The sequence below is a fragment of the Sphingorhabdus sp. genome (genome assembly GCF_046154385.1).
GTDB lineage: Bacteria > Pseudomonadota > Alphaproteobacteria > Sphingomonadales > Sphingomonadaceae > Sphingorhabdus_B.
Genome location: NZ_JBJXFW010000045.1, coordinates 56,166 through 171,508 on the forward strand (window position 1 = coordinate 56,166; position 115,343 = coordinate 171,508).

Here is a 115,343-nt window from a genome sequence, read left to right on the forward strand (position 1 = left end):
GCTGTCCAGTTACCAAATCGATATCACCCACACCCTGGAATGTGACGCCGCCGCACTTATCAATCTGTCGCCGGACCATCTTGATCGGTACGACGGATACGAAGCCTATATTCGATCCAAGGCGCGCTTGTTTGAAATGCAGACCGCCAAACAACATTCGATTTTTGGCAATGGCGATGAAGATACTGTCCGAATTTATGAAGAAGTGTCCGCACGACGTGGGGCGAACTTTGTGCATTTGGCCGATCCGGGGAAGCTGCACGGCCAGTTGGAATGGCCTTCGTTGCAGGGGCCGCACAATCTGCAGAATGTCGCGGTTGCCGTTGCCATAGTCGAATCACTGGGTGTAACCGAACCGCAGTGGCGTGCCGCCCTTCGCAGTTTCAAGGGCTTGGCCCACCGTATGGAAGTGGTGACGGAGCGCAATGGCGTTTTGTTCGTCAACGACAGCAAAGCCACAAATGCGGCGTCGACCGCGCCTGCCTTGGCCGCATATCCACGGGTCCATTGGATTGTGGGCGGTTTGGCGAAAAGCGACAATCTCGATGAATGCATCCCCAATTTCGGTCATGTTGTCAAAGCCTATACGATAGGTGAGGCCGGGCCATTGTTCACAAAATTACTGACACCTTATGTGCCTGTGGAAAGCAGCGAAATGATGGGCGCTGCGGTCCATTCGGCGGCGGCCCAGGCACAGGCCGGTGATGTAATCATGTTGTCGCCGGCGTGCGCGTCGTTTGACCAGTTCAAAGACTTTGAGGCCCGCGGCGATGCGTTCAAAGCGATAGTTGAGGCGTTATGAACGGGGACCGTCGCGATGTTCCATGGGTGCTTGCCGCCAAAACCGGGAAAATCGGGCTCGCAAATCGTCTTGGACGTGGCGACCGTTCGCCATTGGGGGTCTGGTTCTGGGAATTGGACCGCGTCCTTCTTGCATTGATGATGGTGTTGATTGCGATTGGTCTTTTGTCGGTTGCGGCGGCTTCTCCTGCAGGCGCGCAACGTCTGTCTTCGTCCACGACCCAGTTGAATTCGCTATATTTCTTTTATCGCCAGTTGATGTGGGTTGTTGTGGGCGTTCCATTGATGCTGGTTGTATCCATGTACCCGCGCGAACAAGCCCGGCGTTTCGCGGTTATCGGTTTCTGCATCTTTTTTGTATTGCTGGCCTTGGTGCCATTGATTGGCCGGGAAGTGAATGGCTCCCAACGATGGGTTGGAACAGGCGTCGCGGGCTTGCAGCCTTCGGAATTTCTGAAACCCTTTTTTGCGGTAACGATGGCGTGGATCATTAGTTGGCAGATCAAGGACCCGAGCCTTCCGGTGCGATTGCTCAGCAGTATCGGCACGGGTCTGGTCTGCATATTCCTGATGGCGCAGCCTGATCTGGGGCAAACAATCTTGTTTGCGGGCACATGGTTTGCGCTGATGATGGTGTCGGGTGTTTCTGCGTCACGGATGTGGGCGATGGTGATTGGCGGTGCCGTCGGTTTGATCCTTGCGTATAATTTTTACCCTGTGGCAACGCAGCGTATCGATGCATGGATTTTCGGGACGGAAGGCTTGACCCACGATAAAATGGCGTTGGCAACCCTGACCAGCGGCGGGTTTATCGGCGTGGGCCCGGGGTTGGGTACAAAGAAATATACCTTGCCCGAAGGACATACCGATTACATCTTCTCGGTTATCGGCGAAGAATTCGGGTTATTGGCCTGCATGGTTATCGCATTATTATATTTCGCCATTCTGGTTCGTATCATCATCCGGTTACTTGATGAAAAAGATCAATTCATCGTCCTTGCGGTGACCGGACTGGGTGCCCAATTTTGTGGACAGGCGATGATCAATATGGCTGTAAATTTAGGGGTTTTTCCGTCGAAAGGCATGACTCTTCCTTTCATCAGCTATGGCGGATCGTCAATTCTGGCGTTGTCGATAACCTGTGGTCTCATACTGGCACTGACGAAGCGCAACCCGTATCTTGACCGGTCGGCGTATATGGTGAAGGGACAGATGCCATGAGCATTTCACGGCATTATGTCCTTGCCGCAGGCGGCACCGGGGGGCACCTTATCCCCGCGTTCGCGCTGGGTCAGGAATTGTTGAACCGCGGCCATCACGTCGCCCTGATAACCGATGAACGTGGCGCGAAGATACCGGGCGCACCGGATAAAATCGCGACACATATTCTGCCCGCTGGCCGCATTACGAAAAGCCCGGGAAGCTGGGTTCCGGGTATTCGGGCGATAGCCGAAGGACGGCTTATGGCGCGGCTACTTTATGAAAGCTTTGATCCAAGTGCTGTGATCGGCTTTGGCGGCTATCCTGCATTTCCCGCGCTGCTGGGCGCATTTGCCGAAAAAATCCCGACGATCATCCATGAACAAAACGCCGTTCTTGGCCGCGTGAACCGTTTCACCGCGCGGCAGGTGAACGCCATTGCGACTTCTTATCCGGACATATTGCGCCTGTCCCCGCGCTATCAGGAAAAGGTGCATCTGGTTGGCAATCCGGTACGCGAAGAAGTGCTGGCCTTGCGCGATCAAGCCTATCCACCGATGAGCGCAGACGGGATCTTTCGCGTGTTGGTAACCGGCGGCAGTCAGGGGGCCACGATATTGTCGGAAGTAGTGCCCGATGGCCTGGCCCGCTTGCCGCTTAACTTGCGCCGCCGCCTTCAGGTGACGCAACAATGCCGTGCCGAGGATATCGAAACCGTGCGACAGGCTTACGCCGCCCATCAAATTCCCGCAGAACTCGCAACCTATTTGCCCGATCTGCCGGCGCGGCTGGGCTGGGCGCATCTTGTGATATCACGGGCAGGGGCATCGACGATTGGAGAGCTCACCTGTGCCGGCCGCCCCGCTATTTTGGTGCCATTGCCCAGCGCGACCGACAATCATCAAAGCTATAATGTAAAAGAAATGGTGCAGGCTGGCGGCGCTCGCGCGATTGCACAGACCGGTTTTACGCCGGTGGAACTGGCAAAACAAATCCAGAAAATCGCACTGGAACCGGGCGCATTGGAAAATGCGGCAAAAGCGGCAAAGTCTTGCGGTCGGCCGCAGGCAGTTTCGGATTTGGCCGATCTTGTAGAGTCATTTGGTAAAGCGCCGATCATGCACACCATCAAGTCCAAGACCGAAAAGTCATCGGCATTCGCACCATCGCCCGCGCTTGCAAAGGAGTCAGCGCTATGAAGGGCGTTCCAAACGATATCGGCACAATCCATTTCGTGGGTATCGGCGGAATCGGTATGTCGGGCATTGCCGAGGTAATGCACAACCTTGGCTATACCGTTCAAGGTTCGGATATGGCCGATAGCTATGTGATCGACGGCCTTCGCAAGCTGGGCATCAAAGTGATGATTGGCCACAGCGCGGACAATTTGGGCGATGCGGCCGTGGTGGTTACGTCGACTGCGGTTAAGGCCGGTAACCCCGAGCGCGATGCCGCCCTCGAACGCCGGATACCGCTTGTGCGCCGCGCAGAGATGCTTGCCGAGCTTATGCGGCTTAAAAATACAGTCGCTGTCGCCGGGACGCACGGGAAGACGACGACCACTTCATTGATTGCCGCGATGCTTGATCATGGCGGCATTGATCCGACCGTTATCAACGGTGGCATCATCAACAGTTACGGTTCAAACGCCCGTTTGGGGGCAAGCGACTGGATGGTAGTCGAAGCGGATGAAAGCGACGGCAGCTTTCTGCGGTTGGATGGCACTATCGCCGTCGTCACCAATATCGATCCGGAACATCTGGATCATTATGGCGGCTTTGATGCGATCAAGGATGCTTTTGTCGAATTTGTCGAAAATGTTCCCTTTTACGGCGCGGCAATCATGTGTCTCGACCATCCCGAGGTGCAGGCAATCCTGCCGAAGATCCGCGACCGTCGGATAATAACCTACGGCTTTTCGGCGCAGGCGGATATCCGTGGAGAGAATGTGACCCCTTTCCCGGGCGGCAACCGTTTCGATGTCGTTGTGCGCGCCCGTGACGGGGCGCAACGCACGATAACGGGAATTGAATTGCCGATGCCCGGCCGCCACAATGTCCAGAACGCACTGGCGGCTATTGCCGTCGGTTTGGAAATGGGCATGGGTGACGAAGCTGTGGCCCACGGTTTTGACAAATTTGGCGGGGTCAAGCGGCGCTTTACCAAAGTTGGCGAAGTGGATGGTGTTACAATCATCGACGATTATGGCCATCATCCGGTTGAAATCCGCGCCGTATTGTCCGCCGCGCGTGAAGGCGCGCAAGGCCGTGTGATTGCCGTTGCACAGCCGCACCGTTTCACTCGGCTGCGTGACCATATGGATGATTTCCAGCAGGCATTTAACGATGCCGATATGGTGTTTATTTCGCCGGTATATGCGGCGGGTGAGGCACCGATTGAAGGCGTTGATTCCGAGGCGCTGGTCAATGGTATAAAGGCGCGAGGCCATCGTTCCGCCGCAACCATCGGCGATGCCAATGAACTTGCAATCAAGTTGTCAGCTTTGGTGCAGGACAAGGATATGGTCGTCTGTCTGGGCGCAGGGGACATCACAAAATGGGCGGCTGGTCTTGCCGATGCCATTAAGGCCGCGCGCGTATGAATGTCGCCGAACTTCCAAAGGTCGCAGGAAAACTGACGCCGAATGCGCCTTTGGCCCCACTTGTGTGGTTCAAATCCGGCGGTTCGGCGCAATATTTATTTGAACCCAAAGATCTGGATGATCTTCAATCCTTTTTACGAAATCTAGAACCAACCGAGCAGGTTATGGCACTCGGGCTTGGTTCCAATCTGATCATTCGGGATGGCGGTGTCCGCGGTGTGGTCATCCGGCTCGGTAAAGCCTTTGCAAAAGTGGCAAAAGCCAACGCCGTTACATTGGATTGCGGCGCCGGCGCGTCAGGTATTCTTGTTTCATCAACGGCGCGCGATAATGCAATTGCCGGAATGGAATTTCTGCGATCAATCCCGGGCACCGTCGGCGGCTTCGTCCGCATGAATGGCGGCGCTTATGGCGGGGAAGTGAAAGATATATTGGTTGATTGCGACATCGTCTTGCGCGACGGAAGTTTCCGGACGATTGCGGTCGAAGAACTGCATTACAGCTATCGCCATTCCGAATTGCCCGACGGTGCCATCGTGGTCGCCGCACGTTTCAAGGGCAAGCCAGGCGAGCCAGCCGCCATCCAGACGGAAATGGACCGTATTTCAGAATCGCGTGAGGCGTCACAGCCACTGCGGTCCAAAACCGGCGGGTCAACGTTCAAAAATCCGGATGGCCATAAGGCGTGGCAATTGGTGGATCAGGCCGGATGCCGCGGACTGCAAATTGGCGGCGCGCAAGTCTCCGAAAAGCACACCAATTTCCTGATTAACACAGGCGACGCGAACAGCGCCGATATTGAAGAATTGGGCGAGGAAGTCCGCCGCCGGGTCAAGGCGCAATCGGGTGTCGACCTTCAATGGGAAATTCAGCGTGTGGGTGTTGTGAAATGAACGGGCAGATTCACGTCGTGGTCCTGATGGGCGGTTGGTCGAACGAACGGCCGGTTTCCTTGATGAGCGGAAACGGGGTGGCCGATGCGCTTGAAAAAGTAGGGTACAAGGTCAGTCGCGTCGATATGGACCGCAACGTCGCCCAGATTTTGACGGCCTTACGCCCCGATGTTGTGTTTAACGCATTGCACGGCGTTCCCGGCGAAGATGGCAGCGTTCAGGGAATGCTCGACTTGATGGGCATCAAATACACCCATAGCAATATGGTCACGTCGGTGATTGCCATCGACAAGGAACTGACAAAACAGCGGCTCGTGCCGGCCGGTATTCCCATGCCCAAGGGCATGATTGTGGACAGCGAAAGCCTGTATGCCGGCGATCCATTGCCGCGGCCATATGTGTTGAAACCCGTCAACGAAGGTAGTTCTGTCGGCGTCGCAATTGTGAAAGCCGATAGCAATTATGGCAGTCCTATAGCGCGCGATGCCAAAGGGCCGTGGCAGGAATTTGAAACATTGCTGGCCGAACCGTTTATTAAAGGCCGTGAATTGACCGTTGCGGTGTTGGGCGACAAAGCTCTTTGCGTTACAGAATTGAAGCCAAAGAGCGGCTTTTACGATTTTGATGCCAAATATACCGATGGTTTGACCGAACATGTTTGCCCGGCTGAAATCCCCGAAAATGTCGCGCAGATGATGCTGGATATCGCATTGAAAGCCCATCGTTTGCTTGGCTGTAAAGGTGCATCGCGCACGGATTTTCGCTGGGACGATGAACTGGGTCTGGATGGTATTTTTGTGCTGGAAACCAATACCCAGCCCGGAATGACCCCGCTTAGTCTGGTTCCCGAGCAAGCCAAATATGTTGGAATCAGCTATGAACAGCTGGTGGATATGATCGTTAAAGAGGCGTTGGCATGATGGCCACAAATACCCGGCAAACCCAAAAGAAACGAAACGCGAAATCGCCAAGACCGAGGCAAAAAGTACAACAGGTTTCGGTAATTGACCGCGCGGTAAGGGCCTTGCCATTTTCCGAGCATGATATTCAACGCGCGGCGACCTGGCTGATCCTGACCGCGCTGGCGATATTGGCATTTGCTGCGGCCCAATGGGCAGGACTGACACATGCGGCTTATCTCCAATATTCGGACTTGGCGGCCCGGGCCGGTTTTCAGGTGCAACGTGTCGAAGTCACCGGCATGGAACGGGTTGATCAATTAAAGGTTTATGATCTGGTCCTGGCCGAAAAAGACAGGGCCATGCCTTTGGTCGATATCGAAAAGGTGCGGGCAGACCTGCTCCAATATGGCTGGATAAAGGATGCCCGCGTATCGCGTCGCTTGCCGGACACATTGGCCGTTGAAATTGTCGAACGGAAACCCGCTGCCGTTTGGCGGCATGACGGGAAATTTTCGCTCATCGATGCACAAGGCGCAATCCTGCAAAACGTGAATCCCGATGAAGGCGGCGAACTGCCGTTATTGGAAGGCGTAGACGCCAATTTGCACACCGTCGCTTTGAATAGATTGTTAGACAAGGCAAGCGCGTTAAAATCGCAAGTTACCGGTGCGAATTGGATCGGTAATCGTCGTTGGGACTTGCGTTTCAAAAGCGGCGAGACACTGGCTTTACCCGAAGGGGAAAAAGCCGCAGCCGAGGCTTTGCTGAATTTTGCGCGGATGGATGGAATTCACAGACTATTGGGGCGTGATATTATCCATTTTGACCTTCGCGATCCCGAACGCGCCTATTTTCGTAAAGCTCCAAAGGCGGAGCCGGCAAATGCCGAAACCAGCGGTGCCGTGTCCAAAGATAGTGGAACTCAGGCATGAAGGCTGCTCGCGTTGAAAAATTGATATCGGCAATTGATATAGGCTCGTCAAAGGTTTCCGCGCTAATTGCCGGACAAACCGATAGTGGTGAACTTTTGGTATTGGGAACCGGCCAAAGGGAGAGCCGGGGAGTCACGCGCGGCTGTATTGCCGATATTGAACAAGCGGAGCTGTCCGTCCGACATGCCGTCGAGCAAGCGGAACGTATCGCGGGAATCAATATTGAGCGCGTGTGGGTCGGAATGTCGTCGGGTGGCCTCGACAGTCTGCTGGCGCCGGTTGAAATCGAGTTGGGTGGCGACCGTATCACGCAAGATGATGTGGACCAGCTTTTGCAAGCCGGACGCGCCAATATCCAGACAGGTGGCAAAATGCCACTTCATATCCAGCCAACGCTTTACGCCCTTGACGGTGTGGGCGGTGTTGCCAACCCTGTGGGTTTGCATGCCGATCGATTGGGCGTCGATATTCATGTCGTTCTGGCCGATCAATCGCCCGTCCGGAATATCGATATGACCGTTCGTGCGGCGCATCTGGATGTCGAGGCGATTGTCGTTGCGCCCATCGCGACGGGATTTGCGTGCCTGACGTCGGAAGAAAGGGAGCTGGGTGTTGCGTTGGTCGAACTGGGGGCGGCAATTACCAATGTCTCTGTTTTTATCGGCGGAATGCTTGTCGGATTGGAAACAATACAAAAAGGTGCTTCCGATATCACCGATGATATTGCTTCGGCATTTGGAATCCGAAGGGCGCAGGCGGAACGGTTGAAATGTTTTCACGGGTCTGCACTGACCAGTCCGCGGGATCATCAGGAAATTCTTGATGTTGGTCCCGACGAAAACGGGAATGAAGCCGCAGCCCATGCATCGAAAATCACCAAGGCGCAATTAAACGCCGTCGTATGCCAGCGGGTCGATGGCATAGTTGGTGAAATCGGACGGGCGTTGAAATCACTCGGCTTTTCGGGGCCTTCAAGTCACCAGATCGTTTTGACCGGCGGTGGTGCGGAGTTGAAGGGGATTGCGGAACATATGCAAGGTGCGCTTGGGCGCACGGTCCGTATCGGAAAACCGTCCGGACTGAGCGGCATTCCCGAAGCGCATTCGGGGCCTGCTTTTTCAACGTTGGTCGGGTTGATTCACTACGCCGCATTTGATCGGGTCGACCTGAAATCGGGTTATGAATTGCATGGCGAGCATATCCCGGGGGGGCTGCCAAATCTGTTCGAACGGATAAAACGTGCCATTCGAGAGAATTTTTAACAGAAAGCTGTGCAAAAAGGTTAATTTTTGAGTGTGTGCCGTTATGTTTTGTGTCAGAAGCGTGAAAATTTCGAACAAGCCAATGAAGGCTAGGGGGATAAAGTCATGAGCATCAATATCGGTCCACCCGTGGTTGATGAATTAAAGCCCAAGATCGCTGTTATCGGTATTGGCGGCGCGGGCGGTAATGCTGTCGCAAACATGATTGGGGCAAAGGTTGAGGGCGTCGACTTTGTAGTCGCCAACACCGACGCCCAGGCACTCAACGCATCTCCGGCGGAATATCGCATTCAACTCGGCCCTGACATTACGCAGGGTCTGGGCGCGGGTTCACGTCCCGAAGTCGGACGCGCTGCGGCTGAAGAAACCATTGAGCAGGTCAAGGCGGCATTGGCGGGTTGCCATATGTGCTTTATCGCTGCTGGCATGGGGGGTGGTACCGGAACAGGTGCTGCGCCTGTCATCGCCAAAGCGGCCCGTGAAATGAACATATTGACGGTCGGTGTGGTGACCAAGCCCTTCCTGTTCGAAGGTTCACGCCGGATGCGCTCGGCCGATTCAGGCATCACTGAATTGCAGCAGCATGTCGACACCCTGATTGTTATTCCGAACCAGAATCTATTTCTGGTCGCCAATCCGAACACCACCTTCAAAGAAGCATTTTTGCTGGCTGATGAAGTGCTTCAGCAGGGCGTTCGCGGGATTACCGACCTCATGGTTATGCCGGGTCTTATCAACCTGGATTTCGCCGACGTCCGTTCTGTCATGCACGAAATGGGCAAGGCAATGATGGGTACAGGTGAAGCCGAGGGCGACGGTCGTGCATTGGAAGCCGCCGAAAAGGCGATCGCCAATCCCCTGCTGGATGGCGTTTCTATGCAGGGTGCGAAAGGCGTTATCGTTTCCATTACGGGCGGCGAAGATATGCGCCTTATGGAAGTGGACGAAGCGGCCAATCACATTCGTGAATTGGTTGATCCTGATGCAAATATTATCTGGGGCTCGGCATTTAACGAGAATCTGAACGGTAAAATCCGGGTGTCGGTGGTTGCGACCGGAATCGACAATGACGGTTCGGCTGCGGTGCCCAGTGCACACGCAACGCGGCCATTCGCCTTCAGCCGCCCTGCCGATCCTGTTGTAGAAGCTGAACCCGCAGCAGAGCCTGTGGTTGTCGCTGCTCCCGAAATGGAAATCGAAGAAACTGTCGCTACTGTCACCGAGGCAGAGGATGGCAGTTTTGAATTGGGCAGTGCTCATGTGGCTGATGCCGAATATGAAGATCTGGCGTCGGGTGGTTCGCAGGATTCTTCTGCAATGTCGGCGGATAAAGACGATGATCTGCTGGTGCTGGGCGATGAGGATGTTGCCGGTTCCGACATGGACGCGATGCCCGTTGACTATGCGTCCGCTGCGGATGTGTCGCCTGCGCCTGACAAGCCTGCACCTCGTATTTCGACGGGTGGGACTTTGTTTGAACGCATGTCAAACCTCTCGCGCGGGTTGTCGCGGTCTGATGAGGAAGAAGATGCCGCAAAGACAGAGGGTGCTGCTGGCGGCCTCAATATCCCGCGTTTCCTTGACCGGCAGAGCAACAACTAAGCGGAATCCGCGTTCGCGCTGTCATTCCGTCTTTTTTATGCAACCACTGAACGAAGCAAGAGTTAGTCTTGCTTTGCTTCGGTGAAGTGTCGCACCATGAGAGGCGCATGAATGTGACAATGTTACCTGTGGTCTTTGCCATTGCCGCCCTGTGGGCAACAAGTGCCGCCAGCGCCCAAGTCGAGGAAGATCACGCCCATGACGCCGCTGAAACGGCCGAGGCCGTGGTTGCCCAGCCCTCAGTCGTTGAACCTGCCGGCGCGGTGGAGCTGCGTTCGGCGATGCGCCGGATCTCGTTGGGGCCGAATGATGCCGATGCATTGGCGGATGCAGGAAATGCCGCGCTCATGTTGGGCGATGCAAACGCGGCATCGAATTTCTTTACACGCGCGAATGCATTGCGGCCCAATAATGGCCGGATCATAGCAGGCCTGGCCGCCGCGACCGTGCGTGCGGAAAATCCCTTTGAAGCGTTACGCTTGTTCGATGACGCCGTCCGTTTGGGGGTAAGCGAGAGGGTGATTGCTGCCGACAGGGCGCTCGCCTTCGATCTGTTGGGCAATTTCGCACGCGCAGATCAAGATTATAGGCTGGCACGATTGGCGACCAATTCGGACGAGTTAATCGTCAAACACGCCATTTCCAAGTCATTGGCCGGAAAATGGGGCGAGGCCGATGCCATGTTGGTGCCTTTGTTGCAGAAAAATGAACCGGCCGCATGGCGTGCCCGCGCCTTCATGCTTGCGGCACGCGGGAACTTTCGGGAATCTTCGCAGGTAACGCAAGGTTTCATGGACGCGCCATCGGCGAAGCGAATGGAGCGTTATTTAAGGCTGATGCCTGATTTGACGGGCGCGCAGCAAGCCGCCGCGATCCATTTGGGACATTTTCCGGTGAGCCAATATGTAGGCAGGGATAGCGAGCAGGTTCGCAAGGTCGCATCCAATATTCCTCCTGTCCAACCGGCACCAAATGACAGCCGCCTGATTCCGGCAGGCGACCCCTTCGGGACCAAAAATGCCACGCCTGCTTCCAACGAAAAGGCAAAACCCGCCGACAGTCGGCGTGATCGCAAGGCAAGGGATCAAGAGCAGGTGAAGGCCATTGTCGCCAATATTCCGGAGGCTATGAAGCTGCCGAAAACGGACACTGCCAGATTGGGCACCGAAACCGCACGCGCAAAAGTCGAAGAAGCGGCTGCCGCACGGATAAGCACCGCCAACATAAGCACATTGCCGCCACCTGAATCGGCACGGCCGCCACAGAAAATCGATTTGTCTGTCCAAAAAGCTGCACCCGAGGTTCAGACGTTGCCGCGAACCGTAAATGTGGCGGTTCAACCGTCGCCCGAACCCGCTGTGGAGACACCGGCGCCCATTACACCCACGCTCGCTGCAGCACTCCCCCCCGCAACACTCCCTTCTGCTGTTTCCGAACCCGCAATTGCGATTGCCAAACCAGTCCCGGACCAACCACAGGCTTCAGCACCGGCCGCTTCGACCTTTGACTTGGGGGCTGTGGTCAGCGCAATTGAAATACCCGAAAACGAACAAAAGCCGTCAACATTTGCGGTCGATCTGAAGAAGATCAAACCGGTGGCACCCAAGACCGTGGTAGCCGAAGACCCTTCAAAAACGCCCAAAGTTGACCCGAAAATTGCCGCCAAGGCAAAAATTGCCGCGGCCAATCCCGCACGCTTTTGGGTGCAAATTGCAACGGGCGAAGCCACCGCTTTAGGGGTTGATTACCGCAAATGGGTGAAGAAGAATCCGGAAGTGTTCAAATCTACCTCAGGCTGGACATCGACTTGGGGCAAAACCAGCCGCCTTTTGGTGGGTCCATTTGCCGATCAGAAGCTGGCAAAAAAATGGGAAGCTGATTTCAAAAAAGCCGGTGGAAACAGCTTCTTGTGGAAAAGTGAAAATGGCGTTGTGGTAACCGCGCTCAAAGGCAAATAACGTCTGGCAGTTGTAATGGGTAACCGGCATAAGCCGCAAATGACTTCACTCGCCCCTTATGCGTGCTATCCTGAAAAGAGCAGGGGGCGTTTGTATCCCGAGCCAGACCAGAATATTCGCGGCCCCCGTAATATCTTTCAGCGGGATCGTGACCGTATAATCCACTCCATCGCGTTCCGGCGTTTGCGGCATAAGACACAGGTGTTCATTTCGCCCGATGGCGACCATTATCGCGTGCGTTTGACCCACAGTCTGGAAGTCGCGCAAATCGGGCGCACGATTGCCCGGGCGCTTGGTTTGAATGAAGACCTGACCGAGGCATTGTGTCTGGCCCATGATATCGGGCATCCGCCATTCGGGCATGCGGGGGAGGATGCTCTTGCGGAATCGATGGCCCCTTATGGCGGGTTTGACCACAATGCCCAAACGCTGCGCACCTTGACCGAACTTGAATCGCCTTATCCTGCTTGGCCCGGGCTCAATCTGAGTTGGGAATTGCTTGAAGGTCTGGCGAAACATAATGGACCGGTTGAAAATCCCGGTTGGGCGCTTGCGCAAGTGGATGCCAGGCATAAGCTGGACTTGCGAAGCTGGCCTTCGCTTGAGGCGCAAATCGCCGCGATTAGCGACGATATCGCCTATGATAATCATGATATCGATGACGGAATACGGGCGGGATTGCTGGATATCGATCAATTGCTCGAACTGCCGTTCGTCGCGGAGCGGTGGCGGGGGATCGAGGCGCGGTTCCCGAATGTCAAACCCCGCCGTCTGATCGGAGAGCTAACCCGCGAGCAGATCGGGACAATGGTCAACGATGTGATCAGCTCAACGCGGGAACGGATTGCAAAATTGGGAATTTCATCCGTCGACGATGTGCGTCAGGCGGGCGTGATGATTGGCGGCTTTTCGGATGCGATGGCGGCTGAAGAGCGCGTGTTGAAAAAATTCATGTACCGCAATCTATACCATCACCCGACACAGCTGGATGCGGCGGGTCACGCCAAAACCATCATTTCCCGGCTATTTGCCATCTATCATGCAGAGCCGGATCGGTTGCCCGCGGAATGGCAAGAGAATATGCCTGCGACAGAACCCGAAGCCAGCCGCCACATTGCCGACTTTTTGGCCGGAATGACCGACCGTTACGCGACCAACCGATATCATGAGGCCAACGCGTAGCGGCAGGTGACGGTCCCTGCATAACACAATGTTGGGGACAGTCCCCAGGGGGACAGTCCCCGCACAACTCAACGCCGGGGACTGTCCCTTTAGGGACTGTCCCCTTTTTGACACAACGTTGGGGACAGTCCCCAAGGGGACAGTCCCCTTTTTCAACACAACGTCCGGGACTATCCCCCTATTTTAAACCACGCATGTGCATTTAATGGATACTGACCCTAGACGGTTGACTCTCCCCGACCAAATAGCCAAAGGACGGTTGTCGCTGACGAAACGGGAGAGTGACAGGTTCGCCTGTCCGCCGAAGGAGCAACCGCCCCGGAATCTCTCAGGCAAAAGGACCGCTTCGGCTTTTGCGACACTCTGGAAAGCGCTCACCCAAAGTGGGCCACCGAAGGGGTAAAGCTCTCAGGTATCCGTGACAGAGGGGGTAGCAGACAAGACATCAACCGGTGTCTGTCGCTGCGACTCTTGGAACGGATTGATATGAGCGAAGAAGAATTAGAACCCATCGAAATATTGGAATTGCCGCTGGGTGACTGGCATCGGGCACGCGGTGCCCGCATGGTCGAATTTGCCGGTTATCATATGCCGATCCAATATGAAGGCATCATGGCCGAACATTTATGGACGCGCGAAAGCGCGGGCCTGTTCGACGTAAGTCATATGGGCCAGTTGATGCTGTCCGGCGAAGGTGCGGCGGATGCCCTTGAAAAGCTGGTGCCCGGCGACATTAGCGCGTTGAAAGAGGGGCGGATGCGCTATTCGCTCCTGCTCGACGAAGATGGCGGCATTTTGGACGACCTGATGGTCACAGCCGCGCCCATGGGGCTCTATGTGGTCGTCAATGGCGCCGTAAAATGGGACGATATCGGCTTTTTGCGCGAATATCTCCCTGATGAAATCACCATCAACCATATGGATGACCGTGCATTGCTCGCGCTTCAGGGTCCCAAAGCCGTTGATGCACTGTTGCGTGTCGTGCCGGGCGTCGACGCACTGTTTTTCATGGAAGCAGGTTCTTTTTTCTGGGGTCCCAAGACCGATCCCGAACCGCTCTGGATCAGCCGTTCGGGCTATACCGGCGAAGACGGATTTGAAATTTCGGTGCCCGCATCCCATGCAAAAGCATTGGCAGACGCCTTATGTGCCCAAGCTGAAGTCAAACCGATCGGCCTTGGCGCGCGGGACTCGCTGCGGCTGGAGGCCGGGCTGCCCCTGTACGGGCATGATATGAATCCGGAAATTGACCCGGTTGAAGGCAATGCATCCTTCGCAATTTCGAAGCGCCGCCGTGAAGAGGGCGGATTTAACGGTGCCGACCGCATTTTGAAGGCGTTGGCACAGGGGCCCGCACAAAAGCTGGTCGGGTTTGCGGTCGATGGCAAAATGCCCGTGCGCGAAGGCGCGCCGGTTTTTGCACAAGACACGCAAGTCGGCACAATCACATCCGGCGGTTTCGCCCCCAGCGTCGGTGCGCCCATCGCCATGGGCTATGTTGCCAGCCAACACACGCCAATTGGCACCAAGCTTGTGGCAGAGGTTCGCGGCAAACGCGTTGCCCTGACCGTCGCTGCCTTACCCTTTATTCCCCATCACTATCACCGGAGAGGAAAAGCCATATGACCCGTTATTACACCGAAGATCATGAATGGATCGACGTCGATGGCAACAGTGCAACCGTCGGCATCACTGATTATGCACAAAGCCAATTGGGCGACATCGTGTTTGCCGAAGTGCCTGCTACGGGCGCAGTTCTTAAAAAAGGCGGGGATGCGGCGGTGGTCGAATCCGTAAAGGCGGCATCGGACGTTTACGCCCCTGTCAGCGGAACAGTAACCGAAGGCAATGACGCGTTGGAAGGCGATCCGGCTCTCGTCAACACCGATCCCGAAGGCGAAGGTTGGTTTTTCAAGCTGACGCTGAGCGATACCAGCGAGCTTGCCAGCCTGATGGACGCAGCCGCCTATAAGGCATTTGTCGAAGCATATTAAACGCAACCCCGCATCTGGAATTGCGAAAAAGGATAGGATTGCATGCGTTATCTCCCACTTACCAATGCGGACCGACAGGCAATGTTGGCTGTGATCGGCGCGGAATCCATCGATGATCTTTTCGTCGATGTTCCCGCAGAGGCCCGATTGGCCGGACCGATTGCCGGTTTACCGAACCATGCGAGCGAAATGGCGGTTGAGCGGCACTTTTCCGATCTTGCACGCAAGAATATGGCGGCGTCACACCATCCGTTTTTCTTAGGGTGCGGCGCCTATAAGCATCATGTGCCGGCGTCGGTGGACCATATCATCCAGCGTGGCGAATTTCTGACGGCCTATACGCCGTATCAGCCCGAAATTGCGCAGGGCACGCTGCAGATGCTGTTCGAATTCCAGACGCAAGTCGCGCGTCTGTTCGGATGCGATGTTGCCAATGCGTCCATGTATGATGGCTCCACCGCCTGCTGGGAAGCCATTGGCATGGCCGGACGGATCACGAAACGGCACAAGGCAATCCTGTCGTCGGGCCTGCACCCGCATTATGTCAGCGTGGCCCGCACCATGGCAAAATATACAGGCGACCATCTCGATACGGCGTTGCCCAAACTGTCTCCCACCACCGACAGCGCGCGTCTTTTGGATGCCATTGATGGCGAAACGAGCTGTGTTGTCATCCAATATCCAGACATTCTGGGACGTATAGATGATATATCGGCAATTGCCGCAAAGGCGCATGAACATGGCGCATTGCTGATCGCGGTCGTCACAGAACCTGTTGCTTTGGGTGCGATCAAGGCACCCGGTGAAATGGGGGCGGACATTGTGGTGGGCGAGGGGCAATCTCTTGGCGTCGGCCTTCAATTTGGCGGACCTTATGTCGGGCTGTTTGCCTGTAAGGAAAAATTCGTGCGCCAGATGCCGGGGCGTCTATGTGGCGAAACGGTTGATGCCGAAGGTAAGCGCGGCTTTGTTTTGACCCTGTCGACCCGCGAACAACATATCCGGCGGGAAAAAGCGACTTCGAATATTTGCACAAATTCAGGGCTTTGTGCGCTTGCTTTCAGTATTCACATGACGTTGCTGGGTGAAAAGGGACTGCGCGGATTGGCGCAGGTAAATCATGCATTGGCGGTACAGGCGGCGGACCGGTTGACCCACATTCCGGGTGTAGAGTTGGTCAACGACAGTTTCTTCAACGAATTCACCCTGCGCTTGCCAAAGGAAGCACGGCCGGTCGTGCGCGCGTTGGCGGATAGGCAAGTTTTGGGCGGTGTGTCGCTTGGACGGCTTTACCCCAATGCACCCGAACTGGAAAATGGGCTGGTTGTGGCGGTGACGGAGACGGCCTCTGCCGAAGACATCGAAACATTTGCCACCGCTTTGCAGGAGATTTTGGCATGAGCGCACTCAATCAAAGCGGTTGGAAACCTGAAATGGGGCCATCGGGCGATGCCAAGCCGGCGACTTTTACCGGCAATCGCGCATTGATGCTGGACGAAGCATTGATTTTCGAGATCGGCACGACGGAAACGACCGGAGTAGACTTGCCGGAAGCCGGCGTCGTTGCTTCGCGCCTTGGCGGTTTGGAACGTAACCGCAAGATCGGGTTGCCCGGCCTGTCCGAACCTGAAACGGTCCGCCATTATACGCGGTTGAGCCGCCAGAATTATGCGATTGATCTGGGCTTTTTCCCATTGGGAAGCTGCACCATGAAGCATAATCCGCGTCTGAATGAAAAGGTCGCACGGATGGCGGGTTTTGCCGACGTGCATCCACTGCAGCCGGTCGAGACAGTTCAGGGTGCGCTTGCCGTTATCAATGAACTGGCGTTCTGGCTGATTGAACTGACCGGCATGCACGGCGTTGCCATGACCCCCAAGGCTGGTGCACATGGCGAGCTGTGCGGTATTTTGGCGATCAAGGCCGCGTTGGAAGCACGGAGCGATCCGCGCAGCGTCATTCTGGTGCCCGAAAGCGCGCATGGCACCAATCCGGCGACGGCGGCCTTTGCCGGATTCTCGGTCGAAAATATTCCCGCAACGTCCGAAGGGCGGGTTGATCTGGATGCGTTGAAGGCGCGGCTTGGTCCCGATGTGGCCGGCGTCATGATCACCAACCCCAACACATGCGGCCTGTTCGAACGCGACATGAAGGCCATTTCCGATGCGGTTCATGCTGCGGGTGGCTATGTTTACTGCGATGGTGCGAATTTCAATGCCATTGTCGGGCGGGTGCGGCCGGGTGATTTGGGCATCGATGCGATGCACATCAACCTGCACAAGACATTTTCGACCCCGCATGGCGGCGGCGGCCCGGGTTCGGGGCCAGTGGTGATGTCCAAGGCGCTGTCGCCCTACGGACCTTTGCCCTTCACCGAACGCCACGCCGACGGCCGCTATTCCCTCGTCGAAGAAGAAACCGTGGGCAAACGGCATCCGCACAGCTTCGGCCGGATGACCGCTTTCCACGGGCAAATGGGCATGTTTACACGAGCCTTGTCCTACATCCTATCACACGGCGCCAACGGCTTGCGCCAGGTTGCCGAGGATGCAGTGCTCAACGCCAATTATATCCTGCGCAGTCTCGAAGGGACAATGGACGCGCCGTTCGCGCATAGCGGGCCGTGCATGCATGAGGCTTTGTTCAGCGACAATGGTCTGGCCGAAGGTTTCACCACCCTCGACATTGCCAAGGGTTTGATCGACGAGGGCTATCACCCGATGACGGTGTACTTCCCGCTGGTCGTACATGGCGCGATGCTGATCGAGCCCACCGAAACCGAAAGCAAGGCGACCCTCGACCAGTTTATCGGGGCCATGCGGTCCGTTGTGCAGCGCGCGAAAGCAGGCGATCCCTCGCTTAAATCCGCACCGCACCATGCGCCGCGCCGCCGGTTGGACGAAACGCTGGCAGCCAGAAAACCCATGCTGGTCTGGCATGAACCTGAAGAAGCTGTCGCCGCCGAATGAGTAATCCCAAACCCTTTGTGTTCGAACCGTCGGCAGAGGCCAAACGCACCGCCCCTGCCACCGAGCGCAATTGTGATGTGATCACTGTCGTTTTGAGTGTAAACTTGCCCGCGCAGGGAACGGTGCTGGAAATTGCCAGCGGGACGGGTGAGCATATCGTCCATTTCGCGGCGCAATTCCCGCATCTGGCGTGGCAGCCCAGCGATAGCGATCCGTTGGCACTTGCATCGATCGCTGCGTGGCGTGCAGAAAGTCGCAGGGATAATCTGCGCGCACCTGTGCATTTGGATGCGGATTCCGAATGGCAAATCGGGGATGTCGCCGCTTTATTATGCATTAACATGGCCCACATCAGCCCTTGGGCAGCGACACAAGGGCTTTTGCGCAACGCGGGGCGTATCTTGCCCCAAGGCGGGTTGTTGTATGTATATGGTCCGTTTCGGCGACAGGGCATACCGACAGCGGCCAGCAATGAACAATTTGATCGAAATTTGAAGGCAAGAAACAGCCTGTGGGGCCTTCGTTTTGTCGAAGACATATCGCGCGAAGCGGCACTACATGGCCTAAGCTTGGAAGACGTGATCGAAATGCCGGCGAACAATCTGTCACTGATTTTTCGGGCTTGAGTTAGCGTATCCCATATATTTGCAAATGCAACCAACCCAAGTCCCGTTTTCTCGAAACAAGTTAACCCGTGAGATCAATGCGCTCGATCTTGGCAACGGGGGAGCGTTGCCGAATACGAGTTCCCGTAACGTCATCTTCATATTGCGCCGTCAGTGAGTAACGTTCGATGGCATAAATTCCCGGGGAGGAGCCATCCTTCTCAGCCTTCAATGGAGCATAGATCCGTGTTTTGATCGACTTAAGCACAACATCGGTCCATTTCGTATCCCCCTGGCTACGAATGACTTCCGGCTCGTCGACCTTTCCATCTGCACTGATCCAGAAACCGATGTCGACCCAACGTTTTTCCACCACCTGCGTTCCAATGCGATTAAGATCGCTGCCTCCTGCTACGGCTCTCGCAGCTTGTGCTTCGTTCATCTCGATCGGCTTGGAATGGAACAGCAATGGGCGTTCCGTCCCGCCAAGCGCAGCATATCGCGCAATCAGCTTGTCCGTCGTCGCACTGTTGCCGTCGCTGCGGTCCATTCGGGATTTCAATACTTCCGCCACGATTTTGAACTGTTCCGCCCCGGTTGTCGGCTGCAAGAGAAACGCATCAATAGCATCTACCGCTTCTTTTTTCCTGAAGGCGGTCTTTTCCGTTTCGGCACGTTGAACCCGAAGCGACAGGTCACGCAAGCGCGCGATGGCAGCAACCTGCGGCAGAGATTTGGCCAGTGCCTGTTTTTCAATCTGCAAATATTTGTCGCCGGCCTCGTCCAGATATCCAAGCTTCATCCGCGAATCCGCCACTTCGATTTCTGCGCCAAAGACGCGATAATCGTCCGATTTCAACGCCCCTTTTAACGTGTCGCGCATATCGAGAACCGATAGACGGTAAATATCCGCCTCGCCGAGGTGGATGGCGACATTTCCGTTGGCGCGCAATAAATCGGATACTTCAATAGGAAACTCTTCTTTATGCTTGCGGTTCCGACCCAATGACCGGGCCAATGTCTCACGCGCATTTCGATAGTCGCCTTCGACAAACTGGTTTTCTGCATGGGCAAGCGTTGCTTTTATGTCTTCCGCCGGAGGACATGCACGAGCCAGACAAGCCTTCAGATCATTTTCGGTATCTTTTAATGAGCGGGCGGTGACGACAATTTCCCTTTGATCGTCATTTTGAGCCGCAGCCGGTAGGCTGATGCCGGTTAAAAGGATTGCTGCGATAGTCGGAATGCGGGTCGGCATTTTCAAAAATATCCTTGTTAGGTAAACATTTTGGGACTGCCGATAGCGCCGCGATTGACTTGTAGCCAATATGTCTCGACAAAACGCATTGAGGCCTCTGCCAATAACAGGCCCTTTACTTTGGAGAGATATCAATATGGGTGCGCTGAACTCGGATATTCTGACATTTGATGAATTTCTTGCGCATTGGGTGAAGGAAAAACCGGATGGCCCTGCATTGCTTCAAGATGACCGTTTGCAGAGCTATGCCGATCTGGAACAAACCACTGCCCGGATTGCGGCATTTTTAATCTCGTCCGGATTAAAAAAGGGGGACAGAATTGTCTGGATCGGAAAAAATAGCGATCTTTACTTCAGCCTTTTTTACGGCGCTGCCCGAGCAGGAATTGTAACTGTACCGATCGGTTGGCGATTGGCACCAGCGGAATGGGCCTATATCGTCAATGATACACAAGCGAAATTGCTATTTGTCGGCGCAGAATTTGAAAATATCCGGGCCGAGTTAAATGGCCAATTGCCTTTCATCGAGAAAATCATCGGAGAGGCCGAGGCACGGCAATCTATTGCGGCTGCCGAAAGAACAGAATTTCAGCCCTCTGGCCCTGATGACGCCGTCCTGCAATTATATACATCGGGAACGACCGGAAATCCAAAGGGAGCCGTGCTTTCCAACCGCAATCTGTTTGCATTACGCAAGCATAGTTCCGACCTTGATCTGGCCTATACGCGTTGGGACGAAGATGAAGTCGTTTTGGTGGCGATGCCCTGTGCCCATATCGGGGGTACCGGCTTGGGCATTATGGCGATGGCGTCAGGGCTGCCCGCATTGATATTGGCCGAATTTACACCCGATGGCGTGTTTGACGCGATTGAAAAAAATGGAGTGACGCGTCTGTTTGTTGTACCTGCTGCATTGCATATCATGTTGCAAAGTCCGCGGTGCAAGGACGTCGATTTTAGCCGCCTGAAATATATATTATATGGCGCAGCGCCAATGCCGCTGGAATTATTGCGGCAGAGCATAAACATGTTCGGCGCCGAATTTATCCAGGTCTATGGCATGACCGAAACGACTGGTTCGATTATCATGTTGCCGCCGGAGGACCATGATCCCAAAGGCAATCGGCGGATGCGTTCTGCCGGAAAACCGCTGCCGGGGGTCGAGATCCGCATTGTGGGCGACGAAGGCGAAGACGTGGCCATGGGTGATGTCGGTGAAATCTGGACCCGTTCGTCCAACAATATGATCGGTTACTGGAACCTAACCGAAGCGACCGAAAAAACAATGGTGGATGGCGGTTGGATCAAAACGGGCGATGCGGGCTATCTTGATGAAGACGGATATGTGTTCATCCATGACCGCGTCAAAGACATGATCATTTCCGGCGGTGAAAATGTGTATCCGGCCGAAGTCGAAAGCGCGATTTTTGGGCATCCCGACGTTTTGGAAGTGGCCGTTATTGGTGTGCCCGACGATAAATGGGGCGAGGCGGTAAAAGCGGTCTGTGTTCCCAAGCCGGGCGCGACGATTGATCCTGATACGGTTATTGCATGGGCCCGTGAGCGGATCGCCGGATTCAAAGTTCCGCGGTCAATCGACACCATCGCAGCCCTGCCGCGAAACGCATCTGGCAAGATCCTGAGAAAAGATTTGCGCGCACCTTATTGGGAGGGGCGTGACCGGCAGGTGAATTGAATTCAGCCAACCAGTCGCAAATGCCGTTGCGGGGCGTGGTCCGGTTGGTCGTGCCAGATTCCCCTGACATCATAGACGATTTTGTCGGCCCGTTCCGCAAGCGGTATGGCCTTGAAGGCATCATGGTCGACCAAAGTTATCAGAATGTCACATTCCAACAAGGCTGTATCGATATCGATCAGCTGCGCTCCGGTTCCGTCGAATTCCTTTGGGAGGCTGGATGCATAAGGCTCGATTATGTGAATATTGTTCCCGAAGCTTCGGGCCAGTTGTTCCGCCACTTTCAACGCAGGGCTCTCGCGAAAATCGTCAATATTCGCTTTGAAAGCGAGCCCCATGCAGCCCACCTTGAGCGATGGATTTCCGGCAATCATTTCTGTAGCGCGCGCAATAACATGGTCGACCTTGCCATCGTTGACAGTGCGCGCGGTGCGGATCAGCGGGCTCTGGTCCGGTGCGCTGTGCACGATGAACCAGGGATCCACCGCGATACAATGCCCGCCGACACCGGGACCGGGATGCAATATGTTGACCCGCGGATGACGGTTGGCGAGGCGGATAACCTCCCACACATCAAGTTCCATATGATCGGCGATGATCGACAGTTCATTGGCAAAAGCGATGTTGACATCGCGAAACGCATTTTCGACCAATTTCGTCATTTCGGCCGAGCGTGCATCGGTGGTGATGCATTCACCCCGGACAAAGCGTTTGTAGAAAGTCAGGGCCTTGCGCGCACAGCGCGGGGTTATGCCCCCGATGGAACGGTCGTTATTGGTTAATTCTTCAAGGATACGTCCCGGCAAAACGCGCTCCGGGCAGTAAGCGATCGATATGTCAGCTGTGCCTTTCGCGACACCGGGGACCATTAAATCCGGCCGCAATTTTGATATCATGTCACGGACTTTTTCCGTGGTGCCAACCGGCGAGGTGGATTCCAATATGACAGTATCGCCAGTTTTCAGGACGGCCGCGATAGAGGTCGCGGCATCCAGAACATAGCTGATATCGGGCGCATGATTGTCATCAAAGGGCGTCGGGACGGCGATTACAAAAACATCGGAAGGTTCAACGCAGAGCGAGGCGCGGAGCATTTTGCGTGCAACAACGCCTTGCACCAAGCCATCAAGATCGACTTCCTCGATATGGATTTCGCCGCGATTGATGGTTTCGACGACATTCCGGTTCACATCGACGCCGACCACGCGGCAACCTGAACGGGCGATCACCGCTGCGGTGGGCAACCCGATATAGCCAAGGCCAAGGACGCAAACGTCAGGTTTTTTGTCGACTAACATTCCAAATGATCTCCGCGATGCGCTGGCTAGCCTTGCCATCCCCAAAGGGATTGTGCGCGCGGGCCATTGCTGAATACGCGTTATCATCGTCTAAAAGAGTGAAAATTTCGGAAATTATCCGATTTTTATCGGTGCCAATCAATTTGGCCGTGCCCGCAGTGACGCCTTCGGGGCGCTCGGTCGTGTCTCGCATAACCAACACCGGCTTGCCAAGGGCGGGGGCTTCTTCCTGCACACCGCCGCTATCGGTCAACATGATGTGACTAATCGATAGCAGGCGCGCAAAACTGGGGTAATCCAACGGTTCGATCATGGCGACATTGGGTTCGGTGCCCAACATCCTTTCCATCACAGTTCGCACATTGGGGTTCAGATGTACGGGAAAAATACAGGCGACGTCATCGCGGGCCGCAATCGCCTTGATAGCCAATGCGATATTTTCCATCCCTTCACCGAAATTTTCCCGGCGATGCGTTGTTATCCCGATGATTTTCTTGCCCTTGAAGCGTGCTTCCAAGCTGGTGAGACTGGCGGCCAGTTCCGGGCGATGCGAAATGCGGTCGGTTATCCAGTAAAGCGCGTCGATGACCGTGTTACCCGTCACAAACACATTGTCGTCAGGCACGGCTTCGGCCTTTAATGCCGATGCCGAAACTTGGGTCGGGGCGAAATGCTGGTCGGCGATGGACCCGATGATTTTGCGGTTCACTTCTTCGGGCCATGGGCGATAAATGTCATAACTACGAAGCCCTGCCTCGACATGGCTTACCGGTATCTGTCGATAATATGCTGCCAATGCGCCCACCATGGCCGTTGCAGTGTCGCCTTGCACCAGCACACGATCAGGTTTCGCACTATCAAGAATGCGCCCGATCCCCTCCAGCAGGCGTCCCGTCAAGGCATCGAGCGATTGTCCGGGCTGCATGATGTTCAGGTCATGATCAGGGGTGATTCTGGTAATATGGAGAACCTGATCCAGCATTTCGCGATGTTGTGCGGTCACCAACACCTCACAACTCATCTTATCTTGTTGTTTCAGTGCATTGATTACCGGAAATAATTTAATGGCTTCGGGACGTGTGCCGAAAATCACCATATTCTTGTACATTATTTTGTCCTGCGACTTCGACCAATTGATTGGATCGAAGTCTAAGGCACAAGACGTTAAAAAGTCACGAAAACATGTCCGCAAATTTTAGCGGTTCAAAAAGTAAAAGATCTACTTGCAGCATCGCAGCGAACATGACTGTCGCGCCGGTTTATCATTTACCCTTCGCGGCAACCAATCGGATTGCAAAGCCTCCGCCCGGGGCGATCCGCATCGTCAGGTTGTCCGTGCTTTTGACTGTCTTGTTTTCGATGACAATGGAATGGCGCTTGTCGGTACGATAATCCGCATCGTCGCCATCCCGGTAAATTTCGGCAACATATGATGTGCCGGGGGTCAGGAAGTCGAGTTTGAACGATACCGTGCGTGCTTCTTCGTCCCCGACTGCGCCGATATACCAGTTTTCACCGTTACGTTCCTTGCGGGCGATGGTTACAAAATCGCCGATTTCCGCATTCAGAACGCGCGTATCTTGCCAATCGGTGGGGACATCGCGGATGAACTTCAATGGCTGCGGATATTTGGCGTAATTTTCCGGTGTGTCTGCAACCATCTGAACCGGGGAATAGATGACGACGTAGAGCGCGAGCTGCTTGGCGATCGTTGAAAGGATGTCGCTGTCTTTTTCACCCTTCAAGCTGAGTATCCCTGGTGTGAAATCCATCGGGCCTTCCAGCATGCGCGTGAACACGATATTTGCTTCATGCTCGGGCGGATTTTTACCGGACCAACTGTTATATTCCATCCCGCGCATGCCTTCACGCGCGACCCAATTGGGGTAAGTGCGGTGCAAACCGGTGCCTTTGACCGGTTCATGGCTGTCGATAGCAATTTTGTATTTGGCGGCCGTTTCAACCACGCGCAGCTGGTGGTTGACCATCCACTGACCCTGATGCCATTCGCGATATTTTTTGCCGTCGGCGTCTTCGCGCTCCATCTGGCCGGCGTCGGTGACATAGCCGGTTTTAACGACCATATAATTGTGATCGGCGGCAAATTTGAACGCTGCGTCGAACTGTTTTTCATAATGGGTGGCAGCGCCGCCGGTTTCATGATGCCCGATCAGGCGCACGCCCTTTTTCTTGCCGTAAGCGACCAGCATATCGACATCGAAATCTTCGGTGGGCTTGGCAAAGTCCATATCATAGCCATTGCCGAACCAGTCGCCATCCCAACCTACATTCCAGCCTTCGACCAGCACATGGGGGATATTGTTGGCGCTCGCAAAATCGATGTAGCGTTTGACATTTTCATTGGTGGCACCATGCTTGGGTCCGCGCGCCCAGCTCCACTCGCCCTTAATCATATTCCACCAGACACCGGCAAATTTCCCCGGTTTGATCCAGCTGACATCGCCCAGCTTATTGGGTTCGTTGAGGTTGAGCATCACATGGCTGTGGTAAATTCCCGCTGCATCGTCGGCGATGATTAGCGTGCGCCAAGGTGTTGTCCAAGCGCCCTTTTTCTGCACCTTGGGTTCGCCTGCGCCGGGGTGAAGGGCGGCACGCAAGGTTGTGCCGTCGGTTCTGGAAACCGCCATGCCCGAGTAATCCACCAGAGCCGCCTCGTGCAGCGCGACATGGGTGCCATCGGCCATCTTGATCGTGATCGGGGTGTCGGCATTGCTGACCGCTGACAACGGAGTCTTGTTGTACAGATACTCCTCGCGATTCCAAAGAAACGCAGGTTTCCACCACGCCATGCCATCGCTGGCAAAGGCAAATTCGGTTAGTTCGTCGGCGATATTGGCGTGGGCGAGATTGGGTTGTTCGGGGAATTCATAGCGAAAGCCGACGCCATCTTCATAGAGGCGGAACGTCACGCTGAACACGCGGGCGAGGGCGGTCGTTTCCTTGAAATGGACTTTTAACTCTCGGTAGCGGTTGCGGATCGTTTTCCATTCGCCCCAAGGCTGAGTCCAAGTCTCGTCGAAATCGCGCACTTCCTGTCCGGTTACGGTCAGGCGGCGGTCGATTTTTACGGCATCGGTCAGCAGGAATCCAAGCTTGGATGGCGCAAGAATTGTTTTGCCTTTGCGGTTGACGGCATAGGCTGCGCGGCCGTCGCCGTCGATGCTGACTTCCACATTGATCGCCCCATCTGGGGAGGTAGCGCTGGCCAGCGACTGCGCTTGCGCCGAGGGTGCGAGTATAAGCAACCCGGCCGTAGCTATCACCTCCTTGGTCGTCTTACGCATCCTTTTCTCTCCTTTGTGCAAACGATTGCAATATCAAGCTATACGTTCGGCGATCAGTGCGCCATAGGCCGGCAGGCTCCACGCGTCGCCGCCGTTCACAGAATTGACCGTGCGCCATCGGTCGGGTTGCGCCGGTTGCCAGTCTAAGGCGTCGCCACCCATGTTGAATGCGCAAATCAGATGCTGGGTTTCGCTTTTCCGTTCAAGCACCAATAGATTTGATTGCGCTTCCATGATGCGAAGATTCCCAACGCGCATCGCATCATTGGCGTTTCTGAATGCAATAAGTTCGCGCGTAAAATTCAGCATCGATTGAGGATCGGATTCGGAAAGATCTACGGCCAACGCTTTGTGGTCGGCCCCAAAGGGCAGCCAGGGTTCGGCGCTGCTAAAGCCGCATTGCGGTGCATCGGCGACCCACGGCATCGGGGTGCGCGTGCCGTCGCGGCTCAGCGTCAGGGGCCAGTTGGCAATCGCTTCTGGATCCTGAAGCTTTTCAAAGGGAATATCGACCTGTGTGAGGCCGAGCTCCTCGCCTTGCCAAAGTATGACATTCCCCCGCAGCGACGCAAATAACATCATGACCATCGCAGCATAAGGTTTCTGGGCCTCTGGCGGTGCCCAACGGCTGATCCAGCGCGGCGCGTCGTGGTTGGAAAAGGCCCAGCTTGGCCAACCTATGCCCTCTTCATCCGGCCACGCCTCCAACGCTTCGCGTACCAGCGCCGGTGTCAGTTTTTCGGCATAGAGGAAGTTGAAACCATAAGCACTGTTGAAATGGTTTTCACCGGCGGTGAAGGCTTTCATTTCCCCGTCAGGGTCGGGTCCGCCGACCTCCGCAACGGTAAACCGGTCAGGATATTGGTCCAAAAGCGACCGGATACGACCGATGAAGCCCGGAATATCGGGGTGCGATTGATTGTTGATCTTTAACTGGAAGTCAAAAGGTCGGGTGCGGACACCATTACCCGCAGGGGCAGGGGGATTGTCCTTCATTTCCGGATCATGCATCGCAAAATTTATGGCGTCGACGCGAAAGCCATCGACGCCGCGATCCATCCAGAATTTGGCCACAGCCAGCAATGCCTCTTGCACTTCCGGATTGTGCACATTCATTTGCGGCTGGCTGCTGAGGAAATTGTGCATATAATATTGGCCGCGCCGCGCATCCCAGGTCCAAGCGGGGCCGCCAAATACCGATTGCCAATTATTGGGCGGCGAGCCGTCGATTTTTGCGTCGGCCCAGACATACCAGTCAGCTTTGGCATTTTCGGTGTTGGACCGGCTTTCGGCAAACCACGCATGCAGATCAGAGGTATGCGAATAGACCTGATCGATCAGGATTTTCAGGCCGAGATCATGCGCCCTTGCGACGAGAGCATCGAAATCCGACAGGTTGCCGAAAATCGGATCGACACCGCAATAATCGGCCACATCATATCCGAAGTCTTTCATTGGTGATGTGAAAAAAGGCGATAGCCAAACCGCATCGACGTGTAATGATGCGATATAGTCCAACTTGCCCGTGATGCCCGGTAAATCACCAACGCCATCGCCGTTGGAATCCGCAAAGCTGCGCGGGTAAACCTGATAAATCGTTGCTCCGCGCCACCACGGGCGATGGATTTGGGGGGTCGCAGTCGAGAGGGGATCGCTCATTTTAATTTGCACACCATATAGCCGAATGCAGGAAGCGAAACGGCGATTGAACCTGCCAAGCGCGGGGCGCCGGGGCAGTTTCCGCGCAACACTTCCAATTTCTTCACTGATTTTTCAACCTCGACATTTGCATTCAGTGCCTCTTTTGACGTGTTGAACACGATCAGGACATGTTCACCCGACGCCGAGTCAATCCGTGACGCCGCAAAGAGGCCGGGTTTTTCGCTATAGTTGCGGACAATCTGGTCACCCCGGCGCAACGCCACCTGTTCGTGGCGCAATTTTGCCAGATCAGCGATTGCTGTATAAATCGGGTGGAGGGTATCGAAATTGCTGTCCGCCGTGGTCGCATCGGTGCCGACAAGATCATTGTCATTATACACGGCGACCTTGGAAGGGAACATATCTTCGCGGGAATCCTGATCGTTTCCGTCACCTGCAAAGCCCTGTTCGTCGCCCGAATATATGGTGGGAACGCCGCGCAATGTCATCATCATCGCATGACCCAGCAAGACGCGCTGCAATATCTCGGCATCGGTGGCCTCGGGATGAGCAACACGCATTTCGCGCGCAAAGCGTCCGAAGTCATGATTGCCAAGAAAAGTGGGTAATTGTTTGGCGGTCTGCTTTCCGCCTTCATACAAGTCGTCGCCTTCAAACAGCGTTGCCAGCAATTCGGTTCCGGCGCGACCGGAAACGGTTTCAATGGCCGCCCGGCGAAAGACGAAGTCGAGCACCGTGGGCAATTTGGCAACCCGCGTGTGCAAGGCTTGCGCTTGCACATCCATACCGTCCGATGCGACTTCGCCAAAGATATGGAAATTGGGAATCCCGCGGTTATTTGCATGGGCCATGATGGCCGGGGCAAAAGCCGCCCAGAATTCCGGGTTCACATGGCGCGCCGTGTCGATGCGATAACCATCAATGCCGAAACGGTCGATCCAGCCTTTATAGACATCGATGAAACCTTCGACAACGTGCGGGTCTTCGGTCGCGAAATCATCCAGACCAACGAAATCCCCCATGATCGAATTTTCACCCCGGAAAGTCGTGTTGCCCCGATTGTGGTAATATTGAACATCGTTCATCCACGCAGGCACCTTTATGTCTGCTTCGCTTTTGGGGACGATGGGGGTATAGGCTTTGTCCGGATAATCGGCTCTGCTACGATACTCGCAGGCGCTTTCAGGGCATTCGGCATATTGGATGACGTCGGCGCTATGGTTGGTGATAATGTCCATATAAACCTTCATCCCGCGTGCATGGGCGGCGTCCACAAATGCCTTGAATTCGGCATCGCTGCCGAAATGTGGGTCGACAGACGTAAAATCTGTCACCCAATAGCCATGATATCCCGCCGATTCCTGACCCGGCCCGCCTTGCACCGGCTTATTCTTGAAAATTGGCGCAAACCAGATTGCAGTGGCGCCCATGCCCTGGATATAGTCCAGCCGCTGCACCAGCCCCGCCAAATCCCCGCCATGATAAAATCCCTTGTGTGACGGGTCGAAACCGGTGACCATTTTGTCGCCAGAAAGCCCGCCTTTGTCGTTTGTCCGGTCACCATTTTCAAAGCGGTCGGGCAGGACAAAATAAATGACCTCGTCCTCGGGCAAGCGGTCGCGAAGGGTCTGGGCGGCAAGGGGGGAGGTTCCCAACGAAACCACCGAAAGCATTAGTAAAAGCTTGCGCATGGGACTTGTCCTTTCGTACCAAATGTGAGGACGCTCATCATAGTTCATTACGTCAAGATGTTATGGGCAAAAGCCAACACGGCCTATTACAACAGACACAAAGCAGCAACGCGCTTCAGATCTAGATATTACATGAAATAAAGGGGGGCTGCGAAGCCCTCCCCTTTTTTTATCTTTAGAATTTGTAAGATGCTCCCAAGAAAAACTCCCGGCCAAAAAATTGTAGCGTCCCTGTTTGTGCAGGGCTTCCAAAAAATGTCCGAACAGGTTCGTCGGTCAAATTGTTCGCCTGAAGTAGGATGGATAAGCCGTTAAGCGCGCTCGTTTCTGGGAATTTGTAAGATGCTTGGTAGTCGACCACAAATTCGCTGTTTGTAAAAGGCAATTGCTGGTTGATGCCGGTCTGCGCCGAAATGAACTTCGACCGATATCGAGCGCTCATACGTGTCGAGAAACCATCATAGTCCCAGAAAATCGAGCCATTAGCGACATGCTTTGACAAGCCCGGCAATGGAAGCGTCAGATTGGTACCACTGTTCCCGGCTTCGAAGCTAATTTTACTTTCTGTGTAGGAATAGTTTGCAGAAGCACCCAGTCCTCGCAGTGCGCCCGGCAAGAAGTCAAACGTATAAGTAAACGCCGCTTCAAAGCCGAAAACGCTGCCCCCTTTACCGTTTACCGGTCCACCGAAGCGGCCAATATTCGTCGGAGGATTTGGGCCTCCTTTTGCGGCTTCGAATAAAATTGAATCGACTGTGTTTAACAAGGGCAGCAGACCTGCCGCCCCAAAGTCAAAATTGTCGTCGGTCGAATTGACAATAAATGTTTCCAAATCTTTATAGAATGCGGCGACATTTATGATGCCGTTGCGGTTGAAATAATGTTCGTAAGAAACATCCAACTGATTGGCTATGAACGGAAGCAAACCGGGGTTTCCGCCGCCGCCGCCCGTGAGGCGATTTTCGCCCACATTAAACGAGACGCCGACACCGCTACCCAACTGCGAAATGGGAGGGCGCGACATTGCCCGAGAGGCTGCAAAACGAAGGCTGTCGTTATCGCTCAAGCTGAAATTCAAGTTCATTGAAGGCAAAAATTCGGTGAAGCTAATGCCTATAGTAGGCACACCAGTTACACGACCGACCTCGACATTCGTGGAACTTTGATCCGTATGGACGACCCGAAGACCGAGATTACCGGTAACTGGCAAGTTACCCAGACTGGTATCGATATTAAACTGTCCGTAGCCTGCAAATACATCTTCACTGATGGTGAATGTGTCATTGCGCGTAAATTGCTCATCCTGGTCGGCTACAATTGCGCCGACCTGGTTTTCAACCAAAGCTTTTGGGTCTTTGACCGCAAGGAAGCATGGAAAGCCTGCAGCTGCAAATGCGCCCTTAAAGCACTGAATGGTGGAATTTTCGGGCGTCAATGCGATTGGATCAAGCCGTGTATTTGCAAACTGGAAAAAACCAGCGTCGTTTCCGAAATCAGCGGAAACTCTGAATTGTGACGCATCGCGCAGCGATACGCGCGTTCCAAATTCAAACGAACTCAAAAATCCGCCATCAAATTCATACTTTCCATTGCCCGCAAAGGCCAATAGACGGTCTGTATTGCGGAAGGGAAATACCCCGAAACGTGATAAAAAGAGTTTGCTGCGGTCGGTCTGGTCTTGATCAAAATCAACCGTAGGCAGACCCACGCCACGCAAGAGGTAAGTTACGGATTGATTTGTATCCAGTACCGGTGTCGTTGGCGACACAAAAGTAATGGCTGGCCCACCTCCATTCAGGCTCGACAGCGGAAGTACCGCACTCACTTCATTCGCAAAATCGCTTGTTGCCTTTGAATAGGTAAAATCAGCGGCAAATGTCAGGCGATCTTTTGTGAATTTAGCATTGCTGCCCAACGTGAACAGTTTGTTGTCGTCATTTTGATTGTCATTTATCCCCTGAATGGTGAGGCCAAATCCACCCCCGGCAACCGTTGGCGCACCCACTTGGCGCCTGAATGTGCCACCAATCAGGGCGTTGCCGATTACAGTAGGATTGGTCAGTTCTGTCGCGCGTCCGCTAGGAGTTGAGGCACCATCATTGACGGATTGTGTTCCAATGACGCGTAATCCACGACCGAAAGACTCAGTCTTGAAGCGCGAATAGAATATATCGGTTGTCCATTCGAAATTGTCACTTGGCTTCCATTGAAGAGAGCCGAATGCGCCATCTCGCACATTTGTGCCGCCTTGCTGTTCGGTTTCAAAACCAAAGCTGACCACGTCGGCCACGCCGTCCGCGTTGAAATCCCGATTAGGGCCTTGATAGTCAAAGCCCACAAAACGCGTCGAAACATCCGCTTGATCCAAACGAGAATAGCCCAATGCAATACCGATTGTGCCGTCCGCAAATTGGTCGATATATGAAGCACTCAAACGATAGCCGAACTCACTCGCGTCCAGAATTTCATTGGCACGGTCATTATATTGACCACGAATGTTTACAAAAAACTGCGGGCCGCTTTTGTCGAGAGGACGCACGGTCTTGAGTTCGATGGTGCCACCGATACCGCCTTCGATGAGTGAAGCTTTCGGGGTTTTGTAGATGTCTGCACCAGCAAGCAGCTCGGATGGATATTGGTCAAATTCCACCGAACGATTGCCATTGGGCGAAACTTGCTCACGTCCATTCAATGTCGAGAATGTAAGATTCTGGCTCAAACCGCGAATGTTGATTGCGCTCGATTGGCCATCTGTCCGTTGCGATGCAATTCCGGGCAGTCGCGAAATTGCATCAGCGATTGATGTGTCAGGCAAAGCGGCGAGGTCTTCAGTCGAAACCGACTCAATGATCGTATCGGCTCTACGTTTGGCCGAAATTGCGCTTTCGATGCTGGCTCTGACGCCCGTAACAACAATCGCGTCTTCCTCACCTTCTGCCGGTGCCGCATCCTGGGCGACGGCGGGTGAGACGAGGGTGGCGACCATTGCGGTGCCAAGAGCAAAACGGCTTGCACTATGCGCAAGTTGGCGCGCAGAATTAAACTGGAACTTGGCCATGATAAACTCCCCTAAAAGGCCTCGTCCTATTTGGCGGACGATAACCGGCTACGTTGAAAACTGCACCCACGACGCGGCGAGGGTGCGTTTGACACCCTGTCAAAGTGCGCCTGACGCCGCGTGTTGACCAGAAATCCACATACGTATTCAGAATATGCATTTTCAGATGTTGCAATTTTGCAACATATCGGGCCAATTCACTCTGGGCATTCTGCGATCATTGCGTCACTCTGTTTGACGTCCTAAGCTGGTGTCAGGAGCAGGAAAGGCGCTGACCGGCTATGGCAGGCAAAGCCACATCATTTGACATCGCGCAGCTTGCAGGTGTCTCACAGCCAACCGTTTCGCGGGCATTGCGCGGAAGTCCGACGGTATCGGAAAAGACACGGCTGCGTATTGAGGCCATCGCCCAGCAATTGAATTACAAGGTCGATAAAAATGCGTCGAACTTGCGACTGCAGGAAACGCGGACCTTGGCGTTGCTGTTTTTTGAAGAGCCGACGCCTGACGAAACCGGAATAAACCCTTTTTTCCTGTCGATGCTCGGCTCGCTTACCCGCACCTGCGCGCATCGCGGTTATGATCTGCTGATTTCATTCCAGCAGCTTTCGTCCAACTGGCATGTCGATTATGAAGACAGCCGCAAGGCCGACGGCATCATCTTGTTGGGCTATGGGGACTATGAGCTTTATCGCGCGAAACTTGAACAATTGGTGGAGCAGGGGACGCATTTCGTCCGCTGGGGCTTTGCCCAGGAAGGGCAGCCGGGAACGACCATCGGTTGCGACAATTTTCGGGGCGGGATGGATGCGGCGCGGCATTTGATGCAGCATGGCCGCCGGAAAATCGCATTTCTGGGCGATGCGAGCAGCCATTATCCCGAATTTCAGGATCGCTATCGCGGGTCCTGCGAGGCACAAGGTGGCGAGGGCATCATTGCCGATCCCAAATTGCAGATCGATGCCCTGAATTCTCAGGATGCAGGCTATGATGCAGCGCAAACCCTGATTGCTAGCGGCGCAGAATTTGACGCCCTTTTCGCCGCGAGCGATACCATCGCAATCGGCGCAATGCGGGCGTTGCGCGAACATGGCCTCGATATACCCAAGGATGTTGCGATCATCGGTTTCGATGACATTCCGGCGGCAAGCCTGACCCATCCGCCATTGACCACGATCCAGCAGGATTACCGGTTGGCAGGCGAGGTTCTGGTCGATGGTGTGTTGAAGCAAATTCGCAATGAACAGGTGCCGACAGAGGTGTTGCCGGCAAAGCTGATCGTCCGCAAATCCTGCGGAATGCACTGAATCGGCTTGCGTATACGTATACGTATACGTATGCGTAACGGGCACCGCCCATTGCGACACGCCAGTCTTTATGTCAGCCTGACGCCAAATATAAGATAAGCTTAGGATTGGAACGCTCTTGGAAAAACCGCGTCAGGGATTTTGGGGGCTGTGGAATATCAGCTTTGGTTTTTTTGGTATCCAGATCGGATTTGCGCTTCAAAACGGAAATATGTCGCGAATTTTTCAGGCGCTGGGCACCAGTCTGGACGATTTGCCTGCATTGTGGATTGCCGCACCATTGACAGGATTGCTCGTCCAACCGCTGGTCGGTCATTTGAGTGACCGGACATGGCTTGGCAGATTTGGACGCCGCCGTCCCTATTTTTTGGCAGGCGCATTTTTGGCCGCATTGTCGCTGGTGCTTATGCCTTTTGCCAAAATATTGTTCTTTGCGGCATTGATGTTGTGGGTGCTTGATGCGTCGTTGAATATTTCGATGGAGCCGTTTCGTGCGTTTGTAGGGGATATGCTCTGCAAGGATCAACATACCGCAGGCTATGCCATCCAAACGGCGTTTATCGGCGCAGGCGCAGTGGTCGGCTCGGCGTTTCCTTATGTGTTGGACGCATGGGGCGTGGCCAATCTGGCCCCGACGGGGCAAATTCCCGACACCGTAAAATATAGCTTCTGGTTCGGCGGCATAGCGTTATTCCTGGCCGTATTGTGGACCGTGGTGACGACCAGGGAATATGGTCCTGCGGAAATGGCGATGTTCAATGGTCCTTCGACGGACAATGACGCCACAATTCGGGCACTTGCGTCACGATCAATGACCAGCGCGATTTCTTGGATTGCCGTAGGCGCGTTCGTGGTCGTGCTGGTCGGATTATTGGGCTTGGAAAAGGAAATATATCTGCTGGGTGCGTTGGTTGCCGGATATGGCGTTGCAAGCGTGCTCGCCATCGGACTTGCCCAATCCGGCCGCAGCAACAATATATTATCCCACATCGTCGGCGATTTTTCGGGAATGCCGGAAATCATGAAAAAGCTGGCTTTGGTTCAGTTTTTCAGCTGGTCTGCATTGTTCATCATGTGGATTTACACCACACCTGTGGTTGCCCAATATATGTTCGGATCGGCCGATCCCGCCAGCGCGGCCTATGGTGACGGCGGCAATTGGGTTGGCACATTGTTCGCCATTTACAATGGTGTTGCGGCGTTAACGGCTTTGATTATCTTACCGAAAATGGCGGAGAAATTTGGCAAGGTAAATACGCACATGGCCTGCCTTTTGGCCGGGGCTGCGGGCTATGCCAGCTTTCTTTTCATACGCGATCCAAATTTGCTCATCCTGTCCGAAATTGGCGTGGGCATTGCTTGGGCATCGATATTGGCGATGCCTTATGCCATTTTGGCATCAAGCCTGCCTGCCCAAAAAATGGGCATCTATATGGGGCTGTTCAACGTGTTTATCGTGATCCCCCAATTGCTCGTCGCGACCGTGATGGGCAGCATTTTGAAAGCGTTTTTCCCAACCGAACCTATCTGGACAATGGCCTTTGCAGCATTCGTGATGCTCTGCGCTGCGCTTGCCATGTTGCGGGTAAAAGAAGCCGGGGCTTCTGCTTAAAACGATCCTGGAACTTCGCGTTGTGCAAGGCTGGGATTTGTCGGAAGCGGCAAAATCTCGCGCTGGCTGCGCGACGATGTCCGCTGTGCGCTTTGACTTGCAACCACGGGAGTGCAGCTGCGTCCTGCGACAAAATCAAGCGCCGTCCGCAATGAAGCTTCCTGCGGATCGCCCAGCGGACGGGTAATGTCATCGGCGGCGGCGCACGTTGTGCCCATGGTACCAGCCAGGCCGGAGAAATAGTCACCCTGACCCGCGGCATTGTCCTTTGCAAAGGCGACCACGCGTATCCGGTCGTCGCACGATGCCTGGTCGACGGCAATTTGCCCCACCGGCTTGCCGAAACTGTTGCTGCCAATCAACGCGGCGTTTACGCCAAGAAAGGGCGTAAAACTGTTCATCACCAATTCGCTGGCGGAGGCGGTGGCATTGGTTGAAATGAAAGCAATTTTCACCGGAGAGACGGATTGCGGTTGCGGCGAAAACCGCCGTGTTTCGTTGTTCGAAGATTTTGAAGCGCGAAAACGGGTAACTGTAAAAACATCGCTGCTAAACCGGTTTCCGCCCATCAAATCGCCCATCAATTCCGCGGTGGAAACCAGTCCGCCGCCATTATAGCGAAAATCGATCACAAAATTTGTAATACCTTGCGCCCGAAAATCGGCGAATGCGGTTCGCAATTGATTGTCTGCGGTCGTAATGAATGTCCGCATATTGATGTAACCAACCCGTTGGCCGCCATCATCGATTATTTTGGAGCCATAACGCGGCGACAGCGGTTCGATGTTGAAATTGGATTTGGTTACAGTCACATCGCGCGTGCCCGCGTTATCGGTAATACGCAAAACACGACTTGTTCCGGCGGTGCTTGGTCCCAGTGCATCATTTACGCCATTGGGTCCCTGCGTGGTCAAAATATCGGCCACCGCCGCCAGGTTTGATGTATTGGTTCCGATCGCCAGAATCTCGGTTCCGCGATCAATGCCGGCGTTCAGGGCAGGTGCACCTTCAAACGCCTCAATAATGAAAAGACGGTTTCCTTGATACGCAAGACGCACACCGAAACCGGCGGTTGAGCCCGAGGAAAAGAACGCATTCTCCTCTTGTATCGACGTAATATAAGTAAAGAACCGGTCGCGCCCCTGTCCGCGGGCGGTTGCCGTCAGTGCATCGATATAGGCCTGAACGGAGCTAAATCCCGATGGGCTAAGCGCTGCTGGCAATGTATCAGGGAAAAGATACCATTCGTTGAGAACCGAAAACGCAAAATTTTGCCGGTCAACAAGGCCACAGCTTGTCGTTGTCGGCGGCGTGCCCGGCGTTATGCTTGTCGGAGGCGCCGTCACAGACCCCCCGCCGGAACCACCGCAGGCCGTCAATCCTGCGGCAAGAATAACGATGACGTTCTTGAATGGGCCCATTTTCATAGTGTCAGATCTTCCGCCTGCGCCACCCATGTTGGGGTAGCAGTCATACAGCTATTCACTGGTCCTGTATAAGTCCACTTTTTTCAGAGTTAAAAAACGGGGATAAATTGTAACCATAATATGGTGAGCCCTGCTGGGTTCGAACCAGCGACCTACTGATTAAAAGTCAGTTGCTCTACCTACTGAGCTAAGGGCCCTCATCGAAACCGCATGTGCGGTTTGAAAGAGAGCGCTCCCCCTAATGGCGCTAGGGTGCGGGGTCAAGCCGCTTTGGACGGTTAAATCGCGATTGTAACTGCCGAACCGAAAGGCCGGTTAACGGGTCGCGCCAATCCGGTACGATCATGGCTGCCGGGGTCAGCACGAAATTGCGTTGTCGCATCGCGGGATGGGGTATTGATAGATCCGGGTTGGTGCTGGCCCAAATACCGCCCGACCAAAGAATAATGTCCAAATCCAGCGTCCGTGCACCCCATCGCTGTCCGCGCCGGATCCGCCCGAAATGCGATTCCACATCGTGCAGCCGCATCAGCAGTTCTGATGGTTCCAGCGTTGTGGATAGAACAGCTGCCGCGTTGGCATAGCATCGCAGCGAAGGCCCCATCGGGGCGCTCGTTATGACCGAAGATTCGGCAAATACATCAATATCATCCATTTCAAGCGCGGCGATTGCGTGATGAATAATCTGTGTGGGATTGCCAATCAGCGGATGAGGCTGATTAGAGCCCAGGCCGATAAGATAAAGGTGGGTCAGCTTATATATCCTGCGCCAAACGGCTATAAAGCTGGGGTCTTCTATCCCGGAAGAACCCCATGCTCGCGCGGTGGGCGCGCGCTTGATCGAGATCAAAAGTTGCGACCAGCAAGCCGGTTTCATTGTCATCCAGATCCGCAACGACATCGCCCCATTCATTTGCGATGAAACTGGTGCCGTAGAATTTTTGCGGGGTTAAGCCGTGATCGTCTTCGCTGCCGACGCGGTTGGCGGCGATGACGGGCATACAATTACTGACCGCATGGCCGACCATCGCCCGCCGCCACATATGCCTTGTATCAAGAGTGGAGTCCTGAGGTTCTGCGCCGATGGCCGTGGGATAAAAAAGCATCTCCGCACCCATCAAGGCCATCACCCGCGCGCATTCGGGATACCATTGGTCCCAACAGATGCCAACGCCGATGCGGGTACCGAACACGTCCCAAACCTTGAATCCACTATTGCCGGGCCGGAAATAATATTTTTCCTGATAGCCGGGGCCATCGGGAATGTGGCTTTTGCGGTAAGTGCCGAGAATTTCGCCCCCGGCATCAATCATTGCAATCGTGTTGTAAAAATGCGCGCCATCGCGTTCAAAGAAGCTGGTGGGGATGGCGACACCCAATTGCTTTGCAAGTTTCGCCATCGCCCGCACCGATGGATGTTCCAGGGTCGGGCGGGCAAGGGCGAAGTGCGCCTCTTCCTGCGTTTTGCAGAAATAGGGTCCTGAAAAAAGTTCCGGCGGAAGAATGATCTGCGCGCCATGTCCCGCCGCCTGACTTACAAGGTCGGTTACGGCGTCTATGTTTTCGGCTTCGGTGCCGGCCAAGGGCAGTTGAAGTGCGGCGACGGAGATTGAACGGGTCATAGACGCGCTATAGCCGCACACCGAAACGCGCGGCAATGCCGATTGTTGCGAGATAGAGTAAAACGGTAATCATGGCGGCGGCGGATAGTGTTAGCCAGAAGCCAATTCCGCTCCGCAACATCCAAGGGATAATCAAAAACATCGGGAGACTGGGCAGTACATACCAGAATGTCGCTTCGGCATGGTTGGCCAGCAACTTCGGATCGGCTGTGTCGCGCCACAACCAGATCATGCCTAATATTGAAATAAGCGGCAGCGACGCGATAAGCGCCCCTGCCGCTGGAGCTTTTTTGCCGACCAATGCGATCAGTGCGATGATAACTCCCGAGAGTATCGCTTTGATCGCAAAAGCCAGCATTGCCAAATCAGGGACGCTTTTTGAACAACAGCGTCATACGATCGGACTCGCCGATGGCTTCGTATTTTGCCCTGTCCTGATCCTTGAGTGTCAACTGTGGCGGCAACGTCCAAACGCCGTCGGGCCAATTGGCAGAGTCCTTGGGATTGGCGTTTATCTCGCTTTTTCCAACCAGTTCAAAGCCGTTTATTTCCATCAAATTGATGACGTCGGCTTCGCGCAAATAGCCCATATTGCCGTTGGAATAGCTGTAGGGTGCATCGGCCTTTGCACGGTGTTGCTCGATTCCAATCAAACCGTCATCTTTCAGCAGTTCGCGCATGCGTTTCAGTTCGGTATCGACGATATTGAAACGGATCAAATTGTGCACCATCCGCATCAACAAAATCCGGTCATAGGTGCCTTTCGCGCCTTCAGGAATGGCGTCGAGGGTAAAGCCAGCATAATCGGTTGCCGGGCGGCCGGTGACCTTGGCGACATCTTCGCCGAATTTTGCCGCGCTGGCTTTGATACGGGCATGCGATTCGGGTGTTCCGAAACCGGCGTCCGTGCTGAAATACAGGCCGTTGAACTTGCCCTTTTCATCGACATATTTGCCGAGAATACGCGAAATCCATTCACCTCCGGGGGCGTATTCGCCAATGACATGATCGGGATGCAGGCGGAAAAAATCGAAGGTTTCAGCAGGGTGGCGATATTTGTCGCGCTTGGAATCTTCCGCACGTGACGGATCGACAAGTATTTTCGCCAGCCGTTCCTGATGCGCCTTGTGCATCTTGTCATGTTCGGCCTTGTTCATTTCGTGATGGTCGGCACAGGCGGGCACCGATATCAATGTAGCCGCCATGGCAAGGAAAAGAGATTTATTCATGGGGGATTCCTCTCTGTTGTGGGTGGGACCTTTATGGGGGTGGTTGGCGTAAAAGCCAATAGCGTCAAATTGGCACCTGCTGGCTGGAGCAATGGAAGCTGCCGCCGCCCGTGAGGACGGCATCGGCGGGTAGCCCCACGATCCTATGGGCCGGGAACAGGCTTTGCAGCTCTGTCAGAGCGGCATCATCATAGCGGCTGCCATAGGTGGGAACGACCACTACGCTGTTGCCGATATAGAAGTTCATATAGCTTGCCGGGACGGCTTCCCCATATTGTTCGAACCGCCCGACCGAGGGCAGGGGCGTCACCCGGCACCCGAAGTCCTCCGCCGTTTTGCGCGCGGCGGCATAGACGGCGCTGTTCGGGTCGTCCGCATCGCGTGCTTCGGGGATGACCAGATGGTTCGGCCCCACGAAACGCGCGAGATTGTCGACATGGCCGTCGGTATGATCGTTGGCGAGGCCATCGCCAAGCCAGAGAAGTTGATCGATCCCAAGGTCGCTGCGCAATCGTGCTTCGATTTGTGCCTTGCCCAGTTCCGGATTGCGGTTGGGGTTCAACAGGCAGTCGACCGTGGTGACGGCGCGGCCCTCGCCATCGACATCGATGGAGCCGCCTTCCAATACCCAATCGCACGGCGTGGCCGTCAGGCCAGCCGCCTGCGCGAGCGTCTTGCCGATATCCTGATCACCGTCAAAATTGAACCGGTTGCCCCAGCCGTTAAATCCGAAATCGCGCGCGATCCGGCCATTGCCTTGGCCGACAATGATGCAGCCTGTGTCACGGAGCCACACATCGCCGATATGGCGTTCCTCGACAATCACGCCCGGCGCGGCGAGATCGCGGGCGACTTTGGCCGCATCGGCATTGCCCGCGATCAGATACACCGTCTCGCCCTTGCCGCCGTCGTGGACGGCATTGGCAAAGGCGGCGATCTGCTTTTGGGCGGCAGCAAAGGGTTCTTCCCAATGGCCCCAAAAGCTGGGGAAGCCTATCCAGACACGCTCATGCGGCGCCCATTCGGCGGGCATTCTCAACGTCATGGTAATTTACTTTCCGTCGCGGCTTTTGTCACGGATCGCGCGGAATTCGTCGCCGTCATTCCAATTGGGCCAGGCGTCGGTCATCGCCAGCATCCGGCCTACGCGATAATAAAGGCGAAGGTCGGCCATCACACCGGACCAGTCCCATGCCTCGTCATATTCGTCGCCGGGGGCGTGATAACGGTTCTTCTCATAATCCTCGGCAGCCGCTTTGGCCGCTTCCTTGCCGCCGGTGACAAGATCGTCTCCGCCTTCAAAATAGACCATCGGCACGCCCAATTTGGCAAAGCTGAAATGGTCCGAACGATAGTAGAAACCTTTTTCAGGCGTCGGCTCCATTTCGGGGGTGCGTTCCTCGGCCTTGGCGGCAGCGTTCAGATAATCGTCAAGTTGCGATTTGCCTTTGCCAATGACGGTCAGGTTCTTCGCAGGCCCTGCCATGGAAAAGGCATCCATGTTGACGCCGCCGACGGTCTGGCTCAGCGGAAAGACCGGGTTTTCGGCGTAAAATTTGGAACCCAGCAGACCCGATTCCTCGGCGGTTACCGCAAGGAACACGACGCTACGGTCCGGTGCGCCAGCTTTTTTGAAACCTTCGGCCAATGCAACCAGAGCCGCGGTTCCGGTGGCATTGTCGACTGCACCGTTGCAGATATCATCGCCATCGGCTGCTGCGGTGCAGCGGCCCAGATGGTCCCAATGGGCGGTGTAGAGGACATATTCCTCAGGCCGTTTTGCGCCCTTTATAATGCCGATGACATTCTTGCTCGCCTTACGCGCAATGTCATTGTCAAAACTCAACGACGCCGTCAGGCCCAAGGGCACAGCCTTGAAGCCTTTCTTTTTTGCAGCCGCCATCTGCTTGGCCAGATCCTGACCAGCGGCGGCGAAAATTTCCTTTGCGACGTCTTTCTGGATCCAGCCATTGGCGGCTGTCTGGCTGGCACCAGCGTCTTTGGACTGGGCCAGAAACTGCGTTCCGGTCCAGCTCGAATTGACGACATTCCAGCCATAAGCGGCGGGCGCATCATCATGGATAATCAGGACCGCTGCCGCTCCCTGCCGGGCGGCCTCTTCATATTTATAGGTCCAGCGGCCATAATAGGTCATCGCCTTGCCGCCAAAGTCGCCCTTCAGATCGGCGGCATCGAAATCCGGATCGTTGACCATGACGACGACTGTTTTGCCTTTTACATCGACGCCGGCGTAGTCATTCCAGCCTTTTTCGGGGGCTACAATCCCGTGACCGACAAAGACCAATTCGCTTTGGTCGATTTTGGTCCGTGCTGATTCGCGATAGCTGCCAACCACAAATTCGCTGCCATAAGCAAAGGACATCGCCTTGCCGCTCCTGTCAGCGATGCTGAGAGCCGAGACATTTTTGGCGGTAATTTCGACCAGTGGAACATCTTGGGTCCAGTCACCTTTATTCCCTGGCTCCAGCCCGGCTTTTTTGAATTGGTCGATCAGATAGGAGACAGTTTTTTCTTCACCCGGCGAACCTGGCGCACGGCCCTCATAACTGTCGAGCGACAGTTCTTTTGTCACGTCCTTCATCGTCTGTTCGGAAAGGGCAGGCACCTCGACTTGGGGAAGCGCCGCGTTGTCTAACGCCTTGTCGTCGATCTGTTTGCAGGCGGAAGTGAGGGCAAGTGTCGAGGCGAGGGCGAGCGTAAGGAAACGCATGATATTCTCCTGATGGGAAAAGATGTTGGCGCCTTCTGCCAGAGGCTGCCCCTTGCCTCAATTGAAAAAGCTGAATCCATCGAGAAGGGCCAGAAATCTCTACCGGTTCCCGATCGTTCCGGAATGATTACAAAAATTCAGAGCATTTCGATGCTTTTGGCTTGCAACCGAATTTCGCCGCATTACCCATCAAGTAAACTGGTTTGGGGGGCTCGATGCTGAAACAATTTATCCTATTCGCTGCTTTGTCTTTGTCCACCGTTGCGGTGGCGCAAGATAAGGCCGCGTTGGACTTTGGCGCACGCGAAGGTGTGCTGGATGTGTCGCTTTCCCCTGATGGAACGAAAATAGCCTATATCATTCCCGACAAAGGGCAGGGCAGCCGTTTGTACACGGTGGATATAGCCAATAGCGGGAAATCGTTTCCGGCGCTGTCTGTATCGGGAGATCCGGAACGGCTTTCCTATTGTGAATGGGTATCAAACGCGCGCCTTATCTGTCTGATTTCTATGGTACTCCGGGAGGCAAGTGAACCTGTCTCGGTTAGCCGTCTGGTTGCGGTAAATGCCGACGGGACAGAGTTGAAACTGGTGTCGATTCGTCAGGGTTATAACGCCGAACGCTTTTCCTATTTTGGCGGAAGCTTGATCGACCTGCTTCCGACTGATGATGGCGCCGTCCTGTTGGGCCGGGAATATGTCCCCGAAGGCCGCATTGGTTCGCTGATCACGAAATCAGCCGAAGGCTATGGAGTGGACCGCGTCGATACCAAAACATTGGCGACCGAATCGGTCGTCCGGCCAACACGTTTTGCGTCAGAATATATCAGCGATGGGACGGGAACGGTCCGCATCATGGGCGTCATGAAGACGGATGCCGGATATGACAGCGGTGTGCGGCGTTATGTTTATCGGCCAGTGGGTCAGACGGACTGGCAGCCGCTTGGCGAATATGACAGCACCTCGGATAACGGCTTTAACCCCTATGCGGTCGATCCGTCCGACAACGCGGTTTACGGTTTTGAAAAATTTGAAGGTCGCTTTGCGCTCTACAAGGTCAAACTCGACGAGACTCTCTCCAAAACCCTGATATTCAATCGTCCCGATGTTGACGTCGATAATCTGATTACGCTGGGCCGTAAAAAGCGTGTCATCGGTGTAAGCTTCGCCACGGAAAAGCGGCAGGCGGTGTATTTCGACCCAACCTTTGAGAAATTGGGATCATCCTTGTCTAAAGCCTTGCCAGATGCGGCACTGATCCACTTTGGCGGAATGAGCGCAGATGAGCAGAAATTGATCGTCTGGGCGGGCAGCGACACCAATCCCGGGCAATATTATCATTTCAACAAGGCGACCAAAACTGTCAGCCCCTTGTTTGCAAGCCGTCCCGAACTCGAAGGCTATAAGCTTGCGCCTGTGAAGGCGGTCAACATCAAGTCGGGTGATGGCACGCTTATCCCTGGCTATCTGACACTGCCCGTCGGCATAGAAGCCAAGGGATTGCCGGCCATCGTCATGCCCCATGGCGGACCGAGTTCCCGTGATGAATGGGGCTTTGACTAGCTCGCGCAATATTTTGCAAATCAGGGCTTTGCTGTTCTGCAACCCAATTACCGGGGATCGGCCGGTTATGGCGACGGCTGGTATCAGAAAAATGGTTTCCAATCGTGGAAGGCGGCCATTTCCGACGTCAACGACAGCGGCCGGTGGCTGGTGTCCGAAGGAATCGCCGCGCCGGACAAGCTTGCGATCGTAGGTTGGTCCTATGGTGGATATGCGGCGTTGCAATCAGCGGTGCTCGACCCACAACTGTTCAAGGCGATTGTCGCTGTTGCACCAGTGACGGACCTTGGACGACTCAAGGAAGAATTTCGCGGCTATATGAACGCTCGCGTTGCGCGTGATTTTATCGGTTCCGGGCCGCATATCACCGAAGGATCGCCCGCACGGAACGCTGATAAGATCAAAGCGCCGGTATTGCTCTTCCATGGTTCTCTCGACCGGAATGTCGGCGTATACCAGTCGCAATTCATGGCGGATCAGCTACGCGATGCTGGAAATTTTGCCGAGTTGGTGCTGTACAAAAATCTCGACCATTATCTTGAGGACAGTGCCGTTCGCGCCGATTTGCTTCAGAAAAGTTATAACTTTTTGAAAGGAAAGATGCAGATCAAATAAGGGCCGAACGGCAGCAGATAATCAGGATGCAGAAGGTGGCTACCTTGGCACCGGCCGACGGAAATTCGGCTTACGCCAAGGCGATTTGGGAATTTCGCCCGCTGCCTGCTCGAAGCCGTTGTGATAACCGAAATAGGATGCAATCAGCCGGTTCCGCGGTTCGGTTAAGGCAGGCGCTATGTGGCGAAAACGAGTTGCGGCTCTGATCCTGCCATTCCGGCCCAAACAAAAAAAGGCGGCCCCGAAGGACCGCCCATTTTGTTCGGATATAGAAAAATAATCAGCGCGAATAGAATTCGACGACCAGATTTGGTTCCATCTTCACTGGATAAGGCACTTCGTCGAGCGATGGGACGCGCGCGAAGGTTACCTTGTCATTGCCATCAACGGCGACATATTCAGGGATATCGCGCTCGGCAAGGCCCTGGGCTTCGATAACCAGGGCCATTTCCTTGGCTTTGTTACCGAGGCTGATGACGCTGCCGACATCAACCTGGCGGCTGGCGATGTTGCACTTCACGCCGTTGACGCGAACATGGCCGTGGCTAACGAGCTGACGCGCTGCGAAAATGGTGGGGGCGAACTTGGCGCGATAGACGATCATGTCCAGACGACGCTCGAGCAGACCAATCAGGTTCTGCGAAGTATCGCCCTTCATGCGGTTGGCTTCCTGATAAGCGCGCTTGAACTGCTTTTCAGTGATGTCGCCGTAATAACCCTTCAGCTTCTGCTTTGCGCGCAGCTGAACGCCATAATCGGAAAGCTTGCCTTTGCGACGCTGACCGTGCTGGCCCGGGCCATATTCACGCTTGTTGACAGGTGATTTGGGGCGACCCCAGATATTTTCACCCATCCGGCGGTCAAGTTTATACTTCGAGCTTGTACGCTTCGACATTATCGAATTCCTTCAATTGCTAACAACGATGTTCCCGGTACCGCGCGACACGTGCAAGACGGGCCGGACACCTGCTTCACCGGGGTGCAGGGTCAATTGCGAAGGCGGGCCTATGGCGGTAAAGTACCGGATTGTCAACATCGCGCTCGACTTTATTGCCGCAGCTTTCTAAGGCGCGGCCATGTCTGATATCTCCCGCATAATCTCGCCCGAAGATTGCAGTTCAATGCCGCAGGTTAGGGCGGGGGTGGATGCAATCGACCTTGCTCTGGTGGAACTATTGGCGCGTCGCTTCGCATATATGTCCGCCGCCGCACGGATCAAATCTGACCGCGCGGCTGTTCGGGACGAGGCACGAAAAGCGCAAGTGTTGCAGAACGTAAAAACAGCAGCGGCAAAAAATGCGATACCGGTCGAACTGATCGAGCAGCTTTGGGAACAATTGGTCGAAGCCTCGATAACTTACGAATTTCAGCATTGGGACAATATTCGGAAGTAACGCCGGGGGTGGCCCGGCGTTGTCCATATATGCGGATTACCGGCTTACGCTACCTTGTGCGCCTTTTTGGCCAAGCTCCATTACGGATTCGCCCTGTTCCCACTGTTCCTTTGTCTTGCATTCCCGCTTGCCAACTCGGCTACCGGTAAGGTCAACGGTCTTACAGATTTTTTTGACTTTGACAGGCTTTGGTTCTGGAGTTGCCGTCGTGTCAGTAGCGTCCGGCGAAGCGATCAAAAGAAGTAGCGCGAAAAACGGGGTCATAGGAGAAATCTCTTGTTGTTAACTCGGGTGCACGCGCAGTTACAGTAGCCATCTATCAGTTGCTAGTGTCATTCTTTCTCCACTCGTCGCTTTGCGAGTGCGGTAAACACACCTCGCAAAGTTCTGACTTCAAGTGCGTTCCATGCGGGTTTTGTCAGGAGATTTCGCAATGTGCGACGCGTAACCGGTGCCCTGTCAATGGGCCGGAAATACCCCAAAGGTTCCAGCATCGCGTCCAGTTGATCAATCAATCCATCCAGTTCAAACTGACTTGCCGGCGGGTCGAGCTCGGTTTTGGGCGGGCTGGCGAGTTTTTGTGTCTTGGACCATTCATACGCGCACAGGATTACGGCTTGCGCGAGGTTAAGGGAACCGAATTCCGGGTTGATCGGGACCGTTATGATAGACCGCGCAACCGTGACTTCATCGCTTTCCAGGCCCGATCTCTCCGCGCCGAACAGGATCGCGCTTAGACCGCCATGCTCCAAAATGTCGCGTGCGGCCGCCTCGGGTGTTATGACAGGCTTGGTTACCCCGCGCTTGCGGACGGTCGTTGCATAAATGTGTTGGATATCTGCGGTAGCTTCAGCAAGCGTGTCATAAACCCGGGCATTGGCCAGTACGATATCTGCGCCAGAAGCGGCGGGACCGGCGGATGGGTTGGGCCAGCCATCGCGCGGAGCCACCAGCCGCATCTCGGTCAGTCCAAAATTCAGCATGGCACGCGCGGCTTTGCCGATATTCTCGCCCAGTTGCGGGCGGACGAGGATGATAATGGGCGGCGCGCTCATTTCTTCGCCGCTTCAACCACGCTCCCGGCGAAATCCTCGAAATCTTTCGCTTCGCTAAAGTCCTTATACACGGATGCAAAACGGATGTAGGCGACACTATCCAATGCCTTAAGGCCATCCATCACGAATTCGCCGATCCGTTTGGATTCGATTTCACTTTCGCCCAATGTTTCAAGCTGGCGTTGAATACCCGACGCAAGCTTTTCGATTTGCATATTATCCACCGGGCGTTTGCGGCAGGCTACGGAAAGTGACCTTTCCAGTTTTTCCCGCTCGAATGGTTCTCGCTTTCCTTCGGTTTTGACGACTGTCAATTCACGCAGCTGTATCCGTTCAAAGGTCGTGAACCGTCCTCCGCAACCCTCGCACTGGCGACGGCGACGGATGGCGCTATTGTCCTCCGTCGGGCGGCTGTCCTTGACCTGGCTGTCGTCATGTCCGCAAAATGGGCAACGCATCTATTTCTGGTTTTCCTGATTTTTCTTTTTATTCACATGGCGGTAGGCGACAATCCCGGCACCGATAAGCGCACCTGTGGCAAGACCGATCGGCGCGATAACCGCTGCGGCTGCGCCGATGGCGGCACCGCCCGCAACTTTCTTGACCGTATCCTGATCGGCAAGATGCTTGCCGGTGTGAAATGCGTCCTTGGTCGCGCCCCACAATTCGTCCGCAGCTTCACCAACATAATGTTTGGCCTGGTTCGGAATGCTCTCCGCAGCCCGCTGTTCAGGTGTTTTTGAACCGCACTGAGGGCAGAATTTGGCTCCGTCCTGATATTCGCCGTCGCAATCGTTACAATATCCCATGGTCAATTTCCCTTCTGTGTATAGGGTCAGGGTTGCTTCAATGCACGTTCGAGGCGTCAAAATGGCGAAGATATCGGACCGAAATGCGCGCCGCCGATAGTCATTCTACCGGCAAGCGCATTTAGGTTCGAGATCAAAGCCATTTTGACGTCCGAAGGATTTGACCCATTTTGCCCATGGCTGCGTCAGAAAGCCTTGAGATATATTTATATCCCTGCGGCTTCCTTTCTTGCCCTGAGCAAAATGGCCTCAAACCTCGAACGTGCATTGAAGCAACCCTGACCCTAGATGGGTAAGTCACCTATATAGTTCAAGAGGGATAGATTGGGAAGCGCTTGCACATGGCTTCCGCTTCTTCTCTGATCCGCGCTTCGATCTGGCCGTCGCCGGCTTCACCATTGTGGCGTAAGCCTTCGACAACATCGGCGATCATCCGGCCAACTTGTCGAAATTCGGCTGGACCAAAACCGCGCGTTGTGCCGGCAGGTGTGCCCAATCGCAGGCCAGAGGTGATAAACGGCTTTTCTGGATCGAATGGAATCGAATTCTTGTTGCAGGTGATTGAAGCACGGTCGAGCGCATGTTCGGCATGTTTGCCCTTTGCCTGCTTGGGGCGAAGGTCGACAAGCATCGAATGGTTGTCAGTGCCTCCTGACACGATATCGAGCCCCTGTTCCTGCAAAGACGACGCCAATGCCTTGGCATTCTCGACGACACTCGCGGCATAGCTTTTGAATTCAGGCTTCATTGCGTCGGCAAAACATACGGCTTTCGCCGCGATTACGTGCACCAATGGACCACCTTGAAGGCCCGGGAAAATCGCCGAGTTGAACTTTTTGGCCAGCGCCTCGTTATTGGTCAAAATGATACCCGAACGCGGCCCGCGCAGCGACTTGTGGGTTGTGGACGTTGTAACATGCGCGTGTGGAACAGGGGAACTGTGCGCTCCGCCTGCAACCAGACCCGAGATGTGCGACATGTCGGCCATCAGATAAGCACCAACTTCGTCAGCAATCTCGCGGAAGCGAGCCCAATCCCAGCCGCGCGAATAAGCCGTACCGCCGCAGATGATCAGCTTTGGTTTGGTTTCTTTTGCGATCCGCTCAACTTCGTCCATATCGATCAAATGATTGTCCTGCCGCACACCATAAGCGACGGGATTGAACCATTTTCCAGACATGTTGACGGGCGAGCCATGCGTTAGGTGACCGCCTGAATTCAGATCCAGCCCCAAAAACGTATCGCCCGGATTCAACAGTGCGAGAAACACCGCCTGGTTCATCTGGCTACCGCTATTGGGCTGCACATTGGCAAAGCCGCAGCCGAACAGTTTCTTGGCGCGTTCGATGGCGATTGTCTCGATCTCGTCGACAAATTCGCATCCGCCATAATAGCGCTTGCCGGGATAGCCTTCCGCATATTTGTTGGTCAGGATCGAACCGGTGGCTTCAAGCACCGCCCGTGACGTAATGTTTTCCGATGCGATCAGCTCGATCTTGTCCTGCTGACGTTCCAATTCCTTGGCAATCCAGCCCGCAATTTCAGGATCACGCTCGCCGAGGGTTTGGGTGAAAAATCCGTTGTTCTGGATGTCATTTGCGGGATGGCTGCTCATGCTGATTCCTTCGCATTTTGCGGGTTGGATAATTTATCGACGCGGCGCTGGTGGCGGTCACCACCAAATTCCGTCGTAAGAAAGCGGTCGACGCAGGCTTTCGCCATTTCGATGCCGATCAGGCGTGCGCCCATGGCAATCACATTTGCGTCATTATGTTCGCGGGCGAGTTGGGCCGACAGTGGTTCGGATACGAGCGCAGCGCGTGCGGCGGGGTTGCGGTTGACGGCGATCGAAATACCGATGCCTGAACCACATAAGGCAATGCCGCGCTCGGCATCGCCATCGGCGATCGCAGCGGCAAGTTTATACCCATAATCGGGATAATCGACCGAGCTTTCGTCGTGCGGACCAAGGTCGATGATGTCATGGCCTTGTTGGCGCACATAGTCGACCAGCGCGGATTTCAGCGCGAGGGCGGCATGGTCGGAGGCAATGGCGATACGCATGGGCATATCCTTCGCGGGCGTGTGGACTCGTCAATGGCGCCCATCTAGGCGAGGGACAATAAAAACGCCATGCCGAATTTGCCCGATTGTGTAGCTTTTCCACGGGCTTTATGGGGGGATATGCTCAACGCCATACTCTCGCTCGCCATGATTACCGCCTTTTTGCTTCTTTTCGGGGCGTGGAGGCGTTGGCGGCGCGACGGTTTAAGCCAGCAAATGTGGCTTATGATCGCGGCTGCGTTAGTGATATTTGCCAATATCGCAATCTGGGTCGTGCCCGATGAAAAGGGCAACAGTCTGGTAACCGGCGAAGTGCAGTAATACTTAGTCCTCCAAACATCACTTGATGGGTGAGTTGGGGTCCAAACGGAAATCCAGATAATTGTTCACCGACGCCATCAGCATATCCATTTCATTTTCATAAAAATGGTTGGCGCGGGGAATTTCGTCATGGTGGATCGTGATGTGGCGTTGCGTCCGCAATTTATCGACCAGTTTCTGAACCGCATTAGGGCTTACGACTTCATCCTGCGCGCCTTGAATGATGATTCCCGAAGACGGGCAAGGGGCGAGGAAGCTGAAATCATACATGTTCGACGGCGGCGAGACCGAGATGAAGCCACGGATTTCGGGGCGACGCATCAGCAACTGCATGCCGATCCATGCGCCGAAGCTGAAACCGGCTATCCATGTCGTGGAGGCCTCGGGATGGAAGCTTTGCACCCAGTCGAGCGCAGATGCGGCGTCGGACAATTCGCCGATGCCATTGTCAAATTCGCCTTCGCTGCGGCCGACGCCGCGGAAGTTGAAGCGCAATACGGCAAAGCCGCGCGCTACAAAGGTCTTGTAAAGCGCCTGCGTGATGCGGTCGTTCATCGTGCCGCCTGCCTGCGGATGCGGGTGCAGGATCATCGCAACCGGTGCACGTGGACGTGGCGGGGGCGAGAAACGGGCTTCAAGACGGCCTTCGGGACCTGGAATAGCAATGGCAGGCATTTATTTTTTCGATTCTATTTTTAAGTGCCGCGCAGCAACCGATTGTTCGGGCTTTGCAGGAATTTGAAGCGGTATATAGAAGCAGTCACGATTTTCGCAACTGTCATGGAACAAATGACCCAGGATCCGCGCATATATCTCGACCACGCCGCCACGACGCCGCTGCTGCCAGCGGTGCGCGAAGCCATGGCCGACGCGATGGCGCGGTGGGCGAACCCGTCCTCCCCGCATAGCGAGGGCCGCGCGGCACGTGCGGCGCTGGAAGATGCGCGCGCACGGATTAAGTCGGCGCTGGGCTGGGATGGCGAACTGATCCTGACAAGCGGTGCCAGCGAAGCCATCGCACTTGCCCTGCGCGGGCAGGATGCCATCGCCAGCGCGGTCGAGCATGACGCGGTGCTCGCGGTCGCGGGGAAAGATCGCTTGCCCGTTGATGCGCGCGGGCTTGTCGATGTCGGCATGATTACAACCGCTAGCCGTTACGCCGTGCAATCGGTTAATAATGAAACGGGCGTAGTCCAGCCGCTAGCCGAAGTGGCCGCGGCAGTTCATGCGGTGGGCGGCACCCTGTTTGCCGATTGTTCGCAAAGCGCCGGTAAGCTGCCGCTGCCTGAGGCGGACCTGATTGCGATATCGGCGCACAAGCTGGGCGGACCGCCGGGTGTTGGCGCTTTGCTGACCCGTAATTTAGGGCTGTTGCAGCCGACCGGCGGGCAGGAGCAGGGCTATCGTCGGGGCACCGAAAATCTCCCCGCCGCGATTGGCTTGGCCGTTGCGTTGGAAGCTGGATTTGCATGGCTTGCCGAAGCAGCGCGCCTGCGGGCCGTTCTGGACGCGACGGTGCGCGATGCGGGCGGCATTGTGGTTGCCGACGCGAGCAATAGGCTTGCGACTATTGCCAGTTACCAGATGCCAGGCGCGGCGGCATCGAGCCAGTTGATCAACTTCGATATGGCAGGGATTGCCGTGTCTGCGGGCAGCGCCTGTTCGTCGGGCACGCTGAAAACCAGCCATGTGCTGGGCGCGATGGGCTGGGATGAAAAGGCGGCATCGCAAGTCATCCGGGTAAGCTTCGGCCCCGAAACCAATGCGGCACATATCGACCGCTTTATAGACGTATGGCGCGGCATCGCGGTGCGGACAAAGGCGGCATGATTTACCTCGATTATCAGGCAACAACGCCACTGGCCCCCGAAGCCTTTGCGGCGATGGAACCCTGGTTAAAAGACGGTTTCTGGAACCCGCACAGCGCCCATGCCGGTGGACGGAAGGCCGCCGCCGCCGTGGAAGTGGCGCGGGATCAGATTGCCGCCTTGCTGCCCAAAGGGGGCAGGGTGATTTTCACCAGCGGTGCGACTGAAGCGCTAAACCTCGCCATAAAAGGCTGCGGCTTGCCGGTTGCGGCGCTTTCCACCGAACATGCGGCGGTGCTGGATTGCGTGGCCTATCTGGGCGGGGCGGTTGTACCGGTCGGGTCAGACGGGCGCGCGGGGTTTGATGGTGCGGGGACGGGCCTGTTTGCGGTCATGCTCGTGAATAATGAAATCGGAACGATCCAGCCGGTCGCCGCGCTTGCCGAGCAATGCCATATGCAGGGCGGTCTGTTGCTGTGCGATGCGGTGCAGGCCTTTGGCCGGATGCCAATCCCCGACGGGCCGGATATGATTGCGGTGTCCGCGCACAAGATTCACGGACCCAAGGGCATCGGTGCCTTGTGGGTGCGCGACGGGATTGAACTTACACCCTTGATGCATGGCGGCGGGCAGGAGCAGGGGCTGCGTTCGGGCACTTTGTCGCCCGCCTTATGCGCAGGCTTCGGCGCAGCGGCGCAACTGGCCGCACAGCGGATGGAGCAGGATGCCGCGCATGTCGCGCTGTTATGGGACCACGCCATTGCGGCATTTTCGGACTGGACCGTGAACGGTTCGACAACCCACCGCTACAAAGGCAATCTCAACATCCGCCGTGACGGGTTGGATGTGGGCCGCCTGATGTCCGAATGCCGCGACATTGCCTTTTCCGCCGGATCGGCATGCGCCAGCGGTTCGGGCCGCCCGAGCCATGTGCTGTCCGCGCTCGGACTGTCCCAAACACAGGCAAAATCTTCGTTAAGGCTTGGTTTTGGGCGCTATACGACGCTTGCGGAAATTGATATTGCTGCCGAAGCAATCAATCGTGCAGCAGGGGCGATGTTATGATCAAGATAACCTTCATCAACGCCGAAGGCGACGCGCACGAGGTTGAGGCCGAAACGGGACTAGGTTTACTGGAAGTCGCACAAGCTGCCGGAATGCCGCTGGAAGGGACGTGCGAAGGGCAGATGGCCTGCTCTACCTGCCATGTGATCATCGACAAAGACTGGTTCGACAAATTGCCGCCCGCCGTCGAAGATGAAGAAGACATGCTCGACCTCGCCAGCGGCGCACGGCGCACCAGCCGCTTGTCCTGCCAGATCCTGTTGACCGAAGAACTCGATGGTCTGGTGGTCCGCATTCCGGCGGAGAGCCGGAATATGCAGGGCGTTTAACGCTCTTCACTTCCCATTCACGAAAGATCGCCTATATGGGTCCTTGCCGGGTTCGCCCGGCTATGGCGATAAATTGCGGTGTGTAATAGATGCAGCGGACCCGGGGGCGGTACCCGGCAGCTCCACCATATCTCCCGGTTTACCGGGCGTTTTGAAGGGGCTGAACTAGGATCGACGTGCGTTCAAAAGCATTGTTTTTGCCCGGCATGAATAAGCCGTGAAATGGTTCAAAACTCATAAGTGCAAACGATAACGAAGCACTTGCTCTCGCAGCGTAATTTTGGGCCTCACGGTCTGAAATTATCCTAAAAGAACGCGGCCGAACCGGCCGGGCAACAGAAAGGTTACAGCGGCCCCCCGGAGCCGAGCAACAGAATCCGGGGACTTTTCCTTTTCTGAAGCGCTTCCCCTCGATTGGCCCCTTTGGCGTCGGTTGGGGACAGTCCCTAAAGGGACAGTCCCCTAGGTCGGCATATGCGGAGACAGTCCCTAAAGGGACAGTCCCTAGGTCGGCATATGTGGGGACTGTCCTTTTAGGGACTGTCCCCAACCGGTCGTTCAATCGACCCCAAACGCCTTGTGCAATTCGACGGCTTCCAGCATTTTCGCTGCCGCGATGAATACAGCGGCGGTGCACAGCACGAAAAACACATGTCCGGTATTACCCGGATATTGGACCATATAGTCCTTACCCCGTTCAGCTGCGCCCAGACCGAGCGCATAGGTGATAAGGAAGACCTCCAATTTGGTCTTGATCGAGAACAGGCGCGAGATTTTTTTCATAGTTAAGATAATTAACAGCAATGCCTGTGCCAGTTCAGCATTTGCAGGCATTACAATGGTTAACGCGCACGCCGATTGTAAAGGAATTCGACGCTTAGCGCAGCTCCGCCAGACCGCATGCATCCAGCAACGCTTCGCGGGCCATGCGGACGTTGGAAACCAGCGCAGAATCGCCCAGCTGATCGGGCGCGATTGTCTCGGGCCAATGCGCCGCGATGACGTCCGAAATCCGGTCCAGTTTCGCCGCGTCCGCCATGAAGCGCGGATCGACCGTGGCGGGTTCACATGCGACGCGCAACCGCAGGCAGGCGGGTCCGCCGCCATTGGCCATCGACTGGCGCACATCGACGGGGATTAGCGTGCGGATCGGGCCGTTGCCCGCCACCATTTCGCTCAGCCAGCCCCAGACCCGCGTATTTTCCTGCGCCTCGCTGGGCAGGATCAGCGCCATGCCGCCATCGGGCATGGTCACAAGCTGCGCGTTGAACAAATAGCTCTGGATCGCATCGGCGAGCGATACGCGGTCGGCAGGGACAATCACAATCTCCGCCTCGGGCATCAGCCTTTTGATGTCGGCATAGGTTTCGTCCGGATATTCAAAGGCCTGTTCGTGGGTGAACAGAACGCGCTCATTGGCGACGGCAACGACGTCATTATGGAAAGCCCCTGCGGCGATGGCCGTTTCCGACTGCTGCACGAACAGCGTCTTTGCCGGGTCCAACAGGTGGGCGCGGGCGATGGCTTTGGACGATTCGACATGCTGCCGCGCCGGGAAGGGACCGCCAGCCTTGCCATAGACAAAAATCTCGATGCCCGCCTCTTTATGCGAAGGGCACAGCCGCATGAAATTGGCGGCACCTTCGTCGCCATAGGGCGGCGGGACGGGGCCATGTACCGTGAAATGCTGTGCATCGGCAAAGGCGAGGCGCAGCTGTGCGAGCGTGCCTGTCCATTCATGGCTGCGGTGCGCCATGGTGAGCAGGTTCGCCGCCGACAGATGGCATTTGCCGTCCAGCGTATCGGGCGCAGGCGACACCATCGCAGCATTGGCTGCCCACATGGCCGAGGCAGAGAAGGCAGCGGCGCGGATATGCGGCTCGGCGCTTTCCATATCGGTCGCAAGTCCCGACAGCCATGCAGTGTTGGGCCGATCGAGCGGCATGAAGAAACCCTGAGGCAGGCCCAAGCGCAGATTGGCGCGCATCTTTTCGACACCCTGCAACGCCGCAGCGCGTGGCTGTGAAACAGCTCCTGCGTTGTTGGCCGAAGCGATATTCCCCAGGCTTAGTCCTGCATAATTGTGGCTGGGCCCAATGATACCGTCAAAGTTGATTTCTGCGATTGCCATAAATTACCACCTTGGAACGCACGTGATTGCATCACCTACCGAAAGCTTTAATGTTTGCGCGCTTTCGGGATCGATTGCGACGCCATCATCATGATCGGCCACCCAGCCATAAGCGGCGACAAAATCATGAAGCCGACCGCAACTTACCAGCATTTTGTCGCCATTTTTATGTTCGCCCATTGCGTCGCTGATTTTCGAAACAACTACGTCCTTTGCTTCACGAACACTGCGTATCTGGTCGGTGCGTGCCGTCATTGTCGGGCCGCCGTCAAAAATATCGACGTAATTTTCCCAAGCAAAACCTTCATTTTCCAGCATACGCATGGCCGCGCGACCAGATGGATGCGGAATGCCGATCACCGACTTTGCATTGTCCGGCAACATTGCAATGTAAACCGGATGTTTCGGCATCAGGTCGGCGATGAACTGGTTGCCAAATTTGGCGTTGAATTCGTCCGCCTCCTGAAAGCTCATGCCGAAAAAGCGGCCTGCGACGCCATCCCAGAAAGGCGATCCGCCCGCTTCGTCAATGACGCCGCGCAGTTCGGCAATTGTCCGGTCGGCAAAGCGCGCCCGATGGTTGCGGATGAACAGATAGCGGCTGCGTGCGATTAACATCCCAAGACCACCGGCTCGTTCGCCGGGGTGCAGGAACAAGCCGCCCACTTCGGTTGTGCCCTCAAGATCGGTCGACAGGTTCAAAATATCGGCACGGAAAGTCCGGCCCAATTCTTCGCTATGCTGCGTCAATGCGCCGATGCGATAGCTGTAAAATGGCCATTTCTGACCGACAGTGCCGAAAATCTGGCAAGTGCCCCGGACTTCGCCGGTTTCGGTGTTTTGCAACACGAACACGTACAGGCTGTCGCTGACACTGTCTTCGATCTGGCTGAACCCGGCGACAGAACGCTCTAATTTGGCGGTTAAAGCCTTTCGGTCAGGCGGAAGGTTCGTGAAGCCGCCACCTGTGCGTTTCGCCATTTCGTAGATGGGTTGCAAATCGTCCATATTTGCCGGACGGATAATGAAAGTCATAAGGCTCCCTTTTTGGCGATACGCAATATGGTCAGGGCAGACAGGCGTGCCCGCTCGACCAGACTTTCGGTAATGAGAAATTCTTCGGCGCTATGAATAGCGCCACCGCGCACGCCCATGGTGTCGACCACCGGGATGCCACAGGCGGCGATATTATTGCCGTCACACACGCCGCCACTGGATTTCCACGCAATAGAAAGGCCAAGGTCGGCCCCGCATTGTTTGACCAGATCGAACAGCTTGGCGGCCCCTGCGTCAATGGGCTTGGGCGGACGGCCGAAGCTGCCGTGCAGATGGGCGCTGACGTCATGCTCCTGCTCGATATCGGCAATTAACGTGCGCAGTGCGAGATCGGTTTCCTCGACAATTTGCGGTGTCATGGGCCGGAAATTGACGCGCAATATGGCGTGGTCGGGCACGACATTATTGGGGCTGCCCCCTTCGATCCGTGCCGGATTGACGTTGAGGCCGGGGCGGGTGAGCGCCTTCAACCGTAAGGCGAGGTCGGCAGCGGCGAGCAGCGCATTGCGGCCATCTTGCGGATTGCGTCCGGCATGCGCGCTTTTTCCGGTAAAGATGATCGAGAAATTCCCGCTGCCCCCGCGTTCACCCGCCAAAGTCCCATCTGGCAAGGCCGGTTCATAGGTCAACGCCGCCGTCTTCCCTTTGGCCAGCGCGGTGATCAGCGTTGCGGACGAGGGCGATCCGACTTCCTCATCGCTGTTGATCATCACCTGATAGCCGACATTTGCAAATTCAGGGGCTGTCTCGGCGGCGGCGATGGCGGCCAGCATGACGGCAATGCCGCCCTTCATGTCGGCGACGCCGGGGCCATTCAGCACGCCATTCTCCAGCCAGCGCTGGTCCTGAAAGCTGTGGTCGGCGGGGAACACGGTGTCCATATGCCCTGTAAAGAGCAACTGCACCGCCGCATCGGGCCGGACCGTCACGACGAGATGGCGGCCATGCTCCATGATTTCGATGACCCCGTCGGAACGCACTTTTTCGACAGGGGCCGGTTCGCGCAATTCGATGTTTCCGGGAAGTATGGCAAAGGCATCGGCCAGCATATCGGCGGTCGCTTTCAACCCCGCGAGGTTGCCCGATCCGCTATTTATCGCGGCCCAAAGCTGAACCTGCGCGAGCATGGGATCGTGGGTGATCCTTTCAAGCGCGGTGTGTTCTGATGGTCGCAGATGTTGCATCCTTCGCCTTTAGCCGCCCGCAATGCGAAGCGCCACCCCTAGCGAAATGTTGAATTGAACCGGAGGCTGAATGACAAATAGCCGGTCAATTCAACAACACACCCGTCACCCTGAACTCGTTTCAGGGTCCATCGTGCAGCGGCATCCTTTGGTCGAGACATAACCCACCCGTGCGTGACCATTTGGCTTGCCACGACAAGGCGGGGAAGAACTGACAAATGGACCCTGAAACAAGTTCAGGGTGACGGATTATGAGCCTTGGACGCTGGTGTTACCCCAAATGCCGCGCCAGTTCGCACCATTCGGGGATCGTCACCGTTTCCGGCCGCCGGTCCGCCGCGATCCCGGCTTTCTCCAGCGCATCCAATGCGCGGGGCACAGCCTTCAGGCTTTGCCGCAGCATTTTACGCCGTTGCCCGAATGCGGCTGCAGTCAGCTTTTCCAGCACGGTCATTTTGACCCCGTCGGGCGCTTCGCCGGGGGTGATGTGCACGACGGCCGACATGACTTTTGGCGGGGGCGTAAAGGCGGAGCGGTGGACGGGCATCGCGATCTTTGCGTGCGAACGCCACTGCGCCAATATGGCCAGCCGCCCATAAGCATCGCTTGCCGCAGGTGCCACAATCCTGTCAGCGACTTCGCGCTGGAACATCAGGGTCAGCGATTGCCATTCGGGCGGCCATGTGTCGCCGCCAAGCCAGCCCACAGCAAGCGCGGTGCCCACATTATAAGGCAGGTTGGACAGGATATGGAACGGTCCGCCTATTTCCTTGGCCGGATCAATTTTCAGGGCGTCGCCCTCGATCACCCTCAACTGTCCGGGAAACGCCTCCGCCAATTCGGCGAGCGCGGGTAGGCAGCGATGGTCGCGTTCGACCGCCAGCACATTGGCGCCGGCGCGCAGCAATGCGCGGGTCAGGCCACCGGGGCCGGGGCCGACTTCATAGACATTCTGTCCCTTGAGCGATCCGGGGATGGCGGCAATGCGGTCGAGCAATTGTTCGTCGAACAGGAAATTCTGGCCTAATGCCTTGCTCGCGGAAAGCCCATGACGGGCAATAACGTCCCGAAGCGGAGGCAAGGATGGTTGAGTCATCCCGCGTCGACGGCTTGGCGATTCAACGCCGCCATTTCTGCCATTTTGATGGCTGCGATCATGGAATTGGGCATAGCGATATTTTGCCCGGCAATGCCAAAAGCGGTTCCATGATCGGGCGATGTGCGTACCACCGGAAGACCAAGTGTTATGTTGACGGCATCATGGAAATAGAGCGTTTTGAGAGGAATTAACGCCTGGTCGTGGTAAGCACACAACGCAGCATCATAATGCGATCGTGCCTCGGCATGGAACATCGTATCGGCGGACAAGGGACCCACAACATCAAAGCCTTCGCCGCGAATTTGTGCGATTGCAGGCCCAAATATGTCGATTTCTTCGCGCCCCATATTGCCCGATTCGCCCGCATGGGGGTTGAACCCTGCGACTGCCAAACGCGGCTTTTCGATGCCAAAATTGCGCTGCAGCCCCTTGGCCGTGGCGCGCAGCCGTTGGCGGATCAGTCGCCCGTCCAGCTTGGAGGCGACCGATGCGAGCGGGATATGGGTTGTCATGGGCACTACGCGCAGGTCAGGTCCGGCGAGCATCATGACGGCGTTATTCTTGGACACGCCGCAGCGTTCGGCGATAAATTCGGTCTGTCCGGGATGGGTGAAACCGACGGCGTAAAGCTGGGTCTTGGAAACCGGTCCAGTGACCAGTGCGGCGGCGCTTCCCGCACGGGCAAAGCCGATGGCTATTTCCAGCGCCTGATAGGCGCAATGCGCGCCATCCAGATCGGGTTGCCCTGGTATGACCGAGATACAATTGTGCAATTGGATGACCGGCAACGCGGTATCAAAGTGCGCGAAACTATCTGCGGGATCGTCGATTTTTATAACCGGGCCATCCCAATGCGGTGCAAAACTTCCAATATCGCCAATCGCGAAAAATGGCGGAAGTCCTGCGCTTTTTCGGGCGGCCCATGCTTTGCCGATTATTTCCGGTCCGATGCCTGCTGGGTCGCCGACCGAAATTGCCAAGGGCAAGTCAAGTCTGGCGCTGGACATCAATTATATTCGATAACGGCATCACGGCGAAGGTCGCGCAGATAGATGCGCGCCCGTTTGTTGACCCGTTCTTCCTCAAGCCGCGACATGATTTCGTCAAAGGATTCCGAAGCCGCTTCTTGCGGAGCATCGCGTCCGCACATGACGAACACGCGCACACCATCTTCGAGCGAGCCATAAGGCGGGGTTGATTGCCCGATCTGCAATTCCAGCATGACCTGCTGGAGGGGGGCGGGAAGGTCACGGACTTTAATACCATCGCGATTGACGACATCAGCGCCCAATTTTCGTGCCATTTCATCAGCGGCACCGCAGCCGGAAATATTCCGCGTCTCTTCGCTGAATTGCTTTACCAAAGGCGCCACTTCGGCTTCTTTTGTTCCGGCCGGAAAGTTGATGGCGATTTGTTTGAGGCTCAGCACAGAATCGCGCGGGTCGGATGTCGCAACCTGGCGTTTGTCGATCAGCAGTAAAATCGAAATCCCGCCGGGTGATACCACCGCCCGAATTTCGTTCGTCCCCAATTCCGTTGCGGCAGAAGCAAGTGAAGCAGGCAACTGCGCGAGTGACAGCCAGCCCAAATCACCCCCAACCGACGCTGTCGATGCTTCTGAAAACTGCCGGGCGTAGGCGACGAAATTGCCGCCCTGCCGCAGTTGATCGATGATCTTTTTTGCGTTCTCTGTAACGGCGTCCATTGTCTCGGGCGTGGCCGAAAGATAGATTTCGCCCAACCGATATTCGGTTGTGCCTTTGGTTGATTTGATCCGTTCGATGATTGCGTTTACCTCATCATCGCTGACGTTGGCCGAAGGCCGCACATTGCGTGATAGCAAGCGGCTCCACGACAATTCGCCCTTTATCTGGCGCTTCAATGTGGCGACCGATGATCCGATGGAAATCAGATATTGTTCGACTTCATTCGCGGGGCGACTGAAATTCTGTTGCGCTACGCGGCTGAAATATTGGTTTACCTCGCCTTCGGTGACTTCGATTTCGTTCGCAGCCGCTTCTTGTATTTGGAGAGTTTCGTCGATCAGATTCGTCAAAATTTGCGCGCGAAAACGGGCGACTTCTTCGGGTGGCAACTGGTTATTGTTTGCCGCGACGATCAACGCCAGACGGTGGTCTATATCCGTCCCTGTGATGATTTCGCCATTCACCTGAGCCGTCGCACGGCGCACGTTGGGATCGTTTTTGCCGAACAATGTCTGGCCATCAGGAATGTCGAGCCGAGCTTCGGGTGCGCTTTCGTCAGCAACGGTTTGCGCTATCGTTGGTGTCAATGCCGAAGCGGACACAAGCAAGGCAACAACGGAAAGGCGCTTGGAAAACTTCATTGATGTCAATCCAGTACTAAATCAAAACAAGATTGGGAAATAGCCAGAACCTGCTGAACCGCAGATGAGCAAAACCGGACCTGACCCCCACGCCAAAGGGCCTTACACACCCAGATTGCGAAATGCCAGCCGGAACAGGAAACTGTTACCACGCCGCGCGTCACCTGTTGGTTGGTAATCGCGTCGCCAAGTCAGGCTGAGCGATAGGCAGTCGTCGTCATACGCCACGCCCAAACGGTGCCGGATGGGGTCAAAACCGTCTGCCAGAGTGGTTGTATCTTCGGTCGTGTCGGTCAAATCGATAATAGTTGAACCAAAAACCGACCAGTATCGCGCCACTCGAACGCGCCCCGCAAGGCGAATTTCCTCCCGGTCTGAAAGATCTTCTACCGTCGGCCCGATGTTGCGGTTCAGCTTCAGATAGCCTGCTTGCACATAAGTGCCGCGCGAACCGATCGTGGCGTCCACCTCGTTCCGGCGAATTGCCAGATTGTCCTTGTCTAGACGAAACCGGTGGGTCAGCTTTACGATGTCTTTGAAGCGGAATTCACTGCGGCCTACGATATCGGAAACCTTGTCGGAAAGTCCGGTTCCGTCGGGAAAGATCGAGGCACGGTTAGACAGTCGGTAACTCTGACCGATATTTATGTCCGCGGTGAAGTTGGTTTTACGCAGCGCCCAATCAAATCCATAAGTGACGCGATAATCATCTTCGAACCGGTCGTAACCCGGAAAACGGTTCAAAGCGAACAGGTTGCTGTCTTCCAGTTCGACGGCCCGTGAGTCCTCGTTTGGAATTTTCAGATTTTTGACAGAAGGCGCGGCAACCAATTGTACCCGCGGCGTGAATATCTGGGTTCCGCCAAATGCCTTGCCGACAAAAGGCCATTTGATGTCGGTCGCACCAGCGACGATTGCGCGTCCTTGCCAGCCGCTTTGGCCGCGATAGATAATGGTTGCTGTACTGGCATTTTCGTCGCTGTGGTAAACATCCCCACGGGCAAGCGCGGTGAACGCGATTTCCTGGCCAAGCCCTGTTAATTTACGCAGGTCCCATTTTACCGAGCCGAAAGCGCGTTGCGTATCTTGCCCTTCGGTGCGGCCAATCGCCAGGCTGTTCGCCTGTATGTTGATTTTACCGCCAAACAGGGAGTCGTTGATACGACGGCGATAATCAATTTCCGGCAACGCAATCGGCGAAAGGCCCTGATTGTCGCCGGTTCGCAATGTTTGCACGGCCCAGCCTGCAAGGGAAAAATAGCTGTCGCTGTCGATGCGCTCTGCCGCAAAAGTGGATCGCAGACGGTCGTCGCGGCTGATATCATAACGGCGCAGGAACGTCCGGTCGGACGCCCGACGGCCCGACGCCGAAATGGACCAGTTGGGATCGAGCTGGAACCGGCCAGAACCTTCGACATATCCGCGAAATACATTGTTGCCGGTCGGGATGACGGCGCCGCTCGTGTCAATCCGGTTGCTGTACGTTCCGTAAACCGAAACTTCGAAAGCGCCCTTTTTTTCCAGAGAACGCAATTTGACTTGTCCAAGCGGCGCGGCGTCGGAAAAGGCCGTAATCGCCCCCGTCAAATCGCGATTTTGGGAAATGCGCCAATAATAGGATTGTTCGAACTCTAGGCCGTTATTGCGGGAAAATCCAATACTGGGCACAAGAAAACCGCTGCCCGCCTTTGTGTCGACGGGGTGTGACAAAAGCGGTAAAGGCAATATTGGCAATCCGAATAGCTCGATCCGCGCACCTTCATATTTGACGCGCTTTTTGGCGGGGTCGTATACAACCTTAACCGCCTTCACTTCCCAGCTTGGTTCTTTGGGGCAGCCGTCGGGCCTTTGCACTTTGCACGCGGTGTATGCCGCAAAATCTAGGGAATAGACACCGTCGTTGCGGGCGCCTTTCTTTGCCGCCAGCCGGCTCTCATCGGCAAGTACGACAAGCAGATTGTCAACCACGCCGTCTTTCAAGCTGTCTGTGACCGATATCTTGTCCCCATATGCGACGTCGCCGTCGGGTCCGATGGAGCGGATATTGCCTTCGGCCGATACGTCGCCCGTTTTGCGGTTCCAGATGATCGTGTCGGCACGTAATGTGTAACCGTCGCGATTGACCACAACATCGCCTTTTGCGGTCACGACTTCGGTATTCGAATCATATTCGACTGATGCGGCGGAAAACCCGATATCGTCCCCTTCGGCCGAATTTTTGGATGCAGGGGTGTCGCCCTGAGCCGACGCCGTCGATGGCGCAGAGGTGCCGCCAATCAGCAACAGCGCCAACAAAAGCTGGAAAGAGGAAGGCCGGAAGGCTGGGATATTCATAAAAACCGGCTTGTCCTTTATCGCCGCTCTAAGCTCAGGTCCACCCATCTTGCGCCCTATCGCTGTATATGCGGTTAACGGCGCGCAAACCAAGCGTATCTTTTGCTTTAATAGCGCGCGCAATTGGGCCTATAGCAATCGCCATATTATAACGCACAGCGGAAAGGCTGACCATTTTCATGAAGATAGAATTCGCCGCAACACGACCGGAAGCAGCAGATGTGCTTGCGTTCATTGTTACAAAAAGCAGTTTTGAAGGATTCGTGTTTCCGCTCGAAAATGCACAAATGGTGCACGACACGGCAAAACTTGCCCGTTTCAAGGGCGACATCGGGCAAAGTTTCCTGCTGATCGCCAGCGAAGCCGGCAAATTGGTTCGGATCGTGTTGCTGGGTGTAGCCGACGGCGACGCGGGCGATTATCAAAAAGCGGGCGGTGAAATAATTGCCAAGGTGCAGACGTCGGGTGCCAAACATATTGCCATTCATGCCGAAAACCTGTCGGCGAAAGCTTCTGCCGAGGCGGCCTATGGGGCGGCTTTGCGCAATTGGCGGATGGATAAATATCGCACGAAGCTTCCCGAAACATCGCGGCCATCGGTGGAGCAGCTGACAGTCTGCGGCGCGCCAGCCGAAGCGTCCGGTTTGTGGGTAACGTACCAAGCTATCGCCGATGGCGTGGCACTGACCAAGGAACTGGTCACGGAACCTGCCAATATCATCTACCCCGAAAGCTTTGTGGAACGGTGCAAGCATCTGGCGGATCTTGGTGTGGAAATCACCGTGCTTGATGACGCGCAAATGGCAGAACTCGGTATGGGTGCATTGTTGGGCGTGGCGCAAGGTTCGCGTCGTCCCGCCCGGTTGCTTGCGATGAAGTGGGACGGAACCGGCGGCAAACAGGAACGGCCGCTTGCTTTTGTCGGCAAGGGCGTAACTTTTGACACCGGCGGCATTTCGATCAAGCCTGCTGCCGGCATGGAAGACATGAAATGGGATATGGGCGGCGCAGGTGCCGTTGCAGGCGTGATGAAGGCGCTCGCCGGACGCAAAGCTAAGGCCCATGTCGTCGGCATCTGCGGACTTGTCGAAAATATGCCCGATGGCAATGCCCAGCGGCCGGGCGATGTCGTAACGTCCATGTCAGGGCAAACGATTGAAGTCATCAACACCGATGCCGAAGGCAGGCTGGTTCTGTGCGACGCGCTTCATTGGACGCAGGAAACCTATAACCCCGAATATATCGTCGATCTCGCGACCCTGACGGGTGCGATCATCGTTTCGCTGGGCAGCGAATATGCCGGTATGTTCACCAACGACGATGGTCTTGCCGACAAGCTGTCCGCCGCAGGCAAGGCCTCGGGCGACCCGCTGTGGCGCTTCCCTCTGTCGAAGGCCTATGACAAGATGATCGACAGCCCCATTGCCGATATGAAGAATATCGGCGGCAAGGGCGCAGGCTCGATCACCGCGGCCCAGTTCCTGCAGCGTTTCATCAAGGATGGCGTGAAATGGGCGCATCTCGACATCGCCGGTACGGTCTGGGCGGACAAGCCCGGTGCCGTCTGGGACAAGGGCGCGACCGGTTTCGGCGTGCGCCTGCTCGACCGCTTTGTGGCCGATAATTTCGAAGGCTAAAGTTCCCCTCCCGCTTGCGGGAGGGGTAAGGGGAGGGTGACTGTGGCGGAAGGCGAGACTGACCTTCCCGCAAGCGGGAGGGGAGCAAGTGCAAGTAGATTTTTACCAGCTGACCCGTGACCCTGCCGAAAAGGTGATTCCCGTTCTCGCCCAGCGTGTGTTGGACGGGGACGGGCGGATGCTGGTGGTTAGCGGGGAAGGGGATCAACTGGATCGGCTGTCGACCGCGCTGTGGATTGCGAAGCCTGACAGCTTCCTTGCCCATGCAAAGGCAGGCGACGGGGACGATGCGTTACAGCCCATCCTGCTCTCCGCCACGCCAGATGCAGCCAATGGCGCGCGTTTTGTCGCGCTGGCCGATGGCGAATGGCGCGACGAGGCTTTGGGTTTTGACCGCATTTTCTACTTGTTTCCGCCCAGCCACACCGACAATGCCCGCACCGCCTGGCGCGCGCTTGCCAACCGCGACGATGTCGAGCGCCGTTATTGGAAACAGGATGGCGGCAAATGGGTGCAGGGCCCCTGATTTTATGATAGGTCGCATTGCACTTTTTGGAGGAAAATATGCGATACCTTATCCCTTTTGCCGCGCTGCTGGCGCTGACCGCTTGCGGAAGCAAGGACGAAACGACCACTGTTACCACCGCCGATGGTGGGGAAATCAAGATCACCTCCGACACCGATAATGGCTCCGAAAGCGGGACTATCACGTTCGAAGGCAAGGATGGCGAGGGCAAGATTACCTTCGGCGATGCGGCTTCGGGCCAGAAACTTCCCCTCGATATGCCTGTCTATCCGGGCGGCGAAGTGAAGGGCACCTTTACCGGAGGAGACGGCAAGGGCGAGCAGGGTGGCATGGCCACCGTTATGACCAAGGACCCGGCTGCCAAAGTTATCGATTTTTACAAGGCAGAAGCTGCCAAGCGCGGGTACGCAATCAAGACCACGTCGTCGGCCAATGATATGGCCAGCTTTTCCGCCGAAGGAAAAGGCGGCGAGACTTTGGTGATTACGGCCTCGCCCAGTGAAGGCGAGGGTACGGCGGCCGTCATCATGGGTGGCGCAAAGAACTGAAGCCGCGCCGCCATCACAACCCTTGCCACGTCGCGCTGCAACGGGTAGAGGCGCGCCAGTTTTTCACCCATAATTATCAGGAGCATCTCCCATGGCGGCCACCCGCACCTTTTCGATCATCAAGCCCGACGCAACCCGCCGTAACCTGACCGGTGCGGTCACCAAGATGCTGGAAGAAGCCGGCCTGCGCGTCGTTGCTTCCAAGCGCATCCACATGACCCGCGAACAGGCCGAAGGCTTCTACGCCGTCCACAAAGAGCGCCCTTTCTTCGGCGAACTGGTTGATTTCATGATCAGCGGCCCCGTTGTCGTGCAGGTTCTGGAAGGCGAAAACGCCATGCAACGCAACCGCGACATCATGGGCGCGACCAACCCTGCCAACGCCGAACCCGGCACGATCCGCAAGGAACTGGCCGAAAGCATCGAAGCCAACACGGTCCACGGTTCGGACAGCGACGAGAATGCAGCGATTGAAATCGCTTACTTCTTCAAGCCGGAAGAAATTGTCGGTTGATCAGACTTCCCTCTCCCACAGGGAGAGGGTTGCGCAAGCTTGGCAACTTGTTGCCTAGCTGTAGCTGGGTGAGGGGATCGGCCCTATCGACAGGGCACGCCCCCTCACCAACGCCGCCTAATTCGCTGCGCTCATAAGGCTCTGTATCCTCTCCCAATTGGAGAGGGGGCGTTCATCGAACTTCAGATTACACCATCCGTAGCCCTGAAGCCTACCGCTTCGTCACCCTGAACTTGTTTCAGGGTCCATTTTGAAGTTAGCCCCCGAACTTCGATGGAAGCGCAACCGTGACGCACCATGGCACTTCCCCTTAGAATGCAGGATTCGTCTTCCCGATGGACCCTGAAACAAGTTCAGGGTGACGGTGACGGTGACGGTGTCGGTATTGGTGACGTTGACGGTGTCATGTTGGCGCTGGTTAGACTAAAACTCCCCCGCCACATCCATCAGCTTCGTCAACTTCTTTGGCGCGACGGCCAGCCAGCTTTTGGCGAGCCAGTCGGCGATGTGGTCCCAGTCAGTGTCGCCCAGATCCAGCCGGATGCCGATCCAGCCATCGCCGAAATAGGCGGGGCGGTAATAGCGGTCTTCGTCGCTGTCGATCAGCATCGCCTGTTCTTCCGCGCCGCTGATTTTCACCAATAATGCGGTTCGGCCGTCGCCATGATGGTTGATCGCCACATAGGCGAATTTCTTGCCGCCGATAATGCCGAAACAGGGCATGCCGTGGGAGGACACCTCGTCCGCTTCGGGTTGCGCCAGCGCGCGTTTGCGCACTTGCCCGACCAGCCATTCAGGGTCGGTGCCGCGCGATACAAAAGCGGCCAGCGTGCGGCTATAAAGCTGGTGTTCGGCAAACAGAACGCGGGCCGCAAGGGTATAGGCCGTGTCGTCCGGCAAAATTGCCACTTCAGTCTGGCCCAGCACGGGACCCCCATCCAGTTCCGCCGTGACCAGATGCACGCTGCATCCGGCCACTTTGTCGCCCGCATCGAGCGCCCGTTGATGGGTGTGAAGACCCTGATATTTAGGGAGGAGCGACGGATGGATATTCAGCATCCTGCCTTCCCATTGCTCCACAAAAGTCTCGCTCAATATTCGCATATATCCGGCCAGAGCGACGTGCGTTGCGCCCGATTCCAAGATCTTGGCATGCATGATGGCGTCGTGCGCTACCCTGTCCATTCCCTTGTGCGCATGGGCAAAAGTCGCGATGCCTTCGCCCTGCGCCAGTTTCAGCCCACCGGCGTCGGGATTGTTGCTGGCCACCAGGACGATTTCATAGGGACAATCGGGGTGCTTTGCGGCATAAAGCAACGCGGCCATATTGGTGCCGCTGCCTGAGATCAGGATGGCGACTTTGGCCTTAGCCATGGTGCGTCGCGGTCCAACCACCCTTGGCGCTCCAAGTCTCGGTGCTGCCTTTGACCGTGCAGCCTTTGTCACCTGCCGCGATATGGCCAATATGGTACGCGGTTTCGCCTGCGGCTTCCATCGCCGCCATCACTTCCGCCACATCGGTGGCCGCGACCACAACGGCCATGCCGATGCCGCAGTTGAAAGTGCGGGCCATTTCCTCAGGCTCGATATTTCCCTGTGCCTGCAAAAAGGCCATCAGGCGTGGCTGTTCCCATGCGTCCGCGTCGATATGCGCATGCAGGCCAGCGGGCAGGACGCGGGGGATATTTTCCAGCAGACCGCCGCCGGTGATGTGCGCCATGGCGTGCACCTTGCCGGTGCGGACGAGCGGCAACAGCGATTTCACATAGATGCGCGTCGGCGCCATCAGCGCATCGATCAGCAGCACATTTTGGTCAAAAAGGGCCGGGCGGTCGAGTTTCCAGCCCTTGTCGGCGGCAAGACGGCGGACAAGCGAGAAGCCGTTGCTGTGCACACCCGATGATGCGAGGCCGAGGATGACATCGCCGTCGGCAACCTTGTCGGCGGTCAGTACCTGATCACGCTCGACCGCGCCGACGCAGAAACCGGCGAGGTCATAATCGCCCTCGCTATACATGCCCGGCATTTCAGCGGTTTCGCCGCCGATCAGCGCGCAGCCAGCCTGTTTGCAGCCTTCCGCGATGCTGGCGACGACGGCGGTCGCGACATCATTGTCGAGTTTGCCGGTCGCGTAATAATCGAGGAAGAACAGAGGTTCGGCGCCCTGGACGATCAAATCATTGGCGCACATCGCGACAAGATCGATCCCGACACCTTCATGGCGGCCCGATTCGATGGCGAGTTTCAGCTTGGTGCCGACGCCGTCATTGGCGGCGACCAAAAGGGGATCGTTAAATCCTGCTGCTTTCAGATCGAAAAAGCCCCCAAATCCGCCGAGATCGGCGTCTGCACCGGCGCGGCGCGTGGCCTTGGCCAGCGGCGCAATGGCGCGCACCAGTGCGTTGCCGGTTTCGATGGATACACCTGCCTTGGCATAAGTGTAGGATTCGGATTGCTGTTCTTTTGCGTCCATTTGTCGCCGTTAGCGAGAACAGGGTTGGAATTCCACGTCTATGTCGCCTAAAGGCAGGATGATGTTAAAAATGGGCGGAAAATGGTTTGGAATTGCGGCGATCGGCCTGCCTCTGGCGTTGATCGGCGGAGGAATAGTTGTTGCCCAGATCGAAGGGCCAAAGCGTGGCATTGCGCCGATTGCCAGCACCGGTGATTTCGAGGTCACGGGTGTTTCGGTCAATGTATCTGGAAAAAATGCTTTCGAAGCACGGCAAAAGGGCTGGGAAGAGGCGCAACGGCTCGCGTGGGCGGCGCTTTGGCGCAAGACGCACGGTGCGGCCGGGGCAATGCTTTCGGATTCCACGCTTGATGGTATTGTCGCCGCTATTGTTGTGGAAAATGAACAAACCGGTCCCCGGCGTTATGTTGCAAAGCTGAGTGTGTTGTTTGATCGCGCACGCGCAGGGCAGTTGTTGGGGGTAAGCGGGATTACACAACGGTCAGCCCCGCTCCTGCTGCTTCCCGTAACATATTCCGCAGGTGCGCCGACGGTGTTTGAACAGCGGACATCATGGCAAAGAAGCTGGGCAAAGTTTCGCACCGCAGACAGTCGTGTGGATTATGTCCGTCCAAGCGGAGCCGGAGGCGAATCGCTTTTGTTAAACGCCGGGCAAATGGATCGGCGCAGCCGTATATGGTGGCGCACGATTTTGGATCAATTCGGGGCCGCCGATGTTATCATTCCCATCGCACGGATCGAACGGCAATGGCCCGGTGGTCCAGTCGTTGGCCGGTTTTCGGCACGCTATGGTCCCGATAACAAATTTCTGGGTTCATTTACGTTACGCACGGGCAGCAGTGCGGGCATAGCTGCGATGATGGATCAGGCCGTGGTGCGTATGGACCAGCTTTTCCAAACCGCGCTGGCCGATGGCCGCCTGCGTGCGGATGCGTCGCTCGTTCTTGAAAAAGAAGTTGTCGAAGAAGAGGAACTGGAGACCGAAGAAGAAGAACTGCTGTCTTCGGAAATTGATCCAAATATCGAGGCTCCGGTGATACAATCGCTGGATGATGTTGTGCGGTCAATCGTCCCCGAATCTCCAACCGCTTCGGCTCCTGTTCCAGCAACACCGGCGCAGCAGCGGCCCTAAGCCGAGAGCGATATGGGCCAAATAGCGTTGCCTTTGGATGAATTGCGCGGCGGTGCATCGTCGAGTTTGATTATCACGCCGTCAAATGCCACTGCTTTTGCCGGAATTGGCAGCAGCGCGAGCTGGCCCAAGGGGTGCGCCATCCTGACAGGTCCGCCTCGTTCGGGCAAAAGTTTGATGGCGCGCTATTTTTCAGGGCAGGGCGGGACCGTGATCGACAATGCCGAGGCGTGCGCGGCCGAAACACTGTTTAATGCATGGAACCGGTCGCAGGAAAGTTCGGTGCCATTGCTTTTGATTTCGCGTTGGCATCCGGCGGATTGGAACATCACATTGCCGGACTTGCAATCACGGGTCGGCGCGGCGTTATTGCTGGAAATTTCGCCGCCAGATGATGAAATGATCGAACAATTGTTGCAAAAGCAACTGGCGGATCGCGGGGCAGCAATTGGCATTGATGCGTTGAGTTATGTCAAGCGCCGTATCGAACGCAGCTATGCCGCTATTGAGGGCTTTGCGCGCAACGCCAATGCCATGGCGCTGGCACAAAATGCGCCGGTCACTCTGGCTTTGGTCAAGAAGGTTCTGGAAGTTTAACGACAAACAAATTCCGTTATCTTCACCGTCACCCTAAACTTGTTTCAGGGTCCATTTTGAAGCTGCCCCCGAGTCCAGTTGGAAGCGCAACCGAGCGGCACCATGGCGCTGTTACCCGAAATGCAGAGGTTCGCGGCCCTATGGACCCTGAAACAAGTTCAGGGTGACGGTGTTGGATTTACCAGGGTGACGGTGAATTTAGAATTCGACCAAAAACCTAACCGCAATTGACGCGGGTGATGATCATGTCTTCATTATAATGCACGTTCAGCCGGTCGGCGCGATAATCCATTGTCGTCATCGAATGGGGCGGAAGCCAGCGGAGCGTTGCGGAACCGCTTTGGGCGACCATTTTGCTGCCCAGATCAACACTGGTTTTCTGGCCAATGGCATATTGCACCGATTCGGCGGCGCAGGCAAAGCCTCCAGCATTTTCCGCGGGTATGATTTCGGTCGTATAGGGTGCCTCGCGCGCTGTGTTGGTACACGCCGATAAAGCCAATATGGCAAGGGGCACATAAAGTCTCATGTCAGCAAATCCTCTTCATGGGTGCGCGTCATTTTCAGCTTACCATTGACGACGGCAAACGCCAAACGTCCTTCAACCAGATCAAGCGCATCGCGACCGAATTGTTCAAAGCGCCAACCCGTTAGCATTTCGAGGCCCTCGCGTTCGCCAGCGGCCAATCGTTCCAGTTCCTCTGTGCGGACAATCAGGCGCGGCGCCACATTTATTTCCCGGGACCGAATTTTAAGCAGCAGTTTCAACAGGTCAGCAACCAGCGACCCGTCTTTACCACCGCCCGGCGCGCCCCGTCCCCGGTCGGGCAGCGCGTCGCGTGCCATGGGTTGGCTGGATTCGATAACCGCAATCAGCCGCGCGCCAATCTCATTATCGCGCCATGCCGGTGACAGGCCGCGTACCTTGGGCAGATCCGCCTGTGACTTGGGGGGATGCGCCGCAATGTCGGCAAGCGTTTCATCCTTCATAATCCGACCACGCGGAATATTCTTGCGCTGCGCTTCTTTCTCTCGCCACGCGGCCATCGCTTGCAAGCGGCCGAGCACATCGGGTTTGCGCGATTGTACCTTGATCCGGCTCCAGGCATTTTCGGGATCGTTGCGATAGTTGGCCGCGTCCGATATCCGTTCCATTTCGTCATTCAGCCACATTCCGCGACCCGTCAGCTTGAGTTTTTCGAGCATCATCGGGAAAATGGTGGATAAATGGGTGACATCGGCGATTGCATAGTCAATCTGGCGCTTATCCAGCGGTCGGCGCGACCAGTCGGTAAAGCGGGCGCCCTTGTCGAGTTGGATGCCCATCCAAAGATCCACCAGATTGGAATAGCCAATCTGTTCGCCTTGCCCCAACGCCATCGCCGCAATCTGCGTGTCGAACATCGGGTGCGGTGTCTTGCCCGTCAGGTTGAAGAAGATTTCGATATCCTGCCCACCGGCATGGAAAATCTTGAGCACATCTTCGTTATTGCACAGCAATTCGAGCATCGGGGTCATATCCAGCCCTTCGGCCTTTGGATCGACGGCCGCTGCTTCATTGGCGTCTGCCAACTGGACCAGGCAAAGGTCCGGATAATATGTGTTTTCCCGCATGAATTCGGTATCGATCGCGACAAAAGGGGATTGGCCAAGGCGCGCGCATAATTCGGCGAGGCGTTTGCTGTCGGTGATGAGTGGATGAATCTGCATGTGGCTTTGGCCATAACAGGCATTCCCGACTTGACAAAGTGTTGCTGCAAGGTTGTTAGGCGCGCTTTCCACAGCTTTTTTGAATTGAGTGAACAATGCACGCCTATCGCACGCACAAATGCGCCGAACTTCGCGCTTCCAATGTTGGGGACACCGTCCGTCTGTCCGGCTGGGTCCATCGCAAGCGGGATCACGGCGGAGTATTGTTCTTAGATTTGCGCGACCATTATGGCATGACGCAGATTGTGGCGGACAGTGATAGTCCGGCTTTGCCTATTCTTGAAGGGCTGCGCCTTGAAAGCGTTGTCACGATAGATGGCGTCGTAAAAGCACGCAGCGACTCGACCGTGAACCCGAACTTGCCCACCGGCGAGATCGAAGTGTTTGCGCGTGACGTGACCATTTTAAGCAAGTCCGAAGAATTGCCGCTGCCGATCGCAGGTGAGCAGGAATATCCCGAAGAAACGCGCCTGAAATACCGCTTCCTCGACCTGCGCCGCGAAACGCTGCACGCCAATATCGTGAAGCGCACGCAGATCATTCGCGAAACCCGCCGCCGGATGGAAGATATCGGCTTCACCGAATATTCGACGCCGATCCTGACCGCATCCAGCCCCGAAGGCGCGCGCGATTTCCTTGTGCCCAGCCGTATCCACCCCGGCACATTTTTCGCCCTGCCGCAGGCGCCACAGCAATATAAGCAATTGCTGATGGTTGCCGGTTTTGACCGCTATTTCCAGATTGCGCCCTGCTTCCGCGACGAAGACCCGCGCGCCGACCGTCTGCCCGGTGAATTTTACCAGCTCGACCTCGAAATGAGCTTTGTGACGCAAGAGGAAGTCTGGGAAACGATGGAACCCGTCATGGCCGGCGTGTTTGAAAGCTTCGCCGATGGCAGAAAAGTTACACCCGCAGGCGAATTCCCGCGCATTCCCTATTCGAAGGCGATGCTCGATTATGGCACCGACAAACCTGATTTGCGCAACCCCATCATCATCCATGATGTGACCGAGCATTTCCGCAAGAGCGGCTTTGGCCTGTTCGAGCGCATCGTTGAAGGCGGCGGCGTCGTGCGCGCTATCCCTGCGCCAGGCACGGCGGAAAAGAGCCGCAAATTCTTCGACGACATGAACGACTGGGCGCGCAGCGAAGGCCATGCAGGCCTTGGCTATGTGACGCGCAAGGGCGGCGAATTTGGTGGACCTATCGCGAAAAACCATGGCGAAGAGGGCATGAAGGCGCTGTATGAGGCCATCGGCCTTGGCCCCGATGACGGCTGCTTCTTTGCCGCTGGCAAGGAAGATCAGGCGGCAAAGCTGGCCGGTGCCGCACGCACCCGCACCGGCGAGCAGCTTGACGTGATTGAAAAGGATGCGTTCCGTTTCTGCTGGATTATCGATTTCCCCTTCTACGAATGGAGCGAAGAGGAAAAGAAGGTCGATTTTGCCCACAACCCGTTCTCGATGCCGCAAGGTGGCCTCGAAGCGTTGGAAACGCAGGACCCGTTGACCATCAAGGCATTCCAATATGACATGGTCTGCAACGGCTATGAACTTGCCTCTGGCTCGATCCGGAACCAGCATCCCGACCTGATGGTCAAGGCGTTCGAACTGACCGGTCTGACGCAGGCCGATGTCGAGGAACGTTTTGGCGGCATGTACCGTGCTTTCCAATATGGCGCTCCGCCACATGGCGGCATGGCGGCAGGTGTGGACCGTATGGTGATGTTGCTGTGCGGCGTGCAAAACCTGCGCGAAATCACTTTGTTCCCGATGAACCAGCGCGCCGAAGACCTGTTGATGGGCGCACCGTCGCCCGCCATGGCGAAACAATTGCGCGAATTGCACATCCGCGTGGTGGAGCAACCTTCTAAGGTCTGATTGTCCCGAAATCGGACGCGCTTTTTGACGCCCTTGTCTAGGCGGGCGTAAGGTGCTGAACCGCGCCGATGGCTACCGACCTTTCCGATTTCGAGTCCGGTGAAAAATATGACGGGGACTATGACGAAGGCCTGAAATCACTTCAGGACCGGCTTGCCGAACTGCAATCTTTGCACATCCTGCACGGTGCACGCACGTTAATCGTCATGGAAGGCTGGGACGCCGCGGGCAAGGGCGGCGCAATCAAACGGATGACGGCAACACTCGATCCACGTTATTATCAAGTCTATCCGGTGTCGGCCCCGACTGCAGAGGAAAAGGACAAGCATTTCCTGTGGCGGTTCTGGAACAAATTGCCGGGCAAACGGGAAATCAACATCTGGGACCGCAGCCATTATGGCCGCGTTCTGGTCGAACGGGTCGAGGGATTTTGCAGCGAAGCCGAATGGCGGCGCGGTTTTGACGAAATCAACGAATTTGAATCGCGGCAAGGTGAAATTGGTACAAAGATTATCAAGTTTTTCCTGCATGTTACACAGGCAACACAGGATAAAGTGTTAACCGAGCGTTTGAGCGATCCATCGAAGCGATGGAAAGTAACAGCGGAAGATTTTCGCAATCGCTCCAAGCGCGATGCCTATCTGGCCGCGATGAAAGATATGTTCAAACGCACCGACACCCATTGGGCACCCTGGACCGTGATTGACGGCAATAACCAAAAAGCGGCGCGCATAGCGGTGTTGAGCCATGTGGTAAAAGAACTGGAAGCCAGCGTTCCGCAGGAATTTCCCGAGGTGGATGCAGGGATCATGGCGTTGGCGACAACGACATTGGGGTATAAGACGGATTGAGGGGAACCTCACCGCTGCTGCCCTTCTCCAACTAAACCCGTGCCTTGCGGACTTGATTTCATATCCTCGCCCCTGAAACGGGGTATAGCGATAATTTGGGAATGGTCGAGCTACCCCAGATTGGATCGCGTTGTCAATTTCCCCTAACTTACGGCCGGTTTTAGAGTATCCGAAAACAACCGGGAATGTCTGGAAAGCGTTGGAAAAGTGAAGGGCGGGTTTTCAAACTTCAGCCAGCTAGATTTGGCGCTATCGTGCCGCCTTGCAGGCGAGGGTTTGTGAATTGGCGGGGCTGCTGGGGCCTGTAGCGCGAGGGCGGGCGTAGCGATGAGCAGGGACGCTCGTAGCGTTGTGCCGATATGATGGATAGCCGTTATTGCTCTAATACAGCCGCGAATGTTGGCCACCCTGCACGGGAATCGCCGCGCCACTGATGAAACTCGATTGGTCGGAGAGCAGGAATTCTATCGCGTCGGCGACGACATGCGATTCTCCCAACTTGCCCGATGCTGTGTAGCGTTCGAGCAGTTTTTCGAACAAAGCCGGTTCGGCCTCGGCAACGGGGTCGACCATTTCGGAATGGCAATAGCCGGGGCAAATCGCATTGACCCGGATGCCCTGCCGCGCATAGTCAATCGCTGCAGTTTTGGTCAGGCCGATGACACCCCATTTGCTGGCAACATAACCGCAATTGCCGATGTCGCCGCCGTTGAGACCGTAAGCCGACGATATATTTACAATCGATCCGCCGCCACTGTCGAGCATGGCTGGTATCTGGGCGCGCATGCTGGCGAAAACGCCGGTCAAGTTGATGTCGATAACGCTATGCCAGTCTTCGTCGGCAAAGTCCGCAACACCCTTGAACAGGCCGCCCGTGACACCCGCATTGTTTACCGCGCCGTCGAGCCGTCCAAAGCGATCAACGGTCTTTGCGACCATTGCATCGACATCGGACTGAACTGTGACGTCGCTTTGGATGAATATCCCTTCGCCGCCCGACGCTTCCATCTGCGCAACCACGGCGCGGCCCTGTTCCTCACGCCGCCCGGTAATCGCTACCTTCGCGCCCTTACTCGCCAGCAGTATCGCCGCCGTCGCACCAAGGCCCGATGTCGCGCCAGTAATCAGGATAACCTTGTTTTCGAGTCCGCTCATGATAAGTGCCCCTTCCCATACAAGGTGTAGCATGATTGGTTGCCCTAGCAAACAATCAAGGCTGACTTCCGCTTTTTTGGAATGCTAGGTAAGTTCCCTTTAGGGTCCGAAATGTTGTCCTGTTCGGAAAGTCCGCTTTTATCGCATATTTATGGAAAGCTGCCTTCCGTTAGCCGTTATACCAAGAGGCGAGGGAGGGGGTGAGCGCGATCCCTTATTCCGCCCTTTCCGAATATGAAATCCCGAGCACTTCCCATTCTTTCGGGCCTGTCGGTAGTGTCACCGTCTTCACATCGCCCACAGACGACCCACGCAATGCGCGGGCGAGGGGGGAGTTCCATCCGATCCGGCCTTCGCCAGCATCGGCCTCGTCATCGCCGACCAGTGTAATCGTGCGATGAACATCATCGGCATCGGCGATGGTGACGGACGCCCCGAAAAACACCCGGCTGCGGTCTTCCTGTAGCGACGGATCGAGAATTTTGGCGACCTTCATCTTCTTTGAAAGCTGCCCCAGTTCGCGGTCGATGGCGCGGAGTTTTTGGCGGCCATAGATGTAATCGCCATTTTCGCTGCGGTCGCCATTGCCGGCTGCCCAATGGACAATTTCGACCACCGCCGGACGATCGATGGCAAAAAGCTGTTCATAGCGTTCGCGCAAGGCTGCGAATCCGGCGGGGGTAATCGGGTTGGTACGTTCCATGGGGGTGACCTATGTCACCCCGGTGTCGACTTGCCCAGATAGGTGCTTAGCGGCGTTGCCGAACGCACCCGCGCTTTTTCGGGATGCAGATGATCATACATCACGGCGTTTTCGAGGACGCGGTACACATAATCGCGGGTTTCGCTGAGCGGGATTTTTTCGATCCACTCCATGATACCAATCTGGCCAGTCCGCGGATCACCATAGGCTTTCAACCATTTGTTCACATTGCCCGGGCCGCCATTATAGGCCGCAATCGCCAACGGATAGCTGCCGCCATAATAATCGAGCATTCGTTGAATATAGGTCGAACCGAGCGAGATATTATAATCGGTATCAACGGTCAGTGCATCGGGGCGATAGGCCATCGCGATCTTTCCGGATGTTTCGCGCGCCGTGCCGGGCATCAATTGCATCAACCCGCGCGCGCCAGCGTGACTGACGGCGGCTTTGTCAAACTGGCTTTCCTGACGCATGATCGCGTGGGCCAGCGTCCAGTTATGACTTTGCGAGGCCGGGACATCGACCGTGGGATATCCATTGCCAAGCAGATCGGCATAACCGAAATAACGCGCGCTGCGCCCCGCCATCACCGCCAGATCGGGACGATTGATTTTTTTCGACAAATTGATGGCTGCGACAAAATCCTGCGGTGTCTTTGCATTTTTGGAAATCGCCCGCAGGAAATTGCTTTGGTCCTTCCAGCTGCCATATTTCGATGCCAGCGCAGCGGCGAGAAACACTGTCGGTGTGCTCGCGTCTGTCAAAGGCGCAGGCGTGACGGCCACTTGCGGGACAGGCGGCAAGGGACGTCTGAGTTGTTCAAGCGATAATTGTCCGAAAAAACTGTCATAATATACGGCGGCTTGTTCGTAATAGCTGGTTGATCGGGCAGAGTCGCCATTTCTGGCCGCGGCCTTTCCGGCCCAATGCAATCCCTTGGATCGTGTTTGCGGTGATTTGGCGGCCGATGCATACAGGGCGAACATCGCGGCGGCATCGCCCGGACGGCCAAGCCGTTCAAGGGCAAGGCTGCCGGCCATCCATGTCAGGCTGGTATAATGATCGCGTGTCGACAGATCCTGATCGACCATCACCAATCCTGCGGGTGGGGCATCATCAACGCGTGAGGCGATCCGGTATGCCACATCATATTGGCCATCATTCGCTGCGGCCTGGGCATGGGTCAAAAGCAGCTTGTACCAGTCCTTCAATACCGGAACCGGCGCAACCAGTCGCGACCGGTTGGCCAACAATTCGCGCGCGGCAAAACTGTTGCCGGATAGACGCAAGGCATCTGCACGGGCGGCAAGCAAGCTTGCTTCGCCATTCGCGCCGTCGCCAGCTTCTTGCACCTTCAACGCTGCGTCCGGGCTGTTCAGGCGCGTTGCAAGCGCGGCGACAAATGCAGGCCGACGTTGCGGCGATGTAAGATCAATCCATCGTTGCGCGGCGCGCGTGGCGCTTGACCATAGCAAGCGGTCAACCCGTGCGTCATGATCCGCCGAGGTGAGCGCAGTGCCTGCGATCCGGTACAAACGTGTTTCGTCATCATCGCTCAAAAGGCCGCTGCGCCATGCTTCGCGCGCCATTGCGGTTGCGCGCGCTTTGTCTCCGGTGGCATCAAGCGCCATTGCATATTTTGCGCGACCGGCGTTGGTCAATGGCGGCAATCGGTCAAAATAGGCGACGGCCTGATTGGGGGAATAGGTCAACGGATTGATGGCCTGTTCCGCATTTTTCCGCATTTCTTCGGAATTGGGCCAATCGGGGTAGCTCATCAAAAAGGAAGCATATTCGCTAAAACTATAGCCAGTCGACGCGCTTAACACTTTCCATTGTTGCAGGGCGGCGGGGATTTTGCCTTCGCTCGGATCATATTGGACCATAGCAGGTGCGATTGGGGGAGCGCCCGTGGTGCTAGGCTGTGCAGGTTCCCCTGTGCCCCGTTGCCACTGGATTTCAGGTTGTTGTTGCGCCGCAGCCATCGCTGTCGCGGGAAGAATCAGCAGTGATGCCGAAATGAGATGCTTTACCATGCTGGACATATTATGTGCCCCATCCTTATCAGGTGCTGAACGAACGACTATATTCCCCATAGCTGACCCCTATGGTCCAAAATGAAAGTAATTAGCCATGTTTTCCGGATCAATACCCGCCCTAGTGACTCCTTTTTGCGACGGAGCGTTTAGCGAGAAGCATTTCCGGGCGTTGATCGACTGGCAAATCGAGCAAGGATCGAGCGCATTGGTGCCAGCAGGGACTACAGGTGAGGCATCGACGCTGTCCAATGCAGAGCATCATCGCGTGATCGAGGTGTGCATCGAACAGGCCGCCGGACGCGTGCCGATTATTGCGGGTTGCGGCTCAAACGATACAACAAACGCGATCCTGCACCTCAATTTCTCGAAGAAAAGCGGTGCGGCGGCGGGGCTCGTGGTGGCGCCTTATTACAACCGGCCTAATCAAGAGGGGATTTACGCCCATTTCCACCGGATGACCGAGAAAAACGACCTTCCGATTGTGCTGTATAATGTTCCGGCGCGGACCGTTACGGACATAAAGCCGGAAACCGTTGCGGCGCTGGCAAAACTGCCCACCGTGATTGGTATTAAAGACGCAAGTGGTGACTTGTCGCGGGTCACTGACCATCGTCTTGCGTGTCCCCCAGACTTTTGCCAACTGTCCGGTGTTGACGAACTGTCACTCGCATTCAATGCAAGCGGCGGGGTGGGGTGCATTTCAGTGACCGCCAATGTCGCGCCGAAGCTGTGCGCCGAGTTTCAGGCGGCATGTGCGACCGGCGATTATGAGTTGGCACGCAATCTGAATGACAAGCTATATCCCCTTCATTTGGCGTTGTTTTCTGATGCATCGCCCGGGCCGATCAAATATGCCCTGTCACGGGTGATCGAGGGATTTCCCACCGAATTGCGCCTGCCCATGACCCCGCCGTGCGAAGCCAGCCGTCGTCAGGTCGATGCCGCTTTGGAGAATGCAGGTCTTATCGGATGACGCGTCCCAAAACCGAAGAGTTTAACAAGGTCAAAACCGTCGCCGAAAACCGGCGCGCGCGCTATGATTACCATATCGACGACAAATATGAGGCCGGGATCGTGCTGACCGGGACAGAGGTCAAATCGCTGCGTTTTGGCGAAGGATCGATTGCGGAGAGTTATGCCGAGGTCAAGGATGAACAAATCTGGCTAATCAACGCCAATATCCCTGAATTCAGCCACGGAAATCGTTACAATCACGAACCCAAGCGCCCGCGTAAATTGCTCCTTAATGTTCGTGAAATAAACAAGTTGCATAGCGCCGTAATGCGTCAGGGTATGACGCTCGTCCCACTGTCGATTTATTTCAACGGACGGGGTCGGGCGAAGGTGGAACTGGCGCTGGCCAAGGGTAAAAAGGCGCCCGACAAAAGGGCAACGGAAAAAGAACGCGACTGGAAACGCGAACAGGGACGTATCATGCGAGATCGTGGATGAGCAAATTAGGCGCATGGATACAAAGGCAGGCCCCGACCCGCGACAGTTTTGAACGCAGCCGTTTTTTGCGTCCTTTTGCCAAGCGGGTGTTTCACCCCGCCTTGTGGCGATTTACCCGCCGCTCCGTCCCGCGCGGGGTTGCATTGGGCTTGCTCGTGGGCATTTTCCTTTTGGTTCCGGGCGTGCAAATTGCAGGAGTTGCATTGCTTGCACTTCCGGCCCGCGCAAATATTCCCATCGGCGCTGCAATGACGTTTCTCAGTATGCCGGCAACCACGCCGTTCATTTTGGTGGCATCGGTATATGTCGGCGAATCGGTGTTGCGCCTGAGTGGCGGTTCGGGCCGTTTCTATGAATTGATCCAGACCGGCGCACCCTTGTCGCAATGGGTCGACTTTGTTTGGACAGAAGCGCCAATGGCTTTTGTTCAAGGCGTGGCCGGTTTGGCGATTATTTCGGTTGTCGCGGCGGCGATCGGTTATGTTCTGGCTGCGTGGTTCTGGCGCTGGTGGATCAGTTCAAAATGGCGACGCCGGTCGAAAGCCATCGCCGCTAGTAGATAAGCACTCGCGCCATTGACTGGGCGCAATAGACTGGCTTCACTGTATTTTAGGGGAGTCGATCATGAATTTTTTGAAACTATGCACATTGGCCGCATCGGCATCGGCGCTGGCATTGGCTGTTCCGGCTTTGGCGCAAACGGCGCCTGCTTCTGAAGCACCTGCCAAGGACGGGCCGCAATTGGGCAGCTTTGGTTTTGATTTTGAAGGTATGGACCCGGCCACGGCGCCGGGTGATGATTTCTATCTTTTTGCCAACGGCAAATGGGCGGCAAAGACCGAAATTCCTGCCGACAAGTCCAATTATGGCATGTTCACTGCGCTTGACGATCTGTCCAAAGAACGGGTGAAGCTGGTTCTTGATGCCGAAAAGGACGTCAAGGGCAGCAAAGCGGGCGATATATATGCCAGCTATCTTGATGTGGCGACGGTCGAGAAAAAGGGTTTGAAGCCCATTCAGCCCTGGCTGAAGCAGGTGCGGAATATCAAGAGCAAGGCCGCGTTTGAAAAAATGTTGCCAACAGCGGCGCGCAACGGCGTAGGCGCGTTGTTTGGCGGATTTGTCGGGCAGGACGACAAAAATCCCGAAGTCTATATTTTCCAGATTTTTCAGGGCGGCACGGGCTTGCCAGATCGCGATATGTATCTGGTAGAAAATGACAAATTTGAATCGATTCGAAAAGCGTACAAGGAATATCTGGGCAAGATGTTGAGCCTTGCGGGTGAAAAAAACGCAAACATCCGTGCAGAAGCCATATTTGATATGGAAAAGAAAATAGCGGAAGTACAATGGACTAGAGAAGATAGTTCTGACGCAACCAAGACATATAACAAGATGTCATTGGCGCAACTGGACGCTATTACGCCGGGCGTGAAACTGTCGGCTGTCCTTAGCAAAGTTAGCCGGAATATCACCGAAGTTGTCGTCGGACAGCCCAGTGCGATCACCGGCATTGCGAAAATCTTTGCCCAGACCGATTTGGCGGTTCTGAAAGACCAGATGATCATAAACAGCCTGGCGGCCTATTCCAATGTGTTACCCGATTCGGTTTCGGACACCACATTCGCGTTTTACGGCACGACCTTGCAGGGGACGCCAAAGCGTGAACCACGCTGGAAACGCGGTGTTGCGTTGACCGAAGGCACAGTAGGGGATGAAGTGGGCAAGGCATATGCGGCCACATATTTCCCACCGGAAACCAAGGCTTCGATGGATGTCCTTGTGAAAAATGTATTGGCGGCGATGGGGCGTCGGATCGATGGTCTTGGCTGGATGCAGCCGGAAACCAAAGTCAAGGCACGGGCGAAGCTGGCGAATTTCACAACCAAGATCGGCTATCCTGATCGCTGGAAAGATTATTCGAAGCTGAAAATCGTGCGGGGCGACCTGTTTGGCAATGATATGCGGTCCAACCAATGGGGCTTTGACGACAATATTTCCAAGCTTGGCGGTCCCATCCGCCGTTGGGAATGGGGCATGTTGCCGCAAACGGTCAATGCCTATGCCAATTTCGGTATGAACGAAATCGTGTTCCCGGCCGCCATTTTGCAGCCGCCTTTCTTTGACCCTAAAGCTGACCCGGCCATCAACTATGGGGGTATCGGCGCGGTAATCGGGCATGAGGTCAGCCATCATTTCGATGATCAGGGCGCGAAATATGACCAGAATGGCAAGCTGTCCGATTGGTGGACCGAAAGTGACGTCAAGGCGTTTGAAGCCGCCGGAAAGCAACTGATCGCGCAATATGACGCCTATAAGATTTTCCCTGATGCATCGGTAAAGGGCGAATTTACGCTGGGCGAGAATATTGGCGATTTGGCCGGATTGACCATAGCATATGATGCCTATCGCACGTCTTTGAACGGCAAAGAGGCGCCGGTTATCGATGGTATGACCGGTGATCAGCGTTTCTTCCTTGGCTGGGCGCAGGTCTGGCGGCGCAACTATCGCGAGGCGAATTTGCGGCAACGGTTGATAACCGACCCGCACAGCCCGTCGGCGCAGCGCGTTTGGGTGGTGCGAAATCTTGACAAATGGTACGATGCGTTCCAGCCAAAAACCGACGGCAAATTGTACCTCAAGCCCGAGGAACGCGTTCGCATCTGGTAAGGAACCATTTTGACACCCCAAGTCCCGCCTCCGTCATTCGATATTCTAGGGCAGGAGGCGGAAGGTGTTTCGCACGCTGAACTTCAGCCGATAGTGTGGCTGGCGGGCGCGACGTTGGTTTCGCTCGCCATATTGTGGTTTGCGACACAGAATGTGGTCTTGTTGGGAAGCTGCGCTGCGGCGATGGTTGCGGCATGGGCTTTGGTCAATTTTGTCCGGCGCACCCGGCCGGTCGAGGCATCATTGCAGATGTTACCGCCCGATTGGTCGATAACCCATGCGGCCGCGCAACTAAGTGTAGCCGCAATCGCGATTAGCGACCGCGCCGGACGGCTGGTGTGTGCCAATGATCATTTCATCAAAGCTTTTCCCGGATTGAAAGCGCCGCCGGATCTGGGTGTTGATGACGTTAACCGCGAACATCTGGTCGCGGCGGGCAGGGCGGCGTGGCGCGACGGCAGCGCGCAGATAGAAATGCTGTCGATGGGCGAACGCCAATATGGCGTCAAAGTTGCGCGCGCCGGAACCGCCGACGAATATCTGTTGTGGCGGCTGGCCCCCATCGAGCGGCTGGATATTGAAAGCCGAGCCATCGAACTGGTGAGTGGGCGCATTGGCCGGGCGATGGCGCAAAATGGCGTGATGGCCGTTTCGATTGGCGACGATGGCCGGATCCGGGCTGCCAATATCGCATTTACCTTGCGCGCGACCGGCAGCGAGAGTGAAATCATCATCGGTCACCAATTTGCGAACTATATGCGAATGGACGAGGCAGGAAGCGTCTTTTTCGAAAGGGAAGGGCGGCGCGGCTTGCCAATCCGTTTGCTGAATATCGCATTGGCTGAAGATCAGGCCAACGGTTCATCATTGCTGCTCGCTGTTGACGAGGAAGGCGCGAAAGTGGAGCGCGGGCTCGCCTTGGCGCATGTCGAACAATTATTGTCGACCTTGCCATTGGGGTTGGCACTGGTGGATCGCAACGGTCGCTTTCTTTTCGCCAACGATGCCTTTGCTCGGGTGCTTGACCTTTTGCCAGAGGCGATTCCCCCCTATCCCGGCGATCTGGTTATTGCCGAAGATACCGCTGCAGTGCTCGACAGCATCCGCCGTTATGGGAGCGGCGCGATGACATCGGGGGATATTGCGGTCCGCCTGAAAGAACGCCCCGATGAAGTCATCGCGCTATCCATCGCAGGCGTCCGCGGTTTGGGTGAAGCAGCGGTTCTGCTTGGCCTGAAAGATAATAGCGAAGAAACAAAGCTGAAGCGCCAGGTCGCGCAGCAAACGAAGATGGAATCCATCGGGCAACTTGCAGGCGGCGTCGCCCATGATTTCAACAATATCCTGACCGCGATTATCGGTTATTGCGACCTGATGCTGATGCGGCACCAGCCGGGCGACGGCGATTATGACGATATCCAGCAGATCAAGAACAACTCCAACCGCGCGGCCAGCCTGACGCGGCAATTGCTTGCCTTTTCGCGTCAGCAAACCCTGCGTCCGCAGATTTTGCAATTGCCCGACGTGGTGGCCGATGTGTCCAGCCTGCTGAAGCGTTTGCTCGGGGAAACCGTCCGCCTGGAGGTGCATCACGGACGATCCTTGGGTCCTGTGCGCGCTGATCCCGGGCAGCTTGAACAGGTCATCGTCAATCTGGGCCTGAATGCCCGCGACGCGATGGACAAGGGCGGTGTTGTGCATATCAGCACCAAGTCCGTGTCAAAAGACGACGTGCGGGCGATGGGCAGCGATATTTTGCCGATCGGTGATTATGCCATGCTATCGGTCGAAGATAGCGGGTCGGGGATTTCGAAGGAGAATCTGGGCAAGATATTCGAACCCTTCTTTACGACCAAGGAAGTGGGCAAGGGCACGGGCCTGGGTCTTTCGACCGTCTATGGCATCGTGAAACAATCAGGTGGTTTCATTTTTGCCGAATCCGAACTGGGCCAGGGAACTCGCTTTGACATATATCTTCCTGTGCATGTGGGCGAAGCGCCTGTGGCCGATACCGGCAAAAAGGAATTTTACCGGCCCAAGGATTTGTGGGGCAGCGGCCGGATATTGATTGTCGAGGATGAAGATATGGTCCGAGCCGTGGCCGAACGAGCCTTGGTCCGGCAAGGCTATGTCGTGGAAACCGCTAGCGACGGAGAAGAGGCTTTGGCCTTGTTCGCCGATGGCAAGCGTTACGACCTTGTGGTGTCCGATGTTGTGATGCCCAATATGGATGGGCCGACTATGGCGCGGAACCTTCGCGGACAATTTGGCGATATCCGGCTGTTGTTCATGTCGGGCTATGCCGAGGAACAATTGCGCGAAACGATCAGTCTGGACAATGTTTCATTCCTGCCCAAACCGTTTTCGGTGCAGCAAATCGCCGAAGCCGTGCATGATGCGCTTGCAAAGGAGTAGGATGTGGGGTGTTGGGGACAGTCCCTGAAGGGACAGTCCCCGTCGAACTGCACCGGGGAATTGCACCGGGGACTGTCCCTTCAGGGACTGTCCCCAACACCAGAGGTTTTGCAAAAAACAGTTTAAATACCTAAAAAACAACACTAATAAAAATATGTTCCGCTCTTGTTCTTTAGGAACAAATGCCGTACATGTCTTTTTGTTCCGGTGATGTTCCGGACCCAGGCATGACGCTAAGGAGTGGAAAAATGGCAGCAAGTCTTAAAGTAATCGATGGAGTTCAGGCAAAGAATATGAACAGTTCAGATCGTGATAAAGCGCTGGAAGCAGCGTTGGCGCAGATTGATCGCGCTTTTGGTAAAGGTTCGGCAATGAAGCTGGGCAGCCGCGAGGCAATTGCAATTGATGCGGTTTCAACCGGCTCGTTAGGGCTTGATATTGCACTGGGCATTGGTGGCTTGCCAAAGGGGCGGGTCATCGAAATTTACGGTCCGGAAAGCTCGGGCAAGACAACGCTGACCCTGCACGCCATTGCCGAAGCGCAAAAGGCAGGGGGCACGGCGGCCTTTATCGACGCAGAGCATGCGCTTGATCCTGCTTATGCCAAGAAATTGGGCGTCGATATCGACAATCTGATCGTGTCGCAGCCGGATACGGGCGAGCAGGCGCTGGAAATTGCCGATACGCTGGTCCGGTCCAATGCCGTTGATATTTTGGTCATCGACTCGGTTGCGGCACTGGTGCCGCGCGCTGAAATCGAGGGCGAAATGGGCGACAGCCATGTCGGCCTTCAAGCCCGCTTGATGAGCCAGGCGCTCCGCAAGATTACCGGTTCGATCAGCCGGTCGAACTGCATGGTGATCTTCATCAACCAGATTCGTATGAAGATCGGCGTGATGTATGGTTCGCCCGAAACCACGACCGGCGGTAACGCGCTCAAATTCTACGCATCGGTCCGTCTCGACATCCGCCGCACCGGCCAGATCAAGCAGGGTGAGGATATTGTCGGCAACACCACGCGCGTCAAAGTCGTAAAGAACAAGGTGGCGCCGCCCTTCAAGCAGGTCGAATTCGACATCATGTACGGGCAAGGGATTTCCAAGACCGGCGAGCTGCTCGATCTGGGTGTGAAGGCCGGTATCGTCGAAAAATCGGGCAGCTGGTTCAGCTATGATTCGATCCGCATCGGGCAGGGGCGTGAAAACTCCAAAACCTATCTGACCGAAAATCCCGAAGTGGCCGCGAAACTCGAAGCTGCGATCCGCGGCAAGACCGAGGAAGTGGCCGAGGTATTGATGACCGGATCGGACGCAGAGGACGATAGCGCAGAATAAATATCCTCTCTCCCCTTAGAGGATTAAGCGCGGTCTTGCCTGAGACCGCTGCTTTAGACCCGCCCTGGTCCACCCCGGGGCGGGTCATTTTGTCGGGGCTTGAGCATTTTACCGTCCTTGACAGGGGCAAAGGTAAAAGCCCATCTGCTGCCATGAATCCCGCCATCCACCTTCTGGGGCTTCCCACGGACCAGAACAGCTCGTTCGAACGCGGCGCGGCGCTCGGTCCCGGCGCAATCCGCGCGGCGTTGTGGAGCGAACGGGGCAATATGTCGTCCGAATCGGGGCTGGAAATAGGCAAAGATATAGAGCTGGTCGATCATGGCGACCTGCCACTGACCGACACCGATTGCGCTGCCGACGATGCGATGATTGACACAGCAGTGGCGGGCATTCTCGCCCAAGGTGGTATCCCGCTGGCACTGGGCGGCGACCATGCCGTGACCTTTCCGCTCGTTGCAGCCGTGGCAGCGCACTATGGCCCTCTGAATATCCTGCATTTCGATGCCCATCCCGACCTCTATGACGATTTCGAAGGCAATCCGCGTAGCCATGCCTCGCCCTTCGCCCGCATCCTGGAGGGCGGCCATGTCAATCGTCTGGTTCAACTCGGCATCCGCACCCTTAACCGCCACTGCCGCGAACAGGCAGACCGCTTCGGCGTCGAAATCATCCCCATGGCCGACTTCAGCCCCGCTCAGGTGCCGGTGCTGGACGGCCCGCTCTATATCAGCATCGACCTCGACGGCATCGACCCCTCCGAAGCCCCCGGAGTCGCCCATCCTGAACCCGGCGGTCTCACCGTCCGCGAGGTCATGGCTGTCCTCGCCCGCCAAACAGGCCGTATTGTGGGCGCTGATATCGTCGAGCTCAACCCGGCCCACGACCGAAACGCCGTCACCGCCACCCTCGCAGCCAAGCTCCTCAAAGAGCTCGCAAGCTTCAGCCGAGTCAACAAAACCCATTTTTAGGAGAGCAAAATGTCACTCATCGTCCACCATCTCAACAATTCCCGGTCCCAGCGTATCCTCTGGTTGTTGGAGGAATTAAACACCTCTTACGAAATCAATCACCACCAACGCGACGCCGTCACCAACCTCGCTCCGCCGGAATTGCTTGCCATCCATCCGCTTGGCAAATCGCCGGTGATCGAAGACGACGGCAAGATAATCTACGAATCCGCAGCCATCGTCGAATATATCTGCGAACGCCACGGCGGCGCGGATCTCGTTCCGGCACGCGGCACCGACGACCATATCCGCTATCTTGAATATCTCCATTTTGCCGAAGGTTCGGTGATGACACCGATCCTTCTCAACATTTATACGTCGCGTCTTGGCGATGCGGCCGCACCGCTGCGTCCCCGCATCGACCAACAATTGCAAAGCCATTTCCAATATATGGAAGACCAGTTGCTTTCATCGGGCTGGTTTGTCGGCGAAAACTTGTCCGGCGCTGACATCATGCTCAGCTTTCCGGCAGAAGCCGCCGTTAAAATGGGCTATGCTGCCGATAAACCCAAATTGACCGCTTTTGTCGCCGCCATTCATGCGCGGCCTGCCTATCAAAGGGCACTCGAAAAGGGCGGACCTTATGCTTACGCCTGAATTTTTGACGATTGGCGCACATTCTTGTCCGTTACATGTTCCATCTATCTGGAAATCCATCTAAGTCGCTCACGCTATGACCTCAACAAATGACATCCGCCGCGGTTTTCTCGACTATTTTGGCAACGCCCAGCATGACGTAGTGCAGTCTGCAGCGCTAGTGCCTTACAATGACCCGACGTTGATGTTCGTCAACGCCGGGATGGTGCCGTTCAAAAATGTTTTTACCGGCCTTGAAAGCCGGGAGATTCCGCGGGCGACATCAAGCCAGAAATGCGTGCGCGCCGGTGGCAAGCATAATGACCTCGACAATGTCGGCTATACCGCACGGCACCATACTTTCTTTGAAATGCTGGGGAATTTCTCCTTCGGCGATTATTTCAAGGAAGAGGCGATTGTTCATGCATGGACGTTGCTGACGAAAGTCTGGGGACTTGATCCCAACCGTTTGACGACCACGGTCTATCATACCGATGACGAGGCGTTTGACCTGTGGCGCAAAATTGCGGGCCTTCCTGAAGAACGTATCATCCGCATCGCAACCAACGACAATTTCTGGTCGATGGGCGATACCGGGCCGTGCGGACCATGCAGCGAGATTTTCTACGATCATGGCGACCATATTTTTGGTGGCCCTCCCGGAAGTCCGGATGAAGATGGTGACCGCTTTGTTGAAATCTGGAACTTGGTCTTCATGCAGTTTGAACGGCATGATGATGGCTCGCAGACCGCTTTGCCCAAACCGTCGATCGACACCGGCATGGGGCTGGAACGCATCGCGGCGGTGTTGCAGGGTGTCCACGACAATTATGATACCGATACGTTCAAGGCGCTGATTGCGGCATCGCAAGAACTGACAGGAACCAAGGCCGAAGGCGAACAGATGGCCAGCCACCGGGTCATTGCCGACCATCTTCGGTCGACCAGCTTCCTGCTAGCGGACGGGGTCATGCCGTCCAACGAAGGCCGCGGCTATGTACTGCGCCGCATCATGCGCCGCGCGATGCGCCATGCCCATATTCTGGGGGCGAAAGAACCGTTGATGCACCGTCTCGTGGGCAATCTGGTGTCCGAAATGGGCGCAGCTTACCCCGAACTGATCCGCGCGCAGCAGTTGATCGAGGCGACGCTGAATCAGGAAGAAACGCAATTCCGCCGCACGCTGGACAAGGGGTTGAAGCTGCTGGATGAAGCGACAGCGGGCATGAAAACAGGCGATACGCTTGCCGGTGAAACCGTGTTCAAGCTTTATGATACGTTCGGCTTTCCCTATGATTTGACCGAAGATGCCTTGCGCGCTCAAGGGTTTGGCATCGATGCTGCGGGCTTCGAAGCCGCCATGACCGCACAAAAGGAACGCGCGCGGGCGGCATGGAAAGGTTCGGGCGCCAAGGCATCAGACGATGTCTGGTTCGATATTGCCGAACGAGTCGGTTCGACCGAATTTACCGGTTATTCCGCCAGCGAAGGTGAAGGTCAGGTGTTGGCCCTGGTCAAGGATGGTGCCGAGGTGCAGTCCGCGATTGCCGGTGATACTGTCACGGTCATCACCAACCAGACGCCATTTTATGGTGAAAGTGGCGGACAGATGGGCGACGCCGGGACCATTTCTGGCGCGTCGATGCGCGGTGAAGTGACCGACACCGCCAAGCCGCTTGGTCGATTGCATGCACATCAGGTTTCGTTGACCGGCGGTGAAATCAAAGTGGGTGATGTCGTCACGCTGAAAATCGATACCAAACGCCGCGATGCCTTGCGTGCGAACCACAGTGCGACCCATTTGCTGCATGCCGCGCTGCGGACTAGCTTGGGCGGCCATGTGACGCAAAAGGGCAGCCTTGTTGCGCCGGAACGTTTGCGCTTTGACTTCTCGCACAATCAGGCGGTGTCTGCGGAAGAAATGGCGCGGATTGAAGCTGATGTGAACGCGCAGATTCGCGGCAATCGGCCGGTAACGACGCGGCTCATGACCCCGGACGATGCTGTGGCCGCCGGTGCGCTTGCCCTGTTCGGCGAGAAATATGGCGACGAAGTCCGCGTGCTCAGCATGGGCGACGCAGAAGGTGTAAATTACTCGGTCGAATTGTGCGGTGGAACGCACGTTACGGCGCTTGGCGACATTGCCCTGTTCACGGTCCTCTCCGAAGGTGCTGTGGCCAGTGGTATTCGCCGGATCGAAGCATTGACGGGCGAAGCGGCACGGCAACATTTGGCCGGCCGCGAGGGTCAGCTGAAGGATGTGGCCGCCCTTTTGAAAACCGCACCGGATGAAGTCGCGGCGCGGGTCGAAACCCTGCTTGTCGAACGCAAGCGGCTTGAAAAGGAACTGGGTGAAGCCAAAACGGCACTCGCGCTTTCGGGCGGCTCTGGACCCAAATTGGAGGCAGAGGATATCAACGGCGTTTCGTTCATGGGTCAGGTCATCGCGGGAATCGACCCCAAGGCTCTGCGCGGATTGGCGGACGACCAGATGAAGGCCATTGGAACCGGCGTCGTGGCAATCGTGGCGGCGAATGAGGCGAGTAATACCGTTGTCGTGGCTGTCTCTCCAACGCTGCATGGGAAAATTACAGCACCTGATCTTGTCCGTGCAGCGACCGCTGCAATGGGCGGGCAGGGCGGGGGTGGCCGGCCTGATATGGCGCAAGGCGGCGGGCCTGAGGGTGCCGAACAGGCGCAGGCCGCACTCGACGCGATCAAGCTTGCGCTCAAGTCCTAACGCATTGGTGCCTTGTCAAAGCCGAGCCAAGGCCTGCAGGGCATCTCCCGGCGGGAAGTGATCGGGAACGCGGTCGTCAATGGCCGAATCCATCCGGTCGACGCCCGCATACCAGTCATCTTCGATCGAGGGATCGTGGAGCACAGCGTCAATCGCGGCGGTCAATTCGTAAGTATGTGGTGGCAAACCGTTCACCCGCATTGCCGTCCAAAGTGAAACGTTGAGCCATTGTTTAATCGGGTCGTTGGCGACAGGATAGGGAATAAGGCCCGTTCCGCTTTCAAAACGGCGCAGACACGCCGGGAGATCAAGGGAAACCATGGCTCGACATGCAAAAGGCCGGTCAACATGAATGCTGCACATGCCATCGACAAGAAAAGCGCATGGGTTAGCGGGATCAATGACCCTTGTCAGATCACCGCGACCCGCCGCAAGTTTGGTCGCAATCCGCACCTCATGGTCGGCAATCGCTTTTGTTCGGCGCAGTCGCCGGGCAATATAGAAAACCTCCACCGCGTTGACGGATACTTGCTGATGGCAACAGCTACCGCATCCTTTGCTGCAAGCGACTTTTTGTGCGGGCTTGTAACGCGACATGCTGGCTTCGCCAACCGCGCGATAAATTTCGACAAGCTGGTCAGTAGTTTCAGCCGTGCGTGCGGCCGCAAGGCGGGCGAAGTAACGGACCAACGCAATGCTCTCATCGGGATTAAATGCACTCGATCCCGCTGCAAATTCCCCCATGCACCCTTTTACCATAAGATGGCGAATAAGGTGCGGCGGTTTCAGCTTCGACATGATCGATCTTTCGGTTGGGACTTTTGCAGATTCGGCGAACAACTGCGCGTCGCGTATGACGGATTCATGACCAACCTTGGGAAACTCACCGCCTTGCCGTTGGGTTGCCGTGATCTAGGAGGAACCTAGTGCAGATCGTGGGTTTGCAATTTGAGTTTTGGCGCTTCGTCAAGGCCACCCTGGTCCATTATGATGCGCCGGAATTCGTCGCGCTTTTCATGGATTGAAGCGATTACAAAGCCCATCGGGATTCCCAAATCGACCAGCACGGCTTCTGATAACTGCAGCGAGCTTTCAAGTGTTTCCGGCACCGCATCAGTGACACCGGCTCTATAAAGTTCTGCGGCATGGTCTGCATCGCGGGCGCGGGATATGATCGTTAGGTCCGGAAAATCGAACCGGATGCGTTTGACAATACGGGCGGCGAGTACAGGCTCGTCCATCGTAAGGATAAGCGCCTTGGCACCTGCAATGTCCAGCTTCTCCAGTACTTCTGGTCTGGAGACGTCGCCAAACATAACGTCATAGCCCCTCCGCCGCGCCGACGTAACCGCATCAATATTAGCCTCTACCGCGATATAAGGTTGCTCATGTCGGATAAGCATATCTGCGATCAGCATCCCGACACGTCCAAAGCCTACGATTATTGCCCGGTCCATTGGTGTTGCGGTTTCCGCACGCAACGGCTCGCTTTCGCGCAATTCAATCCGTTTTGCCATATCATGGCCAATGCGGGCCAAAATGGGCGTGATTGTGAGTCCGATGGCCGTCGCAGCCTGCCAGAAAGTGGCCGTTTCTTTGTCGATCAATTGGGCTGCACTTGCCGCCGCCAATACGATTAGTGTCGTTTCCGACGGGCTCGACATCAACAATCCGGTTTCGGTAGCCGTGCCAGTGCGCGCTCCGGCCAGTTTGAGCAGACCTCCCGTGACTAAGGACTTTGCGATTATTATGCCTGAAATAGCGGCGGCCAATAAAGACCAGTTTGCACGAATAAAATTAAGATCGATTTGCATGCCAATCGTGATCAGGAATACCCCAAGTGCTAAGCCCTTAAAGGGTGCAGTTATGACTTCCACTTCATGCCGATAATCCGTTTCGGCGATCAGCAAGCCTGCGATCAATGCCCCAAAAATCGGGGAAAGGCCTACCGCGCTAGTTGCAAGACTTGCGATTATGACAACCAGCAAACTTGCTGCCAAAAACAGCTCAGGGCTTTTGGTCCTGGCGGCTTGACCGAACAGATAGGGCAACATGACCCGGCCCAATAATAGCATGAGGCCAACAACCAATGCGCCTTCCATTATAACAGTCACCAGCCCGTCAAAAGACCCGCTCGCAGCTTTGGGAGCCAAAGCACCAAGGAAAAAGATGATTGGAACAATCGCAAGATCTTCAAATAACAGCATGCCCAATGCTCGCTGACCTACGGCCGATTGTGTTCCTGCGATTGGAATAACGAGAGCTGTGGAGGAGAGCGCCAATGCCAGACCCAACCCAATTGCGCTCGCCCAACTATAATCGAGAAACGAGAGACCAAGAGCAATGAGAAGGCCGCCGCCAAATAATTGAGCCGGACCTAAGCCAAAAACGGTCCTTCGCATTTTCCAAAGCCGCCGGAATGAAAGCTCCAACCCGATGGTGAACAATAGCAATATTATTCCATAGTCACCTAACGGGCTTATTTCTTCGACATCAGAAATAGTGATCCAGCGCAACCACGGGAAACTGTCGGCTAGGGAGCCAAGTCCAAAGGGGCCAACCAACACGCCGACCAACAAAAAACCGACAATAGGATTGATGCGGACGCGGGCAAATGCCGGTATGACAACACCTGCCGCGCCCAAGATTACCAGCGCATTGCTGAGGCCGTCTGTTTGGAGTTCGCCTGCCATGTCGCTTTAGTACGCACATGCGGTGAGGAAAGGGAAGGGCCGGACATATAAAAAAGCGCAAGACCGGTGCCTCGCGCTTTTTCTATCTTTGCAATTCTACCTTCGAAACACTTGCAATTATTGCCAGCTACCCATTCTGTTTTCGAGGTTAAGGCGAACCTGCTCAAAAAATTGTTCTGTTGTCATCCATGCCTGATCCGGTCCGATTAGGATGGCAAGATCTTTGGTCATGTGGCCGTCTTCAACCGTTTGAATGCAGACTTCTTCCAAAGTTTCCGCGAACCGGGTCACTTCGGGAGTTTCATCAAATTTTCCACGGAACTTCAAACCGCCGGTCCATGCAAAAATGGAAGCAATAGGATTGGTCGACGTTGCCTTACCTTGCTGATGTTGACGGAAGTGCCGGGTAACGGTTCCATGTGCGGCTTCGGCCTCCACGGTTTTCCCATCTGGTGTCATCAAGATAGACGTCATCAGACCTAATGAGCCAAAACCCTGGGCGACCTGATCGGACTGCACATCGCCGTCATAATTCTTGCACGCCCAGATAAACTTGCCTGACCATTTCAGTGCCGATGCAACCATGTCGTCGATCAGGCGGTGTTCGTAAACAATACCCAGTTCCTTAAACTTCGCCTCAAATTCATTTTCATATACGTCCTGAAAGATGTCTTTGAACCGGCCGTCATAGGCTTTTAATATTGTGTTTTTGGTCGACAGATAAACCGGCCATTGCCGGCCTACGCCATAATTGAGCGAGGCGCGGGCAAAGTCGCGGATTGAGTCATCAAGATTGTACATCGCCATAGCGACGCCCGACGACGGATAACGGAACACTTCTTCGTCTATAGTTCGGCCATCATCACCATCCCAAACCAGGCGCAATGTGCCGGGGCCCGGTACCAGAAAGTCGGTCGCGCGATACTGGTCACCAAATGCGTGACGCCCGACAACGATTGGGTCGGTCCAGCCGGGGATCAGGCGAGGTACGTTCTGAATGACGATAGGTTCACGGAAAACAACGCCGCCAAGAATGTTGCGAATTGTTCCATTCGGCGACTTCCACATCTTCTTGAGCGCGAATTCCTCAACCCGGGCCTCGTCGGGTGTAATGGTCGCGCATTTAACCCCTACGCCATATTCGCGGATCGCATTCGCCGAATCAACCGTAATACGGTCATCGGTCTCATCGCGCTTTTCAACGCCCAAGTCGTAATATTTGAGATCGATATCCAGATACGGAAGAATCAAGCGTTCGCGTATCCATTCCCAGATGATGCGGGTCATTTCGTCACCATCTAGTTCGACGACTGGATTTTTCACCTTGATTTTTGCCATGACGGGACGCGCTTTCCATTGGGATGATGAGATCTTTGAGCGGAGCCATAGCAAAGTCTGCCATATGTTCAACTGCGCTATAACGCGCAATGCACGTGGCGGAAATGGTTGTAACATCGCACGCCATCCCCTAGCTAGGGCGGATGAGCAGACAAGAACTGACAAACCGGGGTACCGGGGTCGCAAAATGGTCGTTTCCCCCCGTTCATCCAGAAGGCCGAAAATTTGGTCTGATTGCGGGTGGGTTGACTTTATTTTTCGCCCTTATGGCTTGGGAAACGCTTGCGTGGCCGATGGCTGCGGTTACTGTCTGGACCCTTGCATTTTTCCGCGACCCAGTCCGCGCGACCCCGATCGATGACCGATTTGTCGTATCGCCGGCTGATGGCCTAGTAACTTTGATCGAACGGGTAATGCCGCCTTCCGAACTTTCCGGACCTGACGGTTTGGGCGATCAACCTTTGACCCGCGTTTCAATATTCATGAGCGTGTTTGACGTTCACATCAACCGAACGCCAATTCGGGGTACTATAAAGCAAGTGGTTTATATCGCCGGCAAATTTCTGAACGCTGATTTGGATAAAGCTAGCGAAGAAAATGAACGTCAGCATTTCCTTGTGGAACGCAGCGATGGAGTACGCATCGGGTTCACGCAAATTGCCGGCTTGGTTGCGCGGCGAATCATCGCGTTTGTCAAAGAAGGAGATAGCGTCGCAAACGGACAACGCGTCGGACTTATTCGCTTTGGTAGTCGCGTGGATGTTTATTTACCGCAGGGTACGGCATCACGCGTCATAAAAGGTCAGCGATGTATCGCCGGCGAAACGGTAATTGCGGAACTTGGGGTCGACCAGGATCTGGTCGCTATCGCGCATTGATGAAAAATGGTTCGACCCTTCCTGGAATATCGCTAAGGGCACTGGCCCCCAATGCGGTAACGGCACTGGCGCTGTGCACAGGTCTATCCGGTGCCTGGTTCGCATTGCAGGGGCGCTGGGAAAGCGCTGTGGCCGCGATTGTCGTTGCGGGTGTATTAGACGCAATGGATGGCCGGATAGCACGGTTGTTAAAAGGCGAAAGCCGTTTTGGCGCAGAACTTGATTCATTGTCGGATGTAATTTCGTTCGGTGCGACTCCAGCCCTGATCATATATATTTGGGTGATGCAGGATATGCCCCGCTTTGGCTGGACGATCTGTGTGTTCTTTGTGCTGTGTGCGGCGCTTCGTTTGGCGCGTTTTAATGCGCGGATCGATACCGATGATCAGCCCCATAAATCAGCCGGATTTAACACGGGAGTGCCATCGCCGCCCGGTGCCGGACTGGCCTTGCTACCTATGCTAATCTGGTTCGAAACAGGAGGAGAATGGGTTAGGGATTACCGTTTTATCGCGCCCTGGCTCCTCATTGTTGCCGTGCTCATGATTTCAAATGTCGCAACTTTCAGTTGGTCATCCATCAAGGTTCGCCCAAGTTTTCGCTTCATCGCATTGGCCGGCGTCGGCCTTTTTGGTGCAACTTTAGTTGCCGCCCCATGGGTCGCTTTGATCGGTGCGAGTGTTTTTTATTTGGGTCTTTTGCCATTCAGCATCATGAGTTACGCAAAAGTAAAACGCGCACGAAAAGCGGCCACTTTAGAATCTTGACGTTGCTCCGCAACGCGCTATGTTCCATCTTCGTTCTTTTTTTGGAGTAGCATGTTGGAGCCGTTAGTGATCGCTATAGTCGGTATGTGCGCACTTTTGCTCGGACTGGTTCTTGGCTGGATTGCCGGTCGTCACGGCACAAATGACGGTGCCGAAACTGTAGCTTCTTTGCGACTCAGTCTTGATGGCGTGATCGTCGAAAGAGAAGAAGCGCGCATAAAGCTGGCTCAGGCAGAAACGGCACTAAGCGAACGTGAACAGTCTTTTGAAGAACAATTATCTACATTGGCGGCTGCAAAAGAATCTTTGTCAGGGCAATTTGCCGAAATAAGCCAGAAATTGCTGCACGATGCACAAACTGCTTTTTTGCAGCGTGCCAGCGAACGCTTCGATCAGGCCGGCGAGAAAAACGAAGAGAAGATTAAATTGTTGCTCTCGCCCGTAGGCGACAAGCTAAAGGCCTATGAAGAGCAAGTTGATCGGATCGAAAAGGAGCGATCTGTGGCTTACGGTGACTTGAAAGGCTTGATCGGCGAGATGAAGCAGGGGCAAGAACGCGTTACAACCGAAGCTGCCAGAATCGTAAACTCGCTGCGTTCGGCGCCCAAAGCAAGCGGACGTTGGGGGGAGCAGCAGTTTGAAAATTTACTGGAAATAGCTGGTTTGAAGAGCGGAATAGATTATCGAAAAGAAGTAAGCGTTGCAAATGCGGACGGTATTTTTCGTCCCGATTTTGTTATAAATTTGCCGGGCGACCAAACTTTGATTGTCGACATAAAATGTCCGCTTGATGCGTATTTGGCCGCTGTAGATGAAGTGGAAACCGAAGCGCGGCTGGCATATATGAAAAAACACGCGAATGCGGTGAGCGGGCACGTCCAGTCATTGGCTTCGAAAGCCTATTGGAACCAATTTGATAAGGCGCCGGATTATGTGGTTCTCTATATTCCGGGGGACAATTTCCTCTCTGCGGCATTGGAACATGACCTCGATTTGTGGGAACGCGCCGCGCGCAACAGGGTTATCGTGTCTGGCCCTGCCACATTTTTTCCACTTGCGAAAACTATCGCAGGGATGTGGCGGCAGAAGAAATTGAGCGACGAGGCGCGCCAGATCGGTGCGTTGGGCAAAGAAATGTATGACCGTCTTGCTGTGGCAGCCGAGCATTTGAAGAAAGTAGGCTCGAGCTTGGGCCGAACGGTGGGGCAATATAATGATTTTGTCGGTAGTTTTGAACGTAATGTTCTTTCCACCGGTCGCAAGTTTGCCGATTTGAACATTGAAACAGGAAAGCGGGATCTTGAAGACCTTCCTGAAATTGAGGCTTTGCCGCGATACAATGAGGAAGCGGTCAACCGGTTGATTGAAGATCAAAGTGAAATGACAGTATAGTATCGCAGTTTTTCAAGCCGGCCCCTTAAATGTCCGCATGATGAAAGGGGGTATCTTTGATTGCAGGTATCACGTTGTTCTCCACCCTGTCGTTAATCTCTAAAGCGGCATCTCAATAACGCATGGATACCCAATACACTTGTGTGAAGACTAACACAGCATGTAGTCTGCAGGAATACCCAGTCAGCTGGGTGGTCGTTTTAATCTCTACGGGGATTGGCCCATGTTGCATGGAGCTGCCGGAACCCAGCGTAAAGGGAGGGAAACACGCGGAAATGCGTGGTGCTTTCACGCAACACAACCATTACGATTTGGCAGCTATTTTGAAGATAATTACTACAATAAATCAATTATTTAAACTGGTTCCCCGGTAAGGATTCGAACCTCAATAGACGGAGTCAGAGTCCGTAGTCTTACCGTTAGACGACCGGGGAACAGAGGGCGGGCCTATATGCCTGTGCTAGTGGGCGGTCAAGTCGCTGAATCGTGCGTTTCGTGGGTTGTGAGCAAAAATCTTGATATTTTAACCTGTTCGTCGTAGCGTCACCGTCAGGTACCGGCGGGTAATCCGAACCGGATAGAATATAAGAAGAGAATTTCGGCCATGGGCGAAAATATCGCGCCATCGCCGCATAAGGGACGCGGGCGTAAAAGTAGAAAGTCGCCCCGTCGCAAAAAAGCGGCACCGATGGCTGCCAATGGGCAGCCGGCTTCGGCCAATGGCGCGGCGCGTGCTGCGCGGCGTCCCGCATCGAATGGCGTTACATCCTGTGCGTCGGCTTCAAACAATGGCGTTTCTGATGCCCGATCAGATAATTCTGCACGCGCACCCAAATCTGACACATTTTCTTCGAGGCGCAATTGGTTTGAACGCACAGCTTATGCTGCACTTGATCTTGGAACCAATAACTGCCGGCTTTTGATTGCTAAAGCCGGCGGAGATGATTTCACCGTAGTTGATGCTTTTTCCCGTGTCGTGCGTCTGGGGGAGGGGTTAACGTCGACCGGACGGATGAGCGATGAGGCGATGGATCGTGCGGTTGAAGCTTTATCTGTATGCGCGGAAAAGCTGAAGAAACGGAACGTTGTTCTTGCCAGATCAGTCGCGACGGAGGCATGCCGCCAAGCGGTCAATGGCGCGCAATTTATAGAGCGCGTAAAGCGCGAGACGGGTATACATCTTGATATTATCAGCCCGAAAGAAGAGGCTCGGCTAGCTGTGATGGGTTGCCATGCCCTGTTGGAGGAAGGTGATGGCCCAGCGTTGATTTTCGACATTGGCGGGGGTTCGACCGAATTGGTTCTGGTGTCGACCGATGGTGTCGTACCTGAAATTGTCGATTGGGTGAGCGTACCATGGGGCGTGGTGTCCTTGACCGAAAGCGAACGACAGGATGCGGATGATGCCGACAGTCTTGCCAGCACCTATAAAGCGATGCGCGATAAGGTATCTGCGAGCTTTGCCGAATTTGGCGCGCGCCTTCCCAAAACTGGTGGCGACTATCGGTTGCTGGGCACTTCAGGTACGGTTACAACGTTGGCCAGCGTGTATTTGAAACTGCCAAGCTATGACCGCCGCGCCGTGGACGGTCTGCATCTGCCCACGGAAAAAATGCGCGAAATCAGCCGTGAATTGGCCCGAAGGTCGGTTAAGGGCAGGGCTGAGTTTCCCACCATTGGTCATGAACGAGCAGATCTGGTGGTCGCGGGATGTGCAATACTCGAATCCATATTTGATATATGGCCGGGCGAACGTCTGGGCGTCGCCGACAGAGGCATTCGTGAGGGTATATTGCGGGCTCTGATGGCAAGTGACGCCAATCGCAGAAATCGACGGAACTGACGATGGCAGACAATCTTTTTGGCGGGAAAAATTCGGGGCGTAGCCTTGCCGGGCGGCAAAAGGTAAAAACTGCCAAGCGTCGGTCTATGCAATCTACGCGTTGGCTCGAGCGGCAGTTGAACGATCCCTATGTCCGCCGCGCGCATTCCGAAGGCTATCGGAGCCGGGCCGCGTACAAGCTGGTCGAGCTTGATGAGAAATTTCACATATTGCGCGGTAAAAAGTCCGTACTCGATCTTGGTGTTGCGCCGGGCGGGTGGGCGCAGGTTGTTCGGCGGCAAAATCCCAAAGCAAGCGTCGTTGGCATTGATCTATTGCCTGTAGAGCCGCTCGAGGGTGTTATCCTGTTCGAAATGGATTTCATGGATGATGCGGCTCCCGGCCGGTTGATAGAAGCACTGGGCGACGCTCCGGACTTGATACTGTCCGACATGGCTGCCAACACGGTGGGGCATAAACAGACGGATCATTTGCGAACGATGGGATTAGTCGAGGCGGCCGTAGATTTTGCCGTTCAAGTATTGAAACCCGGTGGCGATTTTGTTGCAAAGGTTTTTGCCGGAGGTACAGATCCCGCTTTACTATCGATTTTGAAAAGCAATTTTACCACCGTCAAGCACGCAAAGCCGCCTGCCAGCCGGAAGGGGTCGGTTGAATGGTATGTTATCGCTCAAGGGAAAAAAGTTTAGGGCCAGGACCTGCGTCTTGGGTTCAATTTCGGCTGCGCGCTTTTTCGATGGCAGCTTTGAGCGTATCATAACCCAACGCACCTTCCAAAATTTGATCGCCGATGACAAAAGTTGGCGTCCCGTTAAATCCAACCTGTTGCATGATTGCAAGGTTGCTCTCAATTTCATCTTTGACCTGCTGCGAAGCGGCAAAACTCTCGGCTTCTGCAAGATTTAGCCCCGCTGTTGTCGCGGCGACGCGAATGCTCTGTGTATTGGGAATTCCGGCGGCAAACATTGCGTCGTGGAACGCTTGGTGCTTTCCTTGCCGGGCAGCGGCAAGCGCCCAAGCTGCCGCTTCACGGCTGCCTTGCGATAATATCGGCAACTCGCGATAAATAAGGCGGATGCGGGGGTCATCACGCAATAGACGTTTTACATCGGCCACGCTGGCGCGGCAAAAACCACAGCTATAATCAGTAAATTCGATGATGGTAACGTCGCCTTTGGGGTTCCCGGTTTCTGCGCCGGCAAAGGGTTTAATAATCTCATCCTTTACTGAAGTGAGCCGTTTTGCTGTCTCCCGCTGTTGTAGGATTTCAACTGCTTGCGTGATGATTTCCGGGTTTTCCAGAATATATGCGCGCACCAGAGCTTCGGTTGCCTTGCGCTCTTCGTTCGACATGCCGGCTGCGGCGACCGCCGTATCCGCTGAGGCGGATGCGTTTTGGGCGTTGGGTTCAGATCGGGAACTTTCGGTGTTCGGCACCCACTGCCACAAAAAATAGACGCCGATCAGTGCGAGCACCGAAGCGGCCAAGGCGAGGAAAAGAAGTGGCAGGCGGCTGTTTTTGGCAATCACGTTCATGGCTTTTGCGCTTAAAAGGAAAAAGATGGTTATACCAGTAATTTAGGACCCAGTTTCTAGCGGCGGCGCTTTTTCAACTGGGCCAATTGTGCTTCTGCCACCATGTTGATGTCCTGGGCTCTAATCCAGTCAGGCGTATATTCCGTCAGTCCGGCCATAGCGGTCTGGGCGTTGGGCAGGGCGAATTGAGGTGCGCCTTCCATCAAATAGCGTTCAGCACTAGCCAGTGCAGCGCGGGCAGTGTCGCCTTTTTGGGCATAGACCACACCCAATTGGTACCATGCGAACGGGTTTTGATTGTCTTTTGTCACAGCCGCTTTCAACACTGTGGCGGCCTCGTCCAGATTGGCTTTGTCCTCCGTCGCAACAAGGGCATGGCCAAAAATCGCCGCAATCAGAGGTTGATTGCCCGTAAGCTCTACCGCTTTGCGTAATGGTAAAACCGCATCAACCGGCTTGCCCGATTCCAATAAAATCTGTCCATGCAATTCCAAGAAATAGGGATCATCAGGTGCTAAGGCGACAAGGGAGGACGATTCTTCCAGCGCCTTTTGCGGATACGCACCTTTGTGCCAGGCATAAGCACGCGCATAGCGGGCAGGAATGCTTTTATCGGTTTCCGGATAATCGCGCATAGTGTCAGTGGGATCGGCAAGAAAGCCGGTCAATTTTGCCTTGATCCTTTTGAAATCCGACTCCCATTTCGGGTTCAATGTTTTCTCCCATGCTGGATCGGCTGAATATGTATCTTCCAACACCGAAATGCGTTCCCCTGACAAGGGGTGCGTCCGGCCGTAGCTGTCTTCTTGCGGGATGCCGAGGCGGAATTCAAAATTTTGCAAGGTTTTGAAAAAGTTGATTGATCCTTTGCCGGTAATTCCGGCTGCCGAAAGATAGCGAGCACCCGACGCGTCGGCCGTGCCTTCTTGAGCGCGGCTGAACGCAAGGAATTTTCCAAGCGCAGCTTGCTGTCCTGCGGCCAGTATGCCCATACCGGCTTCGCCCGCACCGGCGGCAATTGCAGCCGCAGCGAGTATCAGTGATGCTATGCTGAGGCCGCTTGCAGCGCTGACACCTTCTGAATAGCGAATAACATGACCGCCTTCGATATGGCCAAGTTCATGGGCGATGACACCCTGTACCTCGTTTGCGGTTTTGGCGGCTTCGATTAGGCCGCTGTGCAGATAAACAATCTGGCCGCCTGCGACAAATGCGTTGATCGAAGGATCATTTATGAGAACAATGTCAACATTGGCCGGATCCAGTCCTGCTGCTCGTATCAATGGTTCTGAAATTTCTTCGAAAAAAGCCTCTGTTTCCGCATCCCGTAATATGGATTGCGCCATTACGGGCTGAGCCGTCAATGCCAGTGCGAGTACACACGCAATAAATGTTCGAAGATGTTTGAATGAAGCTTGAGCCATATCTCGTGTTGTGCCGCCAACAAAGTGAACAGGCAATGAAGAAACCGCGTCGTTGAGGGGAGCGGTTCAAAAACGAAAGCCCCGCCAGTCGAAACGGGCGGGGCATATTTTCGCTTATAGCAGTTTAGCCGAAAGTTCGTTGCCACCAGCCTGTGCGCGGCGGACCATCATTTTCTGCCGGTTGCCCGACGTCTGTTTCTGCTGTTTCTGCCGTCTTCGCCGGGGCTTTCTTGCGGGTTGCCTTTGGCTTTATCGCGGGTGCTTCTTCGATTGCCGGAGCTGCGGAAGGTGCAGGCTCAGGCTCCGGGCTTACCACTTTTGCCCTGCTACGCCTTTTGGGTGCCGGCTTTTCTTCGGCGATGGACACGGCAGGGGCATCATCACTTTCAGCCACCGCCACGACTTCCGCCTTTGGTTTCGCCCTGCTACGGCGCTTCGGCTTTTCAGGTGCTGAAGCGACGGCCACCGGTTCCACAATGGCGGATTGCTCCGGTGAAGTTTCTGCGCCCGAAACGGCGTCTGCTTCGGTTCCGGCACTATCGGTGTCCGAACGACCACGTCCACGGCCGCCACGACGTCCGCGACGGGCTTTGGGCTTTGGATCATCGGTCGGCGATGCCTCGGCTTCGGCTTCGACAATATTGTCGCTGTTTTCAGCATCTGCCTCGATTTGTCCGTCGGCATTTTCAGGACGCTCATCACGCTCGCGTGACTTACCGCCTCTGCGTCCACGACGTCGCTTGCGCCGACGTCCTTCGCCACCCTCGCTATCATCGCGTGGACGATCTTCGCGGGCGCGACGAGGTTCATTTGCCTCTTCTTCTTCGGCTTCAAAATCGTCGATTTCTTCGTCGAAATCATCTTCTTCAATGTCGATGATGGGGGGCAATGCAACCGGAGCCTCCGGGCGCGGGCCTGAGCTGCTTACCGCCAGCTTGGCGCCTTCGGTCTCGCCATTGGGTACAATCAGTATGCGAACATGATAGCGCTCTTCAATGTCCGCCAATTCCCCGCGTTTGTTATTGAGGCAGTAGATGGTGGCTTCCTGGCTGGCTTGCAAAACGATCTGGCTGCCATTGCCCTTCGCGGCTTCTTCTTCGATCAGGCGTAGCGCAGAGAGCGCTGCCGAAGATGCGGTGCGGACAAGGCCGGTGCCTTCGCAATGCGGGCACTGGCGGGTGGATGCTTCCAGCACACCGGTCCGCAAACGCTGACGACTCATTTCCATCAGACCAAAGCCCGATATCCGCCCAACTTGGATGCGCGCACGGTCGTGTTTGAGCGCTTCTTTCATTGCACGCTCTACTTTTCGGGCGTTGCCATGATGCTCCATATCGATGAAATCAATGACGACCAGACCGGCCATGTCGCGCAAACGCAACTGACGGGCAATTTCGCGCGCGGCTTCTAGATTGGTCGAAAGCGCGGTGGCTTCGATGCCATGTTCTTTTGTCGACCGGCCGGAGTTGATGTCGATCGATACCAACGCTTCGGTCGGGTTGATCACGATATAACCGCCCGATTTCAGCTGTACGATCGGCTGATACATGGCGTTCAGCTGGTCTTCGACATGGTAACGCTGGAACAAAGGCACAGGGTCGGCATAATGCTGCACACGCTTGGCGTGGCTGGGCATCAGCAGCTTCATGAAATCCTTGGCTGCCTTATAGCCTTCGGGGCCCTCCACAAAAACTTCCTCGATATCCTTGTTATAGATATCGCGGATAGCGCGTTTGATAAGGTCGCTGTCTGTGTGGATCAGCATCGGCGCTGCCCCGCGCAACGTGCGTTCCCGGATTTCGTCCCACAACCGCGCCAAATAATCGAAGTCGCGCTTGATTTCTGGCTTGGTACGGGCAAGCCCGGCGGTGCGGATGATGCAGCCCATGGTTGAAGGCAAAGTGAGGTCGGAAATGATCGACTTCAGGCGCTTGCGGTCAGCAGCGCTGTGGATCTTTCGGCTGATACCACCGCCATGCGACGTATTGGGCATCAACACGCAATAACGGCCAGCAAGGCTGAGATACGAGGTGAGTGCCGCGCCCTTGTTGCCGCGTTCTTCCTTGACGACTTGTACCAGCAACACCTGGCGGCGGTGGATAACATCTTGAATTTTATAGCGGCGGCGCAAGTTCATGCGCTTGGCACGAACTTCATCGCTGGCTTTTGGCGCGCGGCCTTCGCCACCACCATTACGTCCGCCACGGCCACGGCGACGGCGGTTATTCCGCGCATTGGCGTCATCAAGCGGGTTTTCTTCGTTAGCTTCGTCGCCGTTGCTGCCGAGATCGGGCTCTTCGCCTTCGCTCATGTCGATGGTGTCAACGCTGTCGTCGCTATCGATTTCGATAAAATCGGATACTTCGTCTTCGCGTTCTTCCGACCCTTGCATGATGTCAGAAGGTTCGTCGCTTTCTTCTTCTTCCTGCTCGCGCAAGGCCGCTTCTTCCGCTGCGGCTTCGGCCTCTTCTGCCAACAGTCGTTCGCGATCTTCCTTGGGAATCTGGTAATAATCCGGATGGATTTCAGCAAATGCAAGGAAACCGTGGCGATTACCGCCATAATCGACAAACGCCGCCTGCAGCGACGGTTCGACTCGTGTTACTTTTGCAAGATAGATATTGCCTTTGAGCTGCTTGTGCTCGGCCGATTCAAAATCGAACTCCTCAATCCGGTTTCCTGTGACGACTGCGACCCGGGTTTCTTCCCGGTGACGCGCGTCGATTAGCATACGCGTGGTCATTGAAATTACTCCAGCAGGTGACCGATCCGGTTGTCAGCCCATGGCCGCCTGCTCTATTGTTGGTGCCCAGCCGCATCGGACGCAGTGCGTCGGCCGCGGCATGGCAATATGGTTGAAATGAAAAAAATGCGTCTGCTGCTTGTGCATGGCGGGCGAATATCGCGCGCGCTTGATTTCCAGCCCATACGCCGTTCCCTGTAAGGGCGGCGGAGGCGGAAATATCATGCTTCATGCAGCGTCAACCTGTTAGATGGGCAGTAAATAGTCTGCACCCGATAAAAGGGACAAAGTTATATAAGCCCCATTCAGTCTAGCTAGCACCCGTTTGCAAGATGGGCAAGGGAATGCGTAAAAAGCCTGTAATGGTCGCTTTTGACGCTTCGACGATGAAATGTATGAGTTCACGGCCCAGGTCAAAAATATTTCTGGACCGATCGGTAATCAAAAACGCATAAGGCCAATATGTTGATAATGGCGATCATCGCGACTTTGCCTTGGACCCTGTCACCCGATTGGGCAGGTTCAAAGTCAAACATGGATGGGGCAAAACACAGCATTTTGGTATCGCGGGCACCTCAAAACAAGCCCTTCGCATTTCGGTCGGAGCCGCCAAAAAGGCGTTACGAAGTTACCGCTCCTATAAAGCCTGCTATAGTAAGGAATCTTCCGAAAATTAGCGGTCCTAAAGACAGTTCGCTACCTTTGGTGGTGCTGGATGCGGGGCATGGCGGGCACGATCCTGGCGCTATCAGTCCGCACGGCGGGAAATTTGAAAAGGACGTCACCCTTGCGATCGCCAAATCGATCCGCTCCGAACTTCTGAAAACTGGAAGAATTCGGGTTGCATTGACGAGGGAGTCCGATGCGTTTCTGGTTTTGCAGGATCGTTATGGCATTGCCAGAAAAATGAACGCGGACTTGTTTATTTCGATTCACGCCGACAGCGCCGAAAATCCCGAAGCGAGCGGCGGAACAGTTTACACGTTATCCGAAGTTGCGTCCGATAGGGAGGCGCAACGGATGGCGGCGCGTGAAAATAAATCCGACATCATAAACGGCATCAATCTGGGGCGGGCCGATGCGAATGTATCGTCGATATTGATCGACCTAACGCAACGCGAAACAATGAATATATCCGCCGATTTTGCAAAATTGCTCTTGCGCGAATCAAGGCCGAATATGCGTATCCGGACAAATTCCCACCGTTTCGCATCTTTCATTGTATTAAAAGCACCTGATATGCCATCCGTGCTTTTTGAAACGGGCTATCTCAGCAACGAGGGCGATGTAGAATTTCTCGGATCGGAGGCCGGCCAGAACAAAGTGGCACGCAGCGTGGCCAGCGCTGTGCAGGTACATTTTGCGCGTCGGCTTGCGATAAAATAGCGAGCCTTGCCCGAAAATCGCGATAGGAATGATGAACAATCTGGACCTTGACGGCAAATCGGTTAGAGAGACCCGATAATGACAGGCGCAGTGACCCCACCTGATGAATCATCAAGCATCAGCTATAAGTTGAAACGCGACGTCGGCGGTTTTGTCGGTCGTTTGCAGATTTGGTGGCAACGCAAGCGTTTTCGCTGGGCCGTGTATGCCGTCGGCGCTGCATTGATATTTGTCGCGGCGTTTTGGGCCGTTTTTGCCCGAAACCTTCCGGATGCTGACGCGCTGATCGAATATGAATCGCCTTTGCCGACTGTCGTCCGCGATGTAAATGGGGAGCCTTTCCAAAGCTATGCGCGTGAACGCCGTGTACAATTGGAATATGCGGATTTTCCGCAGCTTTTGATCCGCGCGTATCTGGCTGCGGAAGACAAGACTTTTTTCAGCCATGGCGGCATCGACTATCCAGGCATAGCATCGGCCATATTTGCAAATATTTTTAGCAGCGGGCGGTCACGCGGCGCGTCGACCATAACCCAGCAAGTCGCTAAGAACCTGCTTTTGACAAACGAGTATAGCTATACGCGTAAAGTTAAAGAGGCGATCCTTGCCACGCGGATCGAAAGCGCCCTGACCAAGCCGCAAATTTTGTCGCTCTATTTGAATGAAATCGCGCTTGGGCGTCAATCATTTGGTGTCGAGGCTGCAGCACAGGCCTATTTCGGTAAGAGCGTTGACCAATTGGTTCTGCACGAAATGGCATTTCTTGCCATCCTTCCCAAAGCGCCAGAACGCTACGGACGCGCTAAGCACGTCGACGCAGCCATCACCCGTCGCAATTGGGTGCTGGGTGAAATGTTCGCCAATGGTTGGATTACAGAACAGCAATTGGCGCAGGCCCGCGCGCAACCGCTTGGTTTGATCAAACAACGTGGCACAGGTTACAAAAATATCGGGGGCTATTTTACCGAAGAGGTACGCCGCCAGCTGATCGAAAAATTCGGTGAAACCGATAAGGAAGGTCCGTATAGCGTCTATGCGGGCGGATTGTGGGTCCGCACGTCAATGAACCCTGAATATCAAAAGCTGACAACGCAAGCATTGCGCGATGGATTGCTGCGGTACAATGCGGGCAAGGCGTGGAAAGCGAATATGGGCACAATTGATGTGTCAGACGATCTATGGGCATCGCGATTTGCATCGACCAACATCAGTATTGATTACGCAAATTGGCGCGCAGCTGTCGCCTTGGGCAAAAACCGCGTGGGATTTGTCGACGGCAGCGTTGGGATATTGACCGGCGGTCCCGCAGCCATGCGGGCAGGTGACGTTATTGCAGTTGTTCCCAATGGTGGCAGCAGCTTTTCGGTTCGAACAGTCCCTGAAGTGGGTGGCGGAATGGTCGTGCAAAACCCGCTCAATGGCCGCGTTCTGGCCATTCAAGGCGGGTTTGACAACCGCATATCCAGTTTCAATCGCGCCACACAGGCGCAGCGTCAGCCTGGTTCGACCATCAAGCCCTTTGTATATGCAACCGCGCTCGACAATGGCATGACGCCTACATCGATTATTGTCGATGGACCCTATTGCGTGTGGCAAGGCGCATCGCTTGGACAAAAATGCTTCCGTAATTTCAGCGGTGGTGGTGCAGGGCCGCAAACCATGCGGTGGGGATTGGAACAGTCGCGGAACCTGATGACGGTTCGTGCGGCGGCGGATTCGGGAATGGACAATGTCACCGATACGTTTCGCGCCTTAAGTATCGGCGATTATCCCGATTATTTGTCATATGCTTTGGGTGCCGGTGAAACCACGGTTTTGAAAATGGTGACGGCCTATTCCATGCTGGTCAATCATGGGCGCGAATTGAAGCCGACGCTGATTGACTTTGTCCAGAACCGTAATGGCAAGGTCATCTTACCGGCAAAATGGAAACCATGCCGCAGATGCAGGGCAAAGGATTGGGATGGCAAGCCGATGCCGCGCTTTGTCGCAACCGGCAAACAGGTCATGGATCCGATAACGGCCTATCAAACGGTGCACATGCTGGAAGGCGTTATTCAGCGCGGTACGGCGACGATTTTACGTGATCTTGATCGTCCGCTTTTTGGGAAAACTGGGACGACGACCGGACCAACCAATGTCTGGTTCATCGGCGGTTCGCCGCATCTGGTGGCTGGGCTTTATCTTGGTTATGACCAACCGCGCAACATGGGCGGCTATGCCCAGGGCGGGTCGCTGGCCGCGCCCGTATTCAAGCAATTCGCGCGCACCGCTATGGCAGGAATGCCTAAAACACCCTTTGTTGCGCCTTATGGAACACGGCTGGTCCGCATCGATCGCAAAAGTGGAAAGCGCGTGTACGGATCATGGCCCGGTGATGATCCGAAAAGCGCCGTGATCTGGGAAGCGTTTAAGGCTGAAACGGAACCCAAGCGCTCCATCCGGCGCGAAGACCTTGAAGCACGCGGCGACAAGCCGAAGAAAAAGAATGCATCTGATACCGGCAACAACGCCAAACCCGGGGCAGTATCGCAAGGCCCAAGCGCCGGTACCAAGCGCGATCAGGAATTCATACAGCAAGACGGCGGGATTTATTAGGGTAAGGTCACAAAATCCCGTCGTAAATGCTGGTCTACGTTAAAAATCTAAAACTTCACCTCCGGCGCGGCGCTTATTGTTGGGCGTTCTTCTGCGCCGAGTTCCCAGAAATTTTGTTCGTTAAAGCCGAATGCCCCTGCGAAAAGGACAGCGGGGAATGCTTCGCGCGCGCCGTTATAGTCCGCCGTGACTGCATTATAGGCGCGGCGTGATGCGGCGAGCTTGTCTTCGACATCGGACAGTTCATGCTGCAAAGTCTGAAAATTCTCGTTTGCTTTCAGGTCCGGGTAATTTTCGGCCAGCGCAAAAAGGCTTTTTAATGCGCCTGACAAGCCGTTTTCTGCGGCAGCGGCGGCGGCAGGGTTGGAAGCGCCTAACGCAGAATTGCGTGCGGATATCACCGCATCAAGTGTCGATTTTTCGTGCGCGGCATAGCCTTGAACGGTGTTGACCAGATTGGGAATAAGGTCGTGCCGTTGTCGCAATTGGGCGTCGATGTCGGCCCAGCCTTGCCGTACATTTTGACGCAGGCCCACCAGCCGGTTGTAAATCAATACGGCAATCAGCCCCAAAAAAACGACAATGCCAATAATTACCAAACCCATCGCTTTACTCCCCCTTTTGCGGTCGATAGCATTGGATATCACGGGGGAAGGGGAAAGCAAAGATGATAGCATTGCCTGATGTCGACACTCTAATGGCGGGTAGCTTGCAGGACCGGCTGGATTCCTTGGTTGCAGATCGGGCCAAGGCCAAGGAAAAAATGATCTGGACTGGCGCAGGCGGCATTGTCGCGGCGATTTTGGTCGGGTTCATTTTCTATACGTTTGGGCTTGAGGAAATCGGCTATTTCGCGGCCACGGTTGTCGGTGGCGGAGCGTTGGCGTGGGCCAGCAATATTCGGCAACAGATGATCGATTCCCTGAAACATGAGATGAACGGCGCGCTCGCCCGCAGTTTGCAGGTAGACTATTCGGTCTCCGCATTTTCAGGGCAGGAATTTGAAAACGCCCGCACCTATGGCCTGTTGCCAACCTATGACGATAAATATTTGCAGGACCAATGGCATGGGTCAATCGATGGCACGGATTTCCTCTTATACGAAGCCAAGCTGACCGAGGAACAGGGTTCGGGCAAGAACCGGCGGACCGTGACCAAATTCGAGGGCGTTGTGCTGCGGTTCCAGTTTGCGCGGCCCTTTCTGGGAACGACGCTGGTCCGCCGCGACGGGTTCAAGATCACCCTGTTTGGCGACAATAAAACCTATAACGGCGAGACGCTGGAGCGGATCAAGATGGTCGATCCCCGGTTCGAAGATGCCTTTGATGTCTATGGCACCGACCAGGTTGAGGCCCGCTATCTGGTGCACCCGGCCTATTGCGAGCGTCTGATCGAAATGGAGCAGGAATTTGAGGGGGACAAATTGGCGGCGCTGTTTTTGGGCGGTGACCTGATCGTCACCTTGCACACAGGCAATATGTTTGAAAGCGCAACGCTGAGTCCCAAACGCGACCGTGAATTGCTGGGTAAGACTATCGCGCAATTCGGTTCGATCACGAAATTGGTCAAACTACTGAACGAGAGGCCGCGGCATTAGCTCCCTTTGACTTGGGCTGCTAATCGGCTAAAGGCCGCCAACCTGATTTCATTCCCTTTGGAGTTTCCCCATGCGCGCCGACGCAGAAGGCTATGTTGCCCGCATTGATGCTGCCCTTAATCTCGTCAAGATGTCGCTTGATTGGGACCGCGCACTGCGTCGCCTAGACGAGTTGAACGCCAAGGTCGAAGATCCAACGTTGTGGGACAATCCCAAGGCGGCCGAAGAAGTGATGCGCGAACGCCGCCGTCTGGATGCGGCCATCGCCACCGTGCGCGAAATTGACGCCGACAAAAGCGGCACCGTCGAATTGATCGAACTCGCGGAAATGGAAGGCGATACGGCCCTCGGCGACGAAGGTGCTGCTTCGCTCAAGGCTTTGGCGGACCGTGCCGACAGGGACAAGGTCTCGGCCCTTTTGTCGGGCGAAGCCGACGGCAACGATACATTTATCGAAATCCACGCAGGCGCAGGTGGCACCGAAAGCCAGGATTGGGCCGAAATGCTACAGCGCATGTACTACCGCTGGGCGGAACAGCGTGGCTACAAAGTCGAAATGGTCGATTATCAGGCCGGCGACCAAGCAGGCATCAAGTCCGCCACCATGCTGGTGAAGGGCGAAAACGCCTATGGCTATGCCAAGACCGAAAGCGGCGTGCACCGTCTCGTCCGCATTTCGCCTTATGACAGCGCGGCCAAGCGGCACACCAGCTTTTCCAGCGTCTGGGTCTATCCCGTCATCGACGACAATATCGATATCGAAATCAACGAAGGTGATCTGAAAATAGACACCTATCGCGCCTCAGGTGCCGGCGGCCAGCACGTCAACACCACCGATTCCGCCGTCCGGATTACCCACAAGCCATCGGGAATTGTGGTGGCCAGCCAGAACGACCGAAGCCAGCACAAAAACCGTGCCACCGCCATGGGTATGTTGAAGGCGCGGCTTTACGAGGCGGAATTGCGCAAGCGGGAGGAGGTCGCGTCGGGCGAATATGCGGCCAAGACCGAAATTGGATGGGGACACCAGATCCGGTCCTATGTGTTGCAACCCTATCAGATGGTCAAAGACCTGCGCACCGGCGTCACTTCACCGACGCCATCCGACGTGCTTGACGGCGACCTCGACAGCTTCATCGCAGCCGCGCTAGCGCAGCGTGTGACGGGCGAGGCGGTAGCTGTTGAGGATGTGGATTAGAAAATAGACGTGCAGGCGTCTATGCTTACGCTGCTGCTTACAAATAAAATGGACAGTCCCGTTTGAGGACTGTCCATAATTTAAAACATCAAAAATCAGTTTGTTGCAGGAGCGACCGCAGCGGTTGCTTCAACTGGGGCAGGTGCAGCAACCTCAACAGGAGCAGGTGCGACCGTGAAGACGATATCTTCATCGATGAACGCGCTGATCTGGCCGCCTGCAGGGATGCGGGCGCTGGTGCCGGTCACAAAAAAGCCCACAACCGGAACAAATGCAACGGCTGCAACAACACCTGCGGTTCCTGTTACGCCCTTGTCATCAAATGCGCCCGACATCCGGACGGTCCGACCATTGAGTGTCATGTTCAACACGCGGCCTTCCAATTTGCCAGATTTTCCCCACATGCCCTTGTTGCGAACGGCGGTCAGTTCACCGACAACAGGTGTGCCTTTTGGTATTACAGTCACGCCGTCAACGACAACATTTTCAGCGACTTCCAAACGAGGGCGATCACCGACTTTGGATGCTTTGTCTTCGGTTGTGATTTCGTGAAGAAACTGAACGCGTACTTGGGCTCCGCCCCGGACCACTCGGGTCGATGCATCAGGGCCTGGTTCCGATACCATCGGCTTGACTGTAACAGTCGTTGCAGGTGCGGATGATTGTGCGATTGCAAATTGCGGCACTGCCGTTGCAAGCAAGCCGATAAGAACCAGTTTTTTCATAGATATGCCCTCCCCATTTGATTGAAGGAGTTAAGCAGAGGATGTCCGTTAGGCAAGTAAAATTACTTAAGTTGCGGCACTTTTCGAATATATTTGATCATCTGATCTTTAACTTCAAATATAAAGATAGTAACACTATCCTATAATTCTATGCACTGCATTTTTTATTGAGGTCGAGCCGCAATAATATTCCATCAGGTTGGGTGCCGAATAAAAATGCACAAATTTGTAAAATGATGTCACATTCTCTAACTGCATATTAACCATTATAGTCCTAGGAACGTGGCGGAATCAGCGCGTTTAGGACCGACTTCATGAATAGAATAATGCGAAGTGAAGAACGCGAAGACGACTCGCGCTTATTTGTTCGCCCATCCGACTCTTTGCGGGATACTCTCGAGGTATTTCGGGTCAACCGGGCGATGCGTCTTTTGGCGGTTGTCGATGAAGATGAAACTCCCGTCGGGGTCATTCGCGAAATCGATATTCGCGACCTGCTGTTCAATCCATTCGGTCATGCGTTAATGTCAAATCCCGGTTTTGGAAATGACATTACCGGATTGATTAAAGACTGTGCGGTTGCCGAATATGATCGGGACAGCGCCGGTATGATCGAAATTTTCTCGCGATACCCGGACAGCCCCGGCCTTGTTTTGGTGGACGGGAAAAAGTTCAGGCAAACGTTGAGCGGCGACCGGTTATTGGAACTATTGGCACGAGGCAGAATTGCGCGTGCGGAACAGATTACCCAATATGGGCAAGAATTTACCCGGCAGATACTGGAACTGTCGGGCATGATTTCACAAACCGCGATCGAGGTGAACAGCCTGTCGGATTCGCTCGGTGCCCAGGCTCAAGAAATGACCAACGCGGCGCATAATGTCGCTACGGGGGCCGCGCAATCGTCTATGGGTTTGCAAGATGTCAACGAACGGGGACGCAACCTCGCAAAAGCGCTGGAACAACTTGCGGTTGCCGCATCAGAAGCGAAAATGGTTCGGACCCGGACAAGATATGTAATAGACGCGGCCGAGCCCCAGATGAAGGCCTTGGCCAAAAGCGGCGACGAAATTGGCGGAATTATCGATGTGATCCACAAGTTCGGCAAGCAGACCAATTTTCTGGCTCTAAACGCGCAAATAGAGGCCGTTCGGCAAGATTCCGATAACCACGGCTTCGTCGCCGTGGCGAGTGAAATCAAGCAGCTCGCAAATCAAACAAAAAACTCGGCACAAGAAGTTGCGCAGAAAGCAGGAAGAATTGGTCGAACCGTTAATCAGGTTATGACC

97 protein-coding genes, 2 tRNA genes, 1 other RNA gene, 1 pseudogene and 1 riboswitch (2 of these 102 cut by a window edge) are annotated in these 115,343 nt (G+C 55.3%); of the genes and pseudogenes, 55 read left to right on the forward strand and 46 right to left on the reverse strand.

What is annotated here, in order from left to right:
* The 16 genes from murD to ACKVOS_RS08915 all read left to right on the forward strand — a co-directional run.
* Positions 1-802, forward strand: the 3' portion of a protein-coding gene (murD, locus tag ACKVOS_RS08840; RefSeq protein ID WP_409211645.1) for a UDP-N-acetylmuramoyl-L-alanine--D-glutamate ligase. The gene continues 488 nt to the left of window position 1, outside the view; 802 of the gene's 1,290 nt are visible here — the last part of the coding sequence; its start codon lies beyond the left edge, outside the window; the stop codon is at positions 800-802.
* A complete protein-coding gene (locus ACKVOS_RS08845) occupies positions 799-2,022 on the forward strand; it encodes an FtsW/RodA/SpoVE family cell cycle protein (RefSeq protein ID WP_409211646.1) in 1,224 nt (407 codons plus the stop codon). Before murD ends, ACKVOS_RS08845 begins: the two co-directional genes overlap by 4 nt.
* Positions 2,019-3,200, forward strand: coding sequence for an undecaprenyldiphospho-muramoylpentapeptide beta-N-acetylglucosaminyltransferase (gene murG / locus ACKVOS_RS08850; RefSeq protein ID WP_409211647.1), 1,182 nt, complete (start codon positions 2,019-2,021; stop codon positions 3,198-3,200). Before ACKVOS_RS08845 ends, murG begins: the two co-directional genes overlap by 4 nt.
* The gene (gene murC / locus ACKVOS_RS08855) at positions 3,197-4,603 is read left to right on the forward strand and encodes a UDP-N-acetylmuramate--L-alanine ligase (RefSeq protein ID WP_409211648.1); all 1,407 of its coding nucleotides are present in this window, start codon (positions 3,197-3,199) and stop codon (positions 4,601-4,603) included. Before murG ends, murC begins: the two co-directional genes overlap by 4 nt.
* Positions 4,600-5,496 carry a UDP-N-acetylmuramate dehydrogenase gene (gene murB / locus ACKVOS_RS08860; RefSeq protein ID WP_409211649.1) on the forward strand — a complete coding sequence of 299 codons (897 nt, stop codon included), beginning with the start codon at positions 4,600-4,602 and terminating at the stop codon, positions 5,494-5,496. Before murC ends, murB begins: the two co-directional genes overlap by 4 nt.
* Positions 5,493-6,416 carry a D-alanine--D-alanine ligase gene (locus tag ACKVOS_RS08865; RefSeq protein ID WP_409211650.1) on the forward strand — a complete coding sequence of 308 codons (924 nt, stop codon included), beginning with the start codon at positions 5,493-5,495 and terminating at the stop codon, positions 6,414-6,416. Before murB ends, ACKVOS_RS08865 begins: the two co-directional genes overlap by 4 nt.
* Positions 6,413-7,330, forward strand: coding sequence for a cell division protein FtsQ/DivIB (locus ACKVOS_RS08870; RefSeq protein ID WP_409211651.1), 918 nt, complete (start codon positions 6,413-6,415; stop codon positions 7,328-7,330). The genes ACKVOS_RS08865 and ACKVOS_RS08870 overlap by 4 nt, the downstream gene beginning before the upstream one ends.
* Entirely contained in the window at positions 7,327-8,592 is a 1,266-nt protein-coding gene (gene ftsA, locus ACKVOS_RS08875; protein ID WP_409211652.1) for a cell division protein FtsA, read from the forward strand. The genes ACKVOS_RS08870 and ftsA overlap by 4 nt, the downstream gene beginning before the upstream one ends.
* A gap of 105 nt (positions 8,593-8,697) precedes the next feature.
* On the forward strand, positions 8,698-10,194 hold the full coding sequence (gene ftsZ, locus ACKVOS_RS08880) for a cell division protein FtsZ (RefSeq protein WP_409211653.1): 1,497 nt from the start codon (positions 8,698-8,700) through the stop codon (positions 10,192-10,194).
* A 113-nt stretch (positions 10,195-10,307) separates the two neighbouring features.
* Positions 10,308-12,152 (forward strand): hypothetical protein, encoded by a 1,845-nt coding sequence (locus ACKVOS_RS08885; RefSeq protein WP_409211654.1) that lies wholly within the window; start codon positions 10,308-10,310, stop codon positions 12,150-12,152.
* A gap of 39 nt (positions 12,153-12,191) precedes the next feature.
* Positions 12,192-13,334, forward strand: a complete 1,143-nt coding sequence (locus ACKVOS_RS08890; protein ID WP_409211655.1) for a deoxyguanosinetriphosphate triphosphohydrolase — start codon at positions 12,192-12,194, stop codon at positions 13,332-13,334.
* Between the two features lie 264 nt (positions 13,335-13,598).
* A riboswitch (glycine riboswitch) is annotated at positions 13,599-13,688 on the forward strand.
* A 132-nt stretch (positions 13,689-13,820) separates the two neighbouring features.
* Positions 13,821-14,960 (forward strand): glycine cleavage system aminomethyltransferase GcvT, encoded by a 1,140-nt coding sequence (gene gcvT / locus ACKVOS_RS08895; RefSeq protein ID WP_409211656.1) that lies wholly within the window; start codon positions 13,821-13,823, stop codon positions 14,958-14,960.
* Positions 14,957-15,328 (forward strand): glycine cleavage system protein GcvH, encoded by a 372-nt coding sequence (gene gcvH, locus ACKVOS_RS08900; protein WP_409211657.1) that lies wholly within the window; start codon positions 14,957-14,959, stop codon positions 15,326-15,328. Before gcvT ends, gcvH begins: the two co-directional genes overlap by 4 nt.
* 42 nt (positions 15,329-15,370) lie before the next feature.
* Entirely contained in the window at positions 15,371-16,729 is a 1,359-nt protein-coding gene (gene gcvPA, locus ACKVOS_RS08905) for an aminomethyl-transferring glycine dehydrogenase subunit GcvPA (protein ID WP_409211658.1), read from the forward strand.
* The gene (gene gcvPB / locus ACKVOS_RS08910) at positions 16,726-18,297 is read left to right on the forward strand and encodes an aminomethyl-transferring glycine dehydrogenase subunit GcvPB (protein WP_409211659.1); all 1,572 of its coding nucleotides are present in this window, start codon (positions 16,726-16,728) and stop codon (positions 18,295-18,297) included. The genes gcvPA and gcvPB overlap by 4 nt, the downstream gene beginning before the upstream one ends.
* The gene (locus tag ACKVOS_RS08915) at positions 18,294-18,923 is read left to right on the forward strand and encodes a DUF938 domain-containing protein (RefSeq protein ID WP_409211660.1); all 630 of its coding nucleotides are present in this window, start codon (positions 18,294-18,296) and stop codon (positions 18,921-18,923) included. Before gcvPB ends, ACKVOS_RS08915 begins: the two co-directional genes overlap by 4 nt.
* A 61-nt stretch (positions 18,924-18,984) precedes the next feature.
* Here the strand turns inward: ACKVOS_RS08915 and ACKVOS_RS08920 are convergent, their stop codons facing one another.
* Positions 18,985-20,160: a hypothetical protein gene (locus ACKVOS_RS08920; RefSeq protein WP_409211661.1), complete on the reverse strand. Its 1,176-nt coding sequence runs from the start codon at positions 20,158-20,160 to the stop codon at positions 18,985-18,987.
* Positions 20,161-20,296: 136 nt separating this feature from the next.
* Here ACKVOS_RS08920 and ACKVOS_RS08925 point away from each other — a divergent pair, with 136 nt between their 5' ends.
* A complete protein-coding gene (locus ACKVOS_RS08925; protein ID WP_409211662.1) occupies positions 20,297-21,856 on the forward strand; it encodes a fatty acid--CoA ligase in 1,560 nt (519 codons plus the stop codon).
* Between the two features lie 2 nt (positions 21,857-21,858).
* Here the strand turns inward: ACKVOS_RS08925 and wecC are convergent, their stop codons facing one another.
* The 6 genes from wecC to ACKVOS_RS08955 form a co-directional block, all read right to left on the reverse strand.
* Positions 21,859-23,154, reverse strand: a complete 1,296-nt coding sequence (gene wecC / locus ACKVOS_RS08930; RefSeq protein WP_409211663.1) for a UDP-N-acetyl-D-mannosamine dehydrogenase — start codon at positions 23,152-23,154, stop codon at positions 21,859-21,861.
* A complete protein-coding gene (wecB, locus tag ACKVOS_RS08935) occupies positions 23,132-24,262 on the reverse strand; it encodes a non-hydrolyzing UDP-N-acetylglucosamine 2-epimerase (protein WP_409211664.1) in 1,131 nt (376 codons plus the stop codon). The genes wecC and wecB overlap by 23 nt, the downstream gene beginning before the upstream one ends.
* A 154-nt stretch (positions 24,263-24,416) precedes the next feature.
* Positions 24,417-26,459: a glycoside hydrolase family 97 protein gene (locus ACKVOS_RS08940; protein ID WP_409211665.1), complete on the reverse strand. Its 2,043-nt coding sequence runs from the start codon at positions 26,457-26,459 to the stop codon at positions 24,417-24,419.
* Between the two features lie 33 nt (positions 26,460-26,492).
* Entirely contained in the window at positions 26,493-28,118 is a 1,626-nt protein-coding gene (locus tag ACKVOS_RS08945; protein ID WP_409211666.1) for an alpha-amylase family glycosyl hydrolase, read from the reverse strand.
* A complete protein-coding gene (locus ACKVOS_RS08950; protein ID WP_409211667.1) occupies positions 28,115-29,812 on the reverse strand; it encodes an alpha-amylase family glycosyl hydrolase in 1,698 nt (565 codons plus the stop codon). Before ACKVOS_RS08950 ends, ACKVOS_RS08945 begins: the two co-directional genes overlap by 4 nt.
* A gap of 175 nt (positions 29,813-29,987) precedes the next feature.
* Positions 29,988-32,870 carry a TonB-dependent receptor gene (locus tag ACKVOS_RS08955; protein ID WP_409211668.1) on the reverse strand — a complete coding sequence of 961 codons (2,883 nt, stop codon included), beginning with the start codon at positions 32,868-32,870 and terminating at the stop codon, positions 29,988-29,990.
* 281 nt (positions 32,871-33,151) lie between these two features.
* Between ACKVOS_RS08955 and ACKVOS_RS08960 the strand changes: the two genes are divergently transcribed.
* Both ACKVOS_RS08960 and ACKVOS_RS08965 read left to right on the forward strand, forming a co-directional pair.
* Complete coding sequence (locus ACKVOS_RS08960) at positions 33,152-34,177, forward strand: LacI family DNA-binding transcriptional regulator (RefSeq protein WP_409211669.1); 1,026 nt, start codon at positions 33,152-33,154, stop codon at positions 34,175-34,177.
* A gap of 118 nt (positions 34,178-34,295) precedes the next feature.
* Positions 34,296-35,789 carry an MFS transporter gene (locus ACKVOS_RS08965; protein ID WP_409211670.1) on the forward strand — a complete coding sequence of 498 codons (1,494 nt, stop codon included), beginning with the start codon at positions 34,296-34,298 and terminating at the stop codon, positions 35,787-35,789.
* Here the strand turns inward: ACKVOS_RS08965 and ACKVOS_RS08970 are convergent.
* The 8 genes from ACKVOS_RS08970 to ACKVOS_RS09005 form a co-directional block, all read right to left on the reverse strand.
* A complete protein-coding gene (locus tag ACKVOS_RS08970; RefSeq protein ID WP_409211671.1) occupies positions 35,786-37,216 on the reverse strand; it encodes a S41 family peptidase in 1,431 nt (476 codons plus the stop codon). The genes ACKVOS_RS08965 and ACKVOS_RS08970 overlap by 4 nt on opposite strands.
* A 121-nt stretch (positions 37,217-37,337) precedes the next feature.
* A tRNA-Lys gene (locus ACKVOS_RS08975) sits at positions 37,338-37,413 on the reverse strand.
* Positions 37,414-37,463: 50 nt separating this feature from the next.
* On the reverse strand, positions 37,464-38,015 hold the full coding sequence (folK, locus tag ACKVOS_RS08980) for a 2-amino-4-hydroxy-6-hydroxymethyldihydropteridine diphosphokinase (RefSeq protein ID WP_409211783.1): 552 nt from the start codon (positions 38,013-38,015) through the stop codon (positions 37,464-37,466).
* Entirely contained in the window at positions 37,972-38,838 is an 867-nt protein-coding gene (gene aguB, locus ACKVOS_RS08985) for an N-carbamoylputrescine amidase (RefSeq protein WP_409211672.1), read from the reverse strand. Before aguB ends, folK begins: the two co-directional genes overlap by 44 nt.
* A 7-nt stretch (positions 38,839-38,845) precedes the next feature.
* Entirely contained in the window at positions 38,846-39,196 is a 351-nt protein-coding gene (locus tag ACKVOS_RS08990; protein WP_409211784.1) for a DUF3147 family protein, read from the reverse strand.
* A gap of 7 nt (positions 39,197-39,203) precedes the next feature.
* On the reverse strand, positions 39,204-40,067 hold the full coding sequence (locus tag ACKVOS_RS08995; protein ID WP_409211673.1) for a class I SAM-dependent methyltransferase: 864 nt from the start codon (positions 40,065-40,067) through the stop codon (positions 39,204-39,206).
* 64 nt (positions 40,068-40,131) lie between these two features.
* Positions 40,132-41,112 carry an agmatine deiminase family protein gene (locus ACKVOS_RS09000; protein ID WP_409211674.1) on the reverse strand — a complete coding sequence of 327 codons (981 nt, stop codon included), beginning with the start codon at positions 41,110-41,112 and terminating at the stop codon, positions 40,132-40,134.
* Between the two features lie 6 nt (positions 41,113-41,118).
* On the reverse strand, positions 41,119-42,798 hold the full coding sequence (locus tag ACKVOS_RS09005; RefSeq protein WP_409211675.1) for a M28 family metallopeptidase: 1,680 nt from the start codon (positions 42,796-42,798) through the stop codon (positions 41,119-41,121).
* A 215-nt stretch (positions 42,799-43,013) separates the two neighbouring features.
* Between ACKVOS_RS09005 and ACKVOS_RS09010 the strand changes: the two genes are divergently transcribed.
* Together ACKVOS_RS09010 and ACKVOS_RS09015 are read left to right on the forward strand one after the other, a co-directional pair.
* Entirely contained in the window at positions 43,014-44,360 is a 1,347-nt protein-coding gene (locus tag ACKVOS_RS09010) for an alpha/beta hydrolase family protein (RefSeq protein ID WP_409211676.1), read from the forward strand.
* A 12-nt stretch (positions 44,361-44,372) separates the two neighbouring features.
* Positions 44,373-44,975: pseudogene (locus tag ACKVOS_RS09015) on the forward strand (alpha/beta hydrolase family protein); the annotation flags it as partial.
* Positions 44,976-45,255: 280 nt separating this feature from the next.
* On the opposite strand, the gene rpsD reads toward ACKVOS_RS09015, so the two are convergent.
* Positions 45,256-45,870, reverse strand: coding sequence for a 30S ribosomal protein S4 (gene rpsD, locus ACKVOS_RS09020; protein WP_409211677.1), 615 nt, complete (start codon positions 45,868-45,870; stop codon positions 45,256-45,258).
* Between the two features lie 28 nt (positions 45,871-45,898).
* Between rpsD and ACKVOS_RS09025 the strand changes: the two genes are divergently transcribed.
* A complete protein-coding gene (locus ACKVOS_RS09025; RefSeq protein ID WP_409211678.1) occupies positions 45,899-46,042 on the forward strand; it encodes a hypothetical protein in 144 nt (47 codons plus the stop codon).
* Between the two features lie 9 nt (positions 46,043-46,051).
* Complete coding sequence (locus tag ACKVOS_RS09030) at positions 46,052-46,369, forward strand: chorismate mutase (protein WP_409211679.1); 318 nt, start codon at positions 46,052-46,054, stop codon at positions 46,367-46,369.
* A 332-nt stretch (positions 46,370-46,701) separates the two neighbouring features.
* Here the strand turns inward: ACKVOS_RS09030 and ACKVOS_RS09035 are convergent, their stop codons facing one another.
* The 5 genes from ACKVOS_RS09035 to rpiB all read right to left on the reverse strand — a co-directional run bounded on the left by ACKVOS_RS09035 (position 46,702) and on the right by rpiB (position 50,297).
* Complete coding sequence (locus ACKVOS_RS09035; RefSeq protein ID WP_409211680.1) at positions 46,702-47,424, reverse strand: RNA methyltransferase; 723 nt, start codon at positions 47,422-47,424, stop codon at positions 46,702-46,704.
* Positions 47,421-47,882, reverse strand: coding sequence for a transcriptional regulator NrdR (gene nrdR / locus ACKVOS_RS09040; RefSeq protein WP_409211681.1), 462 nt, complete (start codon positions 47,880-47,882; stop codon positions 47,421-47,423). The genes ACKVOS_RS09035 and nrdR overlap by 4 nt, the downstream gene beginning before the upstream one ends.
* Complete coding sequence (locus ACKVOS_RS09045; RefSeq protein WP_409211682.1) at positions 47,883-48,233, reverse strand: hypothetical protein; 351 nt, start codon at positions 48,231-48,233, stop codon at positions 47,883-47,885. It abuts the gene before it with no gap.
* 310 nt (positions 48,234-48,543) lie between these two features.
* The gene (gene glyA / locus ACKVOS_RS09050; RefSeq protein ID WP_409211683.1) at positions 48,544-49,848 is read right to left on the reverse strand and encodes a serine hydroxymethyltransferase; all 1,305 of its coding nucleotides are present in this window, start codon (positions 49,846-49,848) and stop codon (positions 48,544-48,546) included.
* On the reverse strand, positions 49,845-50,297 hold the full coding sequence (rpiB, locus tag ACKVOS_RS09055; protein WP_409211684.1) for a ribose 5-phosphate isomerase B: 453 nt from the start codon (positions 50,295-50,297) through the stop codon (positions 49,845-49,847). Before rpiB ends, glyA begins: the two co-directional genes overlap by 4 nt.
* Positions 50,298-50,366: 69 nt before the next feature.
* Here rpiB and ACKVOS_RS09060 point away from each other — a divergent pair, with 69 nt between their 5' ends.
* A complete protein-coding gene (locus ACKVOS_RS09060; RefSeq protein ID WP_409211685.1) occupies positions 50,367-50,618 on the forward strand; it encodes a hypothetical protein in 252 nt (83 codons plus the stop codon).
* A gap of 18 nt (positions 50,619-50,636) precedes the next feature.
* On the opposite strand, the gene ACKVOS_RS09065 is transcribed toward ACKVOS_RS09060, so the two are convergent.
* Positions 50,637-51,293 (reverse strand): alpha/beta hydrolase, encoded by a 657-nt coding sequence (locus ACKVOS_RS09065; RefSeq protein WP_409211686.1) that lies wholly within the window; start codon positions 51,291-51,293, stop codon positions 50,637-50,639.
* 114 nt (positions 51,294-51,407) lie between these two features.
* Between ACKVOS_RS09065 and ACKVOS_RS09070 the strand changes: the two genes are divergently transcribed.
* From ACKVOS_RS09070 to ssrA, 4 genes are all read left to right on the forward strand, one after another.
* Positions 51,408-52,448, forward strand: coding sequence for a cysteine desulfurase family protein (locus ACKVOS_RS09070; RefSeq protein ID WP_409211687.1), 1,041 nt, complete (start codon positions 51,408-51,410; stop codon positions 52,446-52,448).
* A complete protein-coding gene (locus ACKVOS_RS09075; protein WP_409211688.1) occupies positions 52,412-53,491 on the forward strand; it encodes a cysteine desulfurase family protein in 1,080 nt (359 codons plus the stop codon). Before ACKVOS_RS09070 ends, ACKVOS_RS09075 begins: the two co-directional genes overlap by 37 nt.
* Positions 53,488-53,820, forward strand: coding sequence for a 2Fe-2S iron-sulfur cluster-binding protein (locus tag ACKVOS_RS09080; protein ID WP_409211689.1), 333 nt, complete (start codon positions 53,488-53,490; stop codon positions 53,818-53,820). The genes ACKVOS_RS09075 and ACKVOS_RS09080 overlap by 4 nt, the downstream gene beginning before the upstream one ends.
* A gap of 6 nt (positions 53,821-53,826) precedes the next feature.
* Positions 53,827-54,171: a transfer-messenger RNA gene (gene ssrA, locus ACKVOS_RS09085) on the forward strand.
* Positions 54,172-54,378: 207 nt separating this feature from the next.
* On the opposite strand, the gene ACKVOS_RS09090 is transcribed toward ssrA, so the two are convergent.
* From ACKVOS_RS09090 to ACKVOS_RS09125, 8 genes are all read right to left on the reverse strand, one after another.
* A complete protein-coding gene (locus tag ACKVOS_RS09090) occupies positions 54,379-54,603 on the reverse strand; it encodes a hypothetical protein (RefSeq protein ID WP_409211690.1) in 225 nt (74 codons plus the stop codon).
* A 94-nt stretch (positions 54,604-54,697) separates the two neighbouring features.
* Positions 54,698-55,951, reverse strand: coding sequence for an N-succinylarginine dihydrolase (locus ACKVOS_RS09095; RefSeq protein WP_409211691.1), 1,254 nt, complete (start codon positions 55,949-55,951; stop codon positions 54,698-54,700).
* 3 nt (positions 55,952-55,954) lie between these two features.
* On the reverse strand, positions 55,955-56,986 hold the full coding sequence (locus ACKVOS_RS09100; RefSeq protein WP_409211692.1) for an arginine N-succinyltransferase: 1,032 nt from the start codon (positions 56,984-56,986) through the stop codon (positions 55,955-55,957).
* Positions 56,983-58,191, reverse strand: a complete 1,209-nt coding sequence (locus tag ACKVOS_RS09105) for a hydrolase (RefSeq protein ID WP_409211693.1) — start codon at positions 58,189-58,191, stop codon at positions 56,983-56,985. Before ACKVOS_RS09105 ends, ACKVOS_RS09100 begins: the two co-directional genes overlap by 4 nt.
* A gap of 271 nt (positions 58,192-58,462) precedes the next feature.
* Positions 58,463-59,287 (reverse strand): 16S rRNA (adenine(1518)-N(6)/adenine(1519)-N(6))-dimethyltransferase RsmA, encoded by an 825-nt coding sequence (rsmA, locus tag ACKVOS_RS09110; protein ID WP_409211694.1) that lies wholly within the window; start codon positions 59,285-59,287, stop codon positions 58,463-58,465.
* Positions 59,284-60,297 carry a 4-hydroxythreonine-4-phosphate dehydrogenase PdxA gene (gene pdxA / locus ACKVOS_RS09115; RefSeq protein WP_409211695.1) on the reverse strand — a complete coding sequence of 338 codons (1,014 nt, stop codon included), beginning with the start codon at positions 60,295-60,297 and terminating at the stop codon, positions 59,284-59,286. Before pdxA ends, rsmA begins: the two co-directional genes overlap by 4 nt.
* Positions 60,297-61,637 carry a peptidylprolyl isomerase gene (locus ACKVOS_RS09120; protein WP_409211696.1) on the reverse strand — a complete coding sequence of 447 codons (1,341 nt, stop codon included), beginning with the start codon at positions 61,635-61,637 and terminating at the stop codon, positions 60,297-60,299. The genes pdxA and ACKVOS_RS09120 overlap by 1 nt, the downstream gene beginning before the upstream one ends.
* 102 nt (positions 61,638-61,739) lie before the next feature.
* A complete protein-coding gene (locus ACKVOS_RS09125; protein ID WP_409211697.1) occupies positions 61,740-63,971 on the reverse strand; it encodes an LPS-assembly protein LptD in 2,232 nt (743 codons plus the stop codon).
* A gap of 179 nt (positions 63,972-64,150) precedes the next feature.
* Here ACKVOS_RS09125 and ACKVOS_RS09130 point away from each other — a divergent pair, with 179 nt between their 5' ends.
* The 4 genes from ACKVOS_RS09130 to ndk all read left to right on the forward strand — a co-directional run bounded on the left by ACKVOS_RS09130 (position 64,151) and on the right by ndk (position 67,196).
* On the forward strand, positions 64,151-65,608 hold the full coding sequence (locus tag ACKVOS_RS09130; protein ID WP_409211698.1) for a leucyl aminopeptidase: 1,458 nt from the start codon (positions 64,151-64,153) through the stop codon (positions 65,606-65,608).
* Between the two features lie 88 nt (positions 65,609-65,696).
* Positions 65,697-66,134 (forward strand): DNA polymerase III subunit chi, encoded by a 438-nt coding sequence (locus tag ACKVOS_RS09135; protein WP_409211699.1) that lies wholly within the window; start codon positions 65,697-65,699, stop codon positions 66,132-66,134.
* Positions 66,135-66,172: 38 nt separating this feature from the next.
* Positions 66,173-66,682, forward strand: coding sequence for a hypothetical protein (locus ACKVOS_RS09140; protein ID WP_409211700.1), 510 nt, complete (start codon positions 66,173-66,175; stop codon positions 66,680-66,682).
* Between the two features lie 91 nt (positions 66,683-66,773).
* Positions 66,774-67,196, forward strand: coding sequence for a nucleoside-diphosphate kinase (ndk, locus tag ACKVOS_RS09145; RefSeq protein ID WP_409211701.1), 423 nt, complete (start codon positions 66,774-66,776; stop codon positions 67,194-67,196).
* A 423-nt stretch (positions 67,197-67,619) separates the two neighbouring features.
* Here ndk and purN read toward each other — a convergent pair whose 3' ends face one another.
* The gene (gene purN, locus ACKVOS_RS09150; protein ID WP_409211702.1) at positions 67,620-68,570 is read right to left on the reverse strand and encodes a phosphoribosylglycinamide formyltransferase; all 951 of its coding nucleotides are present in this window, start codon (positions 68,568-68,570) and stop codon (positions 67,620-67,622) included.
* The gene (purM, locus tag ACKVOS_RS09155) at positions 68,563-69,669 is read right to left on the reverse strand and encodes a phosphoribosylformylglycinamidine cyclo-ligase (RefSeq protein ID WP_409211703.1); all 1,107 of its coding nucleotides are present in this window, start codon (positions 69,667-69,669) and stop codon (positions 68,563-68,565) included. The genes purN and purM overlap by 8 nt, the downstream gene beginning before the upstream one ends.
* Positions 69,670-69,727: 58 nt before the next feature.
* Between purM and ACKVOS_RS09160 the strand changes: the two genes are divergently transcribed.
* Entirely contained in the window at positions 69,728-70,801 is a 1,074-nt protein-coding gene (locus ACKVOS_RS09160; RefSeq protein WP_409211704.1) for a heavy-metal-associated domain-containing protein, read from the forward strand.
* 12 nt (positions 70,802-70,813) lie between these two features.
* Complete coding sequence (locus tag ACKVOS_RS09165) at positions 70,814-71,398, forward strand: ATPase (protein ID WP_409211705.1); 585 nt, start codon at positions 70,814-70,816, stop codon at positions 71,396-71,398.
* A 217-nt stretch (positions 71,399-71,615) separates the two neighbouring features.
* On the opposite strand, the gene ACKVOS_RS09170 is transcribed toward ACKVOS_RS09165, so the two are convergent.
* Both ACKVOS_RS09170 and rnd read right to left on the reverse strand, forming a co-directional pair.
* On the reverse strand, positions 71,616-71,927 hold the full coding sequence (locus ACKVOS_RS09170) for an I78 family peptidase inhibitor (RefSeq protein ID WP_409211706.1): 312 nt from the start codon (positions 71,925-71,927) through the stop codon (positions 71,616-71,618).
* A complete protein-coding gene (gene rnd / locus ACKVOS_RS09175) occupies positions 71,924-73,108 on the reverse strand; it encodes a ribonuclease D (RefSeq protein WP_409211707.1) in 1,185 nt (394 codons plus the stop codon). The genes ACKVOS_RS09170 and rnd overlap by 4 nt, the downstream gene beginning before the upstream one ends.
* Positions 73,109-73,203: 95 nt before the next feature.
* On the opposite strand from rnd, the gene aspS reads away from it, so the two are divergent.
* Positions 73,204-74,988 (forward strand): aspartate--tRNA ligase, encoded by a 1,785-nt coding sequence (aspS, locus tag ACKVOS_RS09180; RefSeq protein WP_409211708.1) that lies wholly within the window; start codon positions 73,204-73,206, stop codon positions 74,986-74,988.
* A gap of 68 nt (positions 74,989-75,056) precedes the next feature.
* Positions 75,057-75,839, forward strand: a complete 783-nt coding sequence (locus tag ACKVOS_RS09185) for a polyphosphate kinase 2 family protein (protein ID WP_409211709.1) — start codon at positions 75,057-75,059, stop codon at positions 75,837-75,839.
* 381 nt (positions 75,840-76,220) lie between these two features.
* Here the strand turns inward: ACKVOS_RS09185 and ACKVOS_RS09190 are convergent, their stop codons facing one another.
* The 3 genes from ACKVOS_RS09190 to ACKVOS_RS09200 form a co-directional block, all read right to left on the reverse strand.
* Positions 76,221-76,994, reverse strand: a complete 774-nt coding sequence (locus ACKVOS_RS09190) for an SDR family NAD(P)-dependent oxidoreductase (protein WP_409211710.1) — start codon at positions 76,992-76,994, stop codon at positions 76,221-76,223.
* A gap of 214 nt (positions 76,995-77,208) precedes the next feature.
* Positions 77,209-77,697 (reverse strand): GreA/GreB family elongation factor, encoded by a 489-nt coding sequence (locus ACKVOS_RS09195; RefSeq protein ID WP_409211711.1) that lies wholly within the window; start codon positions 77,695-77,697, stop codon positions 77,209-77,211.
* A gap of 14 nt (positions 77,698-77,711) precedes the next feature.
* Positions 77,712-79,745 (reverse strand): transglycosylase SLT domain-containing protein, encoded by a 2,034-nt coding sequence (locus tag ACKVOS_RS09200; RefSeq protein ID WP_409211712.1) that lies wholly within the window; start codon positions 79,743-79,745, stop codon positions 77,712-77,714.
* 88 nt (positions 79,746-79,833) lie between these two features.
* Here ACKVOS_RS09200 and dapA point away from each other — a divergent pair, with 88 nt between their 5' ends.
* The 9 genes from dapA (at position 79,834) to alaS (ending at position 91,936) form a co-directional block, all read left to right on the forward strand.
* A complete protein-coding gene (gene dapA / locus ACKVOS_RS09205) occupies positions 79,834-80,712 on the forward strand; it encodes a 4-hydroxy-tetrahydrodipicolinate synthase (protein WP_409211713.1) in 879 nt (292 codons plus the stop codon).
* A complete protein-coding gene (gene smpB / locus ACKVOS_RS09210) occupies positions 80,709-81,191 on the forward strand; it encodes an SsrA-binding protein SmpB (RefSeq protein WP_409211714.1) in 483 nt (160 codons plus the stop codon). The genes dapA and smpB overlap by 4 nt, the downstream gene beginning before the upstream one ends.
* Entirely contained in the window at positions 81,188-81,754 is a 567-nt protein-coding gene (locus ACKVOS_RS09215; protein ID WP_409211715.1) for a DUF2062 domain-containing protein, read from the forward strand. Before smpB ends, ACKVOS_RS09215 begins: the two co-directional genes overlap by 4 nt.
* Positions 81,755-81,815: 61 nt before the next feature.
* Positions 81,816-83,861: a M13 family metallopeptidase gene (locus ACKVOS_RS09220; RefSeq protein WP_409211716.1), complete on the forward strand. Its 2,046-nt coding sequence runs from the start codon at positions 81,816-81,818 to the stop codon at positions 83,859-83,861.
* 42 nt (positions 83,862-83,903) lie between these two features.
* Positions 83,904-86,276 (forward strand): response regulator, encoded by a 2,373-nt coding sequence (locus tag ACKVOS_RS09225; protein ID WP_409211785.1) that lies wholly within the window; start codon positions 83,904-83,906, stop codon positions 86,274-86,276.
* 248 nt (positions 86,277-86,524) lie between these two features.
* Positions 86,525-87,610 carry a recombinase RecA gene (recA, locus tag ACKVOS_RS09230; protein ID WP_409211717.1) on the forward strand — a complete coding sequence of 362 codons (1,086 nt, stop codon included), beginning with the start codon at positions 86,525-86,527 and terminating at the stop codon, positions 87,608-87,610.
* A gap of 152 nt (positions 87,611-87,762) precedes the next feature.
* Positions 87,763-88,581 (forward strand): agmatinase, encoded by an 819-nt coding sequence (gene speB, locus ACKVOS_RS09235; protein WP_409211718.1) that lies wholly within the window; start codon positions 87,763-87,765, stop codon positions 88,579-88,581.
* Between the two features lie 9 nt (positions 88,582-88,590).
* The gene (locus ACKVOS_RS09240) at positions 88,591-89,217 is read left to right on the forward strand and encodes a glutathione S-transferase family protein (protein WP_409211719.1); all 627 of its coding nucleotides are present in this window, start codon (positions 88,591-88,593) and stop codon (positions 89,215-89,217) included.
* 76 nt (positions 89,218-89,293) lie between these two features.
* Positions 89,294-91,936 carry an alanine--tRNA ligase gene (gene alaS, locus ACKVOS_RS09245; protein ID WP_409211720.1) on the forward strand — a complete coding sequence of 881 codons (2,643 nt, stop codon included), beginning with the start codon at positions 89,294-89,296 and terminating at the stop codon, positions 91,934-91,936.
* A 15-nt stretch (positions 91,937-91,951) separates the two neighbouring features.
* On the opposite strand, the gene ACKVOS_RS09250 is transcribed toward alaS, so the two are convergent.
* The 3 genes from ACKVOS_RS09250 to ACKVOS_RS09260 form a co-directional block, all read right to left on the reverse strand.
* Positions 91,952-92,734: a YkgJ family cysteine cluster protein gene (locus ACKVOS_RS09250; protein WP_409211721.1), complete on the reverse strand. Its 783-nt coding sequence runs from the start codon at positions 92,732-92,734 to the stop codon at positions 91,952-91,954.
* Between the two features lie 125 nt (positions 92,735-92,859).
* Complete coding sequence (locus ACKVOS_RS09255) at positions 92,860-94,629, reverse strand: cation:proton antiporter (protein ID WP_409211722.1); 1,770 nt, start codon at positions 94,627-94,629, stop codon at positions 92,860-92,862.
* 117 nt (positions 94,630-94,746) lie between these two features.
* The gene (locus tag ACKVOS_RS09260; protein ID WP_409211723.1) at positions 94,747-95,967 is read right to left on the reverse strand and encodes an NADP-dependent isocitrate dehydrogenase; all 1,221 of its coding nucleotides are present in this window, start codon (positions 95,965-95,967) and stop codon (positions 94,747-94,749) included.
* A 143-nt stretch (positions 95,968-96,110) separates the two neighbouring features.
* Here ACKVOS_RS09260 and ACKVOS_RS09265 point away from each other — a divergent pair, with 143 nt between their 5' ends.
* From ACKVOS_RS09265 to rmuC, 3 genes are read left to right on the forward strand one after another with little or no spacing between them, the layout of a single operon-like run.
* Positions 96,111-96,845 carry a phosphatidylserine decarboxylase gene (locus ACKVOS_RS09265; RefSeq protein ID WP_409211724.1) on the forward strand — a complete coding sequence of 245 codons (735 nt, stop codon included), beginning with the start codon at positions 96,111-96,113 and terminating at the stop codon, positions 96,843-96,845.
* Positions 96,845-97,612 (forward strand): CDP-alcohol phosphatidyltransferase family protein, encoded by a 768-nt coding sequence (locus ACKVOS_RS09270; RefSeq protein WP_409211725.1) that lies wholly within the window; start codon positions 96,845-96,847, stop codon positions 97,610-97,612. Before ACKVOS_RS09265 ends, ACKVOS_RS09270 begins: the two co-directional genes overlap by 1 nt.
* Before the next feature lie 51 nt (positions 97,613-97,663).
* Positions 97,664-99,004, forward strand: coding sequence for a DNA recombination protein RmuC (gene rmuC / locus ACKVOS_RS09275; RefSeq protein WP_409211726.1), 1,341 nt, complete (start codon positions 97,664-97,666; stop codon positions 99,002-99,004).
* Positions 99,005-99,364: 360 nt separating this feature from the next.
* Here the strand turns inward: rmuC and ACKVOS_RS09280 are convergent.
* Positions 99,365-99,438, reverse strand: a tRNA-Gln gene (locus ACKVOS_RS09280).
* Between the two features lie 254 nt (positions 99,439-99,692).
* Here ACKVOS_RS09280 and ACKVOS_RS09285 point away from each other — a divergent pair.
* Both ACKVOS_RS09285 and ACKVOS_RS09290 read left to right on the forward strand, forming a co-directional pair.
* Positions 99,693-100,847: a Ppx/GppA phosphatase family protein gene (locus tag ACKVOS_RS09285; protein ID WP_409211786.1), complete on the forward strand. Its 1,155-nt coding sequence runs from the start codon at positions 99,693-99,695 to the stop codon at positions 100,845-100,847.
* A 2-nt stretch (positions 100,848-100,849) separates the two neighbouring features.
* Positions 100,850-101,536: an RlmE family RNA methyltransferase gene (locus tag ACKVOS_RS09290; RefSeq protein ID WP_409211727.1), complete on the forward strand. Its 687-nt coding sequence runs from the start codon at positions 100,850-100,852 to the stop codon at positions 101,534-101,536.
* A 22-nt stretch (positions 101,537-101,558) separates the two neighbouring features.
* On the opposite strand, the gene ACKVOS_RS09295 is transcribed toward ACKVOS_RS09290, so the two are convergent.
* The 3 genes from ACKVOS_RS09295 to ACKVOS_RS09305 all read right to left on the reverse strand — a co-directional run bounded on the left by ACKVOS_RS09295 (position 101,559) and on the right by ACKVOS_RS09305 (position 106,550).
* Entirely contained in the window at positions 101,559-102,383 is an 825-nt protein-coding gene (locus tag ACKVOS_RS09295) for a DsbA family protein (RefSeq protein WP_409211728.1), read from the reverse strand.
* 56 nt (positions 102,384-102,439) lie between these two features.
* Entirely contained in the window at positions 102,440-103,807 is a 1,368-nt protein-coding gene (locus tag ACKVOS_RS09300; RefSeq protein WP_409211729.1) for a M48 family metalloprotease, read from the reverse strand.
* Between the two features lie 124 nt (positions 103,808-103,931).
* Entirely contained in the window at positions 103,932-106,550 is a 2,619-nt protein-coding gene (locus tag ACKVOS_RS09305; RefSeq protein ID WP_409211730.1) for a ribonuclease E/G, read from the reverse strand.
* A 462-nt stretch (positions 106,551-107,012) separates the two neighbouring features.
* On the opposite strand from ACKVOS_RS09305, the gene ACKVOS_RS09310 reads away from it, so the two are divergent.
* A complete protein-coding gene (locus tag ACKVOS_RS09310; protein ID WP_409211731.1) occupies positions 107,013-107,936 on the forward strand; it encodes an N-acetylmuramoyl-L-alanine amidase in 924 nt (307 codons plus the stop codon).
* A gap of 78 nt (positions 107,937-108,014) precedes the next feature.
* Positions 108,015-110,534, forward strand: a complete 2,520-nt coding sequence (locus tag ACKVOS_RS09315; protein ID WP_409211732.1) for a penicillin-binding protein 1A — start codon at positions 108,015-108,017, stop codon at positions 110,532-110,534.
* A 47-nt stretch (positions 110,535-110,581) separates the two neighbouring features.
* Here ACKVOS_RS09315 and ACKVOS_RS09320 read toward each other — a convergent pair whose 3' ends face one another.
* Positions 110,582-111,139, reverse strand: a complete 558-nt coding sequence (locus tag ACKVOS_RS09320; RefSeq protein ID WP_409211733.1) for a LemA family protein — start codon at positions 111,137-111,139, stop codon at positions 110,582-110,584.
* Positions 111,140-111,201: 62 nt separating this feature from the next.
* Here ACKVOS_RS09320 and ACKVOS_RS09325 point away from each other — a divergent pair, with 62 nt between their 5' ends.
* Positions 111,202-112,131 (forward strand): DUF3137 domain-containing protein, encoded by a 930-nt coding sequence (locus tag ACKVOS_RS09325; protein ID WP_409211734.1) that lies wholly within the window; start codon positions 111,202-111,204, stop codon positions 112,129-112,131.
* Positions 112,132-112,201: 70 nt separating this feature from the next.
* Complete coding sequence (gene prfB, locus ACKVOS_RS09330; RefSeq protein WP_409211735.1) at positions 112,202-113,329, forward strand: peptide chain release factor 2; 1,128 nt, start codon at positions 112,202-112,204, stop codon at positions 113,327-113,329.
* 95 nt (positions 113,330-113,424) lie between these two features.
* Here the strand turns inward: prfB and ACKVOS_RS09335 are convergent, their stop codons facing one another.
* Positions 113,425-114,054 carry a hypothetical protein gene (locus ACKVOS_RS09335; RefSeq protein ID WP_409211736.1) on the reverse strand — a complete coding sequence of 210 codons (630 nt, stop codon included), beginning with the start codon at positions 114,052-114,054 and terminating at the stop codon, positions 113,425-113,427.
* Between the two features lie 314 nt (positions 114,055-114,368).
* On the opposite strand from ACKVOS_RS09335, the gene ACKVOS_RS09340 reads away from it, so the two are divergent.
* On the forward strand, positions 114,369-115,343 hold the 5' portion of the coding sequence (locus ACKVOS_RS09340; protein WP_409211737.1) for a methyl-accepting chemotaxis protein. It continues 291 nt past the right edge of the window; 975 of the gene's 1,266 nt are visible here — the first part of the coding sequence; it begins with the start codon at positions 114,369-114,371; the stop codon falls past the right edge of the window.

Coding starts and splice junctions, on each gene's coding strand:
- ACKVOS_RS09070 (WP_409211687.1), top strand. CDS start 51,408: ATGACCCAGGATCCGCGCATATATCTCGACCACGCCGCCACGACGCCG.
- ACKVOS_RS09315 (WP_409211732.1), top strand. CDS start 108,015: ATGACAGGCGCAGTGACCCCACCTGATGAATCATCAAGCATCAGCTAT.
- murG (WP_409211647.1), top strand. CDS start 2,019: ATGAGCATTTCACGGCATTATGTCCTTGCCGCAGGCGGCACCGGGGGG.
- ACKVOS_RS09255 (WP_409211722.1), bottom strand. CDS start 94,629: ATGGCAGGCGAACTCCAAACAGACGGCCTCAGCAATGCGCTGGTAATC.
- ACKVOS_RS08890 (WP_409211655.1), top strand. CDS start 12,192: ATGACTTCACTCGCCCCTTATGCGTGCTATCCTGAAAAGAGCAGGGGG.
- ACKVOS_RS09215 (WP_409211715.1), top strand. CDS start 81,188: ATGAGCAAATTAGGCGCATGGATACAAAGGCAGGCCCCGACCCGCGAC.
- ACKVOS_RS09185 (WP_409211709.1), top strand. CDS start 75,057: ATGGCTACCGACCTTTCCGATTTCGAGTCCGGTGAAAAATATGACGGG.
- ACKVOS_RS09240 (WP_409211719.1), top strand. CDS start 88,591: ATGTCACTCATCGTCCACCATCTCAACAATTCCCGGTCCCAGCGTATC.
- ACKVOS_RS09170 (WP_409211706.1), bottom strand. CDS start 71,927: ATGAGACTTTATGTGCCCCTTGCCATATTGGCTTTATCGGCGTGTACC.
- ftsZ (WP_409211653.1), top strand. CDS start 8,698: ATGAGCATCAATATCGGTCCACCCGTGGTTGATGAATTAAAGCCCAAG.
- ACKVOS_RS08955 (WP_409211668.1), bottom strand. CDS start 32,870: ATGGCCAAGTTCCAGTTTAATTCTGCGCGCCAACTTGCGCATAGTGCA.
- ACKVOS_RS09195 (WP_409211711.1), bottom strand. CDS start 77,697: ATGGAACGTACCAACCCGATTACCCCCGCCGGATTCGCAGCCTTGCGC.
- gcvPA (WP_409211658.1), top strand. CDS start 15,371: ATGCGTTATCTCCCACTTACCAATGCGGACCGACAGGCAATGTTGGCT.
- ACKVOS_RS08925 (WP_409211662.1), top strand. CDS start 20,297: ATGGGTGCGCTGAACTCGGATATTCTGACATTTGATGAATTTCTTGCG.
- ACKVOS_RS08970 (WP_409211671.1), bottom strand. CDS start 37,216: ATGAAAATGGGCCCATTCAAGAACGTCATCGTTATTCTTGCCGCAGGA.
- gcvH (WP_409211657.1), top strand. CDS start 14,957: ATGACCCGTTATTACACCGAAGATCATGAATGGATCGACGTCGATGGC.
- ACKVOS_RS09290 (WP_409211727.1), top strand. CDS start 100,850: ATGGCAGACAATCTTTTTGGCGGGAAAAATTCGGGGCGTAGCCTTGCC.
- ACKVOS_RS08915 (WP_409211660.1), top strand. CDS start 18,294: ATGAGTAATCCCAAACCCTTTGTGTTCGAACCGTCGGCAGAGGCCAAA.
- murB (WP_409211649.1), top strand. CDS start 4,600: ATGAATGTCGCCGAACTTCCAAAGGTCGCAGGAAAACTGACGCCGAAT.
- ACKVOS_RS09080 (WP_409211689.1), top strand. CDS start 53,488: ATGATCAAGATAACCTTCATCAACGCCGAAGGCGACGCGCACGAGGTT.
- ACKVOS_RS09190 (WP_409211710.1), bottom strand. CDS start 76,994: ATGAGCGGACTCGAAAACAAGGTTATCCTGATTACTGGCGCGACATCG.
- ACKVOS_RS09130 (WP_409211698.1), top strand. CDS start 64,151: ATGAAGATAGAATTCGCCGCAACACGACCGGAAGCAGCAGATGTGCTT.
- glyA (WP_409211683.1), bottom strand. CDS start 49,848: ATGAGCAGCCATCCCGCAAATGACATCCAGAACAACGGATTTTTCACC.
- gcvPB (WP_409211659.1), top strand. CDS start 16,726: ATGAGCGCACTCAATCAAAGCGGTTGGAAACCTGAAATGGGGCCATCG.
- rpsD (WP_409211677.1), bottom strand. CDS start 45,870: ATGTCGAAGCGTACAAGCTCGAAGTATAAACTTGACCGCCGGATGGGT.
- aguB (WP_409211672.1), bottom strand. CDS start 38,838: ATGACCCGTTCAATCTCCGTCGCCGCACTTCAACTGCCCTTGGCCGGC.
- smpB (WP_409211714.1), top strand. CDS start 80,709: ATGACGCGTCCCAAAACCGAAGAGTTTAACAAGGTCAAAACCGTCGCC.
- ACKVOS_RS08870 (WP_409211651.1), top strand. CDS start 6,413: ATGATGGCCACAAATACCCGGCAAACCCAAAAGAAACGAAACGCGAAA.
- ACKVOS_RS08950 (WP_409211667.1), bottom strand. CDS start 29,812: ATGCGCAAGCTTTTACTAATGCTTTCGGTGGTTTCGTTGGGAACCTCC.
- ACKVOS_RS09310 (WP_409211731.1), top strand. CDS start 107,013: ATGTTGATAATGGCGATCATCGCGACTTTGCCTTGGACCCTGTCACCC.
- ACKVOS_RS09105 (WP_409211693.1), bottom strand. CDS start 58,191: ATGCAACATCTGCGACCATCAGAACACACCGCGCTTGAAAGGATCACC.
- murC (WP_409211648.1), top strand. CDS start 3,197: ATGAAGGGCGTTCCAAACGATATCGGCACAATCCATTTCGTGGGTATC.
- aspS (WP_409211708.1), top strand. CDS start 73,204: ATGCACGCCTATCGCACGCACAAATGCGCCGAACTTCGCGCTTCCAAT.
- ACKVOS_RS09160 (WP_409211704.1), top strand. CDS start 69,728: ATGATGTTAAAAATGGGCGGAAAATGGTTTGGAATTGCGGCGATCGGC.
- alaS (WP_409211720.1), top strand. CDS start 89,294: ATGACCTCAACAAATGACATCCGCCGCGGTTTTCTCGACTATTTTGGC.
- ACKVOS_RS09200 (WP_409211712.1), bottom strand. CDS start 79,745: ATGTCCAGCATGGTAAAGCATCTCATTTCGGCATCACTGCTGATTCTT.
- ACKVOS_RS09120 (WP_409211696.1), bottom strand. CDS start 61,637: ATGAAGTTTTCCAAGCGCCTTTCCGTTGTTGCCTTGCTTGTGTCCGCT.
- ACKVOS_RS09035 (WP_409211680.1), bottom strand. CDS start 47,424: ATGAGCGCGCCGCCCATTATCATCCTCGTCCGCCCGCAACTGGGCGAG.
- gcvT (WP_409211656.1), top strand. CDS start 13,821: ATGAGCGAAGAAGAATTAGAACCCATCGAAATATTGGAATTGCCGCTG.
- ACKVOS_RS09140 (WP_409211700.1), top strand. CDS start 66,173: ATGCGATACCTTATCCCTTTTGCCGCGCTGCTGGCGCTGACCGCTTGC.
- ACKVOS_RS09325 (WP_409211734.1), top strand. CDS start 111,202: ATGATAGCATTGCCTGATGTCGACACTCTAATGGCGGGTAGCTTGCAG.
- pdxA (WP_409211695.1), bottom strand. CDS start 60,297: ATGTCCAGCGCCAGACTTGACTTGCCCTTGGCAATTTCGGTCGGCGAC.
- ACKVOS_RS09060 (WP_409211685.1), top strand. CDS start 50,367: ATGCCGAATTTGCCCGATTGTGTAGCTTTTCCACGGGCTTTATGGGGG.
- prfB (WP_409211735.1), top strand. CDS start 112,202: ATGCGCGCCGACGCAGAAGGCTATGTTGCCCGCATTGATGCTGCCCTT.
- ACKVOS_RS08990 (WP_409211784.1), bottom strand. CDS start 39,196: ATGCTGGCTTTTGCGATCAAAGCGATACTCTCGGGAGTTATCATCGCA.
- ACKVOS_RS09125 (WP_409211697.1), bottom strand. CDS start 63,971: ATGAATATCCCAGCCTTCCGGCCTTCCTCTTTCCAGCTTTTGTTGGCG.
- ACKVOS_RS09295 (WP_409211728.1), bottom strand. CDS start 102,383: ATGAACGTGATTGCCAAAAACAGCCGCCTGCCACTTCTTTTCCTCGCC.
- ACKVOS_RS09285 (WP_409211786.1), top strand. CDS start 99,693: ATGGCTGCCAATGGGCAGCCGGCTTCGGCCAATGGCGCGGCGCGTGCT.
- speB (WP_409211718.1), top strand. CDS start 87,763: ATGAATCCCGCCATCCACCTTCTGGGGCTTCCCACGGACCAGAACAGC.
- ACKVOS_RS09075 (WP_409211688.1), top strand. CDS start 52,412: ATGGCGCGGCATCGCGGTGCGGACAAAGGCGGCATGATTTACCTCGAT.
- ACKVOS_RS09025 (WP_409211678.1), top strand. CDS start 45,899: ATGTTCCCGGTACCGCGCGACACGTGCAAGACGGGCCGGACACCTGCT.
- ACKVOS_RS09095 (WP_409211691.1), bottom strand. CDS start 55,951: ATGGCAATCGCAGAAATCAACTTTGACGGTATCATTGGGCCCAGCCAC.
- wecC (WP_409211663.1), bottom strand. CDS start 23,154: ATGTTAGTCGACAAAAAACCTGACGTTTGCGTCCTTGGCCTTGGCTAT.
- ACKVOS_RS08960 (WP_409211669.1), top strand. CDS start 33,152: ATGGCAGGCAAAGCCACATCATTTGACATCGCGCAGCTTGCAGGTGTC.
- rnd (WP_409211707.1), bottom strand. CDS start 73,108: ATGCAGATTCATCCACTCATCACCGACAGCAAACGCCTCGCCGAATTA.
- ftsA (WP_409211652.1), top strand. CDS start 7,327: ATGAAGGCTGCTCGCGTTGAAAAATTGATATCGGCAATTGATATAGGC.
- ACKVOS_RS09260 (WP_409211723.1), bottom strand. CDS start 95,967: ATGGCAAAAATCAAGGTGAAAAATCCAGTCGTCGAACTAGATGGTGAC.
- ACKVOS_RS08940 (WP_409211665.1), bottom strand. CDS start 26,459: ATGCGTAAGACGACCAAGGAGGTGATAGCTACGGCCGGGTTGCTTATA.
- purN (WP_409211702.1), bottom strand. CDS start 68,570: ATGGCTAAGGCCAAAGTCGCCATCCTGATCTCAGGCAGCGGCACCAAT.
- dapA (WP_409211713.1), top strand. CDS start 79,834: ATGTTTTCCGGATCAATACCCGCCCTAGTGACTCCTTTTTGCGACGGA.
- rpiB (WP_409211684.1), bottom strand. CDS start 50,297: ATGCGTATCGCCATTGCCTCCGACCATGCCGCCCTCGCGCTGAAATCC.
- ACKVOS_RS09265 (WP_409211724.1), top strand. CDS start 96,111: ATGAGCAGACAAGAACTGACAAACCGGGGTACCGGGGTCGCAAAATGG.
- purM (WP_409211703.1), bottom strand. CDS start 69,669: ATGGACGCAAAAGAACAGCAATCCGAATCCTACACTTATGCCAAGGCA.
- ACKVOS_RS09065 (WP_409211686.1), bottom strand. CDS start 51,293: ATGCCTGCCATTGCTATTCCAGGTCCCGAAGGCCGTCTTGAAGCCCGT.
- ACKVOS_RS08865 (WP_409211650.1), top strand. CDS start 5,493: ATGAACGGGCAGATTCACGTCGTGGTCCTGATGGGCGGTTGGTCGAAC.
- ACKVOS_RS09250 (WP_409211721.1), bottom strand. CDS start 92,734: ATGTCGAAGCTGAAACCGCCGCACCTTATTCGCCATCTTATGGTAAAA.
- ACKVOS_RS08945 (WP_409211666.1), bottom strand. CDS start 28,118: ATGAGCGATCCCCTCTCGACTGCGACCCCCCAAATCCATCGCCCGTGG.
- ACKVOS_RS09005 (WP_409211675.1), bottom strand. CDS start 42,798: ATGCGTTTCCTTACGCTCGCCCTCGCCTCGACACTTGCCCTCACTTCC.
- ACKVOS_RS09335 (WP_409211736.1), bottom strand. CDS start 114,054: ATGAAAAAACTGGTTCTTATCGGCTTGCTTGCAACGGCAGTGCCGCAA.
- wecB (WP_409211664.1), bottom strand. CDS start 24,262: ATGTACAAGAATATGGTGATTTTCGGCACACGTCCCGAAGCCATTAAA.
- ACKVOS_RS09045 (WP_409211682.1), bottom strand. CDS start 48,233: ATGGGATATTGTAACGATTGCGACGGCGAATATCAGGACGGAGCCAAA.
- ACKVOS_RS08845 (WP_409211646.1), top strand. CDS start 799: ATGAACGGGGACCGTCGCGATGTTCCATGGGTGCTTGCCGCCAAAACC.
- rsmA (WP_409211694.1), bottom strand. CDS start 59,287: ATGACTCAACCATCCTTGCCTCCGCTTCGGGACGTTATTGCCCGTCAT.
- ACKVOS_RS09165 (WP_409211705.1), top strand. CDS start 70,814: ATGGGCCAAATAGCGTTGCCTTTGGATGAATTGCGCGGCGGTGCATCG.
- ndk (WP_409211701.1), top strand. CDS start 66,774: ATGGCGGCCACCCGCACCTTTTCGATCATCAAGCCCGACGCAACCCGC.
- ACKVOS_RS09000 (WP_409211674.1), bottom strand. CDS start 41,112: ATGACGTTGAGAATGCCCGCCGAATGGGCGCCGCATGAGCGTGTCTGG.
- ACKVOS_RS09090 (WP_409211690.1), bottom strand. CDS start 54,603: ATGAAAAAAATCTCGCGCCTGTTCTCGATCAAGACCAAATTGGAGGTC.
- ACKVOS_RS08920 (WP_409211661.1), bottom strand. CDS start 20,160: ATGCCGACCCGCATTCCGACTATCGCAGCAATCCTTTTAACCGGCATC.
- ACKVOS_RS08995 (WP_409211673.1), bottom strand. CDS start 40,067: ATGAATAAATCTCTTTTCCTTGCCATGGCGGCTACATTGATATCGGTG.
- ACKVOS_RS09030 (WP_409211679.1), top strand. CDS start 46,052: ATGTCTGATATCTCCCGCATAATCTCGCCCGAAGATTGCAGTTCAATG.
- ACKVOS_RS09305 (WP_409211730.1), bottom strand. CDS start 106,550: ATGACCACGCGTATGCTAATCGACGCGCGTCACCGGGAAGAAACCCGG.
- ACKVOS_RS09010 (WP_409211676.1), top strand. CDS start 43,014: ATGCTGAAACAATTTATCCTATTCGCTGCTTTGTCTTTGTCCACCGTT.
- ACKVOS_RS09270 (WP_409211725.1), top strand. CDS start 96,845: ATGAAAAATGGTTCGACCCTTCCTGGAATATCGCTAAGGGCACTGGCC.
- recA (WP_409211717.1), top strand. CDS start 86,525: ATGGCAGCAAGTCTTAAAGTAATCGATGGAGTTCAGGCAAAGAATATG.
- ACKVOS_RS09300 (WP_409211729.1), bottom strand. CDS start 103,807: ATGGCTCAAGCTTCATTCAAACATCTTCGAACATTTATTGCGTGTGTA.
- rmuC (WP_409211726.1), top strand. CDS start 97,664: ATGTTGGAGCCGTTAGTGATCGCTATAGTCGGTATGTGCGCACTTTTG.
- ACKVOS_RS09100 (WP_409211692.1), bottom strand. CDS start 56,986: ATGACTTTCATTATCCGTCCGGCAAATATGGACGATTTGCAACCCATC.
- ACKVOS_RS09320 (WP_409211733.1), bottom strand. CDS start 111,139: ATGGGTTTGGTAATTATTGGCATTGTCGTTTTTTTGGGGCTGATTGCC.
- ACKVOS_RS09220 (WP_409211716.1), top strand. CDS start 81,816: ATGAATTTTTTGAAACTATGCACATTGGCCGCATCGGCATCGGCGCTG.
- nrdR (WP_409211681.1), bottom strand. CDS start 47,882: ATGCGTTGCCCATTTTGCGGACATGACGACAGCCAGGTCAAGGACAGC.